Genomic DNA, 113,047 nt, shown 5'->3' with positions numbered 1-113,047 from the left:
GAATGGCTGCGTTGCCAGCAGGCATCGAAGGTACAGCCGATTCACCGATGGGTCGACTCGATCGCAGCGTTGTCATCCCGGTGAAAACCGGGACCCACTGCACGCGTGGGCTCCAGCGTGTGATGCAGAGCAGGTGGTGCCTGCAGCGGGCCCAAACGGTCCAAGCTGTCGAGAGAAGCGTTGACCCGGGGGGTACCAGGCCAGATGTGACCGGGACGTCGCCGCGTCTGGACACGGTGGGTCCCGGCGTTCGCCGGGATGACCCGAGATTTTCCCCGGACAGCAGTGGGCCTGCGCCGGGATGACAAAAGAGGGATGACTCGTGGCGTCGTTGCGTTCATCCGCCACCTGGCCGCGCTCGCTGCCTTGGTGGCCAAGGCCGACCAGTTCCGCGTGGCGGGCCGATCGCCGGGACGGGCCCTGCCGCCGCGTGAGGCGGCCGGGCCCGTCCGTTCAGGGCCGCGACCGGATCTTCGGGCGCGGCGGCTGGGCCATGTCGTACCCGAGGAAGTAGTCCACCAGGTTCGACTGCAGGTAGCCGCGCACCGTGAAGCTCAACCGGTACTCGGGGTTGTGCGCCAGCGTGTACAGCCGCACATTCGTAGGGATGTTCGTGCTGTAGAGCCGCAGTGACTTGTTGTCGGTGGTCTCCAGCAACACCTCCTCGCGCCAGTCGCCGAGCACGTCGCCATAGAACGGTTCGGCCGTGCGGGTGGTGGCCACCACCCCTTCCGGCGCGAACAGGCGCGTGCTGGTGGACGTCTCGGGCACCCACTTGTCGATCACGGTGCCGTCGAGCAGCTCCGAGCCCACGTCGCCATCCCACCAGATCCGGAAGTTCACGCTCGGCACGGCTTGCGAGATGCGTTCACCCTTCAGGTTGTAGACACCCGCGGCCGGCAGGTCGAGGCGCTTGAGACCAGCCCAGAACTCGTAGCCGGGGTGGCGCGGGTCGATGTCGGCGATGGTGCCGCGCGGCACGTCCCAGATCGCCTCGTCGGCGGCACTGGTCTTGTCCGGCGTGTAGTCCGGGTGCTTGCCGGTGATGAGGCGGGTGCCGGTGGCGGCGTCGTAGTAGTACCACGGGAAGTTGCTCCACGCGCCCACCTCGGTCTGCTGGATGGCAAATGCCTCGAGGCCCGGGCGGGACGGGTCGAAGTCGCCGATGTGGAAGCGGTCGCCGTGGATGGCCTGGTCCACGACATACAGCAGCTTGCCGTCGTCGTCGAGCACGTAGTTGCCGTCGGCGATCTCGTCCTTGCCGTCACCGTCCAGGTCCACCACGCGGATCTGGTGGAAGCGGTTGGCGTTCTGGCGTTTCGCGGGATCCAGGTCGGCCACCCACTTCCAGCGCGGCGTGAGTTGCTGGCCGTCGTAGTCCCACGTCGAGACCAGCCACTGGAAGCCCGCGCCGTTTTTGCCGGGGCCGCGGGTGACGAGTTTCGCCACGAGGCTCGGCCGCACGCCGTCGAGGTAGGCCACGCCGAAGTTGCCACCGACCGGGCCGTAGGCCAGCAGGTCGGACGGCACCGCCGCCCGGGCCACCTCGACGCCGGTGGCGCCCCGGATCACCGAGATGAACTGGTCGGACGCGCCCGGCGACGTGACGACGGTGCCGTCCGCGAACGCCGTGCCGGTGGCCGTGCGCACGAGCACCTCCGCCTTGCCGTCGCCGTCGAGGTCGTACACGGTGACCATGTCGTCGTTGCGGTAGCCGGCCGTGTCGCCGAACCCGCTGATGGCCGCGGCCGGCGCGTCGTTGTTGCCCGTGCCGGCGGCCTTCGCGTACGAGTTGACGCCCATGTCCACGCGCCACAGGAAGGTGCCGTCGAGCGTGTAGGCCTCGAGGTAGGACGGCAGCAACGCCGCCGGGCCGCCCTTCGGCAGGCGTGACACGACGAACTCGTAGCGGCCGTCACCGTCCAGGTCGCCCGGCCACGCGTGTTGCACGTAGTAGTCGCCGGCCGGCGGCGCCTTCAACGGGATGTCGAGGTAACCGTTGGCCAGCACCAGCGCCGGCTTGCTCGCGGCCAGCACCTTCTTGCCACCGATCACGGCGCGCACGGTGTACACCCCGGTGCCGGTGCTGGTGTCCTCGAACGTCGTGGACCCGGAGATGGGCGTGGCGTTCAGCTGGCGGTCGCCCTTGTAGACGTTGAACGCGATGTCCGACCCGTACTCGGTGCCCAGCAGCCGCCACGTGAGCAGTGCGCCCTTCCCGGTGGGCACCGCCACGAGGCCGCGGTCGAGGCGCTCGACCCAGCGGGCGTCCGCGCTCACGTAGAGCGCCTCGCCGTGTTCCGATTCGTTGACGTTGTCGTATGACAACTCGCTGACTTCGTCGCCGCCGCCCCCGCAGCCCACGAGAATCGCCGCGGCCGCCGCGAGCAGGTATTTGGTGGTCATTCAGATTCTCCGGATCAATTTGACGGCAAGGCCACCACCGAGAAATCCCGGAGTTGAAAATGGCTGGTGGTGGTGCGGAATGCAAACCAACCCTCGGCATAACGTGCCGGGTCGGCGTAGCTGAATATCAGCTTGTCGTTGGCATACCATTTCACGTTGGCCGGGTCCGCCGCCGTGGGCGCGCGCGACACGATGCGCACCCGGGTAGGGGTGTTGGCCACCAGCTGCGTGTCGGGGGTCATGCCGCCGGCCTTGTCGTCGGCCGTGGCGGATCCCGCCGTGGCGTACCCGGTGATCTGCGGGCGGGCGGCGGTGCCGTCGTTGCGGCGCAGCCGCGTGGTGGTGTTGCTGTTGGCACCGAAGCCCACGTAGTAAAGGTACAGCGGGTTGTACGAGGCCAGCGCAGCGTCAGACGTGGCCGCCGTGGGATCGGGGTTGGCGGCCCCGGGCACGGTGGCATTCCAGAACACGTTCAGGTCGGAGATGCGGTCCACGAACCGGGTGCCCGCGAACGTGATGGGCACCGGCACGGCGGTGAACCGGATCTCGTAGTCGCCCGAGAACTTCTGCTTGAACCAGACCGTGGCGCCCGAGGGTTGCACGATGTCGAGCACACCGCCTTGGGCGGTCACGGTGCCGGCGGCATCCTGCTGCTCGATCTTCCATTTGCCGGTGCCCTGCGTGAAATCGTCGGACGCCAGCACCACCGGTTGGGCCGAGGTTTCGGAGGGGTTATCGTCGCCGCCACCGCAGGCCTGCAGTGCGGCCAACAGAATCATGCCGGCGGCCTTGATCGGACCGGCGTATGTGAGAGTTTTCATTGGCATCGGGCCTTGCCCTTCGGGAGAAAGGCCGCGATGTTTTCATGAACGAGGATGAATCCTTACGAACGATCCCGCATATGGTTGTACGACGACTGACCGTGACGCTCAACCCAGTCCGTTCGCCTCGCGATACCGCGTGGCCTCGGCCTCCAGCCACGTGCGGAACGCCGCCAGCAGCGGCCGCTCGGACCGCTGTTGCGGATAGGCCAGGTGGTAGGCCCGGTCGCTCAGGTAGTCGTGCCTGACCACCTGCACGAGGCGGCCGCGTTCGAGTTCGTCTTCCACCATGAACCGCGGAATCAACGCCACGCCCAGGCCGTGGATGGCCGCTTCGGTGAGCATCGAGAAGAGCTCGTAGCGGGGCCCGGCCATGTCGTTGGGCGACTGCACACCGAGCGAATCGAACCAGTGCCGCCACGCATACGGCCGGGTGCTCTGCTGCAGCAACGGCAGGCGGCCCAATTCGTTGGCCTTGAGCACGTGGCGCGGGGCGATGAGGTCGGGGCTCGCCACCGCGATGGGGTTCTCACGCATCAGGAAGTGCACGTCGGTGCCGGGCCATCTGGCCTCGCCGGCGTAGATGGCGGCGTCGAACGGGGTGCCGTCGAACAGGAAGGGCCGCGTGCGCGGTGTCAGGTGCACGAACGTGCCTTCGTGCTGACGCTGGAATGCACCGAGCCGCGGCAGCAGCCACTTGGTGGCGAACGTGGGCACCACGGCGATCTCCAGCGAACCACCCTGCCCGCGGCTGGCCATCAACTCCAGCGTGTCGCGTTCGATGCCTTCCAGCCGCGCGCCCACCTGCTCGCTGTAGTGGCGCCCTGCCTCGGTGAGCACCACGCCGCGTTTCGTGCGGCGGAACAGCTTGACGCCGAGGAACGATTCCAGCGCAGCGACCTGCCGGCTGACGGCGCTCTGGGTCATGGCCTGCTCGACGGCGGCCAGCGTGAAGCTGCGGTGGCGCGCGGCCGATTCGAACACGCTCAACGCGGTGGTGGAAGGGATCTTCCTGCGCATGCCGGGGGCTCTCGGAGTTCCAAAAACGCATGGATGCGTGCGAACAAAGCGATTGCCGCACGCGCTGGAGAATTCTATATTTAGAGGTGCATCCCGGCTGTTCCCTACCGTCTGATTGGAAACCAACATGAGTTCAAAGAATGCAAAAGCGGCCTTCCACTGGGACGACCCTCTGCTCCTCGACCAGCAACTGACAGACGACGAACGCCAGATCCGCGAAGCGGCCCGCGCCTACTGCCAAGGCAGCCTCGCCCCGCGTGTGCTGGAAGCCTTCCGCCACGAAAAAACCGATCCGGCCATCTTCCGCGAGATGGGTGAACTGGGCCTCTTGGGCCCCACCATCCCCGAGCAGTACGGCGGCTCCGGCCTGAACTACGTGGCCTACGGCCTGATCGCCCGCGAGGTGGAGCGTGTCGATTCGGGTTACCGCTCGATGATGAGCGTGCAGTCGTCGCTGGTGATGGTGCCCATCAACGAGTTCGGCAACGAGGCCACGAAGCAGAAGTACCTGCCGAAGCTCGCCTCGGGCGAGTGGATCGGCTGCTTCGGCCTCACGGAACCCGACCACGGCTCCGACCCCGGCAGCATGGTGACCCGCGCGAAGAAGGTGGCCGGTGGCTACAGCCTGAGCGGCGCCAAGATGTGGATCAGCAACAGCCCCATCGCCGACGTGTTCGTCGTGTGGGCGAAGGACGACGAGGGTGCCATCCGCGGCTTCGTGCTCGAGAAGGGCGCGAAGGGCCTGTCGGCGCCGGCCATCCACGGCAAGGTGGGGCTGCGCGCGTCCATCACCGGCGAGATCGTCCTGGACAACGTGTTCTGCCCGGAAGAAAACGCCTTCCCCGAGGTGCGTGGCCTGAAGGGCCCGTTCACGTGCCTCAACAGCGCGCGCTACGGCATCGCCTGGGGCGCGCTGGGCGCCGCCGAAGACTGCTGGTTCCGCGCACGCCAGTACGTGCTCGACCGCAAGCAGTTCGGGCGCCCGCTTGCGGCCAACCAGCTGATCCAGAAGAAACTCGCCGACATGCAGACCGAGATCACGCTCGGCCTGCAGGGCTGCCTGCGCCTCGGGCGAATGAAGGACGAGGGCACGGCGTCCGTCGAGATCACGTCCATCATGAAACGCAACTCGTGCGGCAAGGCCCTCGACATCGCCCGCCTGGCGCGCGACATGATGGGTGGCAATGGCATCAGCGACGAGTTCGGCGTGGCGCGGCACCTGGTGAACCTCGAGGTGGTGAACACCTACGAGGGAACACATGACGTGCATGCGCTGATCCTGGGCCGCGCCCAGACAGGCATCGCCGCTTTCAGCTGAAGGCTGAGGTCAAGCCGGCGACGACCTCAGCCCGTAGGTCTTGCCATCCACGAACAGGTATTCGGCCCGCAACACGGCTTCGCCCTTTTCGCCGGGCAGCGTGAAACCCACGACGGCGAGCGCGGTGCCGGGCTTGATCTCCTGCACCCGCCACGCCTCCATGCGGGTCAGCGGGGCGAGTTCGACGGTCCACCGGCGGTCGCGGCGCTTGGGCAGCTGGGTCTTCGCGAGCAACGCGGGGCCATCCACCGCCGCGGCCTGGGCGGGCAGCACGCGCGACGCCAGGCCGTCGGGCAGGCGCAGCTCGGCGGGTACCTCGAGGTCGAGTTCCACGTGCGGGTTGCGCCAGCGCACGGACACGGCGCGGCCCTCCAGGTACAGCGGGTGGTCGGGGTCGAAGCTGCTCCACCCGTGATGGGCAAAGGCAGCCGGGCAACCCCAGGCCGCGGCAGCGGCCAACAAATGACGTCGGTCCATGGGGGTCTCCTTCAGGCGTAGGCGATCCAGCGACCGCAGATCATGACACCGAGCCAAATCCCCAATGACAGCGCGCCCAGCGCTCGCATCAGGCGGTCGTCGCGCGCCAACCCGCCACGCAGGTGGAACCACGCCGCATTGAGCCCGGCCAGCACCAGCAACACGAGCTTCACGCGGAAAGCCGGGTTGTGCAGCAGCTCGCCCGGTTGCGTGGAAAACATGAGCCCGCCGCTGGCCAGCACCAGCGCGAACCCCACCCAGGTGACCCGCAGCACGAGCCGCGCGAGGGGGCCCGCCGGCAACGTGGCGGCGCCCGCGCCCCACAGCCGCACATCGAGCACCACGAGGCTGCCGAACAGCATCGCGATGCCGGCGATGTGGGTCACCTCCAGCAGCGGGTACGCCCAGGCGTGAGTGAGCAGCGACGTCATCGCGCCACCTTAGCAGAGGGACAATGGCCCCGCGATGTCCGATCCCCTGTCCATCCTCACCCGCGTGCACCGCGCGCGCCTGCTGCAGCTGTGGCGTTCGGCCGGCTGGCCCAGCCATGACGTGGTGGAACTCGACCTGCTCGCTGCCGGCCTGCTGGGCCGCCTGACGGGACCGGACGGCCGCGACACGCTGCGCCTCACCGACGCCGGCATCACCTGGCTGGCCGATGCGCGCCGCCGCAGCCGGCGCGCCGACACCCCGCACGACCGCCTGGGCACGCGGGTGGCGGCGATGCTGCAGGCGTCCGGGCGCATCGTGTGGCGCGAGTTGTCGCTTCGTGCGGTGGCCGACGCCGCCGCACCGCCGGCCAGCCCGGTGCCGCTCTGGGATGAGCTCGCAGGTGCCGAACCCGCCGCGCGGTCGGTGTGGCGCATCGCGCGGCCGGATGTGTTTTCAGTGCGGCAGACCACCGTCGAAGACTACCTGCACCCGATCGTGCACGAGGTGAAGGTGAGCCGCGCCGACCTGCTTTCGGACCTGCGCCACGCCGCGAAACGGCAGTCGTACCAGTGGTTGTGCTGCGAGTGCCACTACGTGTTCCCGGCCGATATCGCCGAACCGCAGGAGATCCCCGAGGGATTCGGCGTGTGGTTGTTGCACGGCGGCATCGACAGCGGCCGGTTGGAACTGGCCCGCCCGGCGCGGCACGCGGCATGCAGGCTGCCGTTTTCGGTGTGGATGGCGCTGGCGCGGGCCGCGCCCGAACCGGCGCCGGACGGCGACCCGCAGGGTCACCTGGGTGACCCCGGTCCCGCGTGATCCGTCACAGCATCGCGAGCGGGCGCTTGCGCGATGGCGCGGGATGCCGGTCGTCGAGGTGGGCCAGGTCGTCGGGGGTGAGCACCAGCACGGCGGCCGCGAGGTTCTCGCGCTGGTGGGCTTCACGGGCGGCCTTCGGGATGGCAAAGGCCCCCTCGCGCGACAGCACCCACGCGAGCGCCACCTGCGCGGCACTCACGCCGTGGCGGTGCGCCACCTCGGTCACCGCATCGTCGTGGGCCAGCGCGCCCTGGTCGATAGGGCTGTAGGCCATCAGCGGCATGTGCCGGCGCCGAAGCCAAGGCAGCAGGCTGAATTCGGCGCCCCGTTCGGTCATCGAGAAGTAGACCTGGTTGGTGGCACACGCCGGCCCTTCACCCGCCAGGCCTTCCAGCTCGGTCATGTCATCCACGTCGAAGTTGCTGACACCCCAGTTCGCCACGTGGCCGGCCGACTGCAGTTCGTGCATGGCCGCCACCGTGTGGGCGAGCGGGTGCTGGCCGGGCCAGTGCAGCAGGTACAGGTCGATGCGGTCAAGGCCCAGGCGCTGGCGGCTGCGTTCACATGCGGCCAGCGTGCCGCGGCGGCTCGCGTTGTGCGGGTACACCTTGGTGACCACGAACACGTCGTCCCGCTCCAGGCCGCCGGTGCGGAAGGCCTCGTGGAGGGCCTGCCCCACCACCTCTTCGGCACCGCCTTCTCCGTACATTTCGGCGGTGTCGATCAGCCGGTAGCCGAGGTCGAGGGCGGAACGCACGGATCGCACATCGGCGGCGCGGCGGGCGGATTCCTCGCCGAGGCCCCAGGTGCCGAGGCCGAGCACCGGCACACGGGCGCCGCCTCGCAGGGTCAGGGTTCGCATGACACGGTCCTTCATAGGCATCCACCGACTTTACGACAAGGCGGGGCCGGCGGGCAGCGGTTTCCGGCTTCGTCCTACACACCCAGGCCGGCGAGTGCCTTAAGGTTCTCCGCAGCCCCCTTGCAGGAGATTTTCATGTCGCACGTTGCCGCCCCCACCCGCCACCGCACCGACCGCATCGACCTCACGGAGGACGGCGAGGTGGCCTACTGGACCGAAACCCTCGGGGTCAGCGAGGAAGAACTGCGCCGCACCGTGGCCGAAGTGGGCGACGCGGTGGAAGCCGTGTGCGACCGGCACCCCATGTGACCCCATGGCTCATTTGTCGGCCGGGTGGGTCGCCGCGAGGCGCTCCCGCAGGCCGTGCAGGCGCTCGCGGAGGTTGCTGATCTCCGCCAGCGGCATCTGGGCCGCACAGGCGATTTCCACGGGCACGCCGGCGGCGCGTGCACGCAGCGCGCGCCCCTCGGGCGTGAGGGTCACCAGCACCCGGCGCTCGTCTTCCTTCGCCCGTTCCCGGGTCAGCAGACCGCTCACCTCCATGCGCTTGAGCAGCGGGGTGAGCGTGCCGGAATCGAGGAACAGCTGGTCGCCCAGGTCGCCCACCGCGCGGTGGTCGCGTTCCCACAGCGCCATCATCACGAGGTACTGCGGGTAGGTGAGGCCGAGGCCGTCGAGCAATGGCTTGTACACCTTCGTCATCGCGAGTGAACTCGCGTAGAGGGCGAAGCAGAGCTGATGATCGAGGCGCAGTGCATCTCCCCCGAGATCGGGCGAGACACCGTCGACGCCGTGCAGCGTGGCCATGGGTTGATGCTAATCATCCGTTAGGTTGCACGCAATCAGAGACCACCCTACACGGCCGCCTACCCCCCTGAACCGGGTATCGGTTCCGCGGGAATTCGAGGTTTCGGCTCAGCGCTTCCTGTCCAGCGCCGCCTCGCCCGTCTCACCGGTCACTGCTTGGTGAAATCGACCGAACCGAACGCCGTGGGATACCCGTCGGCCCCCAGGTTATCAGCGCCGGTTTGGAGCTTGTTGCCGACAACGGCGAACAGCGCCTTCTCGGTGTCAGCGTCCGCGAAGTAGTCCCCCGGGAGCACCACGCCGTTGAGCACGATACTGACGCCAGCCGAAATGCCGGGATCGATGGCAGGCGTGTGCAAGGTGACCTTTTCGGCCGCCTGCCCGTCCACCGTGACCGAAGCATCGATCGTCATGGTGTTGCGGGTCCCGGCGTGGGGCAACTGCGCTGGCGTGCCAGTGCAGCCCGACGCGGGATAGATGTTCGGGATGATCTCGACGGTCAGCTGCGTGTCCGACACTTTCGCGAACTTGAACGTGGTGATCTGCTTCAACGGCACGTCCGGCGCGCCGCTGGCTGCGTAAGCTGACTCGAAACACCCGGTGGCCCAAGTGCCGACGTATTTGTCCGCGGCCGCATCCGTGGCCTGCGTGGTGTTGCCGTTGTCGGCCACGGTGTCGTCGCCACCACCGCCGCAGGCCGAAAGGGCCGCTGCGGCGAGGAGGGAGGCGAGGTGGATGCGTTTCATGTTGTGTTGTCCCTGTTGAACTTGCCCGGTTGAACGAACCCACGGGGCCGGGCCAGCCGCGTGGGGAACCGGGCATTGGATCGGTGGCCAGGCGGTCGCCGGCGTGAGCACATGTAAGCCGGGCAACCGAATCGACAGGTGCGAGGTTCACCTTAGGGGGTTGAGGCGCACGCACCACGCATCCGCGCGGCGCGGGTGGCTCACGCGTGGCGCCGTCGGGACCGTGGCCGCCCATGCAGTTGTGCAATGCGCCGTGCCAAGCCGGCGTGTGGCCCACCGAACGTCGAGGAACCCCGGGGGCCCGCAGGGCCGCTCAGCGTTCCGTCTTGAACAAGGCCACGGTCTCGGCCAGCCGCTTCGACTGGTCGCGCAGCGACATGGCCGCCGCCGCGGCTTCTTCCACCAAAGCAGCGTTCTGCTGCGTCATGTCGTCGATGTTGCCCACGGCCTGGTTGACCTGCTGGATGCCATCGCGCTGTCCGGTGGACGCGTTGGCCAGCTCGCCGATCAGGCCGGCGACCCGGCGCACGCCGGTCACCACTTCGTCGATGACCGCCTTCGCGACGTTCACCTGGCGCGAGCCGGCGTCGACGGTTTCGGCGGAGCGGGCAATCAGCTGGCGAATCTCCTTGGCCGCCTCGGCACTGCGCTGCGCGAGCGTGCGCACCTCGCCCGCCACCACCGCAAAACCGCGGCCCTGCTCGCCCGCACGGGCCGCTTCCACCGCTGCGTTCAGTGCCAGGATGTTCGTCTGGAACGCGATGCCGTCGATGACGTTCGTGATGTCGGCGATCTTGCGCGACGACTCCGAGATCTCCTGCATGCGGCCCACGACCTCCCCCACCGCCTCACCACTGCGTGTCGCCGCGGCCTGGGTGCTGGCCGCCAGCTGGTCCGCCTGGTCGGCATGTTCGGCAGACTGCCGAATGGTGTCCGTCACCTGTTCGAGGCTCGCGGCGGTCTGCTGCAGGCGCGAGGCGGTCTGTTCGGTGCGCACCGACAGGTCGTTGTTGCCACTGGCGATCTCGGACGACGCGGCGTCCACCGAACCCACGCCGTCGCGCACCTCCTGCACCAGGTGGCGCAGGTTCGCACTCATCGTTCCCATCGCCTGCATCAGGCGCCCCACCTCGTCGCCGCGGTCGGTCGTCAGCACCTGGCGAAGGTCACCGGTGGCGATCCGCTCGGCGATCTCGACCGTCTGGCCCAGCGGCGTGATGATCGACCGCAGCAGCAGCTTCATGGCCGCCAGCGCCGCGCCCAGCACCAGCGCCATCAGCGCGATGGCCGTGACGGCCGCGCGTTGAAGCCGCGCCTCGGCGTCGGCCAGCGCTTCGTCTCGCTGCATCTCCTGGAGGCGCACCATCTCAGCCTGCGCCTCGTCGTACGTGGCCACGGCGGGCAGGAACTCGCGGTCGATCATCGCCTTCACCGCTTGCATGTCGCCCTGCTTGCGGACCTCCGACATCGATTTGAGGAGCGCGAGCACCTTCTTGCGGCGCTCCACGATGCGCTCGGCCTGTGCCTTGTCACGCTCGGACGTGGCCCCTTCGGTGACCTGCTTCTGGACGGCCGAACTTTCAGCGATGCCGTTCTTCAGCCGCGCCCCGAAAAAGGCCGAACCTGCCTCGTCGGGATGGAGGAACGATGCCAAGGTCTGCTCCGTGTTGCGCTGGCTGAGCGCACGCCAGACCGTCACCTTGGTGATCAGGTCATCGGCGCGGCGCAGCTGGACGGTGGTGTCCTCGTGGACCCGGCGGGTGGTCTGCTGGTTGAACACCGCCACGGCAGTCAGCGAGGCCAGCACGCCAACGAGCACCCCCCACAGCTTCGCCGAGAGACGCAGGTCGTTGATGCGCATGATGTGTCCTGTCCTGGGTGGAGACGGCCGGGTGGCGGCCCCTTCGCAAGCGGATTCGGCGCGTTGGCACGCCCCCTTGAGGACAGGGGTGCGCGAGGGGGGCCAAACCGTGAACAACCGCGCACGACGACCGGTCCCGGCCGGCCTCGCGGCGTGAGGCAACGGCTTGCAGGATTGTTGGAGATGTTTGCCCGATTCTCCAGCCGGCACACCAAAGCCGAGACAGGCGGCAGCGGGATGTCTAAGCTGGCGGGCATGCGGACATCCACCCCGAACGCCCTGCGCACCCACCCGTCACCCGACCAGCTCCAGGCCACCCTGATGCGGGCGGAGCTGGCGGCCTGGGTGGACCGGCTCACGGTCACCGACGGTGCCCATCCCACCGCGATCCCGCGCCTGACGCTTGCCCGGGTGTCGCGGTCGGAGCACCCGGTGCACACCATCTGCGAGCCGGCCTTCTGTGTCCTGGCGCAAGGCAGCAAGCGGGTGCTGCTCGGCGACGAGGTGTATCTCTACGACAGCAGCCACTACCTGGTCGTGGGCCAGAACCTGCCCGTCGCCGGCCAGGTGGTCGATGCCACCCGCGAAGCGCCCTACCTGGGGCTGCGGCTGGACTTCGACGTCAAGGACATCGCCACCCTCGCGCTCGACCTGAAGCTGGGTGGCGGCCTGCCCCGCTCCACCGCGCAGCGCGGCATGTTCACCGGCGAACTGTCGGCCTCGCTGCTCGACCCGCTCCTGCGGTTGACCAAGCTGCTGGCATCACCCGAGGACATCCCCACGCTCGCACCCCTGATCACCCGCGAGATCCTGTACCGCCTGCTGAAGTCGCCCGACGGCTGGCGCCTGGTGCAGATGTCCATGGTGGACAGCCACAACCAGCGGATCGCACAGGCCATCAGCGTGCTGTCGCAGCGGTTCCAGGAATCACTGCGGGTCGACGACCTGGCGGCCGAGGTGCACATGAGCGTGTCCTCGCTGCACCACCACTTCAAGGCGATCACCGCGATGAGCCCGCTGCAGTTCCAGAAGCAACTGCGCCTGCTGGAGGCCCGCCGCGCCATGATCTGCGAACACCTGGACGCCGCAACCGCGGGGCACCGCGTGGGCTACGAGAGCCAGTCGCAATTCAACCGCGAGTACAGCCGCCTCTTCGGCGCGCCGCCCGCACGCGACATCAAGCGCCTGCGCGAAATGCAGCTGGGCAGCGTCGGCGGCTGACAGCGATGACCCGCGTCCTCATCCTCGGCGCCAACGGCCAGCTGGCGCGCAACACGACGAAGTTCCTGCTCGATCGCACCACGGCACACCTGACCCTGTACCTGCGCCGTTCCAACCGGCTGCGCAACCCCGCCCCGGCCCGGGTGACGATGGTGGATGCCGACGTGCTCGACCGCGCGGCGTTGCAGGCGGCGATGCAAGGCCAGGACGTCGTCTACGCCAACCTGGTGGGCGAGATGGCCGCGCAGGCCGAAGCCATCGTGGACGCCATGAACGCCGCCGGCCTGAGGCGCCTGATCTTCATCACCTCGATGGGCATCTACCGCGAAGTGCCCGGCGACACGTACAGCCGCATGCTGGATCCCTACCGGCATGCCGCCGAAGTGATCGAGGCGTCCGACCTCGACTACACCTTGCTGCGCCCCGGCTGGTTCACCCGCGACGAGGCGATCGAGTACCGGCTCACGCAGAAGGGCGAGCCGTTCCGGGGGCGCGACGTGTCGATGAACAGCCTGTCCGACCTGATCGTGAAACTGGCCACCACACCGGCGATGGGCGTGCGGTGCAGCCTGGGGGTGAGCCGGGTGTGACAGCCGGGACACTTTTTCAGGGTTCTCCCCGCTGAAGTATTCGGCCCAGCGGCCGATACCGCTTGAGCGGCAACGCCCGTGCGCCCTTGCCGAGCGCCCCCGGTTTTGGGATTGCCCCTGGAGACATTCATGCACTTTCTCTCGCTAGGAAATCACAGCATCTCCCGACGCCTGTCGATCGGGTTCGGTGTGATCGTGAGCCTGCTGGCCGTGGTCACCGCGGTGTCGGTTGTCAGCATGCGCGACACCCGCCACCGCGTGAAGACGATCGACGAAGCGTTGCGCCCGAAGATCGACCGGATCGTGCAGATGAAGGAGCACGTGAACCAGTCGGCGACGTCGATGCGCAACCTCGGCATCCTCACCTCGATGGAGGACCTCCAGAAGGAGTTCAAGCGCCTGACGCAGGCATACGAGTCCTACGACAAGATCTCGGCCGAACTGGCCGCCGTGGCGGACGATGGCGAAAAGGCCCAGTTGGCCAAGCTCGCCGAAGACCGAAAGGCCGCCGCTGCCGTGTTCCAGGGCGCCGTGAAGCAGGCCTCGTCGGCCTCGGCGGTGGAGGAGATCTCCGTGCTCGTCCGGATGGAGCTGCGGGTGAACCTGGACGGCTGGAGCAAGTCGCAGGCGCAATGGCTCGCGGACGTCGATGCGCTGCAAGCCGGTGCCGCGCAGCGGGTTGCCCAGCAACAGCAGGCGCTGGTACAACAGGCCGGCCACGGCGTCGCCGTGCTGCTGGCCGTGGCGGGTCTCGCGATCGCCTTCGGGGTGACGGCGTCCTGGACCATCACGCGCTCGGTCAACGAACCCCTGCGCCGGGCGGTGGCCGAAGCCGACCGCATGGCCGACGGCAACCTGTCGCACCGCATCGACGCCACCGGCCGCGACGAAACGGCCCAGTTGCTGTCGCGGCTCGAGATCATGCGAGGCCGCTGGCTCGGCACGGTCAACGAGCTGCGGGCCACCACACAGAGCATCACCACCGCCAGCAGCGAGATCGCCATCGGCAACCAGGACCTGAGCCAGCGCACCGAGCAGACCGCGTCGAACCTGCAGCAGGCCGCCTCGTCGATGGCGCGCCTGACCGACACCGTGAAGCAATCGGCCGATTCGGCACGCCAGGCCAACCAGCTGGCGTCGTCCGCCGCCGAGGTGGCCGCGCGAGGCGGGGCCGTGGTTTCGCAGGTGGTCACCACGATGAGCCAGATCCACGCCAGTTCGCAGAAGATCGCCGACATCATCAGCGTGATCGATGGCATCGCCTTCCAGACCAACATCCTCGCGCTCAATGCCGCGGTGGAAGCGGCCCGGGCCGGCGAGCAGGGCCGGGGTTTCGCGGTCGTGGCCAGCGAAGTGCGCAGCCTCGCCAGCCGCTCGGCGAATGCGGCCAAGGAGATCAAGGGCCTGATCGGCGCCAGCGTCGAACGCGTGGAAGCGGGCTCGCGCCTCGTGACAGACGCAGGCCAGACGATGGGCGAGATCGTCGGGTCGGTGAAACGGGTGTCGGACATCATCGGCGAAATCAGCGCCGCGTCGTCCGAGCAATCCGTCGGCATCGGCCAGGTGAACGCCACCGTCACCCAACTCGACCAGATGACCCAGCAGAACGCCGCGCTGGTCGAGCAGTCGGCCGCCGCCGCGGAAAGCCTGGAAGGCCAGGCCCGCAAGCTGTCGCAGCTGATGGGAAACTTCCAGCTCGAAGCGAGCTGAACGACGGCCCGGCCGGCGTCACCCACCACCACCTCGCCCACCAGGGCGGGGTCGCTCAGGCCGGCCAACGCCACTCAGACGACGCCGTCCTTGCCGTTGCCACGTGATGCTGCCTTCGCAGCAGGGTCCATTGGAAGCGTTGAAATCCTGTGACGCCGTTGTCTGGCCACTTGGCGCCCTGCCGACCAACGGCATTGAACGGCGCGCCGCTGCAGCCTAGAGTTGATGGGCCGCCCATCGCGGCGTTCAGGGAGATCGACATGACAACACGCTGGAGCGGCCGCCGCATGGCCACACTCGCCATGGCATTGCTCACGGCCCCGCTGGCCGCGAACGCGGCACTGGGCGAATTCGCCTGGTCGGGTCGCGAGGGCTCCGGACGCCTCGTCTGGGACATCGGCGCGGTCGACAGCGACCCGGGTGCGAACAGCGCATCGTTCCTCAACGGCATCGTCAGCTTCGACTTCACCGGCTCGCTGTATGGCATGTTGGGTGAAGGCATCCACCTGCAGGGCACCGGTGGTTCATACAGCTCGTCGTGGGTCCACCACGAAGAGTGGTACTGCCAGACCGAAGGCATTCCGTGCGACACCGCCACGCTGAAGTTCGACCTCGGTGCCACGCGTCCGGGTGACCCGGCGAAATACACGCTGACGCTCTCGACGCAGTTCGCACTGGACGATGGGCAGCTGCCCATCCCGCTTCCCGGCCCACGCGAAGACTACCTCTGGCTGAATGCCGGCCTCACCAACAACCTGGACGACCGCTTCTACATCGTGTTCGACGTCCGCAGCCGCGGCGAGACCCGTGAGTTGGCCACCCCTGTGCCGGAGCCCGGCCTGTGGGTGCTGTTCGGGCTGGGGGCCGCGTTGGTCGGCGGTGCGCGCCGAACCCGAGGTCGTGGCACCGCGGCCTCGGCAGGGCACGCCCTCGCCGCTGGCTGAGCGCCATGCCGGCAGCGGGCGTCGACGGAACACCGGGGCCCGCTGCCGCGATGTGCGCGGCCAGGCTCATGGCAACATGGCGCCCTGCCAGAAGGAATTCCCGCCGATGACCTGGTCACTGTTCTACCGCTTCGACAACGATGTGCCCGCGGACTTCCACGAACTGCGCCAATTCGGCAACTCGCTGTGGACCGCGAACGGCAAGGCGAACACCATGGGGCACGCCATGGTCACCGAGTTCACCAGTCCCCTGGCCGCAAAGGATGCCCTCGTGCAGCGCGGCAACGAGATCGAGGCGCAGGGCTACAAGCGGGTGCGCCAAGGCACACACGACCCCGCTCGCATCGACTTCCCCTTGCTCACCGCCGAGATTCGCGAAGGTGCTCGCAGCGCCTTCCAGGCCATCCGTGCGGCCCACCCTGACGAGACCATCCGCCTCTTCGCGCTTGGCAGCGATGACGGCGCGATGACCATCGTCCATGCTGCCAGCGATCTCGCCCTGGGTGCACCGGGCGACATGGCCGATGAAAGCGAGGTCTGGTGCTCCGCCGAGTGGCCCTACGCCGAAGGCGGTGAGTTCATCGACATCGCCTACCGCATGATCCTGCCTTGCCATCGCAGTGACTTGCCTTGTGATGTTGAATTCGACGTCTTGCACGCCGGCCTCTTCGAAGCATGCATCGCCGCGATGGAACAACTTGACCGTGAAGGCTTCTTCGGCACTGGCGACGTGCGCGAAGAGGTTGTGCTGCTATGCCAAAGCGAAGGCACCGAGGACATGAAAGGCTCGATCGGCCGACTCAACACGCCGCGCGTGGCGCGTCGACTCGAACGCTGGATCAAGCTCTGCGAATGAGATCCTGTCGGGAGCTTGGCGGATTACCGGTCAATCCTGAGGCCTCGCCTCACAGGAACGGCGTGATGTTCCGCAAGGCCCGCGCCACGTAGTCGTCCTTTTCCCCCACCGGGGCCACATAGTGCATCGCACTCTTCGCCGCCTCGAGGCCGTCCAGGCGCGCGATGACCTACGCGGCCAGGTACTGGGACGCGAGGCAGCCGCCGGCGGTGGCCACCGGGCCCTTGGCAACGAAGGGCTGGTTCAGCACCGCCACCCCGGATGGGATGGGTGATGGGTGCCAGCCGGCGGCGCGGGCTGGTGGCCATCGCACGCCGGTACGGGTTGCTGATCATCGAGGATGCGGCCTACGCCTTCCTCGACGCGGCGGCCCCAGCGCCGCTGTATGCGCTGGCACCGGAGACCACGGTCTACGTGTCGGGGCTCTCCAAGAGTGTGGCAACCGGCCTGCGGGTCGGGTTCGTCGCGGCGCCCCGCGCCTGGATGCCCGGGATCGAACGTGCCATCCGGGCCACCACCTGGAACACGCCCGGCGTGATGACGGCCATGGCCTGCGCTTGGCTGGACGACGGCACCGTGACCCGGCTCGAAGCGGCAAAGCGCCGGGACGCGGCGACACGCCAGACCATCGTCGGCGACGTCTTTGCGGGGCTGCGGTGTGTGCGCCATCCTGCGTCCTACTTCGCCTGGCTCCCGCTGCCAGAGGAAGTCCGTGCCGACCGCGTGGCCGGGGCCCTCTGGTCCGGTGGCATCTCGGTATCGACGGCCGAACCTTTCGCGACCACCGCGCACGTGCCCCACGCCTTGCGCCTGGCACTCGGGTCCGTGGGGCTGGACACGCTTCGGGCCGCCCTGGAAAAGGTCAGGCGGGCGATCAACGACCAGGCCTGCTGATGCCGTTGGGCACGGCGAGGCTGTCCGTGCGTTGGCGCGTGCGCTACCCGAGCACTGCCCCTTCATCGGCGTCAGGTCGAGTTCCTAGGCACCCATGCGCAGCACATGGCTGACAAACGCGCGCAGCTTCGGAGGCGCCAATCTCCGGCTTGGGTAATAGAGCGCCAGTCCAGGAAAACTCACGGAAAAATCACTGAGCACAACCTCCAGCGTTCCCGCATGGATATTGCGCGCGACGATCGATCTTGGAAGCCTGAAGAGGCCAACCCCGCGCTCAGCAGCGTGGACACAGGCCGCGACATCGTCGAGGACCAAAGGTCCCCGCACGGGAACAGCCTGTACGTCCGGACCCACATTGAATGCCCATTCGTCAAGCACGACGCCGGCCTGCCGGAATCTGACGCACGGGATATGCTGGATGTCACTCGGCACTGAAGGGCGGCCATAGCGTGCAAGAAGCGCAGGGGCAGCCACCACCACCTGCGGTTCTTCCGCCGTGAGCGGCACGGCCACCATGTCCGCGTGTATGAACGTCCGGGGACGCACGCCGGCGTCGCAACCTTCGGCGACGATATCCACCAAACGGTCATCCCCGACGAACTCGAGTTCAACGCTGGGGTTCTCGATCAGGAACCCAGGCACCAGCAGTTCGGTCAACATCGCCACGCTGGGCTTTGGCACGCTGATGCGCAAAAGACCCGTGGCCGAGTTGCCCAAGCTGCGGGCGGCTTCGAATCCCTGGCGCATTTGTAGGGCCGCAGGGCGCACCTGCAGCAGCAGCCTTTCTCCCGCCTCCGTCAGGCCAACGCTCCTGGTAGTACGTGCCAACAAGGCCACGCCGATGCGGTCCTCGAACAAGCGGATCGCTTGACTGACGGCGGACGGCGTGATGCCGAGGCGTCTTGCGGCAGCACGAAAACCTCGCTCCTCTGCAACAGCCAGGAACACCACCACCCCGTCCAGATCGCCTCGCCCGATTGTGTAGCTCATCTACACAGTATGAACAGGTGGAAAGGGATTCTCAAGCGCCCCCTGCCGGGCAAAGATCACTGCCTCAACTCTCTCGGGTACGCAACGTGATCGCAGCAACCAAACAATCCCGCGCTTTTCGCATCGAAAGGCTCATCGGCGTCGAAGGCCTCGCCAGTGGCCCGGCGCCCATCCCGACACCTGGACCGGGTGAAGTTCTTGTGCGCGTTCGGGCGTCCTCGCTCAACTATCGGGACTTGATCATCCTCGATGGCAACTATCAGGTTCCCATCCCAGCGGGCAGAATCCCGCTCTCGGATGGCGCCGGAGAAATCGTCGCCATTGGTGAGGGTGTGACTCGGTTCACCCAGGGCGATCGAGTCACCAATGCCTTTTTCCCGGACTGGATCGAAGGACCCTACACAGGGAAGTACTCGCAATACGCCTCTTATGAGGATGGCTGGCTGACGGACTATCGCGCGGTATCAGCCGAGGCGTTGGTCCACATTCCCGACAGCCTCGGCTTCGACGAGGCTGCCACGCTGCCATGCGCTGGTGTCACGGCCTGGTCTGCGGTCAAGGGCGTACAACCCGGGGACACGGTTCTCACCCAGGGAACCGGCGGCGTTTCGCTGTTCGCCGTCCAACTGGCAAAAGCGATGGGGGCAAGGGTGATCGCCACCACCTCCAGTGATGCGAAGGCCGAGCGGCTGAAAGCACTTGGCGCCGACGAAACCATCAACTACAGGATCCACCCCGAATGGTCGCAACAGGTGCGCGAGCTGACCGGCGGAAACGGGGCGGACCGCGTTGTGGAAGTTGGCGGGCCGGGGACGTTTGAACAGTCGGTCAAGGCCGTCGCCGTGAGCGGACAGGTCTCGATGGTGGGCGTGCTCGCAGGGCTGCAGGGGTCCGTCGAATTCATGTCGATGTTCATGAGCCAGGCGCGCTACCAGCCCATCGCGCTCGGCAGCCGGCAAGACCTTCAAGACTTGGTGCGGTTCATCACCGAACACAAGATTCGCCCTGTCATCGACAGCCGGTATGCATTCGACGATGCAAAGCTCGGGTTCGATCGATTGGTGACACGCAACATCTTCGGGAAAGTGGTCATCAATCACTGACCCAGTATCGGTCTCGACTCACCGCAACCCTTCAGGAAAAAAGCCATGACCGCTTACGTTGTCTTCATCAAAGAGAAAACGCACGACCAGCGAGAACTCGACGTCTACGCCTCGAAGATTCCAGCCTCGCTGGCGGGACTGCCAGTGACCGTTCTGTCGGCGTACCAACGACTCGAGGTGTTGGAAGGCGAAACTCCGGAAGGCGTCGTGCTGGTCTCGTTCCCGACATTCGAGCAGGCCACGGCGTGGTACCACGGCGACGCGTATCAGTCGGTGATCAAGCACCGGCACAACGGAGCCACCTACAGAGGGTTCGTCATCGACGGTGAGAGTCCGGTTCGAAGCGGTTGATCGTTCAGTCGAAGTCCACGTGCAGTTCAGATGCCTCGGCTGTTGGGGTTGCGGTAGGTGTCTCGAACGGCTGGCGACATCGGGAAGTTCAGGTTCACGTTGGCCGGAGGGACGGGTCGCTGGAACCACTTGGTGTAAAGCGCCTCGATCTCCCCACTGCGCATGATCGAGGCCAATGTCTCGTCAACGAGCGCCTTGAACTGCGGGTCGTCCTTGCGGTAGATGAAGCCGTAGGGCTCGTCACGCAGTCGCTCGTCCAGCAACCGATAGTCTGCTGGCGCGGTGGACCGGGCAATGAGCCCCGCCAGTTGCACGTCCTCCAGGATCATCGCGACGGCGCGGTCCGTCGACAACAGGAGGAAGGTGTCGGACGTGTCCTTGCCCGTGACTTCGTTGAACGCCACCTTCTCGTTGCGCCGATACGCCCGAAGCAACTGGATGGCGGTGCTGCCTGTCACGGTGGCGACCGATTTTCCGTCGAGTTGCGCGATCGTCTGGACCGGCGAGTTCCGCTTGACGGCCGCGGCAACGCTGCCGACGAAGTGCGTCGGGGCGAACTCCACCTGCTGCGCGCGAGCGGCGGTGTTCGTCGTGGTGCTGCACTCGAGATCCACGGTGCCGTTCTGCACCAGTGCGATCCGGTTGGAGGGCGTGACCATGGTGTACTGGACCTTCAGGTTCGGCAAACCGAGCTTGAGTCGAACCGCATCCACCACCTTCGCGCAAAGGTCCGCCGAAAAGCCGATCGGATCCGCTTCGGCACTCACCTTGTACGAGAACGGGAACGAGGCGTCCCGGCCGCCCAACTGGATGGTGCCGCTCTCGCGAATCTTCTGAAGTGTGTCTTTCGGCTGTGCGTGGGACACGCCAGAGGACACGGTCAGGGCCAAGGTGAGCAGAACAGTCTTGGTGATCATCGAAACTCCAGGCAGTGGACTTGAGCGGGGAACGGCGAACTAGCTGCGCACGCGCGCAAGGATCCGGCGCGCCTGCAACACCACGGGCGCATCGACCATCCGGCCGTCGACCTGGGTCGCGGCGCCTGCGGCGGCGAGGTCGGCTGCCACGACGCGCCGGGCCCAAGCCACCTCGTCGCCTGCCGGGGTGAGGGCCAGAAGCACGGGCGACACTTGCTTCGGGTGAATGCACAACTTGCCCCCGAAACCGAAGCTCACGGCGCGCCGCGTGTCCGCCGCCAGCCGGACGTCGTCGTCCAGGGCGGTGGTCACCCCGTCGATGGCTGGTGCGAGGCCCTGCACGCGGGTGGCCATCGCCACCGCGAACCGCAGTGGCGCCAACTCGCGTTCGTCGACCGAACACTGGATGCCGGTGTCCGCCATGAAGTCGATGTGCCCGACGGCCAGGCGCACCACCCCCGGCGCCGCGGCAATCTCGCGCAGCGCCACGTACCCGGCAGCGCTTTCGATGATGGGAACGATGGGCACGCCCGGCAGGTGACCGCGCACGGCCGCCAAGCCAGCGGCTGATTCCGCCTTCGGCACCATCACCCCCGCAGGCGGCCGCAACGCCGACAGCCAAGCCAGGTCAGCCTCGCTGTGCGCAGACCCTGCGGCATTGATGCGCACCAGCACGGGCACGTCAGCCGCCAGCAATGTGGTCCAGGCGGCTGCGATCGCGTCACGTGCGGCTGCCTTCTGATCGGGGGCGACGCTGTCTTCCAGGTCCACGATCACCGCGTCGGTCCCGCTGCGCAGCGCCTTGCCGAATCGCTCGGACTGCAGGCCCGGCACGAACAGCAAGGTCCTGGCATCGCTCAATGCACACTTGGTTGTCATGGCCGTCAGCGTCTTGAATGAAATCAGTCGGCGAACTGCCCGGCCGCCTTGATGATCGGCGCGTAGCGAGCGGTTTCCTGGGCGAGCCAGGTCTGCAGGCCCGCTGGGGTCTGCTTGGCGTCGGGCACGATAACCGCGCCGAGTTCGTGCATGCGCTGCGCCACGGTGGGATCCTTGAGCGCCGCCTTCAGCGCATCCCCGAACTTGGTGATCGCCTCCTTCGGCGTTCCCTTCGGGGCGTACATGCCGTGCCACACGACCATCTCGAAGCCCTTCAGGCCCTGTTCGGCCAGCGTTGGTGTGTCCGGCAGCGTCTTCAACCGGGCCGCGGTGGTGACGCCGAAGAGCTTCACCGAATTGGACTTGATGTAGGGCGTCGTGGACGTGGTCTGGTCACACAGCAGGTCAACCTGCCCGCCAAGGATCGCCGTCATGGCCGGCCCCGTGCCCTGGTAGGGCACCGTGGTGAGGTTGGCCCCCACGGCCTGGCGGAGGAGCACACCGCACAGGTGCGACACCGCGCCGAGCCCTGCATGCGCCAGGTTGACCTTGTCGCCCTGCGCCTTCAGGTAGGTGAGCAGCTCGGGAAAGTCCTTGGCAGGCAGGTCCTTCCGCCCCACCAGCGTCATCGGTACGTCGATCACCTGGCCCACGTACTCGAAATCGGTCAACGGGTTGTAGGGCAGCTTGCGGTACAGCGCCGGCGCCGTGGCCATGCCGTTGTGGTGGATCAGGAAGGTGTAGCCGTCGGGCGCTGCCCGCGCCGTATAGGACGCTGCAATCGTGCCACCCGCGCCAGAGCGGTTCTCGACCAGCACGGTCTGGTTCAACGTCTTGGTCATCGCGGCACCCAGCACGCGGGCCACGACGTCCGTGGGTCCGCCCGCGGCGAAGGGAACGACCAGCGTGATCGGCTTGGCGGGGTACGTTTCGGCGTGGACGGGAGCGGTGGCGACGAGGCCTGCCAGGGATGCCAGCGCGGCGGCATGACGGAACTGCTTGATCATGGACGGGTCCTTTCGACAGGGAGGTGGAGGTTCCGCCTAGACAGCTTTCTCTTCGCGCAACTGCGCGATCTCGCGCGCGTCCCATCCCAGTTCGGACAGGATCGCATCGGTGTGTTGGCCCAACGCCGGCACGGCGTCCATGCGCGGATCCGATTCGGCCGTGGTGCCGGGAGGCAGCAGCGCAGGCACCGCCCCACCGGGCGTCTCGACCTCCGTCCACCGCCCACGCGCCTGGAGCTGGGCGTGTTGCCAGACGTCGTGCATGTCGTTCATGCGGGCATTGGCGATCTGGGCGTCCTCGAGGCGGGCGACAACCTGTTCCACCGTGAGCGCGGAGAACGTGTCGACGATGAACGCGCGCAGCGTGTCGCGCCCGGCGACACGCCGCGAGTTCGAGCTGAAGCGTTCATCGAGCGCGAGGTCCGGACGGTCCAGCACGCGCTCGCAGAACGCAGCCCACTCGCGTTCGTTCTGAAGGCCCAGCATCACGGTCTTGCCGTCGCCCGTGGGAAACGGTCCGTACGGGTAGATGGTCGCGTGAGCCGCGCCCGCGCGCGGCGGCGGTGGCGCCCCGTCGTACGCGTAGTACATCGGGTACCCCATCCACTCGACCATGCTCTCCAGCATCGACACGTCGATGCGGCAGCCTCGGCCGGTGCGCCCGCGCTGGATGATCGCGGCCAGGATGTTCGTGTACGCATACATGCCCGCCGCGATGTCCGCGATGGAGCAACCCGCCTTCGCGGGCTCGTCCTGCGCGCCGGTGATCGAGAGGAACCCGGATTCGCTCTGGATCAACAGGTCATAGGCCTTCTTGTCCCGGTAGGGTCCCGGATGGATCCGGTCGTCGCCGTATCCCGAGATGTCGCAGACGATCAGGCCGGGGTGCCGGTCCTTGAGCGCCTCGTGGGACAGCCCGAGGCGTCCGGCCGCGCCCGGGGCGAGGTTCTGCACGAGCACATCGGCGCCGGCCACCAGCTTGTCCAGCACGCGCTTTGCCTTCGGGTGCTTGAGGTCGAGCGTCAGGCTCTCCTTCGAGCGGTTGCTCCACACGAAGTGGGAGGCCAGCCCGCGCACGCGTTCGTCGTAGCCGCGCGCGAAGTCGCCCGTGCCGGGACGTTCGACCTTGATGACACGCGCGCCGAGGTCGGCGAGCTGTCGGGTGCAGAACGGCGCCGCGACGGCGTGTTCGAGGGTGACGACGGTGATGCCTTCGAGGGGTCGCACGATGGGGCTCCTTCAGAACGAACGCGGAAGGCCCAGCAGGTGCTCGGCAACGTAGGAGAAGATCAGGTTGGTGGAGATCGGTGCCACCTGGTACAGGCGGGTCTCACGGAACTTGCGCTCGATGTCGTACTCGTTGGCGAAGCCGAAACCGCCGTGGGTCTGCATGCACACGTTGGCCGCCTCCCACGAGGCCTTCGCGGCGAGGTACTTCGCCATGTTGGCCTGCGCCCCGCACGGCTGGTTCGCATCGAACAGCTCGCACGCCTTGAAGCGCATCAGGTTGGCCGCCTCGATCTCGATGTAGGCGTCGGCGATCGGGAACTGCACCCCCTGGTTCTTGCCGATCGGGCGGTCGAACACGACCCGTTCGTTCGCATACTTCGTGGCCCGGTCGATGAACCAGTAGCCATCGCCGATGCATTCGGCCGCGATCAGCGTGCGCTCGGCGTTGAGGCCGTCGAGGATGTACTTGAAACCTCTGCCTTCTTCGCCGACCAGGTTCTCCTCGGGAATCTCGAGGTTGTCGAAGAAGAGTTCGTTGGTCTCGTGGTTCACGAGGTTGGGGATGGGCCGCACCGTCAGGCCCTTGCCGATCGCCTGGTGCAGGTCGACGATGAAGACCGACATGCCTTCGGATTTCTTCTTCACCTCCGCCAGCGGCGTGGTGCGGGCCAGGAGGATCATCAGGTCGGAGTGCTGCACCCTCGAGATCCAGACCTTCTGGCCGTTGACGACGTAGCGGCCATCCTTCTTCACCGCGGTGGTCTTGATCTTCGTGGTGTCCGTCCCCGTGGTGGGTTCTGTCACGGCCATGGACTGGATGCGCAACTTGCCGGCGGCGATGTCGGGCAGGTACTTCTGCTTCTGCGCGGCGCTGCCGTTTCGCAGCAGCGTGCCCATGTTGTACATCTGGCCGTGGACCGCGCCGGCGTTGCCGCCCGAGCGGTTGATCTCTTCCATGATCACGGAGGCCGCCGTGAGCCCGAGGCCGGTGCCACCGTACGCTTCGGGAATCATCGCGGCCAACCAGCCGGCCTGCATCAGCGCGTCGACGAACTGCTCCGGGTAGGCACGCTGCTCGTCGATCTTGCGGAAGTATTCATCGGGGAACTGGGCGCACAGGTGACGGACCGCATCGCGGATCTCCTGGTGTGCATCGGCTTCATTCATCATGGTGGAGTCCTCTTTCGGGTTCGGCGTCACGCGATGCGGGCGGTCGCGTCCATCGCAAGTGCACCGCCCAGGTGCTGCGCCCACAGGCGCACGGTGTGTCCGTCCCCTTCGAGGCGGCCGCACACCTGGAACGGGGCGGTGTCGAAGGTGGGTTTGACGGCGCGGAAGTCGAAGTGCGTGACACGTGCGCCGGGCCGCTCGCGGCGCAGCAGGTCCAGCAACAGCGTTGCGATCAACGGGCCGTGCACGACCAGGCCCGGGTAGCCCTCGACCTCGGTGACGTAGCGACGGTCGTAGTGGATGCGGTGGCCGTTGAACGTCAGCGCGGAGTACCGGAACAGCAGGACGTCGTCGGGCTCGATGGTTCGGCGCCACGCGGGCCCTGCCGGCGCGGCAAGTTCTGCCGGGACCGGATCGCCGGGTCGGGGGTTGTCGCGGTACACGATGTCGTGCACGTCGACGACCGCCAATCCGCGGGCATCGCTGACCTCGTGTCGCACCTTGACGAACACCAGTGGACCCGAGCGCCCTTCCTTGGCCGACACGTCGAGGATGCGCGAGATGCGGCGCACCTCGCTGCCGATGGCAAGCGGCCTCGGGAATTCGAGTTGGCTGCCGGCCCACATGCGACGGGGCAGCGGCACGGGGGGCAGGAAGCCGCCGCGGTGCGCGTGGCCATCCGGGCCGATCTCCGATTGACGGTGTACCGGCAGGAAGTAGAGCCAGTGCCACGCGGGCGGCAGCGCGTCACCGTTCACGGCGGCGGGGTCGTCGCGGTCGAGTGTCGCGGCCAACGCCTGCACGGGCGTGGCCGTCACGTTGTCGCGGTGGTCTTCCGTGCGGCCGATCCACTGACGCAGGTGGTCGAGGTCGAGTGTCATGGGATTCCGATCAACGGATCACGAACGGATTGCCGCTCACGGCACCGCTGTTGATCCACACGCTCTTCACCTGAAGGTATTCCTGGATGGCGTCGATGCCGTTCTCGCGTCCGAGGCCGGAGTCCTTGTAGCCACCGAAAGGGGCGAGGTAGCTGACGGCGCGGTAGGTGTTGACCCACACGGTGCCGGCCTGAAGGCGTTCGGACATGCGCAGGGCGCGCCCGATGTCGCGGGTCCAGACGGCTGCTGCCAGCCCGAAGCGCACGTCGTTGGCGATGGACAGGGCCTCCGCTTCGTCCTTGAAGCGCAGGACGGACAGCACCGGCCCGAAGACCTCTTCCTGCGCGATGCGCATGTCGTTGCGCACGTCGCCGAAGATCGTCGGCTGCACGAACCAGCCTTGCCCGCAGGCCGCGCCACTGCCGCGCTCGCCGCCCAGCAACAGCGTGGCGCCCTCCCGCTTGGCCACGTCGATGTAGTCGAGCACCTTCTCGAACTGCGGCGGCGTGGTCACCGGGCCAACCTGCGTGGCCGGGTCCATCGGGTCGCCCATGCGGGCCGTCCTGGCCACCGCGAGCAGGCGTTCGACGAAGTCGTCGTAGATGCTGTCCTGCACCAGGAGCCGTGAGCCGGCGATGCAGGTCTGCCCCGTGGCTGCAAAGATGCCCGAGATGGCGCCGAACGCCGCCTGCTCCAGGTCGGCGTCGGCGAACACGATGTTGGGCGACTTGCCGCCCAGCTCCATCGCCGTGTGCTTGAAGTGGCGCGCGGCCTGTTCGTTGATCATCCGCCCGGTCGTGTCCGATCCGGTGAAGCTGATCTTGCGCACCAACGGGTGTTCGACCAGGGGCGATCCGACCTCCCGCCCGAAGCCGGTGACGACGTTGATCACGCCGGGCGGGAAGCCCGCTTCATCGAACAGTTCGGCGAACTCGAGCGTGGACGCGGAGGTGAACTCGGACGGCTTCACGACCACGGTGCAGCCGGCGGCAAGCGCCGGTGCGATCTTCCAGCTGGCCAGCATCAGGGGCGAGTTCCATGGCGTGATGGCCGCGACGACACCCAGCGGCTCCTTGCGCGTGAACGCGAAGTAGCCCTTCTTGTCGAGCGGGAGGGTCGTGCCCTGCACCTTGTCGGCGAGGCCGCCGTAGTAGCGGTACCACTGCGGGATGTAGGCGAGCTGGGCGGACATCTCCGCCAGCAGCTTGCCGTTGTCGCGCACTTCGGTTGCCGCGAGCCTCGAAGCGTCGCGTTCGACCAGGTCGGCGAGGCGGTGCAACAGCAGACCGCGCTGGCTCGCGGACATCTCCGCCCACGCACCCTCGGTGAACGCGCGGTGCGCGGCCTGCACCGCGCGGTCCACGTCGCGTGCGTCAGCGCGCGGAATCTGCGCCCACGCCTGGCCGGTGAAGGGGTTCTGGGTGTCGAACCACGTGCCGCCCGACGGGTCGACCGACTCACCGGCGATTCGCAATGCATAGCGTTTCATCTCGCTTCACTCCACCTTTGCGCCGCTGAGCTTCACCAGATCGCGGTAGCGATCGATCTCCTGCTTCCAGAAGGCGGCGAATTCCGCAGGCGAGGACGTCTTCGGCTCCGCGCCCATGTCATGCAGGCGCTTGACGACGTCGGGCCTCTGCAGCGCGGCCGTCACCGCCTTGTTGAGCTTGTCGACCACAGCTGCGGGCGTTCCCTTCGGTGCCGCCAGGCCGAACCACGTGCTGAGCTGCACGCCGGGCAGGCCGAGTTCGGCGAAGGTGGGAACATCCGGCACGGCTTGCAGCCGGCGCTCCGACGTCACCGCGAGGCCGCGCACCTTCCCGCCGAGGATCTGCGGAACGGCACCGTTGTCGAACATGAAGTCGAGGCGCCCGCCGATGAGGTCGATCGTTGCAGGCGAGTTGCCCTTGTAGGGAACGTGTTGCAGGTCGATCCTGGCGACCGACTTGAATAACTCGGCGCTCAGGTGCCCCGAGTTGCCGTTGCCGCCCGACCCGAAGGTGAGCTTGCCCGGGGCGGCCTTGGCCGCCGCGATGATGTCCATCGGGGACTTGTACGGGGACGTGGCCGCGACGACGAGGATGCTGGGCGACAGGGCGATGGGCGCAACGGGCACGAAGTCGTCGACCGCCTGGAAACCCTGCTTCGTGAACAGCGCCGGTCCAGCCGCGTTGGTGGTGCTCGTGGCCAGCAGCAAGGTGTAGCCATCGGCCGGCGACCTCACGAATTGCTGGGTGCCGATGTTGCCGGAGGCACCGGCCGCGTTTTCGACATAGACGGACTGGCCAAGGCTTGTGGTGAGCGACGCGGCGACCAGGCGTCCGATGGCGTCAGCCGAGCCGCCTGGCGGCCACGTGACGATCAGCTTGACCGGCTTGCCGGGATAGGCCTGTGCGAGGGCCTGCAGCGGCAGGGCCGCGACGGCCACCAGCGCGCCCAGGGCTCCGCTGACGATGGCATGTCTCATCGTGTCGTCTCCTCGATAGTCAGCGCGCCCGTCTGTGTCGCTGCACCGCTGGCGGGCGCCCCCGCGGTGCAGTCGTGGTTCAGAAGGGTGCGAACCCGAGTGCCGCCCGGAACCGGTTCTTGATGTAGGTGCCATCGCGCGGAGGCAGGGCACGGGGTGGTTCGTTGGCCTGGATCGCGACGCGCACGAACGTGGTGGCGCGGCGCGATGCGGCGTGTTCCACCACGTCGTTGCAGCGCTCGAGGCCGTCGATGCCGAAGGCGTTGGCGATGCCGAACCCCTTGGCCACGGCGACCAGGTCCGTCCCAAGACTCGTGTGGCTGCGCTGCATGCCGGTCTCTCCGAAATGCCCGTTGTCGAGCACGACGATGGTCAGGTTGCGCGGCTGTTTCGCCGCGATGCTGCCGAGGCTGCCGATGCCCATCAACTGCTCGCCGTCGCCGGTGATGCAGACGACCGTCTTCTCCGGCTGGGCGAGTGCCAGGCCCAGGGCCAGTGGCGCGGCGCCGCCCATCGCGCCCCAGAGGTAGTAGTTGCCCGGTCGGTCGCCGGCCGCGAAGACATCGTAGGAGGCAGAGCCAAGGCCCGTGACCACCAGCGCTTCGGGCAGCTTGCCCAGCAGGGTCGAAACGAACTCGCGGCGGTCAGCCCGTCGGTTGGCGGTGTTGCTCATCACTTGCGCTCCCACTTCTTGCGGCCGATCAGGTTCTGGCCGAGCAGCACGGCGACCCGGTCGCCGGCCTCGAAGGCGGCGTCGAAGCCTGCCTGGACGATCTCTCCCACCGTGTCCGGGTCCGACGCACGCATCACGGTGATGCCCATGAGTTCCAGCGCGCCTTGTGTCGCCCGGCCCATCGGCCCTTGCCACGGATTGAAGTCGGCGTACTCGCCGCGCATCGTCACGAGCGTGAAGAACGGGAAGTTGGCGCTCTGCAGCAGGGAGAACATGTTCACGCAGTTCCCCACGCCGCTGCTCTGCATGAGCAGCACGGCGCGGTCGCCGCCGAGCCAGGCGCCGCTGACCACCGCGACGCCTTCCTCCTCGGTCGTCAGCACGACGTCCTGGATGTCGGGGTCCGCGATCGCGCTGCGGATGACGTGGGAGTGCCCCGCGTCGGGTACGTAGGCGATCTGCCGGACGTTGCCTTCCTTGAGGACTTTGAAGATGTCCTGCTGCCAGGCAGGGGTCGATGCGGTGTGGTCCATGGCAATCCAGTCGGCAACGGCTTGGAAGTGGCGATGTAGAAATCATAGAATTTGATCGCCGACAAGCACAAATAGAGATTGCTGATACCACCATCACAACTTGTCATCGAAGGATCACCCCGATGGACTTCAAGCAATTGCGCGCCTTCATCACGGTCGCCGATACCGGCAACGTGACCCGTGCGGCCGAGCTCCTCAACCTCGTCCAGCCCGCGGTCTCCCGCCAGTTGAGGTTGCTCGAGGAAGACATCGGCACCGCGCTGTTCGAACGCGAGCGGCACGGCATGGTGCTCACGGATGCGGGCAAGGCCCTGCTCGTCTACGCTCGACGCGCGATGCTCGAACTCGATCGCGCCCGCGCGGAGATCGGCGGCGCGGTCGACGGCATCGGCGGCCTGGTCACCGTCGGCCTGCTGCCGAGCACGGCCGACATCGTGTCCAGCGCGCTCGTCAGTGCGGTCGCGGCCAGCTACCCCGGCATCCGCATGCGCATCGCGATGGGCTACGCGGGAACGCTTCAGCAGTGGCTGGAGACGGGCGAGATCGACGCGGCGTTGCTCTATGGGGTCGAGCGGTCAGCCAGCATCCTGTCGAAACCCCTGCTCGAGGAGGACCTGTGGATCGTGGGACCGGCCGCCGCGAAGCTTCGTCGCCAGAAGCCCGTTTCGCTGGCGTCGCTCGTCGGCAAGCCGTTGATCCTGCCGAGCGGCCCTCATGGCATTCGGACGCTGGTGGATCACGCCTGCGCAGTGTCCGGCGTCGAACTCACGGTGATGGCCGAGACCAACGCCATGAGCATCCAGAAGAGCCTGGTTCTGGGTGGACACGGGTTGACGGTTCTCCCCCCCATCGCATTCGCGGACGAATTGGCGCGCGGGCTGGTTTCCGCGGCGCCGTTGTCCGGCCCGAAGATCACGCGGACCATCGTGCTGGCGTTGCCTGCCAACCGGGCGGTGGGCTCCCATGTGCAACGCACCGTCGAATTGCTGGTCGAGTGCGCGCGGCACGCCGTGGTGCGGGGCGCGTGGCTCGAGGCGCGCTGGCTGGGAGATTGAAGCGAGCGTGCGTGATGTGCGGCAGATCGCCTCCACTCAACCGTTGACGCCGGTCAGCGCGGCGGCTTCGACCTGTTGGCCGCCCGGCCGCCCCACCGCCGGAATCGTGCGGGGATCGGTGGCACGGCTGAGTTGCACCTGGGTGCCATACCCGCGGTAGCGCTTGTGCAGTTCCTGCACGGCGGCCAGCAACCTTTCCCGGTCGGGGATGTGTGCGCCGTGGCGTTCGATCGTGTGCAACGCGAGGTCGATCAACTTGGCATTGAGCGTCTGCTGTGCGCCGGTCAGCAGCGCTTCGCACGCGGCCTGCGGTTCGCCGTTGACCGTCTTCGACACGGCGTCTTCCGCCAAGGCGGCGATGCCGGCATACGCGTCACGCACGATCTTCTCGAATGGCGCCTGGCCGCGTGACGCGCGCACCAGCAGTTCGCACGTGGTCTTCGACACCGAGAACCGCTTGGCGGCCAGCTCGACATGGTGCGGCAGGTCGTCCATCCGCAACTCGCTCTTCTGGAGGCGCGCGAGCAGCGCGAAGAGGTTGCAAGCGGCCTCGAACTCGAAGCTCGGTGCGGTGATCTCTTCCAGCAGGGTGCGGGTCTCGTTCACCGCCTCCGGCACACGGCGGTCGACCAGCGCCTTCAGCACCGAGATGACACATTCGAACCGGCGCAGCCGGGCGCTCTCCGGCCGGGGCGCACGGGCCGCGGCCATGCTGCTCAGGGATCCCGCGAGTCCCCGTTTGTCCCCCAGGTCGAACTGCACCGCGGCGAGCAAGACCAGCCCCTGAAGGTCATAGATGCGGGAGTTGAGGCCGAGCCGCGCGCCCTTGGCGAGCACGTCCGCCGCTTCCTTCGGATCGCCGTAGTAGAAGGCCAGCAGGCCGTGCTTGACGATGCGTGAGACGCTGCCCGGCGTCAACGCGGTGGCCTGGCGCAACGCATCCAGGGCCAACTCGGGCGCCCCCTGGTCCAGCAGCACCCGCCCCATCACGTCGTAGGCGTCGGCGTAGGCGGGCTGTTCGTTGAGGAGGCTTTCGAGCGTGCGGCGCGCCTGCACATGGCCGCCGGCGTCGTACTGGGCCCGGGCCACGCCCAGGCGAGCCCATGGCACGGCGCCAACCTTCAGGATCGCGTCGAACATCAGCTGGGCAGCGTGAGGCTTGCCCATGTTGAGCCACAGTTCGGCACCGATGCGCGCCGCCTGCACCCACGCCGGGCCCCGTGTCTTGAACCGAACTTCGCAGAGTTCCGCCGCCTCCACGTACTTCTCGGTCTCCACGGCCACGATGATGTCGCGAAGCACCTTCTTGCGCTGGCGGGCCTGGACGATCCGTTCGCGCAGCGCGTCCTGCGTGTGGGGCTTGATCAGGTAGACGTCGAGCGCGGCCTCGGCCGCTTCCGCCACCTTCGCATAACTCCGTTCGCTCGAGATCATGACGACCACGGTCGAGAGGGGCAGGAGGTGGGCCAGCCGGAGGTCGTCCATGATGTCCTGCCCGCTCACCGGCTCGCCTTCGAAGTGGTACTCACACACGACGATGTCGAATCGCTGCGTTTCCAGCACTCGGCGGGCTTCCTGGGCGCGGCGCGCCTGCAGCACGTTGGCGACACCGAACTCCTTCAGCATCGTCACGAGCACACCCCGCGAGGCCGCGTTCGCGTCCACCACCAGTGCCGTCGCTGTCTGTATTTCCGCGTCCAGGATGTGCATGAGCCGGTATTCCTCTTCAGGCGTGCGCGTGGGCGCGAGACACCGCCAACGATGCGGGTGCGAAGCGGCGAAAACAATAGGCCCCCGCCTCGACGGTGTGCATGACATTTCCCTACAACCGCGCCTGCATCGGACGGTGGCGTCACCGGTTCAGCAGCGCAACCGTTCCTTGTCTTCGCCGATGGCGATGCCTGATCGATTTCCGATCGCTGAGCCACCCCAGCTTGTTTAGTGAGGCGCTATCCTGTGGGGTCGGGCCATGCCCGCAGGGATCGGTCCCGGACCTTCGTCCTTCGCCCAACTTGGAGTGCTTCCGCATTGAGCTCGTCCTCTCCCGTCACCCTGCGTGCACTGGCCGCAGCCGCAGGCGTGTCCGTCGGCACGGTATCCAGGGCATTGAAGAACCAACCCGGGCTCTCCGAGCAAACCCGTGGGGAGATCCTCCGCAAGGCCGATGAACTGGGCTATGACGTGTTGCGCCTGCGGGCGGGCAAGCCCAAGCGGGTGCTGTTCCTGCTGAACCGCTGCCACGCATCCCTCCGCGAGAACCCGTTCTACTCGGTGGTTCTTCACGGCGTCGAAGAGGTCTGTCGCGAGGAGAGCGTGTCGCTCGGCCTGCTCTCGGTCGGTGCCGGCGACCCGATCGCCGCATGGATCAAGCGCCAGGACCCGGAAGCGCTGGTCGCCGCAGGGTTCTTCGACGCCCAGACGATCGCCGAGTTTCGCGCCACCGAATTGCCGTTGGTGCTCGTGGACCATGCTTCGCCGGGCTTGTTCTGCGTCAACGACGACAACTTCCGCGGCGCCTGGCTCGCGACAACCCACCTCCTCCAGCAAGGGCGGCAGCGGATCGCGATGATCTCCGGCCCCGAGGCACACCACTCGGTGCGCCTGCGCGCCCGCGGCTACCGCAAGGCCTTGTTCGACGCGGGCCGGCCGGCCGACCCTGACCTGGAGATCGTGCTCGACCCGTCCGTGGACTACGCCACGGCCGCGGCCAAGGCCATGCAGCGCCTCCTCGACATGCCTCAGCGGCCCGACGCCGTATTCGCCTACAACGACGAAACCGCCATCCACGCGATGGCACATTGCCAGTCTCGTGGTCTCGACATCCCCGCGGACATGGCCTTCGTCGGGTACGACGACATCGCGTCGGCGGCGCACTGCCGCCCGAGCTTGAGCACCATCCGCGTCGACAAGGAAGCGCTGGGCCGCACCGCGGTGCGGCGCCTGCTCCAAGGTGAACCCGGCCAGGGCGAGCTCCTGCTGCCCGTCGATCTGATCGAGCGAGAGAGCTCTCGGTCCACGGCCTGAGAACCTGGGCGTGACGGTCGCGCGCCCCGGCGCGGCACGGGTGCGTCCCAAGGCCTGGCCGAAAATGTTTAGTAATCACCAGCCCTAGGGCCTTTCACCCAAGGACAGTAGCGTAGTTGCCCCTATGCCAGGCAAGTTTGCCAACAATACACTGTTTAGCATCTTGTTTAGTCAGCCACTCGGCTCACACTTGCGTAGGAAAGAACGTGAACCGCGCCACCCACACGCGAAAGCTCCACACCGGCTGGGTGCACCGCGCCGGCCTGCCGGGCCGATCCGCACGAGAAAACCTGGCCGAGGGCGACAACTGGCAGCCGGCCACCGTGCCGGGCACCGTGTACCAGGACCTGATCGCGCAGCAGGTCATCCCCGACCCCCACCTCGGCACGCACGAAGACGAGGTGCAATGGGTGGCCGACAAGGATTGGTGCTACCGGCTGGATTTCGAGGCGTCTCGCGAGGACCTGTCGGACCACGCGGACCTCGTGCTCGAGGGACTGGACACCTTCGCCTGCGTGTTCCTCAATGGCGAACTCATCCTCGAGTCCACGAACATGTTCGTGCCGGCACGCATCGACGTGCGCGGGCGGTTGAAAGAGGGAAACAACCGCCTGGGCATCCAGTTCGATTCGGCACTGCGCCGTGGGCGCGACATGGAGATCGCCCATGGCCGGCGGCACCTCTGGAACGGTGACACGAGCCGCCTTCATGTGCGCAAGGCGCAGTACCACTACGGATGGGATTGGGGCCCCGTCCTGATGACCGCCGGGCCCTGGCGCCCGATCAGCATCGAAACCTACGATGTCCGCTTCAACGAGATCGACAGCCCCGTTCACCTGAACCGCGATCTCACCCACGCGCGTGTCGACGTTCGCGTTCAACTGTCCGGCGACGTTGCGGCCGGTCTCGGCCTGCGGTGCACGCTGCGCGATCCAGAGGGAAAGATCGTGGCCGAGGCACAGGACCTCGCCGCCTCCGGCGCCGGGGTGTCGCTGCACATCGAACGGCCCGCGCTGTGGTGGCCCGTAGGCCATGGTGAGCAGCCGCTCTACACCCTCGACATCGAGTTGCGGCACGACGCCCGCGTCGTGGACCACCGCACGCGCCGGCTGGGCATGAGAACCGTCCGCCTGGTGCAGGAACCCGTCGCCGGCGAACGGGGCCAGTCCTTCTGCTTCGAGGTCAACGGTCGGGAGATGTTCATCGGCGGAGCCAACTGGATCCCGGACGACAACCTGCTCAACCGCATCACACCGGCGCGTTACCGCGAGAGGGTGCACCAGGCGGCCGCCTGCAACATGGCCATGTTGCGGGTCTGGGGCGGCGGCATCTACGAAGACGAGGCCTTCTACGATGCGTGCGACGAACTGGGCGTGCTGGTCTGGCAGGACTTCCTCTTTGCCTGTGGCATCTACCCGGCACACGACACCTTCCTCCGCAGCGTCAAGGCGGAAGCCAGCGCGGCCGTTCGCCGGCTGCGGCACCGCGCGAGCCTGGCGATCTGGTGCGGCAACAACGAGGACTACGCGATCGCGGAGTCGATCGGCCTGCACGGCAAAGGCAAGGACAGCGCACGCTTCGACGCACGCGCCATCTACGAACGGCTGTTGCCCGGCATCTGCGCCCGCCTGGACCCGCAGCGGCCGTATTGGCCGGGCAGCCCTTACAGCCCCAGCGCCACCGACACCCTCAATTCGGACGACCCCTCTGTCGGCGACCGGCACACGTGGGAGGTGTGGCACGGCACGATGCTGCCCTACCAGCAGTACCACACGGTCCAGGGGCGCTTCGTCAGCGAGTTCGGCATGCAGTCCCACCCGTCGATCGGCCTGCTCGAACGGACCGTGCCCGAGAACGAACGCTTTCCGCTGAGCCGGACGATGTCCGCCCACAACAAGGCCGGCTCGGGCAAACCCGACGGCCACAGGAGGCTGGCCGTGTACGTGGCCGACACGCTCAACGCGGGCCCCACCCTGGCAGACGCGGTGTATGCCACGCAGTTCGTGCAGGCCGAGGCCATGCGCTACGCGTACCAGGACTTCCGGCACCGCTGGCAGACCCCTGGACGCCGCGCCGTCGGTGGCGCCCTGGTCTGGCAACTCAACGACTGCTGGCCGGGAACGAGTTGGGCCGTCATCGACGCCGCCGGGACCGTCAAGCCCGCGTGGCACGCCATCCGGCGCGCGCTGGCACCGGTGACCGTGGCCGTTCGCGTGATCGACAACGAGGCCCGCGGCTGGATCGCGAACTCGGGCCCGGAAGCGCCCTGCTCGGTTCGCCTGAAGACCTACCCGCTGGCCGGCGGTGTCGGGCACGAGGCGGTCCATGAACTGTCGGCGATGGGCAACGCCAGCACCGACTTCGTGCTCCCGATCCCGGCTGGCGAACCGGCCGTCGCCGAGGTCAGCCTCTGGGTGCACGGACGCTGTGTCGCGAAGGACTGGGCGTGGCCGGAGCCTTATCGTTTCCATCCCCTGGGACCGTGCGGACTGCGCGCGGTCCGCACGTCCGGCGGCCTGCTCCTCAGTACGGATCGCCCGGCCAAGGGCGTGTGGCTCGACGCCGAGGGTGTCGAGTTCTCGGACAACTTCATGGACCTGATGCCCGGCAACCCGATGGCCGTGACGCTGTCGCGCAGCGGCAGGCCCATCCGGGCCGTCGCCCTGGACCAGCCCGCGGTGGAAGTTTGACGACGACGCCCGCGAGGCCACGCCTGGGCGGGCTTCACCGGGCCAGAGACCCCATCCGCCGTTTCATTGCGAATGGGCGGCGCCGATCCCTTGCCTGGCGGGTACGGCGATTTCCATGCGGCCAGGCATGTCGACAACACCGAGGAGACGCATTCATGTACACCAAGAAGAGCCCGACACGCGGATCTTGTTCCGGACACCTGGTCCAGTTGCTGATGACCTTCATCCTGGCGCTGTGGGTCAGCGCCGTCCATGCCGAGATGAAGATCGTCGCCGGTGTGCTGCAGGAAGCAGACGGCACGCCGTTCGTCATGCGTGGCGTCAACGTCGCCCATGCCTGGTACCGGGACAAGACGGCCCAGTCGCTCACCGACATCTCGGCCCGCGGCGCCAACACTGCGCGCATCGTGCTGGCCAACGGGGTCAAGTGGACCCAGACCGATGAGCGCGAAGTCAAGACGCTCATCGAGCAATGCAAGGCGGCCAAGTTGATCGCCGTGCTCGAGGTACACGACACGACGGGCTATGGCGAGCAAGCGGGCATGGCCACGCTGGACCAGGCGGCGAACTACTGGGTCGGCATCAAGAACGCCCTCATCGGCCAGGAGGACTACGTCATCGTCAACCTGGGCAACGAGCCCGTGGGAAACGGTCAACCGTCTTCCGTCTGGATCGAGGGCCACAAGAATGCGATTGCCAAGCTGCGCGCCGCCGGCATCCGCAACACCTTGATGGTCGACGCACCGAGCTGGGGGCAGGACTGGGAGGGGGTCATGCGCACCCATGCGGCCTCCGTGTTCGCGGCCGACCCGCTGCGGAACACGGTGTTCTCCGTGCACATGTACGCCGTGTACCCGACGGACAGCGAGGTCAACAGCTACCTCTCGACGTTCATCTCGGCCAAGCTGCCCCTGGTCGTGGGCGAGTTCGGCGACACGTTCCAGGGCCAGGCGGTGGCTGCCAGCGCCATCATGAGCCGCGCCCGTCAGTACGGCATCGGCTACCTGGGATGGTCATGGTCAGGCAACAGCGGCGCCGACACCGCCCTCGACCTGGCCATCAATTTCAACGGCAACAGCCTCTCCACATGGGGCCAACTTCTTTTCAACGACACCAACGGCATCGCGGCCACCGCCCAGCGAGCCACCATCTTCGGCGGTAGCACCACGACACCCGCCGCCTGCACCTTGACGCTCGACACGAGCGGCGACTGGGGCACGAGCCAGGTGCTGCGCCTGACCATCGCGAACACGGGCACGGCGCCTATCAATGGCTGGACCGTGAGTTTCAACGAGAGCCACGATTTCAGCATCCAAAGCAGCTGGAGCGCCACCTTCGCGCAGTCCGGCCGCTCGGTGACCGTGACCCCTGCCGAGTGGACCCGCACCATCCAGGCCGGCAGCAGCGTGGAAGCGGGAATGCAGATCTCCTACGCCGGAGGCCGCCCGGTGCCCGGCAACGTGGTTGTTGGTGGCGCGCCGTGCGGCGTGGTGATCCGCTGAAGGCGAGATCCCTGGCGGGCCGGTGGACATGCTGGTTCATCGGCCCGCCACGGGTGCCCGACAAATGCCGTCCACTGAAACACTGAACTAGCGACGCCGATCGATTTCGACCACGGCAGTGCCTGAAGGGCGGACCCAGCGCGCGAGTGTCGCGAACAGTTGCTCGAGCTTGATCGGCTTGGCGATGTGGTCATTCATGCCCGCCTCGAGCGCCTTGTCGCGGTCTCCGACCATCGCGTTGGCGGTCAGCGCGATGACCGGCAGCGCTTGAAGCTCGGGCCGCAGGCGCAGCGCCCGGGTCGCGGCGTAGCCGTCCATGACCGGCATCAGGCAGTCCATCAGCACGGCATCGAAACGCTGCTGCTCCAGCATGTCGAGTGCCTCCCGGCCGTCGCAGGCGACACTCACGACGACGCCGGAACTGCCCAGGATGGCCAACGCGACTTCCCGGTTGATGGCGTTGTCCTCGACGAGCAGAACGCGCGCACCGCTCACGACGGCCTGATGGTCGAGCAAGGTCTCCTCGTCGCTCGCGGCAGACGCCGGATGGGGCGCCGCCACGCCCATCTTTCGGTGCGCACCCTCGCAGCCGAGCGGTGTATCACTGGCAGGCAGCGCTTGAACCCGTGCCTGCGGTACCGGCGCCTGGATCTCGAACGCGAAGACGCTGCCCTGGCCTTCCCGGCTGTGGACCTGGATGTCCCCGCCCATCAGGTGCACCAACTGCCGGCTGATGGCCAGGCCGAGTCCGGCGCCTCCTTCGCGCCGTTGTTGCTCGGCCACCTGCGCGAACGGCTGGAACAGTCGCGCCAGCTGCGCCTCGTTCATCCCGATGCCCTTGTCCTCGACCTCGAAGCGCAACCCGCCCACGGTGCTGCCCGCCACCGGCTGCACCACCCGTGCGCGCAGTGTCACCTGGCCCGCGTCACTGAACCTGATCGCATTCGACAGCAGGTTGAACAGCACCTGGCGCAGTCGCTTCTCGTCGACGAAGACCGCCAAGGGCAGATCGGGTGCCGCCTCGTAGACAAAACTCAGCCCCTTCTCCTCCGCCTTGACGCGGATGATGTCGCACACCACCTGCAGGAATGCCGACAGGTCGACCTCGACCGGGTTCAGCTCGAGCCTGGCCTCGTCGATGCGGGCCAGATCGAGGATGTCGTTGATGAGCATGAGGAGGTGCTGCCCACTTTCCTCGATGAGCTTCAGCCCCCTGGCCTGCCGCTCGGTCAGCGGCTCGTCGCGCCGCAGGATCTGCGCGAAGCCGAGAATGCCGTTGAGCGGCGTGCGCAGTTCGTGGCTGATGTTCGCCAGGAAGGCGGCCTGTGTCGCTCGGGCAGACTCGGCAGCGTCGCGTGCCTCGATGAGATGCTGCTCGGCTTCCCTGCGCAGGGTCGCGTCGCGGATCACGAGAACGACCAGGCCACCGGTGCCCGAGGTCACCGGGTTGAGCGACACCTCGACCGGAATGGTCCGCCCGTCGCAGCTGCGCGCCAACGCGTCGCGCGCAAGGCCGGGCACGGCAGCGGGGTTCCAATCGAAGTCGGCCAACAACGCGTCCCCGGGTTGATCGGCCGCCTGCGCATTGGACATGCCGAACATGCGCTCCGCCGCGCGGTTCAACTGCAGCACTCGGCCGCCCTGCAGCACGACGATGCTGTCCGCGGTGTTGTCGATGATCGCGGTCAGCCGTTGTTGCTCGGCCTCGAGCAGCGCGCGGGTCGTCGCCAACTGGCGGCGGTCGAACAGGAAACGTTCGACTGCGCGCGCCATCGCGCCGATTTCGTCGTCGCCGTGCACGGCAACATGCAGTTGTGAATCGGAGTGGTCATCGACGGCGAGCAGGCTGCGGCTGATTCGCCGCAGCCGCGAAATGACGTGTTGGCCGAGAAAGACGCGCGCGATGAGCCAGGCGGTCACCAGGCTGAAGGCCAGCCAGGCGACGACCCAGTACGCGCTCGTGCGCGAGGCGTCGACGACGCGCAGGACGGCGGCCTGATGGGTGCGTGCGAGCCGGTCCGATTGCTCGCGCGCCGACTGCGCCAATGCCTGCGCGTGAAGCCGCATCTCCTCGCGGTAGCCCTTCAGCGCGGTGGCCGGCGGCGCATCCACGGTCCCGGGCGGTGCCGCGGCATCGCGCAGCTGTGCAAGGACGTGGGCCGAGTTCCGGAACAGCTGGCTGGACTGGTGCAAATCGAGCACAGCCACGTCCTCGCTGACCGCGAGCCGTGCGGTGAGTTGATCGAGCGCATCGAGTTCGCCCAGGATCTGCGCGTAGGCCTGGCGGGCAACGACCCGGGAATCGGCTGCCACCATGCGTTCGGCCAGCAGTTGGATCTGCAAGGTGCGTTGCTGCAGGTCCTGGGTGTTCTGCACGCGCTCGAGCTGCTCCTCGGAGAATTGGCGCGCCGCGTTGCCGGTTGCGATCAGGGCCAGGAAAGCCGTCGCTCCACCGGCGACGATGAGCAGGCCCATGGCAGACAGCGCGACCGCGAACTGCGCGCGCAGTGACTGCGGCGTGAGCCGCTCCAGCAGGGAGGCCTTGCGCAGCGGGGAGAGGATTCGCATGGGAAGGAAGCGTTGCACCGGGTCAGCGGCGTTTCCAGATCCGCAGGTAGATGTCCCGATAGCCGTTCTCCGGGTCGTACACGAACCGGGAGCCGCCATCGGAGGCGACGTTCTCTCCAGAGACGAGATGGACGGGGGCGACGAACCCGCTGACCGGTTGTCCGGCCAAGAGCCGATTCAGCTCGTCCACCACCTGCCAGCCCTGCATGTTCAGCGGCTCGGCCACCGTGCCGGTCTGATAGGTTCCGGCCCGGATGCGCATGAACGCCGGTGCGCTGCCATCGCCTGCCGACAGCAGGCTGATCGCACCATTGGGCGCCGCCGCCTCGATCAGCACCGGCACCGCGTAGTCGAAGTAGATGTCGTTGATCGCCAGCGCGTGCGTCCAGCGTGGTCCGTGTGCGGCGAGCAGTTCCCGGATCACCGCGGGCATGCGGGCCGCGCTATCGGAAATGGCCACGTCGCGCACCTCGAGGAGCCTGCAGCCGCTGCACTGCCGAATGACGTCCGCCATGGCCTGCGCCTTGGCGGTCGCGATCGCAAATCGGGAATCGGTGAACACCACGACACCGGCCTTGCCGCCCGACTGCGCCACGGCCGCCAGCGCCGTCGTGCGGGCGACCGCGATCGGGTCGGTGCTCACATTCATCGCAACGGACGTCCCCGCGATGGCGCCGGGACTCGGCCCTGCGTGCCAGCCGACCACCGGCGGCAGCGGGGTATTCGCCCGGCGGAGCGTCGGTTCGAGTTCGTGGGCGTCTGATCCGCAAATCACGAGGCCGTCGGGCCGCGACGCCAGGGCGTCGGCAACCGCACGGCTGCGGCCGGCCGCCGTGCCGCCTGCGTCGAGGATCCGCACCTTCCAGCCCATCGCGCGCGCAGCCTCGCGGATGCCCTGGGCGACGCCCAGTACGCCGCCGTTGCGCAGGTCTTCGGCCAACACCGCAATCGACTTGCCAGGCTGGGCACCGGGGCCCGATGTGGGGCCGGTCCATGCCGGCGAGCGGCTGGACGCGCTGTCGACGGCCTGGCGGGCTTCGTCGACAGCGTCGGCCGCCGACACCCCGGGTATCAGTGCACACAGGGCGACCACAGTGAGCGCGAAGCGAAATGCGCGCCAACGACAGGTCGCCACGCCACGATCAATGATCACGCCGTTACTCCTTGCGCCGCTGCCGGCTGGCGCTTGCGGTTGGGCAGCCATTACACCGCCGCTGGCCACAATTGTGCGCCAGTCTGGGCCACATCGGGCCTGGGCTCGGAACCCGACACCGACGCCCCAAAATCACCCCTCTCGCTGTTGACGTGCTTGCATCCCAACAGCCTCTCCCTATAATCCGCCCTGCTAGCACTCGGCCAAGTCGAGTGCCAACGGCGGCCCGGGGCCTCAACCGACCGGACGCCGTCAACAGTCAGTGAACGCAAACTTGCGTTCGTTGCCCCGCAGAAGTTCGATTCGAACTCATCAAGGAGATGCTATGAAACTTCGTCCGTTGCACGACCGCGTGGTCGTCAAGCGCCTGGAACAAGAAACCAAGACCGCCTCGGGCATCGTCATCCCCGACGCCGCCGCTGAAAAGCCGGATCAAGGCGAAGTTGTTGCCATCGGCACCGGCAAGCGCAACGACAAGGGCGACTTCGTGGCCCTGAGCGTCAAGGTCGGTGACCGCGTGCTGTTCGGCAAGTACAGCGGCCAGACCGTCAAGGTCGACGGCGACGAACTGCTCGTGATGCGTGAAGAAGACCTCTTCGCCGTCGTCGAGAAGTAATCCCCGCCCCCACAGAATTCGGAGAATCAAATGGCAGCAAAAGACGTAGTCTTCGGCGGCGAAGCCCGCGCGCGCATGGTCGAAGGCGTGAACATCCTCGCCAACGCCGTCAAGGTGACCCTGGGCCCGAAGGGCCGCAACGTGGTGCTCGAGCGCTCGTTCGGCGCCCCCACCGTCACGAAGGACGGTGTGTCGGTCGCCAAGGAAATCGAACTGAAGGACAAGCTTCAGAACATGGGCGCCCAGATGGTCAAGGAAGTGGCTTCCAAGACCAGCGACAACGCCGGTGACGGCACCACCACCGCCACGGTGCTGGCCCAGGCCATCGTCCGCGAAGGCATGAAGTACGTGGCCGCGGGCATGAACCCGATGGACCTGAAGCGCGGCATCGACAAGGCCGTGACGGCCCTGGTCGCCGAGCTGAAGAAGGCTTCGAAGGCCACCACCACGTCGAAGGAAATCGCTCAAGTCGGCTCCATCTCGGCCAACAGCGACGAATCCATCGGCAAGATCATCGCTGACGCGATGGACAAGGTCGGCAAGGAAGGCGTGATCACCGTCGAAGACGGCAAGTCGCTCGACAGCGAACTCGACGTCGTCGAAGGCATGCAGTTCGACCGCGGCTACCTGTCGCCGTACTTCATCAACAACCCCGAGAAGCAATCGGCGTTGCTGGACAACCCGTTCGTGCTGCTGTTCGACAAGAAGATCAGCAACATCCGCGACCTGCTGCCGGTGCTGGAGCAAGTGGCCAAGGCCGGCCGTCCGCTGCTGATCATCGCTGAAGAAGTCGAAGGCGAAGCGCTGGCGACCCTCGTGGTCAACACGATCCGCGGCATCCTGAAGGTTGTCGCCGTGAAGGCCCCTGGCTTCGGCGACCGCCGCAAGGCCATGCTCGAAGACATCGCCATCCTGACGGGCGGCAAGGTCATCGCAGAAGAAGTCGGCCTGACGCTCGAGAAGGTCACGCTGGCCGACCTCGGCCAAGCCAAGCGCGTCGAAGTGGGCAAGGAAAACACCACGATCATCGACGGCGCCGGTGCTGCTGGCGACATCGAAGCCCGCGTCAAGCAAGTGCGCATCCAGATCGAGGAAGCCACGAGCGACTACGACCGTGAAAAGCTGCAAGAGCGCGTGGCCAAGCTGGCCGGCGGTGTTGCCGTGATCAAGGTCGGCGCTGCCACCGAAGTCGAAATGAAGGAAAAGAAGGCCCGCGTCGAAGACGCCCTGCACGCCACGCGCGCAGCGGTGGAAGAAGGCATCGTGGCCGGTGGTGGCGTGGCCCTGCTGCGCGCCAAGCAAGCCGCTGGTGCCATCAAGGGTGACAACCCCGACCAGGACGCCGGCATCAAGCTGGTCCTGCGCGCCATCGAAGCCCCGCTTCGTGAAATCGTCTACAACGCCGGTGGTGAAGCCAGCGTGATCGTCAATGCCGTCCTGGCCGGCAAGGGCAACTACGGTTTCAATGCCGCCAACGACACGTACGGCGACATGATCGAAATGGGCATCCTGGACCCGACGAAGGTGACCCGCACGGCGCTGCAAAACGCCGCTTCGGTCTCCTCGCTGATGCTGACCACGGAAGCCATGGTTGCCGAGTCCCCGAAGGACGACGCTCCGGCCGGCGGCATGGGCGGCGGCATGGGTGGGATGGGCGGCATGGGCATGGACATGTGATGTCCCGGCCGGACCTCGCGGTCCGGCCATTGCCTCTGCGCACTGCGAAAGGGCTGCTTCGGCAGCCCTTTTTCTTGGGGTTGCACGGTGTGGGCCGTCGCATAATGGTTTGCAAAACCAACGCCCCCAAGAACGATGGCGAATGCCCCCCTGCTTCAAGCCTTTGTCGAAGGCGAGCTCGGCCGTTCGGCCGACCTGATCGCTCGCACGCTTGCGGCCATCCAGACCCAGCTCCGCCAGCCCGGCGACACGCTGCTGAACGCATCCGAGCGCCAACACCATTTCGACCTGGCCCACGCCCTGGCCCAGCACCGGGTGACGTACCAGCGCCGCTTCGTCGACGCGCTGCGCAACGCGGTGGTGGCCGACATGGCCCCTTCCACCGACGACGCCGGCCCCACGTCGGTGCACACGAGCGGCCTCGGCGGCCTGCAGTTGATGGACGAGAACCGGGTCGAATCCGAGATCGGCCTGTCGCGCGCGATCCAGGAGATCGACACCATCGCCGAGTGGGAGTTGCGCGAGCTGCAGACCTTCACGTCGACGCTGCGCGGGCTGGAACACACCACGGCCGAATCGAACCCGCTGCGTCCGCGCGCCTATGCACAGGCCCTGGCCGAAGCGGCGGAATCGCTACCCATCGCGCCGCCGCAACAGTCGCTGCTGTTGCGGGTGTCGGCCACGGCGATGGCGCCGCTGCTCAAGTCGGCGTGGGCGGCGGCCACGTCGCGCCTGGAGCGCCAGGGCGGGTGCCGGCACCCGTGCGCCCGCCGTGAACGTCACGCAGCCCGGCGCGCTCGACGCGTTGCGCCGCACCATGCCCGAAGGCCGCCAGTCCGCCGGTGCCGCACCGGGAGACCTGGACAGCGCCCTGTCGCGCATCGAGGCCCTGCTGAGCCGCATGCCGTCGGCCACCGGTGCCACCGCCGCGCCAAGACTGCTCGAACATCGCGCGTCGCTGCTCGCCACTACCGGCGCGTCGATGGAGCGGCAGGTGATCGAGTTGATCGCCCGCCTCTTCGAGATCATCGTGTCCGACCCGGGGCTGCACCCCACGCTGCGGTCCCAGCTCGGGCGCCTGCAGGTGTCGGCCCTCCGCATCGCGCTGCACGACCCCGAGATGCTCGACCGCCATGAACACCCGGTGTGGGTGTTCATGGCACGGCTCGTGAACGCCGCGTCCAGCTACCCGAACGTGTCCGACGCGCGCCTGGTGGCGCTATTGTCATTCTCGGGCCACCTGATCGACGACCTGACGGTACAGGGCCAGCAAGGGGCGGCACAGTACAAGCGCGGCCTCGCCGCGCTCGACACCTTCCTCGAAGGGCAGTTGCACGAGCAGCAGGGCGCCGCACGCAAGTCGATCGAGACGCTGCTGCACGCCGAACAGGCCGACCAGCTGCAGCAGCAGTTGTCGGCCCGCCTGTCGGAACAGCTGGCCCCGGTGCGCACCACCCCCGCCATCCGCCGTTTCATCACCGGCGCCTGGGCCAAGGTGCTGGCCACCGCGATGCTGGAACACGGCGACACGTCGGAGGTCACCAACAGCTACCTGAAGGCGCTCGACGACCTCGTCTGGAGCCTGCAACCGCCCGACCACCCGCAAAGCCGCCAGCGCCTGCTGGCCATGCTGCCGGGGATGCTGCAGCGGCTGCGTGCCGGAGCCGCATCCATCGACCTGCCGCAGGCTGAACGCCAGGCCGTGCTGGACGACCTCGTGGTGGTGCACACCGAGGCCCTGAAACCCGGGGGCCGCCCGGCGGCCACGCCCGACCCGGCCCTGACACCGGAAGAAATCGTGCGGCAGCTGCGGGAGGAAACCACCCTGCCGCCGGTGGCCCCGGTGCCGTTCAGCGACTCACTGATCGACCTCGGGTCCATGGACACGGTGCCCGCGGCGCTGATGACCGACACCACCGCGGTGGAAACCGAAGACGCGTCCGACTGGGTGAACCGCCTGGCGCCCGGCGTGCGCCAGCGCATCTTCCTGAACGGCCGCTGGACGCAGGCCCAGCTGCTGTGGCGCAGCCCGCGCGGGTCGTACTTCGTGTACGCCGGCGAGGCGCCCGATCGCACCCACTCGGTGACCCAGCGGGCGCTGGAGCGCCTGCGCAAGGCCGAGCTGCTGGAGACGGTGGAAGGGCATTCGCCGATCCAGCGTGCGGTGGACGCGCTGATCCGCCGGCTGGACAACCCGGCCTAAGCCGCCAGCGCCGCTTCGATTTCCGCGGCCACCCGCGCGGGCTGCTCGTGCACGATCCAGTGCGTGGCCCCCGGCACCCGGGCGATGGTGAGCCGGGGCACAAACGCCTCGAGCCCGTCCAGCAGCGATGGCGGCAGCGCCGCGTCGGCCTCGCCCCAGACCACATGCACCGGCACACGCACCGTGACTGCCTCGGCGGAGAGGGTGAGCGTGCGCACCGCGGAATCGGGTGCGGTGGGCGGGCGCAGCGGGGAGGCGCGGTAGTAGTTCAGCGGGCCGGTGAGCCCGGCCGACCACACCGCGCGGTACTGGTCGCGCACCGCGTCGGTCAGCCAGCCGCCCCCGGGGCGGGACGGGTCCATGGCCCCCATGCGCGCGAACAGGCTCCAGAGCTGCGCGAAGTCGTCGGCCTGCAGGTGGTGCTCGGCGTCGGGCTCGCAGAAGTCGTTCATGTAGGCGCTGGCTGCCTGCTGCGCGGGGTTGTTCACCAGCTCTCGCTGGAACACCGCCGGATGGGGCGAGTTGACGATGATCAGGCGCTCGAGCAGGTCGGGGAACGTGGCCGCGAAGGTCCACGCCACCGCCCCTCCCCAGTCGTGGGCCACGACCGCGGCGGCCCGGCTGCCGAACGCCAGCACCAGCGCCCGCAGGTCGGCCACGAGGTGCTTGGCCCGGTAGGGTTCCACCCCGGCCGGCGTGGTGGAACGTTCGTACCCGCGCAGGTTGGGCGCCACGCAACGGAAGCGGCCGGCGAAGTGGGCGAGCAGCCCGTCCCACACGAACGCGGCTTCGGGGAACCCGTGCAGGAACACCAGCACCGGCGCCCCTTCGGGCCCGGCCACGCGGCAACTCAGCGTGACACCGTGGGGGAGGACGACATCACGCGTTTCGATCATGGGGTGGGTTCTTCCTGGGAGTGAGTCCAGCCGTGCAACACCTGGGCGGCGTCACCGACGCCGGACTTCTTCAAAGCCGAGAACAGCGACATGCTGACATCGGCCTCGTCGGTGGACAACTCGCCCAGCACCGCCTGCGCCGCGGCCAACGAGGCGTTGGCCTCGGCCCGGTTGAGCTTGTCGGACTTGGTGAGCAGCACCAGCAGCTTGACCGCCCCGTTGCCCACCCGCGGGGCCACGAAACTGAGCAACTGGCGGTCGAGGTCGGTGAAGCCGAGGCGCGAATCCACCATCAGCACCACCCCCGCCAGCGAGCGGCGAACCTCGAGGTAGTCAGCCATCACTTTCTGCCAACGCAGCTTGGCACCACGGGCCACGGCGGCGTAGCCGTAGCCGGGCAAGTCGGCAAACAACGCGTCGGGCTGGAGTTTCGGGCCCAGTTCGAAGAGGTTGATGTGCTGGGTGCGGCCGGGTGTCTTCGAGGCAAACGCGAGGCGTTTCTGCTGCGTCAGCGTGTTGATGGCGGTGGACTTGCCGGCGTTGGACCGGCCCACGAAAGCGATTTCGGGGAGCTCGGTGGAGGGGAGCTGGTCAAGCTGGCTGGCGGTGGTCAGGAAGCGAGCGGTGTGGCTCCAGGCCAACGCCTGCTTCTCCGGATCCACGGAGACGGCGACCTGCGGTTTGGAATTGTTTTCGTCGGTCATTCGGACGCCCAAAACTTGCATTGTAAAATCGCTGGGTTTTGCACAAGGAATCGCCCCTAGCCATGAAGTCTTTTGCCCCTGTGTTGTCCAGTCTGTTGTTGGCAGCCTCGCTCTCCGCACCGGCTGCCGCCGCGGAAAACCACGCGCCCGCGAAGCCTGACCTGGCCAAGGGGGAGGCCATCTCCACGAACGTGTGTGCCGCCTGCCACACGGCCGATGCCACGCGGGGCGCTGCCGCCAACCCGATCCTGAAGGGCCAGCACCCGGAATACCTGGCCAAGCAGCTGCACGACTTCAAGGCCGACAAGCGCAAGAACCCCGTGATGAAGGGTTTTGCATCGGCCCTGAGCGAAGACGACATCCGCAACGTCACCGCCTTCTACGCCAGCAAGCCGCCGTCGCTCGGCACCGCCAAGAGCAAGGCCACCATCGCGCTGGGCGAAAAGATCTACCGCGGCGGCATCGCCGACCGTGGCGTGCCGGCCTGTGCGGCCTGTCACGGCCCCACCGGCAGCGGCCTGCCGTCGCAGTACCCGCGCCTGCGCGGCCAGCACGCCGACTACACCGAGGCCCAGATGAAGGCGTTCCGCGGCAACACGCGCCAGAACGGCCCGCAGATGGTAGGCGTGGTCACGAAGATGAACGACGCCGAAATCAAGGCCGTCGCCGACTACATCGCCGGGATGCGCTGAACTTCCTCGGCGGGGCACGCTCCTGAAGGCCGGTCGCTGACCGGCCTTTTTGCTGCCGTTGTCCTGCTTGTTGTTGCCCTTCCCGCCCGTTCTCCGCAGTACCCATGGCAGCCTCCACCACCGGCATCCACCTCCGCTCAGGCTCGCGCGTGCTGCGCGATGGCGTCGAGTTGCTGTCGTCGATGCGATTTGCCATTTCGCTGCTGACGCTGATCTGCATCGCGTCCGTCATCGGCACCGTGGTGCGGCAGAACGAACCGGCCACGAACTACGTGAACCAGTTCGGCCCGTTCTGGTCGCAGCTGTTCACCACGGTGGGCCTGACCCGCGTGTACAGCGCGTGGTGGTTCCTGCTCATCCTCGCGTTCCTGGTGGTCTCCACCACGTTGTGCATCGTGCGCAACGCACCGAAGATCCTCGCCGACCTGCGCCAGTACAAGGAACACGTGCGGGAGCAGAGCCTGCTTTCCTTTCACCACCGCGGGGAAGCCGACCTGGCCGAAACGCCCGAGCAGGCGTTCGCGCGGGTCAGCCAGGTGCTGGGCGGCCGCGGCTGGCGGGCCAAGGTGCAGGAGCGGCGTGAAGGCGGCGAGTGGCGCGGCACCATGATCGCCGCGCGCAAGGGGGCGGTGAACAAGCTCGGCTACATCGCCGCCCACGCGGCCATCGTGCTGATCTGCATCGGTGGCCTGTTCGACGGCGACCTGATCGTGCGCGCGCAGATGCTGTGGCAGGGCAAGACGGCCTACAACGGCAGCGGCCTCGTGCGTGACGTGCCGGCCGAACACCGGCTCGGCCCGGGCACGCCCACGTTCCGCGGCAACATCGAGGTGCCCGAGGGCGGCCGCCGCGGCACCGCCATCCTGTCGCAGCAAGACGGCGTGGTGCTGCAGGACCTGCCGTTCGACATCGAGCTGAAGAAGTTCATCGTCGAGTACTACGAGACGGGCATGCCCAAGCTCTTCGCGAGCGAGGTGGTGATCCACGACCACGACTCCGGCGCGGCCGTGCCGGCCACCGTCAAGGTCAACGAACCCGCGTTCCACCGCGGCGTGGCCATCTACCAGAGCAGCTTCGACGACGGCGGCTCGAAGTTGAAGCTGCGTGCGCTGCCGATGGCGGCGGGGGAAAAAGGCTTCGCGCTCGACGGCACCGTGGGCACCTCGGGCGCACTGCCCCTCGAGAAGGACAAGCTGACCGTCGAGTTCACCGGCCTGCGCGTCATCACCGTCGAGAACATGCAGCCCACCGCCAGCGGCATCGACGTGCGCAAGGTGGACCTGGTCGACAGCCTGCAGTCGCATCTCGGGTCGGGTGCCAAGGCCCGCGCCGGCAAGGCGCTGCGCAACGTGGGTGCCTCGTTCAGCTACAAGCTGCGCGACGCGGCCGGCCAGGCCCGCGAGTTCAACAACTACATGGCCCCGGTCGAGATGGACGGCCAGCGCCTGTTCCTCGCTGGCGTGCGCGACACCCCGGCCGAGAGCTTCCGCTACCTGCGCATCCCCGTCGATGAAAACGACGGGCTCGAGCGCTGGCTGCACCTGCGCGCCGCGCTGCACGACCCGGCCCGCCGCGAGGCGGCGGCGCAGCGCTACGGCCGGCTGGCCGCGCCGCTCAAGCAGCCGGAGATGGCCCCGCAGCTGGCCACCATGACCCGCCTTGCACTCGACCTCTTCGCCGGGGCCCTGCCGCCGGCCGAGGGCCAGCCCGCCATCGGCGGGTTGCCCGGGCTGTCGCAGTACCTCGAGGTCAAGGTGCCGGAGGCCGAGCGGCTGCGCATCTCCGAGGTGATGCTGCGGGTGCTGGGTGGCAGCCTGTACGAGCTCGTCAACCTCGACCGGGCCGCTGACGGCCAGCCCCCATTGGCCGACACGGCGGCCACCCAGGCCTGGATGACCCAGGCGCTGCTGTCGCTGTCGGACAGCCAGTTCTACCCGGCGCCGGTGATCCTCGAACTGATGGACTACACCCAGGTGCAGGCGAGTGTGTTCCAGGTGGCCCGCGCGCCCGGCAAGACCCTCGTGTACCTCGGCTGCGTGGCACTGATCGTTGGCGTGTTCGCGATGCTGTACGTGCGAGAGCGCCGCCTGTGGATCTGGCTGCAGCCGGCCCAGGGTGGCGGCACGCACCTCCGCACCGCGATGTCCACCGCCCGGCGCACGCTGGACGCCGACGCCGAGTTCGACACGCTCAAGCAGGCCCTGCTGAAAGGCGCTTCCGCATGACCACCACCACGACCACCACGACCCTCGACTTCGGCCGCACCGGCTATTTCGCCCAGCGCAGCCTGTACGACTGGCTGTTCGCGCTGGCGGTGCTGCTGGGGGGCATCGGGGTGTTCTCGCGCTATGGCGCATCGATGGACGGCTACGAGAAGCCCATTTTCGCCGGCGTGCTGCCGGCCCTCGTGGCGCTCGGCTGGTTCTGGGGGCGCCTGCGCGGGCTCACCATCGGCGTGGCCGCGGCGGCGCTCGTGGCCATCGCGCTGTACCAGCAGCACCTCGACGGGTTCGGGGCCGACCTGTCGAAGGCCGACAGCGTGTTCCTGTTGAAGTACTTCCTGTCGAGCCAGAGCGCGATCCTGTGGATGAGCGTGCTGATCTTCATGAGCACGGTGTTGTACTGGATCGGTCTCCTGGCGCGGGGCCACGACAACACGGCGCTGAAGCTCGGCTCGCGCTTCGCGTGGGGCGCGGTGACGATGGCCCTCATCGGCACGCGAGGCGCAGGAGATCCAGCCGCTGGTGCCGGCCCTGCAGAGCTGGTGGATGAAACTCCACGTGCCGGCGAACTTCATCGGCTACGGCACGTTCGCCCTGTCGGCCATGGTGGCATTCGCGTACCTGGTCAAGCAGGCGGCGCACCAGTCGCGCTGGTGGCAGCTGGCGCCGCTGTTCCTGCTGGGCATGGTGCTGTGCCTGGAGCCAGTGGTGTTCCGCAAGAACCCCATCGAGGCCATCAGCAGCTATTGGGCGGTGTACTTCGGCATTGCCGCGCTGGTCACCGGCGGGATCCTGGCGGCCCGCCGCCGCATCGCCGACCGGCTGCCGCCGTTCGAGGTGCTCGACGACGTGATGTACAAGGCCATTGCGGTGGGGTTTGCGTTTTTCACCATCGCCACCATCCTCGGCGCGTTCTGGGCCGCGGAGGCCTGGGGCGGCTACTGGAGCTGGGACCCGAAGGAAACCTGGGCGCTGATCGTCTGGCTGAACTATGCCGCCTGGCTGCACATGCGGCTGATGAAGGGCCTGCGTGGCCCGGTGGCCGCGTGGTGGGCCCTGGTGGGCCTGGCGGTCACCACCTTCGCCTTCCTGGGGGTCAACATGTTCCTGTCCGGGTTGCATTCGTACGGCGAACTGTGATGCGGTGGCGGGCGGACCGGTCTATAGTCACTGCACTCCGCCCACTCCCATCGCAACCATGCCCCACATCCGCCGTGGCCCCGACGGCCAGATCGAAAGCATTCACCGCCACGGCGCCCCCGGCATGGAGTTCGTGCCCGACGGCCACGCGGAGCTGATGACCTTCCTGGGCCACTCCGCCCCCCAGCAAAGCGATTTCGGCCGCCTCGACGCCGACTTCGTGCGGGTGATCGAAGACGTGATCGACACCCTGATCGTCAAGAACATCATCAACATCACCGACCTGCCCGGCGAGGCGCAGGCCAAGCTTTTCGCCCGGAAGAACTTCCGGGAACGCATCTCGAAGAACTCGCTCCGCCTCTTCGTCGACACGGGCTTCAACTCGCTCATCGACGACACGAACTTCAGTGATCTTTAGGCCCCCCACGTCGCTTCGCTCCTGCCCCCCCGAGGGGGGCGCCCCGGGTCGCCCGAGGGACCCGGGCTCGCGGGTAGCTTGATCTGTCGCCTCGCTGCGCTTGGCTCCCCTGGCGCACGCGCTTCGGGGCTTTGCCGCTTCGCTGGCTCGCCCGATGCTTGTCGTTCCGGCGGAAGCCGGGACCCACTGGGCCGGTGGGCCGCGACTTTCGTCGGGGTGACCGGAGAACCAGCCGATGCGCAGCGAGGCGAAATGAGCCGGCACGGCGTGCGCGCGGGATAGGTAACGGTGGCGCTGGAGACAGTGGTCGCGCGGGGGATTGGCCACTCGAAGCGCCCGGGCAAAGTTCCGGGAAGCTGGTGTTCAGGCGTTTCTCTTTGACTTTCTCTTTCGCCGGAAAGAGAAAGGAGTTCGGCTGCCGGGCCGAGACCCGGCGCGGCCTCGCCAGAGAGAAAACGCAACTCGCAGCGCGGCGAAACAATGGGGGGTCGGCGGGGGCGCACCACCCCGCCAGCACAAATCCGGAACCGGTTGTAAGGTTCAAGGCTCGAACCCCGACACTACGTCAAGCAGCGTGGCACCCGCCACCGAAGGAGTCAGCATGTTGTTCCTAAAGGACCGTGGGTTCCAGCACCCGGTGGCCTCCGAAATCACGCCCCACGCGGTGTACGAGCAGCGGCGCCAGATGCTGAGGCTGCTGGCCGCAGGCGGCGGCGGCCTGGCAATGGCCGGCTGGGCGTCGCGTGAGGCGCTGGCCCAGATTCCCCGACCCAACAAGCTCGCAGCGCTCGCGGGCGCCCGCAGCGGCGTGGCCGGCGCCACCACCATGGAAAAACTCACGGCCTATGCGGACGTGACCACGTACAACAACTACTACGAGTTCGGCACCGACAAGTCGGACCCGGCGCGCACGGCCGGAACGCTGAAGTCCCGTCCGTGGACGGTGGCCATCGAAGGCGAGGTCAAGAAGCCGAAGGTGTACGACCTGGATGAACTGCTGAAGCTCGCGCCGATGGAAGAACGGGTGTACCGGCTGCGGTGCGTGGAAGGCTGGTCGATGGTGATCCCGTGGGTGGGGTACTCGCTGTCGGAACTCATCAAGCGCGTGGAACCCACCGGCAACGCCAAGTTCGTGGAATTCGTGACGCTGGCGGACGCCAAGCAGATGCCCGAACTGAACTCGCGCGTGTTGGCCTGGCCTTACGTGGAAGGCCTGCGCCTCGACGAGGCCATGAACCCGCTCGCGCTGCTGGCCTTCGGCCTGTATGGCGAGGTGTTGCCCAACCAGAACGGCGCACCACTGCGCCTGGTCGTGCCGTGGAAGTACGGTTTCAAGAGCGGAAAGTCGATCGTGAAGATCCGCTTCACCGACCGGCAGCCGGCCACGTCGTGGAACCGCGCGGCCCCGTCGGAGTACGGGTTCTATTCGAACGTGAACCCGAACGTGGACCACCCGCGCTGGAGCCAGTCGAAGGAACGCCGCATCGGCGAGGACGGCCTCTTTGCCAAGAAGCGCGCCACCACGATGTTCAATGGCTACGAGGCCCAGGTGGGCCAGCTTTACACCGGCATGGACCTGAAGCGGTTCTACTGAGCCGCACGGCCCGCGCCCCACCCACCCGCGACCATGAGCACCGCCTTGTCTTCCGTGCTGCCCTCGCCCACCCGCACCACGCGCAAGCGCCCGTGGCTGCTGCACCCCGCGGCGAAGGTGGTGCTGTTCATCACCTGCCTGCTGCCGTTCGTGTGGCTGGCGGTGGGGGCGGCCACCGACAGCCTCGGGGCCAACCCGGCCGAGGCGCTGATCCGGGGCTTCGGCGACTGGACGCTGCGGTTCCTGTGCATCACGCTCGCCGTGACCCCCGTGCGCAAGTGGACGAACACCCCCGCCCTCGCCCGCTTCCGCCGCATGCTGGGCCTGTACACGTTCTTCTACGGTTGCATCCATTTCCTCTGTTACGCGTGGCTCGACAAGGACCTGCTGCTGACCGACATCGTGACGGACATCGCGAAGCGCCCGTTCATCCTGGTGGGCACGCTGGCCTTGCTGCTGATGCTGCCGCTGGCCGCCACGTCGTTCAACCGCGCCATCAAGGCCCTGGGTGCCCCCCGCTGGCAGCGGCTGCACCAGTTGGTATACGCCACGGTGCTGCTGGGCCTGCTGCACTTCTTCTGGATGCGCGCCGGCAAGAACGACTTCGCCGAGGTGGGGGTGTACGCGGCCATCGTGGCGGTGCTGCTGGGGTGGCGCGTGCTGGAACGCCTGCGCAGGCGTTCCGCGGGCGCCTGACCGGACCCTGGCGCGGCGGGTCACAGCCGCTGGGTGGAAAACGCGACCAGCAGGTTCTTCTTGAAGGTGGCCATGAGGTACGGGCCTGACGTGACGTTGCCCCAGGCCTCCACGCTCTGCAACCCGTCGGCGGACGCGTAGTTGACGGTGAACGACACGGTCTGCCCGCGGCACCCGATGATGGCATTGACGTCGAGGATGTCCATGTCCACCGCCAGGCGGTCGACGGCGGCGCGGGTGGGCAGGCAGGTGGCGGGGTCAGCGCCGTAGAGGCCCTTGGATGTCCAGCCGTGGAGCTGGTCGGTGCGGAATTCCATCTGCACGTAGGGGCCCGATTCGACACGACCCCAGTCGTAGGTGCGCACGGTGTGGCCGCTGGTGGTGACGTCGCCGACGAGGCGGCCTTCGCAGCCCATGTGGGCCGCGACTTCCGCATAGGTGTTCATGCCTTGCACGCGGTTGCCCAGGGCCTCGGTGGTGGGCAGGCACGACGAGGCTGGCGGCAGGCCGCTTTCGTCGGTGGCGACGGTGTCGTCACCCCCGCCACCACCGCAACCACACAACACCACCACGCTGCTCGCACACAGCAGCCACATGCGGATGATCGACTTCATGACAGGGGTCTCCTTCTGGAATGGACGGGGATGAACCAACAACCCATCCAGTCTCCGGGCAGACCCCGGCCGTATCCCCTTCAGACCCCCCGACTTTCCAGCTGCACCAGCAGGAGGTCCACCAGCGCCAGCACCTGCGTGCGCTCGCGCACGTCGAGCGGCACGATGGGGCAGACGACCCCGTGCCGCGCCGCGGCTTCCGCCAGCGCGTCGAGGCTCGGCGAGGCGCCGGGCCGCAGCCGGCCCACCCCGATGACACAGCCGGTGCGCGCGATCAGGCCGGCGAAGTTCTCGAGGTAGATGGCCAGGTCGGCCAGCGGGTCGGACCGCGCGTGGTCGACCAGCACCACGAGCCCCATGGCGTCCTCGGCGAGTGCACGCCACGTGGGTTCGAAGCGGCGCTGGCCCGGGGTGCCGTACAGGCGGAGGCGGTCGCCGTTGTCGAGCACGATGTCGCCGTGATCGACGGCCACCGGCGCCTTGCCGTCGTCGATGTTGGTGCTGACGAGCGGTGCGTCGAGCAACGACGCCACGGCCGTGGACTTGCCGACCCCCATCGTGCCGGTGAACAGAATGCGATGAACGATGGGCGTGGTGTTCATTCGAGCCCCAGCCGTGAGCGGATGCGGAAGATCAGCCCCGCGTTGCCCGGTGCGGAGGGCGCATCACCCGGCTCGTCGGAGTCGAGCAGCCACTGCGCCACGCCATTGGCATGCAGCACCGCGGCAAAGGCATGGCACGTGGCGAGCGGGATGTTCGCCTTGACCGCCAGCTCCTCGATGGCAAATGGCCGCGCGCCCAGCATGGTGGCCAGGCGCAGGTAGCGGAGATCGGCTCCGAGCAAGGCATCGGGTGGCCAGCGCAACAGCTGCAGGCGTCTCCCGCCCGCGGCCGGCCGGCCGGCACCGCCCGCTTGCCTGGAAGGGCGGAGCATGCTTTCGTCGAGCTCGATCTGGCCGCTGATGCGGTCGAGCTGGCTCCACAGGTCGTCGGCGCGCAACGGCAGCGCGGCCCGCAACACGAAGGTTTCGGGCGGTGGCTCGCCGGCAAAGTCGACGGGGACCACCAGCAGGTGCACGGGATCGGCGTCGACGGCGCCCCAGCGGTCACGGGTCTTGCCGGCCAGCAGCTTGACCATGGAGCGCAACACCATGGCGTCGCGTTCCGTGAATGCTTCGATACGGAAGCGCCGGTCGCGCGCGCGGGGAACAGGAGACTCCGCCATCGATCAGACCACCGTGTCCCAGGGTTTGGAGAGACGCATTGCGCCGTTGATGATACCGACCATCGAGTAGGTCTGGGGGAAGTTGCCCCACAGTTCGCCCGAATCGGGTTTCAGGTCTTCCGACAACAGCCCCACGTGGTTGCGCCGCGCGAGCAGGGTCTCGAAGATCTCGCGCGCCTGCTCGACACGGCCGATGCGCGCGAGCGCGTCGATGCGCCAGAACGAACACACGTTGAACGCGGTCTCGGGGCGGCCGAAGTCGTCGGGGGCTTCGTAGCGCCGCATGAACGGACCGTCGCACAGCGACGCCTCCAGCGCGTCCACGGTGGCGATGAACCGCGGGTCCTTCGGGTTGATGAAGCCCACCTCGGCCATCAGCAGCACGCTGGCATCGAGGTCGCGCCCGCCAAAACTTTCGACGAAGGCCTTGCGCTCCTCGCTCCACGAGGCCTCGAGGATGCGGCGCTGGATGACATCGGCGCGGTCGGCCCACAGCGTGGCGCGGTCGCGCAGGCCCAGCACGACGGCGATCTTGGCGAGACGGTCGCAGGCGGCCCAGCACATCAGCGACGACGAGGTGTGCACCCGCGAGCGCGTGCGCAGTTCCCACATGCCGGCGTCGGGCTGGTCGTGCAGCTGCCACGCGCGCTCGCCCATGGGTTCGAGTGCAGCGAAGTCATCGACGTCGGCGCGGCGGAACAGGCGATGGTCGTGGAAGGCCTGCGCCGCGCCGAGCACGATGTTGCCGTACACGTCGTGCTGGAAGTGCTCGTACGCCTGGTTGCCCACGCGCACGGGCCCCATGCCGCGATAGCCGCCCAGGTGTGTCAGTTCGCGTTCGATGAGGCCCTGCTCGAGGCCCACGCCGTAGAGCGGTTGCACGTGGCCGCCATCGGCCCCGCGCACCACGTCGTGTACCCAGCGGAGGTAGTCCTCCATGGTGCCCACCTCGGAGAGGCTGTTGAGCGCGCGCACGACGAAAAAGGCGTCGCGCAACCAACAGTAGCGGTAGTCCCAGTTGCGCTGGCTGTTGGGCGCCTCGGGGATGCTGGTGGTCATCGCGGCGACGATGGCCCCGGTGTCACCGTACTGGCACAGCTTCAACGTGATGGCCGCGCGGATCACGGCCTCCTGCCATTCGAGCGGCAGCGCGAGGCGGCGTGTCCATTCGCGCCAGTAGAGCGACGTCTGTTCCTCGAAGTCGCGGGCGGTTTCGCCGATGCCGGAGTTGATGGTTTCGTCAGGGCCCAGCAGCATGCTGATGGGGGTGTGCAGCGAGAACCAGGTTTCGTCGAGCACGTACGTGAGCGGGGCGTCAGTGCTCAGGCGCAACGCACCTTGCGGCGACACGTAGCGCACGTGGTTGCTGCCGCGCGTGAGCGTGGGCACGGTGGCGCCCCATTCGCTGCGGGGCCGCACGATGAGGCGCACGCGCGGGCGCCCGCTCAGCGGGCGAATGCGCCGCACCAGTTGCGCCGGGTGGAACATGCGTTCGCGCACCCAGAAGCGCGGCGCGAAATCGGTGACCTCGATGCCATGGCCGGCGGCATCGAACAGGCGCGTGCGCACCACGGCCGTGCCGGGTTCGTAGAACTGCTCGCTGCGCACCGCGCCTTCGAGTTCCACTGCCAGCGTGCCGTCATGGCCCACGCCGTTGCCCGAATCGAGCAGTGCGTGGAACACGGGATCGCTGTCGAACCGTGGCATGCAGCACCACACGATGCGGGCGTAACGATCCACCAGCGCGCCGATGGCGCAGTTGCCGATCAGCGCGAGATCTAGCGTGGCATCGCGCTTCAGGAAGGGGTTGTCCGTTGCAGGTCCACTCACAGCCGCTCCTTTGTTTGTAGGGAATGTCCGACACGAGAAACCGCCGATTCGACACAGCGGCCCACTGTACAGTCGTCCGCATGGATTTGCGCAATCCACCGCCATTCCCCTTCGCCTTCCAGCCCACGGAAACGGCCGCCGCTGCGGGCCCTCCGACACGCCCATGAATTCCCTGCGACTGCAGCTCCGTTTCCTCCTCCCGCTCGTGCTCACGCTGATCGCGACGGCCTACCTCGTGCTCCCGCTGATGGACAGCCTGACGCTGAGGTGGTTCTCGCGCGACCTGAACCTGCGTGGCTCGCTCGTCGCGAGCGCACTCTCCGATTCCATTGCCGAGAACCGGCAGGATTTCAAGACCCGGCGCCTGCAGACGCTGATCGATCGCGCGGCACAGGACGAACGCCTCGTGGGCATCGGCCTTTGCTCGATCGAGGGCGAGGTGGTGCGCCGCACGGCCGGCTTCCCCCCGTCGCTCACGTGCGAGAAGGCCCGCGAGATCGCAGGCCAGAACGAATCGCAGCTCAAGCTCGAAGGCGGATCGGTGCAGGTGGGCATGCACCCCATCAACGGCGACAGCGGCCGCATGGCCGACCTCGTCATCCTCCATGACCTGAGCTTCCTCGAACGCCGCAGCCAGGACACGCAGAAGTACCTGATCATCCTGATCGCCAGCCTGGGCCTCGCGATGACACTCATCACCGTGGTCGTGGCGCAGCTCAGCTGGCGCGGCTGGATGGCAGGCGCCCGCGCGCTGCTGCGCGGTGAAGGTGTGCTGATGCCCATGTCACCGCTGTCGCCGGCCGCTTCCGCGCCGCCCGAGCTGGCACCGCTCGCGGCCGACCTGCGCGCCCGCCTGCGCGACCTGGAAGACGAATACCGCCGCGCGCAGGGGCCCGACGCCGAGTGGAACCCCGAACGGCTGCGCACGCTGCTGCGCACGCAACTTCGCGGCGACCAGGTGATCGTGGTGTCGAACCGCGAGCCGTATATCCACGAACGTGGCAAGGACGGCGTCATCGTCAAGCGCCCCGCGAGCGGCCTCGTGACCGCGGTGGAGCCGGTGATGCGCGCGTGTTCCGGCACGTGGATCGCCCACGGCAGCGGCAGCGCCGACCACGACGTGGTGGACGCCAACGACCGCGTGATGGTGCCGCCGGGCCGCGACGAATACGTGCTGCGCCGCCTCTGGCTCACGCCGGAGGAGGAACAGGGCTTCTACTACGGCTTCTCGAACGAGGGGCTGTGGCCGCTTTGCCACGTGGCCCACGTGCGGCCGGTGTTCCGCGAGGCCGACTGGAACCGCTACTGCGCGGTCAACCAGCGGTTTGCCGATGCGGTGGTGGCCGAGGCGGTGGTCGAAGACCCCGTGGTGCTGGTGCAGGACTACCACTTCGCGCTGCTGCCGGCGATGATCCGCAAGAAGCTGCCGCGTGCCACGATCCTGACGTTCTGGCACATCCCGTGGCCCAACCCCGAATCGTTCGGCATCTGCCCGTGGCGCCGCGAGATCCTCGAGGGCATGCTCGGCAGCACCATCCTCGGCTTCCACACGCGCTTTCACTGCAAGAACTTCATCGAGACGGTGGACCGCTACCTCGAGGCCCGCATCGAACACGAGCACTCCACCATCTCGTTCCACGACGACGACACCCTCGTCGAGAGCTACCCCATCTCGATCGAGTGGCCCGCGGACAGCGAGATCGCCACGTGGTTGCCGGTGGCCGACTGCCGGCGCAACGTGCGCGAGCGGTTCGGCTACGGCCTCGAGCACCGCATCGCGGTCGGTGTGGACCGGTTCGACTACACGAAGGGCATCCTCGAGCGGTTGCACGCCGTGGAGCGCCTGCTCGAGAAACACCCCGAGTGGGTGGGCCGCTTCTCGTTCATCCAGGTGGCCGCACCGTCGCGCAGTTCGCTGGAGGAATACCGCGCGTTCCAGGACCGCATCCAGCAGGTCACGCAGCGCATCAACATGCGGTTCGGCAGCACCGGGTACCTGCCGGTGCACCTGCTGGCCGAACACCACGAACACGCGCAACTGATCGAGCTGTACCGTGCGGCCGAGATCTGCGTGGTGACCAGCCTGCACGACGGCATGAACCTTGTGTGCAAGGAATTCGTGGCAGCACGCGACGACGAACAAGGTGTGCTCGTGCTGAGCCGTTTTGCCGGCGCGGCGCGTGAGATGCCCGAGGCCCTCATCGTCAACCCGTACCACGTCGAGGAATGCGCCGACGCCCTCGAGCAGGCCCTGCGCATGCCCGCACCCGAGCAACGCGAACGCATGGCCAGCCTGCGCGCCAACGTGCGGGAATTCAACGTGTACCGCTGGGCCGGCCGCATGCTGTCCGACGGCGGCCGCTCGCGCCTGCGGGACCGCATCCAGGCCCGCCTCAAGCGGCACCAACGCGCCTGACCCGCATGAATGCCCCCGCGATGAAACACCTCTTCACCCCTCCCGGCGAACTGGCCCTGTCCACCGTGATGGCCATGCGCCCGCTGCTGGCCTTCGACTTCGACGGCACGCTCGCCCCCATCGTGGCGCGCCCCGACGACGCCCGCGTGTCGGCGGCCATCGCGCAGCAGCTGCGCCAGCTGGCCCACCTGTGCCCGGTGGCCATCGTCACCGGCCGCAGCGTGGCCGACGTGGCGCCCCGCCTCGGGTTCGAACCGCACTACGTCGTGGGCAACCACGGCGCCGAGGACCCCCTCGACACCACGCCCCCCCACGCCAGCCCGTCGCTCGATGCGTTGCGCATGCGCCTGGCCGCGGCCGGGCCCGTGCTGGCGGCGGCCGGCGTGTCCATCGAGGACAAGCGCTACTCGCTCGCGCTGCACTACCGCCTGGCCCGTGACCGCGACGCCGCGCAAGCCGCCATCGACGCCCTGCTGCACACCATCGAGCCGGGCCTCGCCACGTTCGGCGGCAAGTGCGTGGTGAATGTGGTGGACACCCTCGCGCCCGACAAGGGCGATGCGGTGGTGCGGCTCGTCGAGCGCAGCCGTTCGGCCGCCGCGGTGTTCGTGGGCGACGACGTGAACGACGAATCGGTGTTCGTGCGCGCGCCCCCGCACTGGCTCACGGTGCGCATCGGCCGCGACGACCCGCGGTCGCGTGCGGCCTACTTCCTCGATGGCCACGCGGAGGTGGCGCTGTTCCTCGGGATGATGCTCAACGTGCTGTCGGTGCCGTGAGGCGCCCGGCGCTGGATTCCTCTCAGGCCTTCTTGGCCGCGCCCGGGCGGCAAGCCACCGGCAGGTACAGGGCGGGGATGTCGGTGCTGTCGGTCCCGTGCACCTGCATCTGGTCGGGCACGGCCGCGCCCGCACACACCCACACGAGGGGCACCTGCGGGTAGTCGGGCACGTAGGCCGGGCGCAGGGCCAGCTGCTTGCCCTTGAGCAGCGGGTTGGCGCCATTGCCGAACACCAGCACCAGCACGCCGTCCCGCACGGTCACGGACGACAGGAAGCTGCCCACGATCTTGTCCGCCGGGGGCAGGCTCGCCTCGGTGTTGTCGACAGGGAACTTGCCCGACAGCCCGCGGAACAGCGCCACGTTCTGCTTGGCGAACTCGACCACCGGAAGGGTCTCGGCCACCTGCTTGCGCACGATGCGGTCGGTGAAACTGGGCATCGCGAGCAGCGCGAGGACCGCCACCACCGCCACCACGATCATCAGTTCGATCAACGAAAACCCGCGCCGGGCCGAAAGAATGCTGTTCATGCGAACGCACTGTAGTACAGGCAGCGAGCCCGCCATTTCCTTTGCCCGTCCGGGGGTTTGGCAAAGGAATATGATGATCGTCATAAACCGTCACCCTTCACCATGACCGACACCCCCTCCCGCAAGGAACAGACGCACGACCGCATCGTGCGCACCGCGTCGCGCGCCATCCGGCGCAAGGGCTACGGCGGCATCGGGGTGGCCGACATCATGAAAGAGGCCGGGCTCACGCACGGCGGCTTCTACGCGCACTTCAAGTCGAAGACCGATCTGCTGGCCGAGGTGGCCGACAGCACCGGAGCCGACAGCCTCTCCCGCCTGGGACGCATCGCCGCGGCAGCCCCCGACGGGCAATCGCTGGCCGCCATCGTCGACGCCTACCTGTCGGACCGCCATGTCGAGGCACCCGAGACTGGCTGCCCGGTGGCGGCCCTCGGGTCCGAGCTGTCACGCCAGGAGGCGCCGGTGCGCCGCGCGGCCACCCGCCGCATGAAGGAAGTGATCGACCTGATTGGCCGCCAACTGCCCGGATGGGCTGACGGCGAGGACCGCCGCAAGGCCCTGTCCGTGTACTGCAGCCTCGTGGGCGCGCTGACCATCGCCCGCGCCGTGGACGATCCCGCGCTGTCCAAGGCCGTGCGCGACGCCGCGCGCATGACCATCCTCGACCAGGTCACCTGACCCTGGGCGCCGCTCTGCCGGCGCCTGCCGTTCGCCCCCGCTTATGACGCTCGTCATATTCCCCACCCTCCCGAAGGACCCCACCATGAAGATCCAGGACTCCGTCGCATTCGTCACCGGTGCCAACCGCGGCCTCGGTGCGTCGTTCGCCCGGGCGCTGCTCGCGGCCGGTGCACGCAAGGTGTACGCCGCGGCCCGCGACCCATCGTCCGTCGACATCCCGGGCGTACACGCGGTTCGGCTCGACGTGACCCGCCCCGGCGAAGTGCTGGCCGCGGCCCGCGACTTCGGGGACGTGTCACTGCTCGTCAACAACGCCGGCATCGCCCGCGGCCAGGGGCTGCTCGCCGGCCAGGCCAGCATCGACGCCTTGCGCGCCGAACTCGACGTGAACGTGTTCGGGCCGCTCGCGGTGAGCCAGGCCTTCGCCCCGCACCTGGCCGCCAACGGCGGCGGCGCCATCGTCAACGTGCTGTCGGTGCTGAGCTGGCTCAGCCTGCCGGGCAGCGGCACCTACTCGGCGTCGAAGGCCGCCGCCTGGTCGCTGACGAACGGGCTGCGCAACGAGCTGCGCGCCCAGGGCACCCAGGTCGTGGGCGTGCACGTCGCGTTCATGGAAACTGACATGGCGGCCGGCTTCTCCGGCCCGAAGGCGCACCCGGACGACGTGGTGCGCCAGGTGCTCGCGGCGGTCGAGGCCGGCGAGGACGAGGTGCTCGCCGACGACATCGCCCGCAACGTGAAGCTGGGCCTGTCGGCCCGGCCCGGCGTGTACCTGGGCGCTCCGGCCCGCTGACATGGGCACCCCCGCCGCCTCCCCTGCCGCGCAGGCGGCCCAGGCCCGCGCCGCGCTGCTGCTGCACGGGCCGGTGGGGCCCACGCTGCTCAAGCTCGCCGCGCCCAACATCGTCGTGATGCTGGCGCAGGCGGCGGCCAACTTCCTCGAGAGCTACTACGTGGGGCTGATCGGGGTCGACGCACTCGCGGGCGCCGCCCTCGTGTTCCCGGTGGTCATGCTGATGCAGATGATGTCGGCGGGGGGGATCGGCGGCGGCATTTCATCGGCCATCGCCCGCGCGCTCGGGGCCGGCGACCACGCACGCGCCGAGGCGCTGGCCCTCCACGCGGTGGTGATCGCCACCGTGTTGGGGCTCGTGTTCACGGCCGCGGCACTGCTGGGCGGGCCGTGGCTGTATGCCGCCATCGGCGGCCAAGGCGGCGCGCTGTCGGCCGCCCTCACCTATTCGAACGCCATCTTCGCGGGCGCCGTGCTGCTGTGGCTGCTGAACGCGTTCGCGAGTGTGTTGCGCGGCAGCGGCAACATGCGCCTGCCGGCGCTGGTGCTGGCCGGGGGGGTGCCGGTGCTGGTGGTGGTGTCGCCGGTGCTGATCTTCGGCGCCGGGCCGCTGCCGGGCCTGGGCATCGCCGGCGCGGGGCTGGCCCTGGTGCTCTACTACGCACTCGGTTGTGTCGTGCTGGGCCGCAGCCTGCTGCGTGGCCACGGCGGCGTGCACCTGCGTTTCCGGCGCCCGCTGCAGCGGGCGCTGTTTGCCGACATCCTCGGGGTGGGCGGCATTGCCATCGTCAACAACTTCAACTCGAACCTGGCTGTCGTGGCGGCCACCACGCTGGTCGCGCCCCTGGGCATTCCGGCACTGGCCGGCTTCGGGCTCGGCATCCGACTGGAGTACCTGCAGGTGCCGCTCGTCTTCGGCTTCGGCACCGGCATGGTCGCGATGATCGGCATGAACGTGGGCGCCGGGCAACTGGCCCGCGCCCGGCAGATCGCCTGGACCGGCGCCCTGATGGCGGCCGCGGCCACGGAACTGGTGGGCCTGGCAGCGGCCGTGTTCCCGCGCGCCTGGCTCGGCCTCTTCACGCACGACACCGCCGCCATCGAGGCGGGTGCGGCATACCTGCGCACGGTGGCGCCGGCCTATGGGCTGTTCGGCCTGGGCCTCGCGCTGTATTTCGCGTCGCAGGGCGCACGGCGGATGGGGTGGTCCACACTGGCCGGGTTCGTGCGGTTGGCGATCATCGTGGTGGCGGGCCACGTGGTGGTGGTCAGAATGGGCGGCGGCCTCGCGGGGCTGCTCGCGGTGCTGGTGGTGGCATTGGCCGCGTTCGCCGCCATCGCCTGCGTGCCATGGATCCGCCGGGTGCACGCCCCGGCATCACCCGGAGCGCCCGCGATGCCCCCTGTCCTGTCTGCTGGAGAAGCCCGATGACCGAACCCCTTTACCTCGACGACATCCGCGCCGGTGACCGTTTCACGTCCGGTGAACACACGCTCGACGAGGCGCAGATCAAGGCGTTTGCCACCCAGTTCGACCCGCAACCGTTCCACCTCGACCACGACGCGGCCCAGGCCACGATCTTCGGCGGCCTCGCGGCCAGCGGATGGCACACGGCGTCCATCACGATGAAGCTGATGGTGACGAGTGGCATGCGCATCGCCGGTGGCATCGTGGGTGCCGGCGGCGAGCTGCAGTGGCCGCGGCCCACCCGCCCGGGCGATGTGTTGCACGTGGAGATCGAGGTGCTCGAGGTGCGGCCGTCGGCGTCACGCCCCGACCGCGGCATGGCCACGGTGCGCAGCGAAACGAAGAACCAGCGCGGCGAGGTGGTTCAGGTGCTCACGTCGAAGATGGTGATTCCTCGCAGGGTGTAGCCCGCCTTCTCAGAGCTTCTCAGCCCACCGTCGTGCGGTACGGCCACAGCAGCCGCGTGTAGGCCGACTCGGCACGTTCGAACGAATGCTCGCTCTTCGAGAGCCGTTGCGCGTACATGAAGCTCATCATGAGGCCGAAGATCTCGAACACGAGTTGTTCGGGATCGGTGTCGGCCCGCAAATGCTGGTGCTGCATGGCCTGGCGGATGGTGCGTTCGAGGGTCTTCTGCCACAGCACGAACCCCTTCACGAGGCGCTCACGCAGCGGCAGGTGGATGGGGTCGACCTCGAAGGTGCAATGGCCGTACATGGAACCGAGCAGCACGTGCATGTCGGCGCCACCACGGATCCACAGGCGCATCAGCATGTCGAGCCGCGGCAGGCCCGGCGGGGCTTCCATGGCCGGCTCGAACACGGTGCGCTTGAAGTAGGCCTCGTATTCGTCGAGCACCATGTTCTTCAGCGCATCGATGGACCCGACCCGGAGCGCAACCCCGCCCTTGCTGATGCCGAGGTCCTTGGCCACGCTGGTCAGCGAGACACTCTGCAGGCCCTGTTTTCGGGCAATGTCGAAGCCTGCGGCTACGATGGCTGCGAGCGTTTGCTCGCTTTTTTCACTGCGTTTTCTTGTCATGGAACCGACACCCGGGGCCTGTACTGCTGAAAGAAGTATAGGACTCGGTCTTCGAAAGCGGCCCCACCTGCTTGCGTGGTTCGCAAGCCCGACAGCCCCATGTTTCGTGATCGGCGCCACGAATCGAAGGCGATCTACCGCCCTGCCTTCACGGACACGGTTGGCCGGTGGAAACCCGGCGGGCACGGAATGAACATCGATTCATGTTTCGTTTGCTGCCGGCCCAGGCGATGGGCTCGACCCCATGCCGCCGCTCCGGCACTCCGGATTCCTCGCATCCGTGCACAGTTGCACGCACTTCGTCGCGCGGCCGGCATCGGTCCGGGCCGCAACTGCCGAAGAACCGGAGGTCCCCATCCGCTGCTGAAAGCCCCGTGCTGACCCTCCGCCCCGATTTCGCCACCCTCTGCCGGCCCATGGCCGCGCGGCTGGCCTGCGGCGAACTCACGCTGCCCGCGTTCCGCGAGGCACTGTGCACGCTGCTTCGCGACAGCTTCGGTGTGTCGCGGGCCAGCTTGTGGGGCTTTGCAGGCGATGGCGACACGCGCAGCCTGCACTGCGTGGGCCTCGCGTCGGCCGGCGCGGCATTCCATGCCGGCGGAGCCGTCCTGCACGCCAGCGAGTTCGGCCTCTACTTCGGGCAGTTGCTCAGCCGCGGCGTGTATGTGGCCCACGACGTCACGCAGGAACCGGCGTTGGCCGGCCTGGCGACCTACTTCGCCCGCACCGGCGTCCGATCGCTGCTCGACACGTCGTTCCAGATCAACGGCCGGCCGTTCGGTGTGGTGTGCCTCGAGGAAACAGGGCGGGTGCGCAACTGGACGGCGCCGGAGGCCGCGGCGCTGCGCCAGGCGGCGTCCACCATCAGCCTGTCGGTCGCCCGCCTCGGACCCACCTTCGACTTTGGCGTGGCGTCCGAGCCGGCCTGAGTGTCACTCGCCGTCGAAGGCAACGCCCTCGGCGGCCATCCATTCGCCCGCGGCGCGGAACGCCGCCACCGATGCCGGCACCCCCGCGTACGGCGCCACGTGCAGCAGCACCTCGCGCAGCTCGGCGAGCGTGGCGCCGTTGTTCATCGCCCCCCGCAGGTGCCCCTTCAACTCGTTCGTGTGGCCCAGCGCGGCCAGCATCGCCACCGTGCACAGGCTTCGCTGCTTGAGGTCGATGCCGTCGCGCTGCCAGGTGGCGCCCCAGGCGTGTTCGTTGACCAGCGTCTGCAGCGGCGCCGTGAACGCGGTGGCGCCAGCCAGCGCACGGTCGACGAAGGTGTCGCCCATCACCTGGCGGCGGCGGGTTTCACCGGGGGAGCGGGGGCGGGAGGTGTCGGTCATCTCGGTCTCGCTGAAGTGGTTCACCGGAACGATAGCACTAGGGTATCTCCCAGAATACAGGGTGAGGTACGCACCTCATATTGTTGATCTCCACCATGAACCCACCACCCCGCGCCACCCTCAACGACGTCGCCCGCGAAGCCGGCGTCAGCCTTGCCACCGTCGACCGCGTGTTGAACAAGCGGCCGGGCGTGCACGCCCGCACCGTCAACCGCGTGGCCGATGCCGTCTCGCGCCTCGGCTACCGGCCCGACCCGTCGGCCGCACGCCTCGCGCGGCCCCGCCCCCACCGGCTGTGTTTCGTGCTGCCGTCCGGCAACAACAGCTTCATCGCGATGTTGCGCGAGCAGATCGCCGAGAACCACGGCTGGGCCAGTGACCACCGCGTCACGCTCGAGATCGTCGAGGTCGATGTCTTCGAACCCGGCGAACTCGCCGAACGCCTGCTGGGCCTGAAGGGCAGTTGCGACACCGCCGTGGTGATGGCCCTCGACCACCCGCTCGTGCGCGCCGCCATCGACGAGCTGGCCGACGCCGAAATCGGCGTCGTCACGCTCGTGTCCGACGTGCCGTCGTCGCGCCGCCACCGCTTCGTGGGCATCGACAACGTGGCCGCCGGCCGCACCGCGGCCACGCTGGTGGGCCGTTTCCTCGCCGGCCGGCCCGGCCAGGTGGGGGTGCTCGTGGGCAGCCTGTCGCTGCGCGACCACGCCGAGCGCTGGTTCGGCTTCGGCCAGGTGATGGCCGCCGAGTATCCGGGCCTGAAGGTGCTGCCGCCGGTCGAAGGCAAGGACAACTCGGCGCTCACCGAACCGCTGGTGGCCGAGCTGCTGGCCCAGCACCCGCAGCTCATCGGCCTCTACAGCATCGGTGCCGGCAACCGCGGCATCGCCGCCGCGCTGCGCGAAGCCGGAAGGGGCCACGACGTGGTGTTCGTGGGGCACGAACTCACCCCCCATGCGCGCCGCGACCTGCTTGCCGGCACGATGGACGCGGTGATCAACCAGGACGCCGGCCACGAGGTGCGCTCGGCGTTGCGCCAGGCGCTCTCCAGGCTCACCCGCGAGCCGGTGGTCAGCGACCAGGAACGCATCCGGATCGACATCTATGTGAAGGACAACCTGCCCTAGGAGGACATCGACATGGCCACCACCTTGAAGGGCCCGGGCGTCTACCTCGCCCAATTCGCCGGCGACACGGCACCGTTCGACTCGTGGGCGGCCATCACCCGATGGGCCGGGCAGAAAGGCTTCAAGGGGGTGCAGATTCCCTCGTGGGATGCGCGCATCTTCGACCTGCAGCGCGCGGCCGAGTCGAAGACCTACTGCGACGAGGTGGCCGGCGTGGCGCGCGAGAACGGCGTGGCCATCACCGAACTGGGCACCCACCTGCAAGGCCAGCTGGTGGCCGTTCACCCGGCCTACGACGAGGCATTCGACAGCTTCGCGCCCGACGCCGTGAAGGGCAACCCCGCGGCCCGGAAGGCCTGGGCGGTGGCGCAGATGCTGCTGTCGGCCAAGGCCTCGTTGAACCTGGGGCTCACCAGCAACGTGAGTTTTCCGGGCGCGCTGGCCTGGCCCTACCTGTACCCGTGGCCGCAGCGGCCGGCCGGGTTGATCGACACCGCGTTCGACGAACTGGCCCGGCGCTGGCGCCCCATCCTCGATGCATTCGACGAGGCGAACTGCCACGTGTGTTTCGAACTGCACCCCGGCGAGGACCTGTTCGACGGCACCACGTTCGAGATGTTCCTCGACAAGGTGGACCAGCACCCGCGCTGCTGCATCAACTACGACCCGTCGCACTTCGTGCTGCAGCAGCTCGACTACCTCGCGTTCATCGACATCTACCACTCGCGCATCAAGGCGCTGCACATCAAGGACGCCGAGTTCCGGCCCACCGGGCGACAGGGCGTGTACTCGGGTTACGCCCCCTGGGTGGACCGCGCCGGCCGCTTCCGTTCGCTGGGTGACGGCCAGGTGGACTTCGGCGCCATCTTCTCCAAGATGGCGCGGCACAACTACCCCGGCTGGGCGGTGCTCGAATGGGAGTGCTGCCTGAAGCACCCGGAAGACGGTGCGGCCGAGGGCGCTGCGTTCATCCGCGACCACATCATCCGCGTCACCGACAAGGCGTTCGACGACTTCGCTGGCGCGAAGCCGGATCCGGCGCAGCTGCGCCGCATGCTCGGGCTCTGAGACACCGGCCCCGCGCGGATTCGCGTTTGTCCCGAGTCCGTTACCTCCCGCCGCGCGTAGATTCGCCACTCGACTGCAATCGGTTCCACATGGCTGACACACCCACTCCGTTCCCGCCCCGCATCCGCCTCGGCATGGTGGGCGGCGGCGAAGGCGCCTTCATCGGCGCCGTGCACCGCATCGCCGCACGGCTCGATGACCATTACACGCTGGTGGCCGGCGCCCTGTCGTCCACCGCCGACAAATCGCTGCGGTCGGGCGCGGCCATCGGGTTGGACCGCGTGTACCCCGACTACGTCACCATGGCCCGCGAGGAAGCCGGCCGGCCCGACGGCATCGAGGCCGTGGCCATCGTCACGCCGAACGACCAGCACGCCCCGGCCGCCGAGGCCTTCCTCAAGGCCGGCATCCACGTCATCTGCGACAAACCCGTCACCACCACGCTGAAGGATGCGAAGCGGCTGAAGGCCCTGGCGCAGAAGCACGGCCGCATCTTCGCGGTGACCCACAACTACACCGGCTACCCGATGGTGCGCCATGCACGCCGGCTGGTGGCCGATGGCGCGCTGGGCGCGCTGCGCATCGTGCAGGTCGAGTACGCGCAGGACTGGCTCACGCAGCGGCTGGAGGCCACCGGGCAGAAGCAGGCCGGCTGGCGGTCCGATCCGAAACGCTCGGGCGCGGGCGGTTGCATCGGCGACATCGGCACGCACGCGTACAACCTCGCCCACTTCATCACCGGGCTCACGGTCGAGTCCCTCAGCGCCGAGGTCACGTCGTTCGTGAAAGGGCGTGTGCTCGACGACAACGTGCAGGTGATGTTGCGCTACGCCGGGGGCGCCCGCGGCTCGCTGTGGGCGAGCCAGGTGGCCCCGGGCCACGAGAACGGCCTGCGCATCCGGGTGTATGGCGACAAGGCCGGGCTCGAATGGCAGCAGGAACACCCGAACCAGCTGCGCTTCGCGCCGTTCGGCCAGCCGCCGCAGATGCTCTCGCGCGGCACCGCCTCGGCCAGCGCCGACGCGGCGCGCGTGACCCGCGTGCCATCGGGCCACCCCGAGGGCTACCTCGAGGGGTTCGCCACGATCTACAGCGAGATCGCCGCGGCCATCCGCGCGGCGCGGCCGGGCAAGAAGAACCGCCTCGACAAGGCCGTCACGTTCCCCACCATCGACGACGGCATCCTGGGCATGGTGTTCATCGAGACGGCGCTGAAGTCGTCGGCGAAGGATGGCCGCTGGGTGGCGGTGAAAGCATGACATGAGCCTGCGCGTGCGGTTCACCGGCATCGTGAAGGACTTCGGTCCGGTGCGGGTGCTGCACGGCGTGAGCTTCTCGCTCGAACCCGGCCACGTGTACGGCCTGCTCGGTGAAAACGGCGCGGGCAAGTCCACGCTGATGAAGATCCTGTCGGGCTACGAGCGTGCCAGCGGCGGCGAACTGGCGGTGGGCGACACGCCATGCCATTTCGCGGACTCGCGCGCCGCCGAGGCGGCCGGCATCGTGCTGATCCACCAGGAGTTCAACCTCGCCGACGACCTGACGGTAGCGCAGAACATCTTCCTCGGCCACGAGCGGCACCGCGGTGGCTGGCTGGACGACCGGGCCATGCGCGCGGCGGCGCGCGACGTGCTCGCCCAGGTGGGCCTGGATCTCTCGCCCGACACCCGCACGCGCGACCTGATCGTGGCCGAGAAACAGCTCGTGGAGATCGCGAAGGCGCTGTCGCGCCACGCCCGCTTGCTGGTGATGGACGAACCCACGGCCACGCTGACACCGTCCGAGACGGAGCGGCTCTTCGGCCTGATCCGCCAGCTGCGTGCGGCGGGCACCACCATCGTCTACATCTCGCACAAGCTCGACGAGGTGGAACGCATCACCGACGAGGTGCTGGTGATGCGCGACGGCCGATTCGTCACGCGTGCGCCCACGTCGTCGCTGACCCGCCAGCAGATGGCCAACCTGATGGTGGGCCGCGACCTCACCGACATGTTCCCGCCGCGCCATGCGGTGCCCGATGGCCCGCCGCTGCTGCGCGTGCGCGGGCTCACGGTGCCCGGCTGGGCGCACGGCGTCGACTTCGACGTGCGGGCCGGCGAGGTGCTCGGTTTCGCGGGACTGGTGGGCGCGGGGCGCACGGAACTCTTCGAAGGCCTGCTGGGGCTGCGACCGCGCACGGCCGGCACGGTGGAACTCGCAGGCCACGCCGTGGTGTTCCACAACCCGCGCCAGGCTGCCGCACACGGCCTCACCTACCTCAGCGAGGACCGCAAGGGCAAGGGCCTGCACATGCGCCTGTCGCTGTCGCACAACCTGACGCTGATGGACCTCGACCGCCACGCGCGCCCGTGGCTCGACCCGGCCTCCGAACGCCGCGCGCTCGACCGGGCCATCACCGACCACGGCATCCGCACGCGCAACCCGCAGGCCCCCGCATCGAGCCTGTCGGGGGGCAACCAGCAGAAGCTCGCCATCGCGAAGGTGCTGCAACCCGACCCGCGGGTGGTGGTGCTCGACGAACCCACGCGCGGCGTGGACGTGGGCGCGAAGCGGGACATCTACTTCCTCATCCAGCGGCTTGCGGCGCAAGGGCGTGGGGTGGTGGTGGTGTCGTCGGAACTGATCGAGCTGATCGGCCTGTGCCACCGCGTCGTGGTGATGCGGGCCGGCCGGGTGATGACCACGCTTGACGCCGGCCACCTGACCGAAGAGGAGTTGATCGCCCATGCCACAGGCACCCACTAGCGTGGCCGCGCAGGCCACCACGCCGGCCCGCGAACCCTCGTGGCGCCGGCACGTGCTCGACCTGGGTCCGCTGCTCGGCCTCGTGCTGCTGTGCATCGCCGGCACACTGCTCAACGGCGACTTCGCCACCTGGGACAACGCCATGAACGTGCTCACCCGCACGGCGTTCATCGGCATCATCGCGGTGGGCATGTGTTTCGTGATCACCGCGGGGGGCATCGACCTGTCGGTGGGGTCGATGGCCGCACTCATCGCCGGCAGCATGATCCTGCTGATGAACGGGCTGATCCCGCACGTGGCCTCGCCCATCGCCATCGTGGGCCTCGGCATGCTGGCCGCGGTGGCGCTGGGTTCCGTGTTCGGCTGGGCCCACGGCATCCTGATCACGAAGGGCCGCATCGAACCTTTCATCGTGACGCTGGGCACGCTGGGCATCTTCCGCGCCTTCCTCACCTACTTCGCCAACGGCGGCGCGCTCACGCTCGACGGCAAACTCTCCGAGGTGTACAGCCCCGTCTACTACGGCAGCTGGCTCGGCATCCCGCTGCCCATCTGGGTGTTCGCGGCCGTCGCGGTGGCCGGCATCGCCGTGCTCAACCGCACGCGCTACGGCCGCTATGTGCAGGCCATCGGATCGAACGAGCAGGTGGCCCGCTATGCGGCGGTCGCGGTAGACCGCGTGAAGATCCTGACCTACGTGCTGCTCGGTGTGTGCGTGGGCATCGCCACGCTGCTGTACGTGCCGCGACTCGGGTCGGCGTCGCCCACCACGGGTTTGCTGTGGGAACTCGAGGCCATTGCCGCGGTGATCGTGGGCGGCACCGCGCTCAAGGGTGGCGAGGGCCGCGTCGTGGGCACCGTGGTGGGTGCGGTGCTGCTGTCGGTGATCAGCAACATCCTGAACCTGACCAACATCATCAGCGTGTACCTCAACGCCGCCGTGCAGGGCATCGTGATCATCGCGGTGGCCTTCCTGCAGCGCGGGCGCCGATGAATCCAGTCGCCTGAACCCACTGCGGCCGGGGCCTGGCCGCGAACCTCCGAGGAGAACGAAGTGAACGTGAAATTCCTTCCCCGCGCCGCCCTCGTCCTGGCGGGCCTGCTCACCGCCGCCGGCTGCTTCGCCCAAGCCAACCCGAAACCCGTGATGGGGGTGTCCATCCCCTCCGCCACCCACGGCTGGGCCGGGGGGGTGGTCTACTGGGCCAACCGCACGAAGGCCGAACTCGAGAAGGAGTTCCCCGGCATCAAGGTGATCGTGAAGACCGCCGGCTCCGCGAGCGAACAGGCCAACCAGGTGCAGGACCTGCAGACGGTCAACAAGATCGACACGCTCGTGATCCTGCCCTTCGAGTCGGCACCGCTCACGCAACCCGTGGCGCAGGTGAAGAACAAGGGCGTGTTCGTCACGGTGGTGGACCGCGGGCTGACCGACACCTCCGCGCAGAACGCCTACGTGGCCGGTGACAACCCCGGCTTCGGCAAGGTGGCCGGCGAGTACGTGGCCAAGGCCCTCGGCGGCAAGGGCAACGTCGTGATCCTGCGGGGCATCCCCACCGTGATCGACAACCAGCGGGTCGACGCGTTCAATGCGGTGATGAAGGCGAACCCGGGCATCCAGGTGCTCGACGCCAAACACGGCAACTGGAACCGCGACGACGCGTTCAAGGTGATGCAGGACTACCTGACCCGCTTCAAGCAGATCGACGCGGTGTGGGCGTCCGACGACGACATGGCCGTGGGCGTGCAGAAGGCCATCGAACAGGCCAGGCGCACCGACATCAAGCTGGTGCTCGGCGGCGCCGGCTCGAAGGAGTACGTGAAGAAGGTGATGGACGGCGACAAGGTAGTCACGGCCGACGTGACGTACTCCCCGCGCATGATCGCCGACGCGATGCGCATGACCGCGACGTCACGCGTGAAGGGCAACCCGATGCCGGCCACCACCATCCTGCCGTCGGAGCTGATCACGAAGGACAACGCGTCGAAGTACTACTTCCCCGATTCGCCGTTCTGACACTGGCGGACACCCGGGCGCCGCGGCGCCCTCCCCGTCCAGTCAAACCCGCTCGAGGATCACCGCGACGCCCTGCCCCACGCCGATGCACATCGTGCAGAGCGCGTATCGACCGCCCATGCGGTGCAGTTGGTTCACGGCCGTGGTGGCAAGGCGCGCCCCACTGGCCCCCAGCGGATGGCCCAGGGCGATCGCGCCACCGTTCGGATTCACCCGCGGGTCGTCGTCCGCGAGACCCAGGTCGCGCAGCACGGCCAGGCCTTGCGCGGCGAAGGCTTCGTTGAGCTCGATCAGGTCCATCTGGTCCAGCGACAGACCCGCCAGCGCCAGCGCCCGACGGGTCGCCGGTGCCGGCCCCATGCCCATGATGCGCGGGGGCACGCCGGCCGTGGCCATGGCCACCACCCGTGCACGCGGCGTGATGCCGTGGCGCGCCGCGGCCTTTTCGTCGGCGAGCAGCAGCGCGCAGGCGCCATCGTTGACGCCCGACGAGTTGCCCGCCGTCACGCTCCCGTCTGGCCGCACCACGCCCCGGAGCCTGGCAAGCGCCTCCATCGTGGTCACGCGCGGATGCTCGTCCGTGGCCACGACCGCGGCCTCGCCGTTCTTCCGGGGCACGAGCACGGGTGTGATCTCCGCGCCGAAAAGACCGCTCTTCTGTGCAGCCAAGGCCTTCGTGTGAGAAGCCACCGCCATCCGGTCCTGCGCCTCGCGCCCGATGCCGAACGCCGCGGCCACGTTCTCGGCCGTCTCGGGCATGGCGTCCACGCCATGCGCTTCCTTCATCAACCGGTTGACGAAGCGCCAGCCGATGGTCGTGTCGTAGACGGCGTTGCTGCGGGCGAACGCGCTCTCCGCCTTGGGCATGACGAACGGCGATCGGCTCATGCTCTCGACCCCTCCGGCGATCGCCAATGAGGCTTCGCCACTCCTGATCGCACGCGCTGCGGTGCCCAACGCATCGAGGCCCGAACCGCAAAGCCGGTTGATCGTGCTGCCCGGAACGCCGATCGGGAGGCCCGCCAGGAGGGCTGACATGCGCGCCACGTTGCGATTGTCTTCGCCGGCCTGGTTCGCGCAGCCGAAGATGACGTCGTCGACGGCGCCCCAGTCGACGGTCGTGTTGCGTGCCATGAGCGCGCGGAGGGGGACCGCGCCCAGGTCGTCGGCACGGACCGAGGACAGCGCGCCGCCGTAACGGCCGAACGGCGTTCGGATCGCGTCGCAGATGAAGGCATGGGACATGGGATTCCTCTCAAGGCAGTCGGGCGCAGGTGTCGAGCGACCAGAGTTGCGTGAGCAGCGTTCGGCACGCCGCGTTGCCGAGGGCCGGCCCTGCCAACTCCATCAGCTTGTCGTCCAGGTCCTGGTCGGAGAGCGGGAGTTCGGGATCGCCCTTGCGGTCGGCCTGGCGGTGCACGAAACGCCGGCCGTCTCGCAGCGTCACGTCCACCCGCGCGCCACGGCGGGCCGGGAAGTCCGCATCGACGTCTGCATCGAGCCAACTGCTGATCCGCTGCATCAGGGCGCGGGTGACCGGGTCGTGCACCCGTGCGGGCTCGAAGGCCGCCAGGCGAACGCTGCCATGCACCAACGCCGTGGCCACCATGTAGGGCAGGCTGAAGCGGGCCTGGTCGCCGTCGAGGGGATCGATGTGCGGGGCGATGTCCCGGGTGGCCTGGTAGACGCCCAGGTGGATGCGGTCGATGTCGGCGTGGGTGAAACCGTGGAGGTGCTGCAGCGCTTGCGCACCGTCGACGGCCGGAAACGCATGCCCGCACCCGACATGGTTCTTGAACGTCAGCCGTGTCACGTGGTACTCAGAGCCCAGCGTCGCACCGGCCTGTGACCAGTCCGTTCCTTCGCCCATGGCCCGGCCCAGCCCGGCTTCGCCCTCGAACACATCGAGCGTGCTGCGCATGCCACCCGCTGCCAACTGCGCGGCCAGCAGCCCGGCTTCAGCGGCGCGCCCGGCGTGCAACGCCTTGCCCATGGTTTCGTCGCGGAACGCCTGCTGCAGCCCCGCGGTGAACGTCGCGGCCAGGGCGAGCGCATGGGCGAACCCGGTCTCGTCCAGGCCGAGCAGGCTTCCCGCGGCCGCGGCGGCGCCGAACGTGCCGATGGTGCCGGTGTTGTGCCAGTACCGGTAGTGTGCCCGCCCCATGGTGATGCCGATGCGCGTCGAGATCTCGTAGCCGGTCACCACGGCCCGCAGCAGGTCCGCCCCGGAGGCGCCGGCGCACTGGCCCGCCGCGAGCGCCGCGGCGATCGTCGCGGCGCCCGGGTGGTACATGGCCTCGCGGAAGCTGTCGTCGAGCTCCGCCGCGTGGGCGGCCGTGCCGTTGATCAGCGCCGCAGCCCGGGGCAAGGCAGCTCGGCCGTCGGCGAGCCGTGACGGACCGCGGTCCAGGTCGTCGGCCAGGACCGTTGCCAGCACCTGCACCGTGCGTGTCTTCAGGCCGGGGTGCACGGCGGCGTGCCAGTCGACCAGTGCCCGCTTGGCGTGGTGCTGGACGTCCGGCGGAAGTGCCTGCGACTTGATGTCCGCTGCAAAGCGGGCAAAGATTTCGGTGATCCGCATTTCAGCGCTCCGCCTCGAGCAGCACGCACGCGTCCCCGCGCACCGCGCCAGCACCGCTCAGGCCAATTCCGCAGCCAGGCGGCTCACGGCTGCAGGCTGCACGCGGGCATGCCCGTCACGGGGTTGCCCCGCCGGTGCCCGGCAGCGGCACACGCCGCAGCACGTCGTCGCAAGGCGCGAGGTCCAGGAAGGCGGTGACCTCGACGGCCTTTAGTCCGTCACAGTTCAGCCGCGACTACGCGCGCATCTTCGGTGCGCCGCCGGCCAGGCATGCGAGCCTGCTGCGCACTGTCGCTGTCCCACAGGCTGCTGCTCACGCCACGGAAGGACGTTGACGGCGCTTTGCAGCGGTTGGAGAAGCTGGAGGTGTCTGATCGGCGACCGTCAGGCGAGCCGCGCAACTGCCTGGAGGCGCATCAATTTTCCAGGAACAGGTCAGAGATCACCGATCGCAACCACCGGTTTGCCGGGTCCTGCTGGTACCGCTCATGCCAGTGCTGCTTGATGGCAAAGCTGGGGAACTCGAACGGCGGTGGGAAGACCTTGACGTCGGCAATCCGCAGCAAGGTGTCCGCCACGCGCTGCGGTACCGTGATCATCATGTCGGTGCTGGCGACGAGGCCTCCGATGCCGAGGAAGTTCGGCAGTCGCAAGACGACCTTTCGGTGGACCCCGAGGCGTTCGAGTTCTCGCTCGACCAGCTCATGTCCGGTGCCGGCAGTAGGCACGAGGGCGTGTCGTTCGCGCCTGAATGCCATCTGCGTGAGACGTGAACGAACACGCGGGTGCTCCCGCTGCACCACGCAGGCGAAGTTCTGGTCGAACAACTTCTGCTGATAAAAGCCCGCCTCCAGCGCCGGCATGTAGCCCACCGCCAGGTCGGCATCGCCGGACTCCAGCATCCTCGCCGTCTCGTTCGAGATGTGCGTGATCTCGATCTGGATATTCGGCGCAACTTCGCTCACGCGGGTCATCAGCGCCGGCAGGAGCGCAATGTGCGTGATGTCGGTCATGCAGATGCGAAACGTCCGGGCTGCCTTTTCCGCGTCGAACACCGCCTGCTGCCTGGTGACGATGCGCAGCAGTTCGATCGCTTGGCGCACCTGGTCAACAAGGGCAGTCGCGTGGGGTGTCGGCTGCATGCCGTCCGAGGTGCGAACGAAGAGCGGATCACCGAAGTGGCGCCGGAGGCGCGCCAGCGCGATGCTGACCGACGACTGGCGCATCCCCAGGTTCTCACCGGCGCGCGAGACATTGCGCGTCTTGTAGACCTCGTCGAACACCTGCAGCAATTTCAGATCCATTATTTAGATTCCCGCTTTCTGCCATTGACAGCATGCCATGGACGAAATACTGCCTGCTGCCTACGATTCATGCAACCGACAACCACCCGGAGCCCCGCATGAGTCCTTCCACCCTTCATGAGCCCGCGCGAGAGACGCCCGTGTTCGGCCGCTTCGATGTGGTCGTACTGGGCGGAGGTCCGGCCGGCATCGCGGCTGCGGCCGCGTCTGCGCAGGCGGGAAGCCGCACCCTGCTGATCGAGCACTACGGCTTCCTCGGCGGCATGGGCACGGCCGCAGGCGTCACCAACTTCTGCGGATTGCACGCCAACGTCCACGGCAAGATCCAGCAGGTCGTGCACGGGGTGGCCGACCAGCTGCTGCAGCGCATGCGCTCGCTCGGCGGGCTGAACGAGCCACACGTCATCTTCGGTGGCAGGATCGCCGCGCAAGCGTATGACAACGCCGCCTTCAAGGTGGCCGCCGATGGGCTGGTGACGGAGAGCGGCGCGCAGCTGTTGTTCCATGCCCGGGCGTGCGGTGTGATCATGCGGTCACCCCGCGAGATCGAGGCGATCCTGATCGAGACGAAGTCCGGCCGGCATGCCGTGGTCGGCAAGGTCTACATCGACTGTTCCGGCGACGGCGACCTGGCCGCCCAGGCCGGCGCACCGTTCGAGAAGGGCACTGATGGCCACAGCATGCTGTATCCGTCGACGATGTTCCGCGTCAACGGCGTCGACCCCGAGCGTGCCGGCGACGCCTGGAACCACTTCGGTCGCTGGATGGAGGAGGCCGAGCGCGGCGGGCGCAAGTTCCCGCGCAAGACGCCGATCATCCGGCCGCAGAAGAACCCGATGGAGTGGCGCGCCAACGTCACGCAGCTGGCCAATCCGGACGGCTCACCGGTCGACTGCACCGACGCCGTGCAGCTGAGCGCGGCCGAAGTCGAAGGGCGGCGCCAGATCGTCGACTTCTTCCAGTTCCTGCGCGAATCGGCGCCGGGCTTCGAGCAAGCCTACATCCTCGAGATCGCGCCGCAGGTCGGCGTGCGTGAGACGCGGCGCGTGCTCGGTGGCTATCAGTTGACCGAAGCGGACGTGCTCGAGTGCGCCAGCTTCGACGACACGATCGGCGTGAACGGCTGGATGGTAGAGGCCCATGTGGCCGGCGACATCGCGTTCAAGTGGCAGGACATCCCGAACGTGCGCGGCTTCAATCACCTGCCTTATCGAATGGTCGTGGCCCTGGGGATCGACAACCTGCTGGTCGCGGGTCGCTGTGCATCGATGACCCACATGGGCCAGTCGGCTGCACGGGTGTCCGGCGCCTGCTTCGTGATGGGACAGGCCGCCGGCACCGCTGCCGCCCTGTCGCTTGCCGCCGGTGTGCATCCGCGTGAACTGGATGTTGCCCATCTGCAGCGCCGGCTCGAACACGACGGCGCCTACCTGGGCCGCGACGCCTGACCCCATTCAACATCAAGGAGACTCCGATGAAACTCAATCCGCTGACGACGCTGTGCCTGTTCGCCGCTATCACCAGCAGTGCCATGGCCCAGGAGTGGCCGACGAAGCCGGTCAAGATCGTCGTGCCCTTCGCGCCGGCGTCCACGCCGGACACGCTGGCCCGGGTGTTGGCGCAGAAACTGCAGGCGCGGTTGAAGCTGCCGTTCACTGTCGAGAACAAGCAAGGCGCCGGCGGCATGATGGGCACGGACGCCATCGCCAAGGCGGCGCCGGATGGTTACACGCTTGGGGTCAGCATCGTGGGGCCGCTTGTCAACAACAAGCACCTCTACAAGAAGATGCCGTACGACCCGGCACGCGATCTGGCGCCAATCATGATCGCCGTGACGCAGCCCAGCGTCCTGGTCGTCAAGAGTGAAATGCCGGCGAACAACCTGGCCCAGCTGGTGACCGAACTGAAGAAGCGGCCGGGCAAGTTCAACTACGCATCCATCGGCAACGGCTCGCTGTCGCACCTGACGATGGAGCTGATCGCGCAGAAGAGCGGCACCGAGATCGTCCACGTGCCGTATGCCGGTTCCAGCCAGGCGGTGCTGGCCTTGATGGCCGGTGATGCCGACATCGCCTGTCTGCCGGCTCTGGCCGTGCTGCCGCAGGTCAAGAATGGAAAGATCCGCATCCTCGGTGCCAGCACGGCCAAACGATCGAGCCTGCTGCCGGACGTGCCCACGTTGAACGAGCAAGGCTTGGCGGATGTTGATGCAGGCGCATGGATCGGCGTGGTGGCGCCCGCGGCGACGCCCAAGGCCTTGCAGCAGCGCATGCACAAGGAGATCGCGGCTGTTCTCCAGGAGCCGGATGTCGTGCAGGCACTGCGCGCCCAGATGATGGAAGTCGTCGGTGGATCATCTGAGGCCTTCGTTGCGTTCATGCGTGAGGAAGACGAACGCTGGGCGCCGGTCATCGTCAAGAACAAGATCGCGCTGGACTGAACGTCCGCTTCGTTCGTCGGCGAAGGTCGCGTGGGGCTCTACCTGTCTTTCGCCAAGGTGTGCTTTGGGGTTGCCCATTCGCCAAGCGGCCGCCCAGCAAGACAAGCAGGATATGAAACCGTTGCGTCCATGGAAGGAAGTTTTGAAGGACTGGCTGCCGGAGCTTGCAGCGAAGCTCAATCGGCCCGAGACCGAGATACTGAATCGGGGTCTTGGCGCCTCGGACTTCTCGTCGATGAGGTCGGTCGAGGTGCGCTTCCCGTTTGGGTTGACGCATCGATTCACGTTCGCGTTTGCCGTCGTTCGGCCGCCTACAGGCGAAGCGGCGGTCTTCTCCGAGCATGCCGGCTATATCGAATTCCAGCTGGTCGACGACTGCGTGGTTGCGGAGATCCACGAAGACATCTATCGCCACGAAGCATGAACGCCATCGCCGGGCTCGCGTGCGAAAGTCTACGACCGGCCAGGAGGAGTCGTATGAAGAGCATGATGGATACCGGACAGTCGGGTGCGGGAGGCATCTCATCAGTCGCGCGCGCCGTCAGCGTCCGGTGATCGAATGCTTTTGGATGGGGCGCAAATTTCGCAGGACCGATGGCGTTGCCCTGAGGTGGTTTGCGTACCATGACGGGAATAGCTGACCATCGTCTCAAGTGATTTCCCATTCCTCGCGATCATCTCTCTCCGCCGCGGTCGACGAGGCATACCTCGTGTTCGCTCGTCATGCAAATCCTCAGCGTCCGTTGGACGTTTGCCTGGCGTGCTGTGTCTCCGAGGACGTCGAGCATCAGCTGCGCCAGTGGCCATTGAAGCGCCTCCCCGCCAAGCACTTCTACGAGTACAACTGCTCGGCCAAGAGCGAAGTTCAGTCTGCGCACGAAGTTGGTTACTTCCTTCCGCGCATGCTGGAGTTGCTGGCTGACCGCGAAGAGATTCATCACTCAATCGAGATCTCCCTGGATCGGCTCGGCAGATGCCCCCAACACTGCTGGACGCAGGAAGAGCAGGCCATCCTCGATCGTTTCGCACTGGCCTACTTTGATGTCATCTTGCGTGGGGGACCACTCGGTGAGAGCCATCGCCTACTGCACGACGATCCGCTATGCGTGCTGCTGATGCTCGATGTCGGCGGATTCGCCATCGAACCACTGATGGAGCACTGGCTGCAGTGCGAGCATCCACATGCCACGGTGCAGTTCGTGCGGACGACCTACTGGGACTTCTGGGAGCACTTCGACTACAGCAATGCCTTTGCTGGGGACCGCCCGGAATTCCGCCGCAAGGTGCGGGAATGGCTCATGGCGCCCGAGCATCGGAAGCGATTTGCGACCAAGATGGTATCGCCAGAGTTTCTCGCCCTGGCGGAAAGCGAAGGGCCAGTCGGTCACACCTCGTTCGGCACGATGGTGGAGGGTGTGTTCGAGCAGTTGGTGCAGTAGGAGCGCTATTTGCCGGTAAGGGCGACTCGGCTCAGTCGTTTGAGCGTCGGCTATCGCGGCCCCATTTCGCCGCCTTGTACAGCCGCTCTGGGTCGCAGGAGCCGCTCCTACGACCAGCTTGAGCGACCGGGGATGAGCAGCGAAGACACCCCGGGCCAAACTACCTTCCCGCCAAGTCGGCCGCCGGCCCCGCCAGTTGATGCCCCCATGATTCAACCAACCGCTCGATCGCTTCCGCGACGACGCGGCTCGCGGGCGACTGCTTGCCGTGTTTCGGCAGCGCCAGGGTGACGTGCCGGGTCAGGTCGGGCCGCACCAGGCGACTCGCCTGCAGCCTGCCGGCCTGCAACTCGGCCATGACGGAGAAGGGGCCGAGGATGGAATAGAGCTGCGGTGTCCTGGCCACCAGTTCCTTCTGCACTGTCAGCGAATCGGCTTCGGCTGCTGCCTCCAACTTGAACGCAAGGCTGCGTGCTGTCTCTTCGAGCGCGTTTCGCCAATGGCTCGGCCGCCGGGGCAACACGAGCTGCAGCCCTTCCAGCCGGGAGAAGTCGAGCGTGGGTTTGAGTGTCAGTTCATCGCCTGGGGCCGACACCAGGTAGGTGTGTGCAACGCACAGATGTCGTTCGTCTCCACCACTCGGTCGACGGAATCGGAAAAGGATCGCCATGTCGACGGCGCCGCCGTCGAGCATGGCGTCGAGTTCGGTTCCTTGCCCCTCGGCGATGCTCAGGCGGATGCCGGGGTGATGTGACCGCAGGTGCTCGAACAGGCTGGTCATCAGGGGATGTGCGGCGGAAGGGATGATGCCCACCCGCACCTCGCCAAGCACCTGCCCGGACTCGGCGCGAAGCTCCTCGCCCAGCCGTTCGGTTTCCTGCAGCCAGGGCCGCAGGCGGGCGAATGCGCGCTCCCCCAGCTCGGTGAGAACGACCCCGCGGCCCGTCCGCCGGAACAGCAGCCCCCCACAGTCGTTCTCGAAATCCGCAACCTGCCGGCTGATGTGGGACTGGGCCGTCTGCCGGCGCGCCGCCACCTTGTTGAGGCTCCCTGCCTCAGCAACCTCCAGGAACACGCGAACACTGTTGACGTTCATGATGGCTCCCGAGGCCTGCCAAATTCGGCAACTCTGAAAGCTGCGAATTCTATCTACCCGCAGAGGCGGACGCTTCCTAAAGTGTCATCACCTTCACCGCTCACCCAGGAGATGACCATGAGCAACACGACCCTTGACCTGCGCGGCCTCGTTCCCGCCCCCGTGACCCCCTTTACCCCCGAAGGCGCTGTCGACTACCCCGCGATCCAACGCCTGGGCAAGTGGCTCGGCAGCGTCGACGGCGTCAAGGGACTGACGGTGCTCGGTCACGCCGGCGAGGGCACGTTCCTCGAGCGCGACGAGCAAAGCAAGGTCATCGAGGCCTTCCGCGAATCCGTGGGCGGCCGCATCCCGATCATCGCGGGCATCACGCTCGAAGGCACGGAGGTGGCAGCCGAAGAGGCGAAGCGCGCCGTCAAGGCGGGCGCTTCCGCCGGCCTCGTCTATCCGTCGCACGGCTGGCTCCGCTTCGGCTACCAGAAGGGGGCAGCGCAGGACCGCTACCGGGCCATCCACGAAGCCAGCGGCCTGCCGCTGATCCTGTTCCAGTACCCCGACGCCACGAAGGCCACGTACGACCTGGACACGCAGCTCGACATCGCTGCACTGCCGGGTGTGTTCGCCATGAAAAACGGCGTGCGCAACATGAAGCGCTGGGATCGTGAAATCCCGGTGATTCGCAAGGAACGGCCGGACCTGCAGATCCTGACCTGCCACGACGAGTACCTGATGCACACCATGTTCGACGTGGACGGCGCGCTGGTGGGGTATGGCTGCATCGCCCCCGAGCCGCTGGTCGAGATGATCGCCGCAGGCAAGGCGAAGGACTACGCAAGGGTGCGTGCGCTGCACGACCGGCTTTTGCCAGTGACGGCGAACGTGTACCACCGCGGCTCGCACATGGAAGGGACGGTGGCGCTCAAGTGGGCCCTGGTGGCTCGCGGCATCCTCGCGCACGCGACCGTTCGCTCGCCGCTGCTGCCGCTCGTGGATGGCGCCGACCAGGAGATCGCCGCGGCCATGCGCTCCGCCGGGTTGACCAGGTAAATGGGCTGATGCGGGGGACTTCGCCCCCCGCGCCCGGACGGCGCCGACAACCAGAACCTGGAGACACCATGAGCACCCATCGATTGCTGGCCGCCCTTGCCACACTCCTTGCCACACTCCTGGCCATGCCCGCCTGGGCACAACCCGGGACGTTCCCGGAGCGCGACAAGCAGCTTCGCATCGTTGTGCCATTCGCCCCGGGCGGTGGGGTGGACAACGCGGCCCGGTTGCTGGGAGAGCAGCTTCGCAAGCAACTCGGCATCCCGGTGATCGTGGACAACAAGGCCGGCGGCAGCGGCACCATCGGCGGCAAGGCCGTGCAGGCGTCGCCTGCCGACGGCTACACACTGCTGTTCTCCGCCGCCACCCACGTACTGGCCAAGCAGGTGCTGAGCAACGCTCCCTACGACCCACAGACCGACTTCGCACCGGTGGCGCGTGTGGGTGAAGCGCCCTTGATGCTGGTGATCTCGCCGCAGTTGCCGCAGCAGAAGCTGTCGGACGTGCTGGCCGCAGCCAGGCAGCAGCCCGACAAATGGACGGCTGCGATTCCCGCCGCCGGCGCGCCGAGTCACCTGGCTGCATTGCTGCTGGCCAGGCAAGGCGGGGTCAGGTTCACGTACGTGCCTTACAAGGGCACGCAGCCGGCCATGATCGATGTCGGGGGTGGGCACGTGAACCTGCTCCTCGACTCGATGATTTCGGTCCTCCCGCTTGCCAAGGCGGGCAAGGTCAGGCCCATCGCGATCACCTCGAAGGCCCGCAGCACGCTCGCCCCCGATGTGCCCACCGTGCAGGAGAGCGGAGTCGCCCAGTTCGCGTATGCGTCCTGGTACGGTGTCTGGGCCCCCAAGGACACCCCGCCTGCCCGAATCGTCTTTCTCAACGCGGCCATCAACGCCGCCGTGGGGGAGATTGCGAAGCGCGGTGCGTTCGCCAGCCTGGGCATCGATCCCGTGACCGAGTCGCCTGAACAGTTCAGGAAGTTCATTGCCGCTGACGTGGCACAGGGCGCGGAACTGCTCAAGAGTTCCGGTTTCAAGCCCGAGTAGCGACGTGCGCCCGTCGCCCTCGGGCGGCCTTCTAGACCTTGACGAAGTTCGTTGCAGCCAAAGGCCCGAACGGGAGCTGCGCCAGGCGTCCGCCTACAGCGAGCGACCCGAGATCGACCGGGAAGTAGCCCATCGCGTCCAGGATCTTTTGCACGTCGGCCTTCGCGGCGGCATCGTCGCCGGAATAGAACTGGACGCGCTGGCCACCCGAGACTTCTGGCTGCGCCAGCGCGTTCGCGTCGAGGTGGTTGAACGCCTTGACGACACGGGCGCCGGGAACGAACTCGCGGAAGACCTCGCTCGAATACTTGCCGCCCAGATCGACGGCCTTGATGCCGTAGGCGGCGAGCGGGTTGCCCGGGTCTTTGGCGTCGGGCGAATCGGGATCGAAGAACTCGACCGGGTTCGTGCCGTCGATGACGATGCGGCCGTTCCAGGCGGGCAGGCCACCCAGCACCTGGCCCAGGTCGACCCAGCGCACGGCCACGAGGACGATGTCCGCAGCAGCGGCCTGCGCCACGGTGCCGGCCTTGATGGACGGCCCCAGCTCCCCCACCAGTGACGCCAGCGACTCGGGCCCGCGCCGGTTCGAAATCGTGGCCGCCAGGCCCTTCTTGGCAAGGGCCCGAGCCACATTGGCGCCGAGGCTGCCAGAACCGATGATGCCGATGTTCATTGTTTTCTCCGGAGATGAATGGGGGTGGTGAACTGAAGCCGCTAGCTTAGAAAGCTCTCGATTGCGCGACTAGGTGGCACAATTTGATTGAACTCGTCCATTTTCAGAAGGAATGTCGCCATGCTGGACCTCAACGACGTGGCCACGTTCGTGCAGGTGGTGCGCTATGGCAGCTTTGCCGAGGCTTCGCGGCGCCTGGGCGTTCCGCCCAACACGCTCAGCCGCCGCGTCCAGCAACTCGAAGCGCAGCTCGGTACCCGGCTGATGCAACGCTCCACCCGCAACCTGGCACTCACAAGTGCGGGGCAGACCTTTCACGACCGCTGCGCCAGCGCGGTGGACGGGCTGGTCGAAGCGGGCGAGGAACTGACGGCGGGCAACCAGGAGCCCAGCGGCCTGGTGCGCGTCGCCGCGCCAGCCAATTTCTTCGACTTCTTCCTGATGGAGTGGCTGACGGAATTCCTGGCCGCGCATCCCCTGGTCCGCGTGGACTTCGTGCTCAGTGATGAAAGGGCCGACCTCATCTCGGAGCGCATCGACGTGGCGGTCCGGGGAGGGCTCCTGGAGGACTCCGGATTCTTTGCACGCAAGGTTCTGGATGCGGGCCTCGACGCCCTGGTGGCCAGCCCGGCCTACATCGCCGCGCGGGGTGCACCGGGCACGCTGCAGGAACTGTCGGACCACGACTGCCTGGGCTTCGGCCATCCCAGCGGCCGGGCCACCTGGCGGTTGTCGGGCCCCGACGGGCGCGCGACCGAAGTGCAGGTGGCAGGCCGCTTCAGTGGCAACACTGTGCAGGCGTTGCGCAAGGCCACGCTGGCCGGCCTCGGCATCACGCTGCTGCCGTCCAGCATGACACGGTGCGACCTGCGGGCCGGGCTGCTGGTGCCGGTGCTGCCTGGGTACCACCGCGAAGGCCATGGCGTGAACCTGGTGTACCCGAGTCGGCGCCACCTGCCGCTGGCGGTGTCGGCGTTCCTCGACCTGGTGATCGACAAGCTGGGTGCCGTCGAGGAACTGCAGGCGGCGGCCGGCGGAGCGGCGGTGGGCGCTATGATGTCTCCCACATGACCCGCCCCGCCTCCACGCTCCCCCTCACGCCGCGCGCCTCCCGCGCCGCCGGGATCGTGCGCGTGTGCCTCGGCACCATTCCGGCCTCGATTCGAATTCGCCAGGATCGTTGAGCTGCGGCGTCTGCCGGTGCTCGACGGTCCCGCCAGTCGTGCGCCCTGAGCGCTCCCGCCACGCCTCATTCGAATCGAACTCGTCATGGACACCCCCACCTTTTCGTCGCCCTACCCCTCCCTCGACCAACTGCGCCGCACCGCCGACCGCCTGCACGGCAAGGTGCTCGAGACGCCCGTCTGGCGCTGGCAGACCGGCATCGTCGAACGCGCCCTCGCCCCCTCCACCGAGGTGTGGCTGAAGCTCGAACTCTTCCAGCGCACCGGCACGTTCAAGCTGCGCGGCGCGCTCAACAGCATCGGCGCGATGGACGCCGGCGCGATGGCCCGCGGTGTGGTGGCGGCCAGCGCCGGCAACCACGCCATCGCGGTGGCCTACGCCGCCAAGGTGGCCGGCACGCATGCGAAGGTGTGCATGCCCCGCAGCGCCAGCCCCATGCGCATCGCGGCGTGCGAGGCTGAAGGCGCCCAGGTGCTGCTGGTGGACAGCGTGCACGAGGCCTTCGCCCTGGCACTGCGGCTCGTCGAGGAAGAACGCCGCACGATGATCCACCCGTTCGACGGCCCGCTCACCGCGGAAGGCACCGGCACCGTGGGGCTCGAGCTGATGCGCCAGGTGCCGAACCTCGATGCCGTCGTGGTGCCGGTGGGCGGCGGCGGGCTGTGCGCGGGCATTGCCGCCGCGGTCAAGCAGATCAACCCCGACTGCCTCGTGTTCGGCATCGAACCGTACGGGGCCGATGCGATGTACCGCAGCTTCCGCGCCGGCGAGCCTGCGAAGCTCGACAAGGTGGACACCATCGCCGACAGCCTGGGGGCGCCGTATGCGCTGCCGTACAGCTACGGCGTGTGCCGCCGCTTCGTCGACGACATCGTGCGCGTGTGGGACGAGGAGCTGTGCCGCGCGATGGCCCACCTGTACCAGGACATGAAACTCGTGGCCGAACCCGCGGCGGCGGCCGCCACCGCCGCGCTGCTGGGGCCGCTGCGCTCCCGGCTCGACGGCAAGCGGGTGGCGCTGGTGGTGTGTGGCTCCAACATCGACTCGCAACGGTTCAGCGAGTGGGTGGCCCGCGGCGCAGCCACCTGAACCGCCGCGCCGGGCTACCATGGGGGCTCTCGGCAGCGGAGCTTCCATGAACCTGCAACCGGTCCACGCGACGACCACGCTCCGGCACCTGCTGGCCGTGGTGCTGCTGGCGCTCTGTTCGGCGTGTGCCGTGTTGCCGGACGACGTGCCCCGGCCGGTCACCACCGCACTGCCCGAGGGGGTGGCCACACCGCTGGGTGACCGCGCCGCCTCGCTGGCCACGGCCCACCCCGGGCAAAGCGGGTTCCAGCTGCTCACGCGCGGCAACCCCGCCCTCACGGCCCGCCATGCGCTGGCGCTGGCCGCACGCCAGACCCTCGACCTGCAGTACTACGTCGTCCACGACGACGAGTCGAGCCGCACGCTGATGCGGCTCGTGGCCCAGGCGGCCGAGCGCGGCGTGCGCGTGCGCATCCTCGTCGACGACATCCACACCGGCGACAACGACACGCTGATCGCCGCGTTTTCCCAGCGGCCGAACATCGACGTGCGGGTGTTCAACCCGTTCGGCGTGCGCGGCTCGATGGGGGTGCTGCGCACCACCGAGTTCCTGCTGAACACCGACCGGCTGAACCGGCGCATGCACAACAAGGCCATGATCGCGGACAACGCCGCAGCGATCGTGGGCGGCCGCAACCTCGGCGACGAATACTTCGGCTCACGCTCGGCCACCTCGTTCGTCGACCTCGACGTGCTGGCCGTGGGTCCGGTGGTGCGCCAGACGTCCGAAGGGTTCGACGCCTACTGGAACAGCCCTTGGGCCGTGCCCATCGAGGCGTTCGTGCGCCAGGCCCCCCAAGCACTGCCGCCGGTGGGCGACAACGTGGTGCCGCTGCCCGGCGCCACGTCACTCGCGGCCAGCCTGCTGGCCGGTGACCTGCCGCTCGAATGGGGCGAGGCCGAGGCCTGGTGGGACCGCCCCGAGAAGATCAGCGGCGAAGCCGCGGCCGCGCGCGACGGCGTGCGCATCGCCCCGAAGATCCGCGCGCTGCTGCTGGGCGCCAGGCACGAGGTGGTGCTGGTGTCGGCCTACTTCGTGCCACGCACGCTCGGTGCCGGGCAACTCTCGGCGATGGCCCAGCGCGGGGTGCGCGTGAAGGTGTTGACCAACTCGCTCGCGGCCACCGACGTGGTGGCCGCACACGGCGGTTACGCCCACTACCGCACCGAGATGGCCCGTGGCGGCGTGCAGCTCTACGAATTGCGCCCGTTGGAACGCGAGCCCGATGCGCCGCCGGCCGACGGGTCGGGGCCGTTCAAGTCGCGCACCAGCCTGCACGCGAAGACGATGGTGGTCGATGGCCACACCGTGGTCATCGGCTCGTCGAACGCCGACCCGCGGTCGGTGTGGCTCAACACCGAGATGGCGATCGTGATCCAGAGCGAGGCGCTCGCGCGGTCGTTGACCGGGCAGATCGACGACGTGATCGCGGCGCGCTGCAACCGCGTCGTGTGGGCGGACGACCACCTCGAGTGGGAACGCGTGGAGGCCGGGCAGACCGTGCGCACCGGCACCGAACCCGACACCACGGCGTGGCGGCGGTTCCTGTCGAACGTGTTGTGGACAGTAGCGCCGGAAGAATTCCTCTAAGAGAAGAGGCGCGGCGAGCAAGCGAAGCGAAGCAACAGATCAAGCCACCCGCGAGGACCGGCTCCGCCGGCCGACCCGGGGTCGCCCCTTGGGGGCAGGAGCGAAGCGACTGGGGGGCTCAATTCTTCGCTCGTGCCGTCAGCGCCGACCACAACGCCCCTTCCGGGAACGCCCGCACGCTGAACCGCTGCGGTTGCATGTCGAGCGGCACCATCAGGTCGCCCGCGACGTCGCGCACCGCCTCCCACGGCACCAGCAGTTCGCCGGGCCCACCCACGAAGGCCACCAGGTCGGCGCACGGCAGCCACGTGGCCACGCCGCGGCTCCAGGTGGCCACGCTGTGCAGGGTGTCGTCGGCGGACCGGAACATCATCACCGAGCCCACGAACACATCGACGCCGTCGCGCTGGTGCAGGTCGTCGAGTGCAGCCTTCTGGCTCGCGTAGCGGTCGGCCCGTTCGATGGCAGCCAGGTTCGCGAAGGCCGGCGCGCTGTCGGCGGGTGGCTCGAACGGCACCCACACGCCGTCCTCGAGCCGCATGGGGGTCACCCCGAGCCAGCGGGGCTGCTCCTCCAGGGCCTGGCGGCACAGGCGGGCCATCTCGGCCAGCCCCGCGTCGTTGCGCGCGCTGGTCAGGAGCAACATGCGGCGCAACGGGGTCATGACCACGGGGTCCTGCACCCCGAGCCGGTGGATCAGGTCGGGCAGCAGCAGCCGCGACGACTCGTAGTCATCCCCCCACTCGCCCGACCACACGCCATGGGCCATCGCCACCCAGCCCGGCTTTTCGGGACGCAGGCGCAGGTTGTCGATGGCGTCGGCCATCGCGGCCTCGAACCCCACACCCCAGGCGACCAGGTGGTCGGTGCTGAGGCGCTGGATGGCGTGGGGCGTGTCGTACGCAAGACCCACCGTCAACTCGCCCGACAGCGGCCGCGACGCCGGATGGAACGTGGCCACCTCGTCCTCGGACGCGCCCGACCGGCGTGCCTGCAGCCGGGCCAGGTCGTCTTCGCCGGCGCCGCGCACGATGGGCATCAGGTGCGGCCGGGCCGCCGCGTAGTCGGTGGGCAGCGCCTCCTCGATGGCCGCCATGGCCTCGACGAACCGCACTACCACACCGGCCCGCTGCGCACGCGGCACACGGGCGTAGTCGCTGAACACGTTGCCGAGGTAGTAGATCTTCGGCGGGTCTTCCTGCGTGCGCAGTTCGCGCTGCGCCGGGTCGAACGTCACCGGCGCGGAGCCACGCGCTTCCAGCCGCGCGCCCACTTGTTGGGCGAGGCGTTCGATCGACGGTCTCCCGAGGAGCCGGTCCCACCACTTGGGCATCGCTGATCCTTCCGCCGCGAAACGCGGCTGCCGTGTTGAACCGGTGTCGAACAGCCACAGGGTGCATCACGATGATACGGGACCGGGGCGATTCGCCGAACCCATGCCCGCGAGGCCGGTGGGTGCCTGCGGTTGTCGAGATCAATCCCGGGTGGCGGGCGCGTGCCGGGCGGCGCTGCTAGCGCTTCACCACTGCTCGTCCGGCACCTGCACCACCAGCCCTTGCAGGTCCGCCGTGAGCGGCACTCGGCACGACAGCCGGCTCGTGGGGCGCCGTTCGGAGGCGGTGAACTCGAGCCGCTCGAGTTCGTCGGCTTCGGGTGGGGGCAGCCGGCCGATCCAGGCGGGGTCGACGTACACGTGGCAGGTGGCGCAGGTGGCGGCGCCACCGCAGTCGGCCACGATGCCGGGCACACCGTAGCCGGTGGCGGCCTGCATCAGGCTGACACCCTCCGGCGCTTCGAAACCCTGTTCCGTGCCGTCGGGGAGAAGGAAGGTGATGTCGGGCATGGGCCTCATTGTCGCGCAGCGACGTGCCGCCCTCACTCGCCGGCCCGGCCCCGCTCCCGCGGCGGCCCGGGCCGGCCGTACGCACCGATCGTCTCGAGCAGGCGCTGCCGCGCGAGCGGCTTGACAAGGTGGCTGTCGCAGCCGGCCGCGCGGCTGTCCTCCTCGTCCTCGACGAAGGCGTTGGCGGTGAGTGCCACCACGGCCGTGCGCGGCACACCCGCTTCGGCCTCGAACCGGCGGATCTCGCGCGTGGCGGTAAGCCCGTCCATGCCGGGCATCTGGATGTCCATCAGCACGAGGCCATAGGCCCGCTGGCGGAACATGCCGAGCGCCACCTCGCCGTTGCCGGCGACATGGATCGTGTGGGGCGTGTGCTGCAGCATCGCCTCGACCACCGTGATGTTCACGTCGTTGTCCTCGGCCAGCAGGATGGCCACGCCACCGTCCGGCGGCGCCACGGGGGCCACCGGCACGGCCGGCACGGGAGTGGCTGCGACCGGCAGCATGATCTCGAAACGGAACACCGAGCCCACGCCCGGTTCGCTGTCCACCTCGATGCGTCCGTTCATCAGCGCGATCAGCCGCTTCGTGATGGACAGCCCGAGCCCGGTGCCGCCGTAGCGGCGCGACACCCCGGGCTCGGCCTGCACGAAGGGGTCGAAGATGGCGTCCACCTGCGCGGGAGCGATGCCGATGCCCGTGTCGCGCACTTCGAACCGTATCGCGCCGCCGGCCCCGCGGGCCATGTCGAGCGTGACGCCGCCCTCGTGCGTGAACTTGACCGCGTTGCCCAGCAGGTTCACCAGCACCTGCGTGAGCCGGCGTGCGTCGCCGAGCACCGTGTCGGGCACGTCCGCATGGAGGGTGGCCGCCAGGCCGATGCCCTTGGCGGCCGCGCGTGGCGCGAGCAACGCGATGGCGTCGTCGGCCACCCGGTTCAGCGACAGCGGGTGGGCATCGACCTGCAGGCGGTCGGCCTCGATCTTGGACAGGTCGAGCAGGTCGTCGATCAACGCGGTGAGCGACTCGCCGGACTGCTGGAAGATGGTGACGTAGCGCCGCTGCTCGCCGGTGAGCGGCGTGCGCAGCAGCACCTCCGCCATGCCCAGCACCGCGTTGAGCGGCGTGCGCAGTTCGTGGCTCACGTTCGCGAGGAACTCGCTCTTGGCCGCGCTCGCGGCCTGGGCCACGCGCCGCGCTTCGTCGAGTTGGCGGTTGGCGCGCGCGAGCGCGTGCCAGCGTGCGAACGCATAACACCCGATCAGCGCGCCCAGCGTGACCAGCGCCGGCAGCGGTGACACCTGCACCTTGAACACACGCAGGGCCACGCCGGAGACGGCACCCATCATCACGAAGGCCATGCAACCAGCGGCCACGTCTCCCACACGCAGCGCCCGACTGCGCCGAAGACCCACCAGGCCCGGCAGCACCGCCACCACCAGCAGTGCCGCCTGCAACGGCCAGGCGGCCTCGCGAGCCACGTCGTCACGGGCCAGGCCTGCGTAGGCGTTGGCAAGCAGCGCGGTGCCCGAGAGGTGGCCGTACGGCGTGGGCACGTCGTCCCCGAGGAAGGCGGTGCTGCCGATGAACACGGTGCGGCCGGCCACGACCGCCCGGATGTCGTCGCCGGGTGTCTCGCCGAGGGCGGCCTGCACCACCGGGGCGAACGCGAGGGTGGGCACCTGCCGGGCATTGGACGGCAGCAGCACGGTGGCGCGGCCGTCGGCATCGACGGGCCAGCGGTGCGTGCCGAAGGACATCCAGCCGTCTGCCACCGCGGGTGGCACCTCGGCCCGCGCTTCGAGCAGCAAGGCCGCCAGCGGCAACGCCGGCAGGCGTTGGCCCTGGCTGTCGTGCAGCAGCGGGATGCGGCGCAGGTGGCGGTCCGCATCGAGGGGGGTGGAGACCACGCCCACCCCACCCCGCTGCGTCAACCCGGACAGCAGCACCGGCGTGGGCCACGTCATCGCCGCCCACGCGGTGGCGCCCGCGGGCTCCGCCGGACCGAGCGCGAGGCGCTGCACCGCACCCGGCGGGAGGATCGCCTGGTCGAGCGGCTGGCGAACACCCGACATCCCGAGCACGGTGTCGGGCCGGACCACGAGGGTTTTTTCGAACAGGGCATCACCGTCACGGGCTTCACCGAACACGATGTCGAACACGACGGTGCGCGCGCCTGCATCGCGGAGGAACCCGAGCACGAGGGCATGGATGTCGCGGCGGTAGGGCCAGGTGCCGAGGCGATCCTGCAGGCTGTGCAATGACGGGTCGTCGATGTCGATGACCAGTGTGTCCGTGAACGACGCCGGTTGTGCCGACAGGCGCCGGACCACGTCGTTGACCGCATCGGACCAGCGGTCGAACATCGGCGCCAGCGACAGCAGGCCCGCAGCGGCCAGCGCCACCAGCGGCAGGCCGATGCGGTCGCCCACGCCACGGGCAAACCGGGTGAACCGAGGGGCCAGCGTGTTCACAGCAGGAACAGCGCCGTCAACGCCGGCACCAGCATCCACCACGGAGACCGCGGCACATCGACCTGCTGCGCGGCACCAAAGGGGCCTTCGAAACCGCCGGTGTCGATGGTGCGCGCACGCAGGTGATAGGTGCCCGGCGCGGGCGCGGGGATGCGGCCTTCGTTCGTGCTGGCGCGCTCGTCGGCCACGAGCTGCGTGAACGCGGCATCGGTGGCCACCTGGTAGTGCACGGTCTGCCCGGGGTCGGGCGCCTTCCAGCGAAACACCAGCCCGCCGGGGCCAGCCTGCGGCGCCTCCAGGGCGGGGCTGGCCGGCACCGGCCGCTGTTCGAACGACAAGGCATCGCCGAACGGGCCGCGGTCGCCGCCAGCGGCCACGCTGGCCACGCGCCAGTGGTAAGTGCCGGGCGGCAACGGCACGGCGAGGCGCGCAGTGTCGACGTCGTCGCGGTCGAGCAGCGGGTGGGCGAAGTCGGGGCGGGCCGACACCTGCACGCGGTAGCGCTCGGCCACACCCACCCGGGCCCATTCCAGCGCGGCCGCGTCCCCGTACGACCGGGCCGCCGGTACGGGCCGCAAGGTGAACGGCGGCTCCGGCCGGGCCTTCAGCACGAAGGGGTGCAATGCGTCACGCCCCTCGAGGCCTCCCGCGGCGCGCACCCGCACGTGCATCACGTACGCCCCATCCGGCAAATCGGCCCAGCGGGCCTCGGGTGCCACGAAGACCCCGCCCAGCAGCAGGCTGTCGGGGGCGCCTTGCGCGAAGACCTGCGCGCGGTAAGCGGCCGCACCCGGCACCGCGGGCCACGCGACCCGCAGCGGCACCCGCTCGACACGGGCCGGCGCCGAGGCCAGGTCGGGCACCTCCGGCAGCGCCTGCGGCGCGCCCACGGATTGCCCCGCGGCCACCACCACGCCGAGCCCGGCATCCACCGGCACCGTGCGGCCAGCGCCTTCCGCGGCCACGCGGCCGTCGAGCACCTCGAGCCGGCTGCGTTGCTCGGCGGGATCGAACCCGGCGCGGAACTCGGTGCCGCGCACCCCGAGGTTGACCGCGGGTGTGCGCACCTCGACACGCCGCGTCGGCGCGCTGGTGGGCGGCACCCGCAATTCCGACGTGCCTTCCAGCAGCCGCATCGAGATGTCCGGGATGCCCGGCTTGCCCATCGCGAGCAGGTGGGTGAGCGCGATGGCCGAGTCGGGCACGACGATGAGGCGCGTGCCGTCGGCAAAGCGCACGGTGGCCGAACCGTCGCTGCCCGTGCGCAACACATCGCCCGCCCGCAGCGTGACACCGGCCACCAACGGCTCGGCCGCGCCGGCCGGGCCGTGCTGCACGGTGGCGGTGCCCTTGACGAACGCGGCCTCGGCCAGCGTGGCCCGCTGGCTCACCCACGCCATCGGGATGCGGAGCACGGACCCGGGCACGAGGCGGTACGGGTTGGTGATGCGGTTGAGCCGCTGGAGGCCAACCCACTGGCGCGGGTCCACGAGGTAGGTGTGACCGAGCCCGATCAGCGTGTCACCGCGCGCAATGCGGTAATGCCATTCGGCCGCCGCCGGCGCCTGCCCCGCGGCCGGCGCGCCCCACCCCAAGGTGGCCACCGCGAGCGCGATACCCGCCAGCCAACCTGTCGACCTGACCTTCATGGTGACCCTCCCCCTGCGCGTTTTTCGTCGCGTTGACTCGGAACGTCTGTGTTTGCTCATTCTGATCCCAATGCCTGCCGGCCAGCGACGAAAACACCTGTGCAACCGACCTTGCGCCACGTATAAAGGTCCAGGGGCACCGCCCCGCCATGGGGGGAACCGTGGACGAAGAACTCGTTGACTGGCGCCGGTCGTTCCGGGGGCTGGCCATCGGCACGGCGCTCGTGCTGGCGGCCGTGGCCGCGTTCCTGGCCTACTCGGTGTTCTCGAGCCAGGCGCGGTACCGCGCCGGCGCGGCCGATAACCTCCAGAACCTCACCCTCAACCTCGAACGGTATCTCCAGGCACGGCTGCAATCCACCGACCTGGTGCTGGTGACGGCCCGCGAGGAATACCGCCGCCTGAGCGAGGCCTCCGAGTTTCCCGGCAACCCGTTCAACGCAACGCTGCACAGCCTGCAGGCACGCCTGCCCGACGCACCCGACCTGCGCGCCACCGACCGCCGCGGCCTCGTGATCTACGGCACGCGGATCGACCCCCGGCAACCGCTCAGCGTCGCCCAGCGCCAGTTTTTCATCGAAGCCACCGCCATGGAAGGGCTGATCGTGGGGCTGCCGCTCAAGTCGCGCACCAGCAACCGGTGGGTGCTGCCCGTCGCACGGCAGTTGCGCGATGCCAAGGGCAACTCGGCCGGCGTCGTGTACGCGACGATGGAGGTGGCCCAGCTCAACGGCCTGCTGAACTCGCTGAGGGTGGGCCGGCATGGCGTGCTGACGCTGTTCAACGCGCAACGCCAGGTGCTGCTGCGTGTGCCCGACCACCCGCTGCTGCAGGACGAGAACCCGCCCCGCCTGTCCGCCCCCGAGACGCTGAACGCGCTGGCCGCCGGCAAGACCAGCGCGCTGTTCCATGCCTACAGCTCCATCGACAAGCGCTACCGCACGCTGATGTACCGGCAGGTCGGCAGCTACCCGGTCTACGTCCTGGCCGGCCTGTCGAGCGACGACTTCCTGGCCCCCTGGTACCGCGAGGTGGCCGTCACGGTGACATTCTGGGTGGCGCTTGCAGCCGGGGCCGCATTGCTGCTGCAGCAGCAACACCGGGCCGGCCGGCAGCGCGATCACGCGGTGCTGGCCCTGGAGGCGGCGAAGCGGCAGGCCGAGGCCGCGAACGAGTCCAAGTCGCTGTTCCTCGCGAACATGAGCCACGAGATCCGCACGCCACTCAACGGCGTGCTCGGCTTCGCGCAGATCGGCCACGCGGACACGGCCACGCCCCCGGAGGTGCGCGGCAAGTTCGAACGCATCCTCGAAGCGGGCAAGCTGCTGCAGGGCATCCTCAACGACGTGCTCGACATGTCGAAGATCGAGGCCGGGAAGCTCGCGCTCGACCCCACGCCCACCCGGCTCAGGCCCGCCGTGCGCCACACCATCGAGCTGCTGCAGGACACGGCCAGCGCCAAGAACCTCGACCTGCGCCTGACCGTGGACGAACGGGTGCCCGAGGTGGTGATGATCGACACGCTGCGGCTTGGCCAGATCCTGCTCAACCTGCTGTCGAATGCCGTGAAGTTCACCGACAGCGGCCACGTGGGCCTGGCCGTCGACACCGTCGACGGCCACCTGCTGCTGATGGTGACCGACAGCGGCATGGGCATGACGGGCGAACAGATCGGCCGGCTGTTCCAGCCGTTCGAGCAGGCCGACAGCTCCACCACCCGGCGCTTCGGTGGCACCGGGCTCGGGTTGGCCATCACGAAACGCCTGGTGGAACTGATGCACGGGTCCATCACGGTGTCGAGCCGGCCCGGCGATGGCACCGCATTCACCGTGCGCCTGCCGCTGCAGCAGGTGCCCGAACACGGCGCCGGGCCGGCCGATGACCGCGCACTCACTGGCGCGCGCCGCGCGGCCAGGGTCGGGTCGCCGCGCACCCGGCTGGGTGGCCTGCGCGTGCTGGTGGCGGAGGACAACCCCATCAACCAGATCGTGATCGAAGGGCTGTTGTCCATCGAGGGCGCCAAGGCGGACGTGGTGGCCGACGGGCCCCAGGCCATTGACCGCGTGGCCGGGCAGAACGGGCAGGGCGGGCCGCTGTACAACGTGGTGCTGCTCGACGTGATGATGCCGGGCATCGACGGTTACGAGACCGCTCGGCGCATCCGCACGCTCGACCCTGCGCTGCCCATCATCGGCCAGACGGCCCATGCCATGCAGGAAGTGCGCGACCAGTGCCTCGATGCGGGCATGGTGGAGCGGGTCACGAAACCCATCGACACCGAGGAGCTGGTGCAGGCCGTGCTGAAACACGCGCGGCGAGGCTGATTCAAATCGCGACACCTGCAAGCCCCGACACTTGACCCGAAAAGGGGCTATGCCGCATTGTCGGCATTTCAGCCGCAGCCATGCCCCGGAACCGGAGACCCTCCCCTTGCCGAACCCCACCTCGAACCTGACGGGCACGCTGCCCGGCGGCACGCGCCTCGGCGAATTCGAACTCACCCGCGTGATCGGCGAGGGCGGCTTCGGCATCGTCTACCTCGCATGGGACCACTCCCTCGAGCGCCGCGTGGCGCTCAAGGAGTACATGCCGGCCACGCTCGCCGCGCGCATCGACGGCACCACCGTGAGCCCGCGGTCGGAACGGCACCGCGACACCTTCGAGGCGGGGCTGCGCAGTTTCGTCAACGAGGCCCGGCTGCTTGCCCGCTTCGACCACCCGGCGCTCGTCAAGGTGTACCGCTTCTGGGAGGCCCATGGCACCGCGTGCATGGTGATGCCGTTCTACGAGGCCGGCACGCTGCAGGCCGCGGTGAACGCCATGCACGCCCCGCCCAACGAGGCCTGGCTGCGCCGCCTGCTGACGCCGTTGTGCGATGCGCTGGCGATGCTGCATGCGGCCCAGTGCTACCACCGCGACATCTCGCCCGACAACATCCTGCTGCTGCCGCCCGCCGAGCGGCCCCTGCTGCTCGACTTCGGCGCCGCGCGGCGCGTCATCGGGGGCATGACCCATTCGCTCACCACCATCCTGAAGCCGGGATATGCACCCATCGAGCAATACGCCGAAGTGCCCGGGTTGCGCCAGGGCCCGGCCACCGACGTGTATGCCCTCGCGGCGACGGTGCACTGGATCATCACCGGCTACACCCCGCCGGCCGCGGTGGCCCGCATGCTCGAAGACGCCTACGAGCCGCTCGAGGTCACGGCGGCCGGGCGCTACAGCCCCGAATTCCTGCGCGCCATCGACCGCGCGCTGGTGGTGCGGCCCGAGGCGCGCACGCCCGACATCGAGGCCTTCCGGCGCGACCTGAACGCCAAGCCGGCGCCGCGTGTGGCCCCGGCCGCCCGCGAGGCCGATCCCGAGTCCACCGTCGCGCTGCAGCCGGTGCCGGCCAAGGCCCCTGCACCACCGCCCACGCCCACGCGCCAGCGCCGGGCGCTGTGGGCCATGGCTGCCGCGGCCGTCGCCGGCACCGCGGTAGCCGCGCTCGCCTGGCGCACCGGCACGCCCGAGGTGCCCGACACCCCGGCCACGGTTGCGGCGCCAGCGCCCGCACCCGCACCGGCCCCCACGCGGTCGCCCGAGCGCGAGATCGAAACCGTGATCCCCTCGCCCCCGAAGGCCCGCACCGACGCGCCTGCCCCCCTTCCGGCCCCCGCGCCACCGCCCATGGCCGCCACGGACGTACCGCCCCGGCCGCGCACCAGCAGCAACACCCCTGCCACGCCCCGCCGCACGGCCGAACAGGCCGCGGCGGAAGTGCGCCGCGTGGAGTGCGCGCGGCTCAGCCAGCGCGGGTTGTTCGGCGACCCGAGCGCAGAGAAGCTCGAACGGGCACGGCGCCTCGGTTGCCCCTGAGAGCCTGGTCAGGCGGTGCGCAGCCGCATCAGCGCCTCGTGCGACACCACGGCGTCCACCAGCGTGCCTTCGCTGCCCGACGACAACAGGAACAGCTCGCCACCGATCGCCTCGAGCCGCTCGCGCATGTTGCGCAGCCCGATGCCCCGGTTCGGATCCAGTTGCACCGCGTCGAGGTCGAAACCGCGGCCGTTGTCGGCCACCGACAGCCGCAGGCCCTCCACGTCGGCGTGCAGCGAGATGTGCACCTCCTGCGCCAGCGCGTGTTTGCCGATGTTGGTCAACGCTTCCTGGGCCACGCGGAACATCACCGTCTTGAGTTCCTCCGGCAGGTCGTCCACCTCCCCATCCACCTCGACGATCACGCGGGCCCCACCCGCTTCCCCGAACTCCCGGCCGAGCTGCTCCAGCGCGGCGGGCAGCCCCAGCGTGTCGAGCATCGTGGGGCGCAGCCGGTGCGAGATGCGCCGAACCTCGGTGAGCGAGTCGTTCAGGCGCAGCAGCGCGGTGTGCAGGCCGGGCGGCACGTCACCACCGCTGCGCTCCAGCGCGTCCACGGCCGATTCGATCAGCAGCTTGGCGGACACCAGCGTCTGGCTCGTGCCGTCGTGCAGTTCGCGCGACAGGTGTGCACGTTCATGTTCCTGCGACCGCACCACCTGCCGCGCGAGCAGGCGCAGCTTGGCGTCGGCCACCTTGTGTTCACTGATGTTCAGCCACAGCCCGCTGGCACTGATCAGGCCCACGCCCAGGGCCGCGATGCCCGCGATCCACAACATCGTGGTGGCGATGTGCCGGCCCACCTGCTGGTCGAGCGTGCGCAGCGTGGCCTGGATGTCGTCGAGGTAGAGCCCGGTGCCGATCATCCAGCCCCACTTCGGCAGCGCGATCACGTAGCCGAGCTTCAGCGCAGGCTGGCCGGTCGACGGCTTGCGCCACTGGTACTGGATGAACCCGCCGCCCGCACGGGCCTGGGCCACGAGGTGCTGGATGGTGGGCACGCCGTTGTCGTCGCGCAGGTTCCACTGGTCGGTGCCCACGAGCTCCGGCTGGCGCGGGTGCATCAGCGAGCGGCCGTTCAAGTCGTAGACGAAGAAGTAGCCGTCGTCGCCGTAGTCGAGTGCCGCCAGCAGGCGCAGCGCCTCGGCGCGGGTGGCGTCGGAGCCGTCACCCGGTGCCTCGTACAGCGGCTGCAGCACGCTGCGGGCGAGGTCCACGTAGTGGCGCAGCTCGGCCTCGCGCGCGGCCATGTAGGCCTGCTCGACGAGCGCGTGTTCGCGCGCCGCGAGGGCCCGCTCCTGGTGGCGCACCGCCACCGCGATCAGCGCGAGCGACAGCAGCAGCGGCAAGGCCGCGAGCAAGAGCAGCTTGGACTGGAGGCGCATCGCCCATTGTCGCGCGCGGCGCGCCTCCCGTACTTTCAGCAGCAGCGGCCGGTGCGCGAGCCGTAGCGGGCGTCCTGCCGTTCGCGGAAGAAGGCCTCGTAGTCCATCGGCGGCTGGTCGGGATGGGTGGCCGCCATGTGGCGCAAGTAGGTGCCGTAGTCGGGCACACCCACCATCAGCCGCAGCGATTGCACGAAATACCGCCCGGCCTGCTGCACGGCCTCGCGCGCCGGGGCGGCGTTCACCGGGCGCCCTCGGCCAGCGCGTTGTACGGCGTCTCGCTGGTGCTCGGGCGGTTCGAGCGGCGCGCTTCGAACACGGCCTTCACGCTGTAGAACAGCACGCTGAGCACCACGCCGATGAACAGCACGCACAACGCCGCGTCGAGCCGGTCGTTGAACACGATGCGGGCCATCGCGTCGGCCGACTTGGCCGGCGCGATCAGCGTGCCCTGGGCGATCGCATCGGCGTACTTCTGCGCATGCGCCAGGAAACCCACCTTCGGGTCGGCCGAGAAGATCTTCTGCCAGCCGGCGGTCAGCGTGCAGGCGAGCAGCCAGGCCGCGGGCAGCATGGTGGTCCACGCGTAGTGGCCGCGTTTCATGCGGAACAGCACCACGGTGCCGAGCATCAGGGCCACGGCGGCCAGCATCTGGTTCGAGATGCCGAACAGCGGCCACAGCGTGTTGATGCCGCCGAGCGGGTCCACCACGCCCTGGTACAGGAAGTAGCCCCACGCCGCCACGCACAGGCCCGTGGCGATCAGGTTGGCCGCCAGCGAATCGGTGCGCTTGAGCGCAGGCACGAACGTGCCCAGCAGGTCCTGCAGCATGAAGCGGCCGGCGCGGGTGCCCGCGTCCACCGCGGTCAGGATGAACAGCGCCTCGAACAGGATCGCGAAGTGGTACCAGAAGGCCATCATCGCCTGCCCACCCACCACCTGGTGGAGGATGTGGGCCATGCCCACGGCCAGCGTGGGCGCGCCGCCGGCACGCGCGAGGATGGTGTTCTCGCCCACGTCCTTCGCGGTCTGGATCAGCATCTCGGGCGTGATCACGAAGCCCCAGGTGGACAGCGTCTGTGCCACCGCCTCGGGCGTGCTGCCCACGAGCGCGGCCGGGCTGTTCATCGCGAAGTAGATGCCCGGCTCGATGCACGATGCGGCCACCAGCGCCATCACGGCCACGAACGATTCGGCGAGCATGCCGCCGTAACCGATGAAGCGGGCGTGGCTTTCGTTCTCGAGCATCTTCGGCGTGGTGCCCGAGGCGATGAGCGCGTGGAAGCCCGACACCGCACCGCAGGCGATGGTGATGAAGAGGAACGGGAACAGGTTGCCCGACCACACCGGGCCGTTGCCCGCGGAGAACTGCGTGAGCGCGGGCATCTTCAGGTCCGGCGCCACGAACACGATGCCGATGGCCAGCGCCACGATCGTGCCGATCTTCAGGAAGGTGGACAGGTAGTCACGCGGCGCGAGCAGCAGCCACACGGGCAGCACCGACGCCACGAAGCCGTAGCCGATCAGCATCCACGTGAGGGCCTTGCCGTCGTACGTGAACAGCGGGGCGAGCAGCGGGTTCTCGTGAACCCACTGGCCGCCGATGATCGCGAGCATCAGCAGCACGAACCCGATCAGCGACACCTCGCCGATGCGGCCTGGCCGGATGTACCGCAGGTACACCCCCATGAACAGCGCGACGGGGATCGTGGCCCCGACGGTGAACGTGCCCCACGGCGAATGCGCGAGCGCCTTCACGACGATCAGCGCCAGCACCGCGAGGATGATGATCATGATCATGAACGCGCCGAACAGCGCGATGATGCCGGGCACCGTGCCCAGCTCCTGCTTCACCAGGTCGCCAAGCGAGCGGCCGTCGCGGCGCGTGGAGATGAACAGCACGATGAAGTCCTGCACGGCGCCGGCAAACACCACGCCGGCCAGGATCCACAGCAGCCCGGGCAGGTAGCCCATCTGCGCGGCGAGCACCGGACCCACCAGCGGACCGGCGCCGGCGATCGCGGCGAAGTGGTGGCCGTACAGCACGTACTGGTTCGTCGGCACGTAGTCGAGGCCGTCGTTGTGCACCCAGGCCGGGGTCTTGCGCGTGGGGTCGAGTCCCAGCACGCGGGTCGCGAGGAACAGGCTGTAGTAGCGGTAGGCGATCAGGTAGACGCAGACGGCGGCCACGACCACCCAGAGGGCGCTCACGGCCTCACCTCGGCCGAGCGCGATGACGGCCAGGGCAAACGCACCCAGGAGGGAGACCAGCAGCCACGGCAGGTGGCGACGGATGAAGGGCATTTCAGAACTCCTCGAAGCAGGGGTGCCCCCGCGAAGCGAGGACCTGAGGAGTCTGCCCGCCAGGGTGGGGCGGCGCATTCGTCGCACCACGCGTTGCGGCGCGTGGCACCACCTAAGGGTAAATGCCAGTCATCTGTGATCTGTGCGACAGGACACCCGCGAGGCGTGGATCAGAACTCCCCTGCGTGCTCCACCGCGTACTTGATCAACTCCGCCTGCCCCGCGAGCCCCAGCTTGCGCTTGATGTTCTGCCGGTGGGCCTCCACCGTGCGCACGCTCAGGTCCAGGTCACGCGCGAGCTGCTTGCTCGACAGGCCCTTCGCCAGGCCCGAGAGGATCTGGCTCTCGCGCATCGACAGCGCGGGCCGGGGCGCCTGGTTGCGGAACAGGCGCTTGGAGACGGCCGGGCTCAGGAACGTGCCCCCACCGGCCACGGCGGCAATGGCCGAGACGATCTCGCTGGCGGGCGCATCCTTCAGCACATACCCCCGCGCGCCCGCCTGCAGCGCACGCTGCACGTACTCCGGGTTGTCGTACATGCTCAGCATCAGCACCAACAGGTGCGGGTGCTGCGCGAGCAGCAGCGCCGTGAGGTCGATGCCGTTCATGTCGCGCATGCCCACGTCCATCAGCACGAGCGTGGGCTGGTGCAGCAGCACCTGCTGCTGGGCCTCGGCGGCCGAGCCGGCCTCTCCCACCACGTCGAAGCCCGGCACCGTGGCCAGGCGCGCGCGCAGCCCGTCACGGACGAGCGGGTGGTCGTCGATCAGCAGCAGGCGGATCGCGGGTGGGGACATCCGCGGATTGTAGGGAACCGCCCGCCCGTGACGTCAGCGCACGTCCGGCGGCGGCACACGCCGCTGCAACACCCCGATGGGCGGCGCCCAGCGTTCGCCCTTGACCTTCTTGGCGGTGACGAGCGTGATGTCGGCCGGCTCGAACACCTCGACGTTGTGCGTGATGGGCGTCGTCAGCACGTACTGCGCGCGCGTGGACTTCAGGAAGTGGCCCACGATCTGGATGTTGCGCACGTCGAGGTGGGCGAACGGTTCGTCGATGAACACGAAGCCGCCCGGGGTCTCGTCGTCCTTCATCAGGCCCACGAGCAGGATCAGCGACTTGATCACCTGCTGGCCGCCCGAGGCCTCGCCGTCGTTCAGCCCGATCTCGCCCTTGCCGTCGAAGTTGAAGTTGACCTTGAGCTCGGCCTGGCGCAGCACCGCGTCGTCCTGGTCCAGGTGAGGCAGTTCGGCGCTCACCGCCACGCCGGCCTGTTCGCCGAGGTCGATGATGTTCTTGCGGTAGCGGCGCACCGTGGCCTTCAGCACGTCGATGTAACGCGCGCGGGCGTTGTCCACTGCGATGCGGGCGGCCTCGTTGCTCGCCTTGCGCTGGCCGAGCTGTTCGTCCTGCATCATCACGGCCGCACTCATCAGGGTGAGCTTCTCCTCGACGCTGCCGTCGGTTTCCCAGTGGCCGCTCTCGAGCTCCTCCTCCACCGACGACAGCCGGAGCTTCGCCTGCGTGGCACTGGTGAACTTGGCGCGCAACGCGGCGATCTGCGGCGGCGCGATCCAGCGCGCCGGGAAGCGCAGCTTGTGCTCGCGCGACGTGGCCGAGCGCGTGCGCAACTCGGCGTGCCGCTCCTTCCACTCGCGTTGGTGCTGCTCCGCGCGCTGTTCGTCGTGCTGCATGCGCTGCTGCGCCTGGCGGTAGGCGTTCTGGCTGTGGGCGCTGGCGGCCACGGCCTCGCCGTGTTCCTGGTCGAGCCGCTGCCATCGGGCACCGGCGTCGGCTCGCGCCCGCGACAGCGCCGGCAAGGTCTGTTTCGCCTCGGCGAATTCCTCGCTGCGCGTGGCCAGTTCCTCGGCCGCGCGGTGGCCTTGCGCTGCCTGCTGCGCATCCTTGAGCTGGCGTTGCACACCGTGCTGTTCCTGCGCGAGCGTGGTCAGCTTGTCGTCGAGCTGCGCGAGGCGCTGTTCGATGGACTGGCGGCGAGACAACACGGCCGCTGCGCCGAACTGGTAGTCGCCCGGGTCCACGAACACACTGCGGCCACCCCGGCCATCGCGGTGGTAGGCCTGTGGCGTGATCCACTCGCCGCCCTGTTTCGCGCCGGCCTCGGTGCTGTCCACCCGCTGGATGTGCGACAGCTGCCGCAGCAGCCAGTTGGGCACCGCGGCGCCGAACTTCATCACGGCCAGCAGGCTCTGGGCCGGCGGGTTGGCCGGGGCGTTCTCGGACTCGGCCACCACGTAGTGGCGATAGCGCTCGCGCTCGGCCAGCGCCATCGCCTTGCCTTCGTCGCTCGCCTTCTGCAACACCACCACCCAGCGTGAGCCGCGCAGCACCCCTTCGGCCGCGGCACGCCAGCGCTCGTCGGCGATCTCGATCACGTCGGCCATCACGTGGTGTGCGATGCCCGCGTCGGTCAGCGTGCGCTTGAAACGCGTCACGTCGGGCGGAGGCGGTGCCTGGCGCTGGCCCTGCAGGTTCGCGAAGGCCCGCTCGGCCTCCTGCCGCTGGTCGCTCAGTCGCTGCCAGTCCGCGTGCAGCGACTGCTTGCGCGCCTCGAGCTCCTCGACACGCGACGACAGCTGCGCCGCGTCACCCTCGATGGCGGCCAGCGCCTCCAGTTCCTTGATGCGCTTGACGAGGTCTTCGAGCGGCCGTTCGGCATCGCGCGATGCATCGAGCGTGCGCTTGGCCGCCGTGCGCTCCTCCTGCAACACCTCCACCCGCGCCGCGGCCTGCGTCTGCGCCTCGAGCAGCTCGAGCAGGCGCGCGCGCTCTTCACTGCGTTGGCGCTGGTGCAAGGCGAACTCGCGGCGGTGGCGGTTCAGCTCGCGCACCTTGCCGGCGAGCTGCAGGCGGTCTTCCGACCAGCTCATCACGGGGATGGCCTCGGTGGACAGCGTCTCGCGTTCGTGCACCTTGTGGCGATACAGCTGGTACAGGTTCACGCGCGATTCGAGCTCGGCGCGTTGCGCCCGGCCGTGGGCCAGCTCACGTTCGGCGGCTTCCACTTCCTGGGTCAGCTGCCGCTGGTGGCCGCGGGCTTCTTCATAACGGTCCAGCACGTCCTGGTCGCCGAACACGTCGAAGACCAGGCGCAGCAGTTCCTTCGGCGAGTACTCGCACAGGCGGTCGGTCTGGCCCTGCTCCAGCGCCAGCACACGGGCGATGGCGCGGCTCAGGCCGGCGCCTTCGAGGCGGCGGCGCCAGTGTTCGATGCCCAGCCACTCCTTGTCGCCCCGCTCCACCAGCGCCTCGATGCCGACGTCGCCCTCGACCATGATGTAGCGGCGCACCCAGTCGCCGCTGTTGCGTTCGATGCGGCACGCGAGCGTGACCTTGTCGGTGTAGAGCAGGCAGCGGGCGAACGGCCGGCTGCTCGCCTGGCGCGTCTGCGGGCGGTTGTCGACGGTGGCGCGCAACCAGGCGCTGTCGGCGTTGGCATGACGTGCGTAGGTCTTGTAGCTGCGGCCGCCGGAACATTCCAGGCCCAGCAGCGTGCGCATGGCGTCGAGCAGCGTGGTCTTGCCGGAACCGTTCGGGCCGGCCACCGTGATGATGGCGCCGTCGAGCGGGAGGGTCAGGCGCTGGCAGTAGTCCCAGTGCAGGAGTTCGAGGCTTTGCAGGTGGAACATCGGGTCAGTCGGGCTGGCTGTCTTGGGGTTGTTCGTCGTCGGCCGTGTCGTCGGCCGCAGGCGGCTCGGCGTCGGGGTCGCCCGCGGGCACGATGGCGCGGGCCTGCAGCAGCACGTCGCTCAGCGCACCGTCGAGGATGCGGGGGGCCAGCGTGTCGTAGTCGAGCAGCAGGTCGAGCAGCGGGCCTTCGGTGATGTCGTCGCCGCGGAACACGATGAAGCCATGGTTCGAGAGGCGGCGCAGGTTGCCGTCCATGCGGGTCTTCTTGCCGAGCTGCACGCCGAAGTCGGCCAGCAGCGAGCGGTACGACACCACCCCGCTCACGCTGGCCGCGGACGGCAGGGGGCGGTGGGTCTTGAACATCTCGTTCTGCCCGGTGGACTCGGTGCCCGACGCGCGCGCCGCCTGGCGCTCGCGTTTCGGCAGGATGATCAGCGACCACAGCACCACCAGCAGCGACACCGCATCGCGCGGCAGGTCGACGTTGTTGTGGCTGTTGAGCCCGGACTCGCCGAACACGGCCGACTCCGCCGGGCGCAGCAGCGCCACGGCCACGTGGTCGGCGTGGACGTTGTCGATCAACCGCAGGCCCACCTGGGCCAGGCGGTCCTGCACGGTGGACCAGAGGTCGGCATCGATCAGGGCGCGCCGCACTTTCGGGTGTTGGCGCGGCAACCAGCGGCGCGCGAGCAGTTCGGCCACCAGCAAGGCGGCGTCGTCGAGAGGTGCACTCATTCGGGAATGGGGGTGGTTCCGGCGGCAGCCACCGGACGGGGATGGGGACGAGGATGGAAATGGCCTTCGCTGATGACGGCGACCTCGGTGTCGGGCGTCTTCACGAGCGTGGTGGTCATCGTCAGCGACCACGGCGCGCGGGCGAGTTCGCCCGTCTGGCTCTTGAGCTCACCGGCCTGCCGGTCGCCCAGCAGCGGCATCAGCTGCATGCGGTAGGCCGCATGGGCGAAGCGGCGGTTCAGCACCGCATCGGCCAGCGTGTGGGGTTTGTCGTCTTCGGCCGGTGCGGCCTTGTGCCAGCGGCCGAACAGGTTCACGAGGTGGCCCAGCTCCGGCGGCAGGCTCAGGATGTCGAGCGACCCGGCTTCCGCCTGCAGGGCCGGCGGAAGGCCCATCGAGCGTTCGGGGTCGGGGCGGTCGCGCTCCAGCTCCCCTTCGGCCACGTCGACCAGGTCGTGCTGGCTCACGAACACCGGGCGAACACCCACGGAGAGCGCGTCTCCGATCAGCTCGTGCAGCGCCTGGTGGTGCTGCAGCCAGTGCCGCACGTCGGACGACGTGAGGCCGGTGCTGCCCAGCGTGACGCGCAGGCGGTCGGCCTGCTGCAGTGCGCGGGTGAACTGGCTCGCCATCGACAGCAGCCGGGCCTGGTCCTGGCCCAGCGCGCGGGCGGCCTTTTCGAGGCGGGCGTTGTCGCCGTGGTCTCCGATGATGGCCGACAGCGCCTGCCCGGCCTTGTCGACCAGCGTGAGGGCGCGGTCGAACCGGGGCTGGGCGAGGCGCAGGCGGGCTTCGGAGCCGCTGGCGATGGCGTCGGCGAACTCATCGTGCAACCGCGCGAGCTGCGCGTGCAGGTGCTGCAGCTGGCTGGCATCGACCACCCCGAGCTGCTGCGCCCCGGCCACCTGGGCCAGCAGGCCGGAGAGTTCGTCGTCATCCTGCGGCGCCGACGTGAGCGGGGCCAGCAGCGCCTGCACCTGGTGGGCGAGCGTGGAGAGGTGGTAGTCCTGCGCGGTGGCGTCCCACACGAGCAGGCCCAGGTCACGCAGGCGCTTGAGCACCGCGTCGAGCGGCTCGGGCAGCACGGCGTGGAACAGTTGGTTGACGTCCTCGCGCGACAGGCGCCCCTGCGGGTGCGACGCGAGTGTCAGGAAACACCACAGGCGCAGCTTCGCCAGCGCGGGCGACCCGGCGAACAGGCCCCGCAACGCATCGACCGTGTCCTGCTTGCGCGCGAGCGCAAACGACATGGGGTGATCGTGGGCGTAACCGGGTTCTCTGAACAGATCCTCGAATCGAGCCGACTCCGCAGGCTCCGCGATAGGGGTGACCTCATTCATGGGGGCCGATTTTGCCTGATCGACGCGGGGCACCCCTGCGGTAGGATGCCAGGACAACAGGACGCCCGAGCGTTCGCCGGGAGGACTTCACATGCCACACGCCGGCACACACCGCTTCGCGATAATGCCGTCGCGGCCATCCCCAAGCACATCGTGGACCGGCGCTTCGGAACCGGGTCTGCCCCGCGGGGTACCCCCGCGGTGGATTGTTGGCTGGTACATCCTGGGCGTGAGGCGACGGCGCAATGCGCCCACACCTCACGCATCACCCGCAGGTTGGGCGGTGGCCGCACCTTGTCGCCCATGACCTCGGCGCGCCGATCCGTCGCGCTTGCGTTGGCGCGCGCCATGCTGGCCGGCCCGCGGACCGGACCGGGCATGGCCGCGCGCATGCACGCCTGCCTCGGCGCCAGCACATCCTGGTGCGCCCCGATGGCCCAACGCTGCGCCGACATGCCAGGCGAACGCTGGCGCCGGCTCACCGTGCGGTCGCTCGCCACGTGGATCGAACAGGACGGCCACTACGACGACGGCTGGCGCGCGCACGAGAAGCCGCACGCCCGCCGCTACATCCTGCGCGAAGCGGCCGTCATGCAGCCGCTGCCCGTGGGCCTCGAACAGTGCCAGGTGCCGTACTGGCCCCACGTGGGGGCGCTGGCCGACTGGCTCGGCGTGCCTGCCGCCGGGCTCTGGCGGCTGACCCGTGCCCCGCAGTGGCAACGCCAGGCCCCGCTCGGCGAGCAGCATTACCACGCGCAACTGTTGGCCAAGCGCACGGGCGGATGGCGCTTGCTGGAAGTGCCTGCGCCCCACCTGATGCCGTTGCAGCGGCGTGTGCTCGACGACCTGCTGGACCGCATCCCGCCCCACGAGGCGGCCCACGGCTACACCCGCGAGCGCTCGGCCCGCAGCCATGCGGCGGCCCACACGGGCCAGGCCGTCGTGCTCAAGTTCGATCTCCAGGACTTCTTCACGACCGTGCGCCCGTCTCGGGTGTCGGCGCTGTTCGCCAAGCTCGGGTACAGCGAGGAAGTGGCGCGGGCGTTGACGGCGCTGTGCACCACCGCCACGCCGGAGCCCGTGCTCCGGCGCATGCACGAGGCCGGACAACTGACGTGGGAGCAGCTGCAGCGGCTGCGGGAGTCGCACCTGCCCCAGGGCGCGCCCACCTCACCGGCGCTCGCGAACCTCTGTGCGTTTCGGCTGGACCTGCGGCTCGACGGCCTGGCGTTCGCGCTAGGCGCACGGTACACACGGTATGCGGACGACCTGGTGTTCTCGGGCCCCACGCACCTGGCCACCGCGCGCGAACGCATCACCGCGCGCATCACCCGCATCGTCGTCGAGGAGGGGTTCTCGCTGAACACGCGCAAGACCCGTTGCCAGAAGGCCGGTGGGCGGCAGAGCGTGTGTCACATCGTGGTCAACGAGCGCCCCAACCTGCCACGCGACGAGTTCGACCGGTTGAAGGCCATCCTCCACCTGTGCGTGCGCGACGGTGCCTCGCGGCAGAACCGCGACGCCCATCCGGATTGGCAGGCCCACCTGCGGGGCCGCGTGGCGTGGGCCACGCAGCTCAACCCGGCGAAGGGCCTGCGGCTGAAGCGGGTGTTCGACCGCATCGATTGGGGTGTTTGAGCGCCAGGCGGCTTGGCGCTCAGGCCGCGTCGCGCAGGCACTGCCCCAGCAGGTCGGTCGCCGCCGCGATCTGCACCGGTGACAGCCCGGCGTAACCCAGCAGCAGGCCCGGGTGGGACGGTGGCGTCCGGTAGTAGGGCGAGATCAGGTGAAGGCCGAGCCCTCGCGCACGGGCCGCCACCAGCAGCCGGCCGGCACCGGCGGCGTCGAGGTGCGGCAGCCAGCCCACCACATGCATGGCGGCCGTCGTGGCGGCCACCTGCACGTGGCCTGCGGCATGGCGTGCGAGCCCCGAGAGCAGCGCCACGCGCCGCTTGCGCAGCTCGGCCATCGACTTGCGCAGGTGGCGGTCGAACGCCCCCCGCGACACCAGCGCGGCCATCGCGGCCTGCGCAACCGCCGGACACCCCAGGTCGTCGAGTTGCTTGGCGCGCACGAAGTCGCGGCGCAGCCCGGCCGGGCACACCATGTAGCCCAGCCGCAGCGAGGGAAACATCGTCTTCGAGAAACTGCCCACGTGCACGACACGGTCGTGACGGTCCGCCGCCCGCAACGCGGGCACCGGCCGCTCGCCATGGCCGAGTTCACCGTCGCAATCGTCCTCGAACACCCAGGCGCCATGGGCGGCCGCGTGGCGCAGCAGCGCCGCGCGGCGCGATGGCGACATCGTGACGCCGGACGGGAACTGATGGGCCGGTGTCACGTGGATCAGCCGCGACTCGACCGGGATGTCCGGCACGACGATCCCGAGCGTGTCCGTGCGCACGCTGGTGATGCGGGCGCCATGGGCCTCCAGCGCCTGATGGGCCATCTGGTAGTGCGGGTCCTCCACGGCCACCCCGTCGCCCGCGTCCAGCAGCACCCGCGCGGCCAAGGCCAGCGCCTGCTGCGCACCCGACACGATCACCACGTCGTCGGGGTGGGCCACCACGCCACGCCACCGCGCCAGGTGCCCGCACACGGCCTCGCGCAACTCGGGCAGGCCCTGGGCGTGTGCGTAGCGGGTGTCGGTGTGCGCGGCGGCGGTGGCCAGCGCGGCGCCCCAGGCGGCCGCCAGCGGCGGGTTCAACAGCGGTTCGCCATATTGCAGGTCGTAGCGATGGGGTGTCGGACCGGCCGCCAGCGTCACCGGCCCGAGCGCGCGCAGGCGGGCGGCATAGGCCGACTGCGGCGCCACCGGGCCCCCGCGGCGGCGGGCGGCCGGCCTCGCGGGAACACCCGCCACGAACAAGCCGGCGCCAGGCCGGGTCACCACCAGCCGTTCGACCCGCAGCTGCTCGCACGCGAGCAACACGGTGTTGCGTGACACCGCCAGATCGGCGGCCAGGGTGCGGCTCGATGGCAATCGGCTTCCAGGCGCCAGCCGGCCATCGGCCATGGCGGCGCGCAGCGCGCGGGCGACTTGTTCGTTCAGGGGGCCGGAGGCATCGAGCGTGAGCTGCATCGTGGGACGCATGTTGCCCGATCCGGCTGGGGCTGGGGCGCAGCTGGTACCGCCCGGATCGGCCCAACTGGTTCTTGGCCCGCGGCGGTGGTCACCCTACGCTGCCGGCCATCCCCAACGAAGGACCTCACGATGCCCACCCCCGACACCCTCGAACGTTTCCTCGCCCTCGTGGAGACGAACGCGCATGCCGACGCCGTAGAGGCTTTCTACACCGCCAACGCCACGATCCAGGAGAACCAGTCCACCCCCCGGGCAGGACGGGAGAACCACGCCAGCCGCGAGCGCCAGCTGCTGGCCGCGGCCCGCCAGGTGACCTCCACCTGCGTGCGGCCTGCGTTCCTGAGTGGCGACCACACCGCGATCCGCTGGATCTTCCGGTTCGACTGGCCCGACGGCACCACCACGTTGATCGAGGAGATGGGGCACCAGCGCTGGGAGGGTGAACGCATCGCGGAGGAGACGTTCTTCTACGACCCGGCCCAGCGCGTGCCGCGGGTCATTTGACCGGCTTCCCGGCGGCAGCGGCGGCGCGGGCCGCTGCCTTCGCGAAGCGCTCGCCCCAATCGGCCAGAGGCGCCATCGCCTCGTTCAGCGTGGCCCCCAGTTTCGTCACCGAGTACTCCACCCGTGGTGGCACCTCGTGGAACACGTTGCGGTGAACGAGCCCGTGCCCTTCGAGTTCACGCAGCTGCTGGACCAGCATCTTCTCGC

98 protein-coding genes and 4 pseudogenes (1 of these 102 only partly in view) are annotated in these 113,047 nt (G+C 68.5%); 51 read left to right on the top strand and 51 right to left on the bottom strand.

Annotated elements, in window-relative coordinates; all coding sequences use genetic code 11:
* Nucleotides 1-453 precede the first annotated feature (453 nt).
* From ASC87_RS05825 to ASC87_RS05815, 3 genes are all read right to left on the bottom strand, one after another.
* Complete coding sequence (locus ASC87_RS05825) at nt 454-2,406, bottom strand: hypothetical protein (RefSeq protein ID WP_056658083.1); 1,953 nt, start codon at nt 2,404-2,406, stop codon at nt 454-456.
* Nucleotides 2,407-2,420: 14 nt separating this feature from the next.
* Entirely contained in the window at nt 2,421-3,227 is an 807-nt protein-coding gene (locus tag ASC87_RS05820; RefSeq protein ID WP_056658080.1) for a DUF6250 domain-containing protein, read from the bottom strand.
* 108 nt (nt 3,228-3,335) lie between these two features.
* Complete coding sequence (locus ASC87_RS05815) at nt 3,336-4,247, bottom strand: LysR substrate-binding domain-containing protein (RefSeq protein ID WP_056658078.1); 912 nt, start codon at nt 4,245-4,247, stop codon at nt 3,336-3,338.
* Between the two features lie 127 nt (nt 4,248-4,374).
* Here ASC87_RS05815 and ASC87_RS05810 point away from each other — a divergent pair, with 127 nt between their 5' ends.
* Nucleotides 4,375-5,565, top strand: coding sequence for an acyl-CoA dehydrogenase (locus ASC87_RS05810; protein WP_056658076.1), 1,191 nt, complete (start codon nt 4,375-4,377; stop codon nt 5,563-5,565).
* A 9-nt stretch (nt 5,566-5,574) separates the two neighbouring features.
* Here the strand turns inward: ASC87_RS05810 and ASC87_RS05805 are convergent, their stop codons facing one another.
* Both ASC87_RS05805 and ASC87_RS05800 read right to left on the bottom strand, forming a co-directional pair.
* On the bottom strand, nt 5,575-6,042 hold the full coding sequence (locus tag ASC87_RS05805; RefSeq protein WP_056658073.1) for a DUF6152 family protein: 468 nt from the start codon (nt 6,040-6,042) through the stop codon (nt 5,575-5,577).
* An 11-nt stretch (nt 6,043-6,053) separates the two neighbouring features.
* Entirely contained in the window at nt 6,054-6,473 is a 420-nt protein-coding gene (locus ASC87_RS05800) for a hypothetical protein (protein WP_056658070.1), read from the bottom strand.
* Between the two features lie 34 nt (nt 6,474-6,507).
* Between ASC87_RS05800 and ASC87_RS05795 the strand changes: the two genes are divergently transcribed.
* Entirely contained in the window at nt 6,508-7,293 is a 786-nt protein-coding gene (locus ASC87_RS05795; protein ID WP_056658067.1) for a hypothetical protein, read from the top strand.
* Between the two features lie 4 nt (nt 7,294-7,297).
* On the opposite strand, the gene ASC87_RS05790 is transcribed toward ASC87_RS05795, so the two are convergent.
* Entirely contained in the window at nt 7,298-8,155 is an 858-nt protein-coding gene (locus tag ASC87_RS05790; protein WP_056658138.1) for an aldo/keto reductase, read from the bottom strand.
* A gap of 135 nt (nt 8,156-8,290) precedes the next feature.
* On the opposite strand from ASC87_RS05790, the gene ASC87_RS30600 reads away from it, so the two are divergent.
* Nucleotides 8,291-8,464: a DUF3606 domain-containing protein gene (locus tag ASC87_RS30600; protein WP_082568421.1), complete on the top strand. Its 174-nt coding sequence runs from the start codon at nt 8,291-8,293 to the stop codon at nt 8,462-8,464.
* 9 nt (nt 8,465-8,473) lie between these two features.
* Here ASC87_RS30600 and ASC87_RS05785 read toward each other — a convergent pair whose 3' ends face one another.
* The 3 genes from ASC87_RS05785 to ASC87_RS05775 form a co-directional block, all read right to left on the bottom strand.
* Complete coding sequence (locus tag ASC87_RS05785; RefSeq protein ID WP_056658064.1) at nt 8,474-8,962, bottom strand: MarR family winged helix-turn-helix transcriptional regulator; 489 nt, start codon at nt 8,960-8,962, stop codon at nt 8,474-8,476.
* A gap of 149 nt (nt 8,963-9,111) precedes the next feature.
* A complete protein-coding gene (locus ASC87_RS05780) occupies nt 9,112-9,708 on the bottom strand; it encodes a hypothetical protein (RefSeq protein ID WP_056658061.1) in 597 nt (198 codons plus the stop codon).
* A gap of 313 nt (nt 9,709-10,021) precedes the next feature.
* Nucleotides 10,022-11,569: a methyl-accepting chemotaxis protein gene (locus tag ASC87_RS05775; RefSeq protein WP_056658059.1), complete on the bottom strand. Its 1,548-nt coding sequence runs from the start codon at nt 11,567-11,569 to the stop codon at nt 10,022-10,024.
* Between the two features lie 255 nt (nt 11,570-11,824).
* Between ASC87_RS05775 and ASC87_RS05770 the strand changes: the two genes are divergently transcribed.
* The 5 genes from ASC87_RS05770 to ASC87_RS05750 all read left to right on the top strand — a co-directional run bounded on the left by ASC87_RS05770 (nt 11,825) and on the right by ASC87_RS05750 (nt 16,890).
* The gene (locus ASC87_RS05770) at nt 11,825-12,790 is read left to right on the top strand and encodes an AraC family transcriptional regulator (RefSeq protein WP_082568428.1); all 966 of its coding nucleotides are present in this window, start codon (nt 11,825-11,827) and stop codon (nt 12,788-12,790) included.
* A gap of 5 nt (nt 12,791-12,795) precedes the next feature.
* Complete coding sequence (locus ASC87_RS05765) at nt 12,796-13,380, top strand: NAD(P)H-binding protein (RefSeq protein ID WP_056658055.1); 585 nt, start codon at nt 12,796-12,798, stop codon at nt 13,378-13,380.
* Nucleotides 13,381-13,509: 129 nt separating this feature from the next.
* Nucleotides 13,510-15,090 carry a methyl-accepting chemotaxis protein gene (locus ASC87_RS33580; protein ID WP_056658054.1) on the top strand — a complete coding sequence of 527 codons (1,581 nt, stop codon included), beginning with the start codon at nt 13,510-13,512 and terminating at the stop codon, nt 15,088-15,090.
* Nucleotides 15,091-15,350: 260 nt separating this feature from the next.
* Nucleotides 15,351-16,034: a hypothetical protein gene (locus tag ASC87_RS05755; protein ID WP_157603860.1), complete on the top strand. Its 684-nt coding sequence runs from the start codon at nt 15,351-15,353 to the stop codon at nt 16,032-16,034.
* A 106-nt stretch (nt 16,035-16,140) separates the two neighbouring features.
* On the top strand, nt 16,141-16,890 hold the full coding sequence (locus ASC87_RS05750) for a DUF4303 domain-containing protein (RefSeq protein WP_056658046.1): 750 nt from the start codon (nt 16,141-16,143) through the stop codon (nt 16,888-16,890).
* Between the two features lie 49 nt (nt 16,891-16,939).
* Here the strand turns inward: ASC87_RS05750 and ASC87_RS33065 are convergent.
* A pseudogene (locus ASC87_RS33065) lies at nt 16,940-17,152 on the bottom strand (AraC family transcriptional regulator); the annotation flags it as partial.
* Here ASC87_RS33065 and ASC87_RS05740 point away from each other — a divergent pair.
* Nucleotides 17,152-17,784: pseudogene (locus tag ASC87_RS05740) on the top strand (aminotransferase class I/II-fold pyridoxal phosphate-dependent enzyme); the annotation flags it as partial. The pseudogenes ASC87_RS33065 and ASC87_RS05740 sit on opposite strands and share 1 nt — an antisense overlap.
* A gap of 84 nt (nt 17,785-17,868) precedes the next feature.
* Here ASC87_RS05740 and ASC87_RS05735 read toward each other — a convergent pair.
* On the bottom strand, nt 17,869-18,774 hold the full coding sequence (locus ASC87_RS05735) for a LysR family transcriptional regulator (protein ID WP_056658043.1): 906 nt from the start codon (nt 18,772-18,774) through the stop codon (nt 17,869-17,871).
* A gap of 86 nt (nt 18,775-18,860) precedes the next feature.
* On the opposite strand from ASC87_RS05735, the gene ASC87_RS05730 reads away from it, so the two are divergent.
* Complete coding sequence (locus tag ASC87_RS05730; protein WP_200954311.1) at nt 18,861-19,877, top strand: NAD(P)-dependent alcohol dehydrogenase; 1,017 nt, start codon at nt 18,861-18,863, stop codon at nt 19,875-19,877.
* Between the two features lie 45 nt (nt 19,878-19,922).
* Nucleotides 19,923-20,228 (top strand): DUF1330 domain-containing protein, encoded by a 306-nt coding sequence (locus ASC87_RS05725; protein WP_056658040.1) that lies wholly within the window; start codon nt 19,923-19,925, stop codon nt 20,226-20,228.
* 26 nt (nt 20,229-20,254) lie between these two features.
* Here ASC87_RS05725 and ASC87_RS05720 read toward each other — a convergent pair whose 3' ends face one another.
* The 10 genes from ASC87_RS05720 to ASC87_RS05675 all read right to left on the bottom strand — a co-directional run bounded on the left by ASC87_RS05720 (nt 20,255) and on the right by ASC87_RS05675 (nt 29,985).
* Entirely contained in the window at nt 20,255-21,145 is an 891-nt protein-coding gene (locus ASC87_RS05720) for an amino acid ABC transporter substrate-binding protein (protein ID WP_056658037.1), read from the bottom strand.
* Between the two features lie 39 nt (nt 21,146-21,184).
* Nucleotides 21,185-22,024, bottom strand: a complete 840-nt coding sequence (locus ASC87_RS05715) for a CoA ester lyase (protein ID WP_056658034.1) — start codon at nt 22,022-22,024, stop codon at nt 21,185-21,187.
* Between the two features lie 23 nt (nt 22,025-22,047).
* The gene (locus tag ASC87_RS05710; RefSeq protein WP_056658032.1) at nt 22,048-23,031 is read right to left on the bottom strand and encodes a tripartite tricarboxylate transporter substrate-binding protein; all 984 of its coding nucleotides are present in this window, start codon (nt 23,029-23,031) and stop codon (nt 22,048-22,050) included.
* Nucleotides 23,032-23,067: 36 nt separating this feature from the next.
* The gene (locus ASC87_RS05705; RefSeq protein ID WP_056658030.1) at nt 23,068-24,258 is read right to left on the bottom strand and encodes a CaiB/BaiF CoA-transferase family protein; all 1,191 of its coding nucleotides are present in this window, start codon (nt 24,256-24,258) and stop codon (nt 23,068-23,070) included.
* Nucleotides 24,259-24,270: 12 nt separating this feature from the next.
* Complete coding sequence (locus ASC87_RS05700) at nt 24,271-25,431, bottom strand: acyl-CoA dehydrogenase family protein (RefSeq protein WP_056658026.1); 1,161 nt, start codon at nt 25,429-25,431, stop codon at nt 24,271-24,273.
* Between the two features lie 26 nt (nt 25,432-25,457).
* The gene (locus ASC87_RS05695; RefSeq protein WP_056658023.1) at nt 25,458-26,312 is read right to left on the bottom strand and encodes a MaoC family dehydratase N-terminal domain-containing protein; all 855 of its coding nucleotides are present in this window, start codon (nt 26,310-26,312) and stop codon (nt 25,458-25,460) included.
* 10 nt (nt 26,313-26,322) lie between these two features.
* On the bottom strand, nt 26,323-27,801 hold the full coding sequence (locus ASC87_RS05690) for an aldehyde dehydrogenase (RefSeq protein ID WP_056658019.1): 1,479 nt from the start codon (nt 27,799-27,801) through the stop codon (nt 26,323-26,325).
* A 6-nt stretch (nt 27,802-27,807) separates the two neighbouring features.
* Entirely contained in the window at nt 27,808-28,779 is a 972-nt protein-coding gene (locus ASC87_RS05685; RefSeq protein WP_056658016.1) for a tripartite tricarboxylate transporter substrate binding protein, read from the bottom strand.
* Nucleotides 28,780-28,858: 79 nt separating this feature from the next.
* Entirely contained in the window at nt 28,859-29,452 is a 594-nt protein-coding gene (locus tag ASC87_RS05680; protein WP_056658012.1) for a thiamine pyrophosphate-dependent enzyme, read from the bottom strand.
* The gene (locus ASC87_RS05675) at nt 29,452-29,985 is read right to left on the bottom strand and encodes a thiamine pyrophosphate-binding protein (RefSeq protein WP_056658010.1); all 534 of its coding nucleotides are present in this window, start codon (nt 29,983-29,985) and stop codon (nt 29,452-29,454) included. The genes ASC87_RS05680 and ASC87_RS05675 overlap by 1 nt, the downstream gene beginning before the upstream one ends.
* A 122-nt stretch (nt 29,986-30,107) precedes the next feature.
* Between ASC87_RS05675 and ASC87_RS05670 the strand changes: the two genes are divergently transcribed.
* Nucleotides 30,108-31,040, top strand: coding sequence for a LysR family transcriptional regulator (locus tag ASC87_RS05670; protein ID WP_056658007.1), 933 nt, complete (start codon nt 30,108-30,110; stop codon nt 31,038-31,040).
* A gap of 36 nt (nt 31,041-31,076) precedes the next feature.
* Here ASC87_RS05670 and ASC87_RS05665 read toward each other — a convergent pair whose 3' ends face one another.
* Nucleotides 31,077-32,750: a response regulator gene (locus ASC87_RS05665; RefSeq protein ID WP_056658005.1), complete on the bottom strand. Its 1,674-nt coding sequence runs from the start codon at nt 32,748-32,750 to the stop codon at nt 31,077-31,079.
* A gap of 318 nt (nt 32,751-33,068) precedes the next feature.
* On the opposite strand from ASC87_RS05665, the gene ASC87_RS05660 reads away from it, so the two are divergent.
* The 3 genes from ASC87_RS05660 to ASC87_RS05650 all read left to right on the top strand — a co-directional run bounded on the left by ASC87_RS05660 (nt 33,069) and on the right by ASC87_RS05650 (nt 38,256).
* Nucleotides 33,069-34,064 carry a LacI family DNA-binding transcriptional regulator gene (locus ASC87_RS05660; protein WP_056658000.1) on the top strand — a complete coding sequence of 332 codons (996 nt, stop codon included), beginning with the start codon at nt 33,069-33,071 and terminating at the stop codon, nt 34,062-34,064.
* Between the two features lie 206 nt (nt 34,065-34,270).
* Nucleotides 34,271-36,754, top strand: coding sequence for a glycoside hydrolase family 2 protein (locus tag ASC87_RS05655; protein WP_056657998.1), 2,484 nt, complete (start codon nt 34,271-34,273; stop codon nt 36,752-36,754).
* Nucleotides 36,755-36,909: 155 nt separating this feature from the next.
* Nucleotides 36,910-38,256: a cellulase family glycosylhydrolase gene (locus ASC87_RS05650; RefSeq protein WP_056657996.1), complete on the top strand. Its 1,347-nt coding sequence runs from the start codon at nt 36,910-36,912 to the stop codon at nt 38,254-38,256.
* 87 nt (nt 38,257-38,343) lie between these two features.
* Here ASC87_RS05650 and ASC87_RS05645 read toward each other — a convergent pair whose 3' ends face one another.
* The gene (locus tag ASC87_RS05645; RefSeq protein WP_056657993.1) at nt 38,344-40,824 is read right to left on the bottom strand and encodes an ATP-binding protein; all 2,481 of its coding nucleotides are present in this window, start codon (nt 40,822-40,824) and stop codon (nt 38,344-38,346) included.
* 22 nt (nt 40,825-40,846) lie between these two features.
* On the bottom strand, nt 40,847-41,908 hold the full coding sequence (locus ASC87_RS05640) for a substrate-binding domain-containing protein (RefSeq protein ID WP_235582069.1): 1,062 nt from the start codon (nt 41,906-41,908) through the stop codon (nt 40,847-40,849).
* A 394-nt stretch (nt 41,909-42,302) separates the two neighbouring features.
* Between ASC87_RS05640 and groES the strand changes: the two genes are divergently transcribed.
* From groES to ASC87_RS05620, 4 genes and pseudogenes are all read left to right on the top strand, one after another.
* The gene (gene groES / locus ASC87_RS05635; protein ID WP_056657987.1) at nt 42,303-42,593 is read left to right on the top strand and encodes a co-chaperone GroES; all 291 of its coding nucleotides are present in this window, start codon (nt 42,303-42,305) and stop codon (nt 42,591-42,593) included.
* A 30-nt stretch (nt 42,594-42,623) separates the two neighbouring features.
* Nucleotides 42,624-44,270, top strand: a complete 1,647-nt coding sequence (gene groL / locus ASC87_RS05630; RefSeq protein ID WP_056657984.1) for a chaperonin GroEL — start codon at nt 42,624-42,626, stop codon at nt 44,268-44,270.
* 135 nt (nt 44,271-44,405) lie between these two features.
* Nucleotides 44,406-45,089 (top strand): annotated as a pseudogene (locus ASC87_RS33690) (DUF1631 family protein); the annotation flags it as partial.
* Nucleotides 45,088-46,473 (top strand): DUF1631 family protein, encoded by a 1,386-nt coding sequence (locus ASC87_RS05620; RefSeq protein ID WP_369820734.1) that lies wholly within the window; start codon nt 45,088-45,090, stop codon nt 46,471-46,473. The pseudogene ASC87_RS33690 and the gene ASC87_RS05620, both read left to right, overlap by 2 nt.
* On the opposite strand, the gene ASC87_RS05615 is transcribed toward ASC87_RS05620, so the two are convergent.
* Both ASC87_RS05615 and yihA read right to left on the bottom strand, forming a co-directional pair.
* Nucleotides 46,470-47,369, bottom strand: a complete 900-nt coding sequence (locus ASC87_RS05615; protein ID WP_056657977.1) for an alpha/beta fold hydrolase — start codon at nt 47,367-47,369, stop codon at nt 46,470-46,472. The genes ASC87_RS05620 and ASC87_RS05615 overlap by 4 nt on opposite strands.
* Nucleotides 47,366-48,073 carry a ribosome biogenesis GTP-binding protein YihA/YsxC gene (gene yihA, locus ASC87_RS05610; RefSeq protein WP_056657974.1) on the bottom strand — a complete coding sequence of 236 codons (708 nt, stop codon included), beginning with the start codon at nt 48,071-48,073 and terminating at the stop codon, nt 47,366-47,368. The genes ASC87_RS05615 and yihA overlap by 4 nt, the downstream gene beginning before the upstream one ends.
* 62 nt (nt 48,074-48,135) lie before the next feature.
* On the opposite strand from yihA, the gene ASC87_RS05605 reads away from it, so the two are divergent.
* From ASC87_RS05605 to ASC87_RS05580, 6 genes and pseudogenes are all read left to right on the top strand, one after another.
* Nucleotides 48,136-48,765 carry a cytochrome c gene (locus tag ASC87_RS05605; protein WP_056657971.1) on the top strand — a complete coding sequence of 210 codons (630 nt, stop codon included), beginning with the start codon at nt 48,136-48,138 and terminating at the stop codon, nt 48,763-48,765.
* 104 nt (nt 48,766-48,869) lie between these two features.
* The gene (locus ASC87_RS05600) at nt 48,870-50,990 is read left to right on the top strand and encodes a cytochrome c biogenesis protein ResB (RefSeq protein ID WP_056657968.1); all 2,121 of its coding nucleotides are present in this window, start codon (nt 48,870-48,872) and stop codon (nt 50,988-50,990) included.
* Nucleotides 50,987-52,127: pseudogene (ccsB, locus tag ASC87_RS05595) on the top strand (c-type cytochrome biogenesis protein CcsB). Before ASC87_RS05600 ends, ccsB begins: the two are co-directional and overlap by 4 nt.
* Before the next feature lie 58 nt (nt 52,128-52,185).
* Complete coding sequence (locus ASC87_RS05590; RefSeq protein WP_056657965.1) at nt 52,186-52,545, top strand: hypothetical protein; 360 nt, start codon at nt 52,186-52,188, stop codon at nt 52,543-52,545.
* 601 nt (nt 52,546-53,146) lie between these two features.
* Complete coding sequence (msrP, locus tag ASC87_RS05585) at nt 53,147-54,139, top strand: protein-methionine-sulfoxide reductase catalytic subunit MsrP (RefSeq protein ID WP_056657962.1); 993 nt, start codon at nt 53,147-53,149, stop codon at nt 54,137-54,139.
* 33 nt (nt 54,140-54,172) lie between these two features.
* The gene (locus ASC87_RS05580) at nt 54,173-54,835 is read left to right on the top strand and encodes a sulfite oxidase heme-binding subunit YedZ (RefSeq protein ID WP_082568415.1); all 663 of its coding nucleotides are present in this window, start codon (nt 54,173-54,175) and stop codon (nt 54,833-54,835) included.
* 20 nt (nt 54,836-54,855) lie between these two features.
* Here the strand turns inward: ASC87_RS05580 and ASC87_RS05575 are convergent, their stop codons facing one another.
* The 4 genes from ASC87_RS05575 to ASC87_RS05560 all read right to left on the bottom strand — a co-directional run bounded on the left by ASC87_RS05575 (nt 54,856) and on the right by ASC87_RS05560 (nt 58,504).
* Entirely contained in the window at nt 54,856-55,449 is a 594-nt protein-coding gene (locus ASC87_RS05575; RefSeq protein ID WP_056657958.1) for a hypothetical protein, read from the bottom strand.
* Between the two features lie 80 nt (nt 55,450-55,529).
* The gene (locus ASC87_RS05570) at nt 55,530-56,051 is read right to left on the bottom strand and encodes an ATP/GTP-binding protein (protein ID WP_056657955.1); all 522 of its coding nucleotides are present in this window, start codon (nt 56,049-56,051) and stop codon (nt 55,530-55,532) included.
* Nucleotides 56,048-56,602, bottom strand: a complete 555-nt coding sequence (locus tag ASC87_RS05565) for a hypothetical protein (RefSeq protein ID WP_056657953.1) — start codon at nt 56,600-56,602, stop codon at nt 56,048-56,050. Before ASC87_RS05565 ends, ASC87_RS05570 begins: the two co-directional genes overlap by 4 nt.
* Before the next feature lie 75 nt (nt 56,603-56,677).
* Complete coding sequence (locus ASC87_RS05560) at nt 56,678-58,504, bottom strand: glycoside hydrolase family 15 protein (RefSeq protein ID WP_056657951.1); 1,827 nt, start codon at nt 58,502-58,504, stop codon at nt 56,678-56,680.
* Nucleotides 58,505-58,667: 163 nt separating this feature from the next.
* On the opposite strand from ASC87_RS05560, the gene ASC87_RS05555 reads away from it, so the two are divergent.
* Together ASC87_RS05555 and otsB are read left to right on the top strand one after the other, a co-directional pair.
* Nucleotides 58,668-60,920 carry a trehalose-6-phosphate synthase gene (locus tag ASC87_RS05555; protein WP_056657948.1) on the top strand — a complete coding sequence of 751 codons (2,253 nt, stop codon included), beginning with the start codon at nt 58,668-58,670 and terminating at the stop codon, nt 60,918-60,920.
* Nucleotides 60,921-60,940: 20 nt separating this feature from the next.
* Nucleotides 60,941-61,699 (top strand): trehalose-phosphatase, encoded by a 759-nt coding sequence (otsB, locus tag ASC87_RS05550; protein ID WP_235582061.1) that lies wholly within the window; start codon nt 60,941-60,943, stop codon nt 61,697-61,699.
* 22 nt (nt 61,700-61,721) lie between these two features.
* On the opposite strand, the gene ASC87_RS05545 is transcribed toward otsB, so the two are convergent.
* Nucleotides 61,722-62,231: a pilin gene (locus tag ASC87_RS05545; RefSeq protein WP_082568413.1), complete on the bottom strand. Its 510-nt coding sequence runs from the start codon at nt 62,229-62,231 to the stop codon at nt 61,722-61,724.
* A 102-nt stretch (nt 62,232-62,333) separates the two neighbouring features.
* Here ASC87_RS05545 and ASC87_RS05540 point away from each other — a divergent pair, with 102 nt between their 5' ends.
* The 4 genes from ASC87_RS05540 to ASC87_RS05525 all read left to right on the top strand — a co-directional run bounded on the left by ASC87_RS05540 (nt 62,334) and on the right by ASC87_RS05525 (nt 65,583).
* Entirely contained in the window at nt 62,334-62,912 is a 579-nt protein-coding gene (locus ASC87_RS05540) for a TetR/AcrR family transcriptional regulator (protein WP_056657939.1), read from the top strand.
* Between the two features lie 85 nt (nt 62,913-62,997).
* On the top strand, nt 62,998-63,708 hold the full coding sequence (locus ASC87_RS05535) for an SDR family oxidoreductase (RefSeq protein ID WP_056657936.1): 711 nt from the start codon (nt 62,998-63,000) through the stop codon (nt 63,706-63,708).
* A 1-nt stretch (nt 63,709) separates the two neighbouring features.
* Nucleotides 63,710-65,140, top strand: a complete 1,431-nt coding sequence (locus ASC87_RS05530) for an MATE family efflux transporter (RefSeq protein ID WP_056657932.1) — start codon at nt 63,710-63,712, stop codon at nt 65,138-65,140.
* Nucleotides 65,137-65,583, top strand: a complete 447-nt coding sequence (locus ASC87_RS05525) for a MaoC family dehydratase (RefSeq protein WP_056657930.1) — start codon at nt 65,137-65,139, stop codon at nt 65,581-65,583. Before ASC87_RS05530 ends, ASC87_RS05525 begins: the two co-directional genes overlap by 4 nt.
* 19 nt (nt 65,584-65,602) lie before the next feature.
* Here ASC87_RS05525 and ASC87_RS05520 read toward each other — a convergent pair whose 3' ends face one another.
* Nucleotides 65,603-66,217: a TetR/AcrR family transcriptional regulator gene (locus ASC87_RS05520; RefSeq protein WP_056657927.1), complete on the bottom strand. Its 615-nt coding sequence runs from the start codon at nt 66,215-66,217 to the stop codon at nt 65,603-65,605.
* A 374-nt stretch (nt 66,218-66,591) separates the two neighbouring features.
* On the opposite strand from ASC87_RS05520, the gene ASC87_RS05515 reads away from it, so the two are divergent.
* On the top strand, nt 66,592-67,146 hold the full coding sequence (locus ASC87_RS05515) for a GAF domain-containing protein (protein WP_056657924.1): 555 nt from the start codon (nt 66,592-66,594) through the stop codon (nt 67,144-67,146).
* Between the two features lie 3 nt (nt 67,147-67,149).
* Here the strand turns inward: ASC87_RS05515 and ASC87_RS05510 are convergent, their stop codons facing one another.
* Nucleotides 67,150-67,548 carry a carboxymuconolactone decarboxylase family protein gene (locus ASC87_RS05510; RefSeq protein ID WP_056658128.1) on the bottom strand — a complete coding sequence of 133 codons (399 nt, stop codon included), beginning with the start codon at nt 67,546-67,548 and terminating at the stop codon, nt 67,150-67,152.
* 95 nt (nt 67,549-67,643) lie between these two features.
* On the opposite strand from ASC87_RS05510, the gene ASC87_RS05505 reads away from it, so the two are divergent.
* The 6 genes from ASC87_RS05505 (at nt 67,644) to ASC87_RS05480 (ending at nt 74,508) form a co-directional block, all read left to right on the top strand.
* Entirely contained in the window at nt 67,644-68,678 is a 1,035-nt protein-coding gene (locus tag ASC87_RS05505) for a LacI family DNA-binding transcriptional regulator (RefSeq protein ID WP_056657921.1), read from the top strand.
* Nucleotides 68,679-68,690: 12 nt separating this feature from the next.
* Nucleotides 68,691-69,746: a sugar phosphate isomerase/epimerase gene (locus ASC87_RS05500; protein ID WP_056657918.1), complete on the top strand. Its 1,056-nt coding sequence runs from the start codon at nt 68,691-68,693 to the stop codon at nt 69,744-69,746.
* Between the two features lie 89 nt (nt 69,747-69,835).
* A complete protein-coding gene (locus tag ASC87_RS05495; protein ID WP_056657915.1) occupies nt 69,836-71,005 on the top strand; it encodes a Gfo/Idh/MocA family protein in 1,170 nt (389 codons plus the stop codon).
* A 1-nt stretch (nt 71,006) separates the two neighbouring features.
* Nucleotides 71,007-72,491, top strand: coding sequence for a sugar ABC transporter ATP-binding protein (locus ASC87_RS05490; RefSeq protein WP_056657908.1), 1,485 nt, complete (start codon nt 71,007-71,009; stop codon nt 72,489-72,491).
* Entirely contained in the window at nt 72,472-73,485 is a 1,014-nt protein-coding gene (locus ASC87_RS05485) for an ABC transporter permease (protein ID WP_056657904.1), read from the top strand. Before ASC87_RS05490 ends, ASC87_RS05485 begins: the two co-directional genes overlap by 20 nt.
* Nucleotides 73,486-73,551: 66 nt before the next feature.
* Nucleotides 73,552-74,508 carry an ABC transporter substrate-binding protein gene (locus ASC87_RS05480; RefSeq protein WP_056658125.1) on the top strand — a complete coding sequence of 319 codons (957 nt, stop codon included), beginning with the start codon at nt 73,552-73,554 and terminating at the stop codon, nt 74,506-74,508.
* Nucleotides 74,509-74,550: 42 nt separating this feature from the next.
* On the opposite strand, the gene pcaF is transcribed toward ASC87_RS05480, so the two are convergent.
* The 3 genes from pcaF to ASC87_RS05465 form a co-directional block, all read right to left on the bottom strand.
* Nucleotides 74,551-75,753 carry a 3-oxoadipyl-CoA thiolase gene (gene pcaF, locus ASC87_RS05475; protein WP_056657902.1) on the bottom strand — a complete coding sequence of 401 codons (1,203 nt, stop codon included), beginning with the start codon at nt 75,751-75,753 and terminating at the stop codon, nt 74,551-74,553.
* A 10-nt stretch (nt 75,754-75,763) separates the two neighbouring features.
* Nucleotides 75,764-77,089, bottom strand: a complete 1,326-nt coding sequence (locus tag ASC87_RS05470; protein WP_056657898.1) for an MmgE/PrpD family protein — start codon at nt 77,087-77,089, stop codon at nt 75,764-75,766.
* 416 nt (nt 77,090-77,505) lie between these two features.
* Nucleotides 77,506-78,393, bottom strand: a complete 888-nt coding sequence (locus ASC87_RS05465; protein WP_056657895.1) for a LysR family transcriptional regulator — start codon at nt 78,391-78,393, stop codon at nt 77,506-77,508.
* A gap of 98 nt (nt 78,394-78,491) precedes the next feature.
* Between ASC87_RS05465 and ASC87_RS05460 the strand changes: the two genes are divergently transcribed.
* The 4 genes from ASC87_RS05460 (at nt 78,492) to ASC87_RS05445 (ending at nt 82,272) form a co-directional block, all read left to right on the top strand.
* A complete protein-coding gene (locus ASC87_RS05460) occupies nt 78,492-79,841 on the top strand; it encodes an FAD-dependent oxidoreductase (RefSeq protein WP_056657893.1) in 1,350 nt (449 codons plus the stop codon).
* Between the two features lie 26 nt (nt 79,842-79,867).
* Entirely contained in the window at nt 79,868-80,833 is a 966-nt protein-coding gene (locus tag ASC87_RS05455) for a tripartite tricarboxylate transporter substrate binding protein (protein ID WP_056657890.1), read from the top strand.
* Between the two features lie 112 nt (nt 80,834-80,945).
* Nucleotides 80,946-81,257 carry a hypothetical protein gene (locus ASC87_RS05450; RefSeq protein WP_235582060.1) on the top strand — a complete coding sequence of 104 codons (312 nt, stop codon included), beginning with the start codon at nt 80,946-80,948 and terminating at the stop codon, nt 81,255-81,257.
* A 229-nt stretch (nt 81,258-81,486) separates the two neighbouring features.
* Nucleotides 81,487-82,272: a hypothetical protein gene (locus tag ASC87_RS05445; protein WP_157603858.1), complete on the top strand. Its 786-nt coding sequence runs from the start codon at nt 81,487-81,489 to the stop codon at nt 82,270-82,272.
* 160 nt (nt 82,273-82,432) lie between these two features.
* Here the strand turns inward: ASC87_RS05445 and ASC87_RS05440 are convergent, their stop codons facing one another.
* Nucleotides 82,433-83,368 (bottom strand): LysR family transcriptional regulator, encoded by a 936-nt coding sequence (locus ASC87_RS05440; protein WP_056657881.1) that lies wholly within the window; start codon nt 83,366-83,368, stop codon nt 82,433-82,435.
* Between the two features lie 117 nt (nt 83,369-83,485).
* Here ASC87_RS05440 and ASC87_RS05435 point away from each other — a divergent pair, with 117 nt between their 5' ends.
* Nucleotides 83,486-84,415, top strand: a complete 930-nt coding sequence (locus tag ASC87_RS05435; protein ID WP_056657878.1) for a dihydrodipicolinate synthase family protein — start codon at nt 83,486-83,488, stop codon at nt 84,413-84,415.
* Between the two features lie 68 nt (nt 84,416-84,483).
* On the top strand, nt 84,484-85,467 hold the full coding sequence (locus ASC87_RS05430; RefSeq protein ID WP_056657876.1) for a tripartite tricarboxylate transporter substrate binding protein: 984 nt from the start codon (nt 84,484-84,486) through the stop codon (nt 85,465-85,467).
* A gap of 31 nt (nt 85,468-85,498) precedes the next feature.
* Here the strand turns inward: ASC87_RS05430 and ASC87_RS05425 are convergent, their stop codons facing one another.
* Complete coding sequence (locus ASC87_RS05425; RefSeq protein WP_056657873.1) at nt 85,499-86,143, bottom strand: NADPH-dependent F420 reductase; 645 nt, start codon at nt 86,141-86,143, stop codon at nt 85,499-85,501.
* A 120-nt stretch (nt 86,144-86,263) separates the two neighbouring features.
* Between ASC87_RS05425 and ASC87_RS05420 the strand changes: the two genes are divergently transcribed.
* The 3 genes from ASC87_RS05420 (at nt 86,264) to ASC87_RS05410 (ending at nt 90,008) form a co-directional block, all read left to right on the top strand.
* A complete protein-coding gene (locus tag ASC87_RS05420) occupies nt 86,264-87,214 on the top strand; it encodes a LysR family transcriptional regulator (protein ID WP_056657870.1) in 951 nt (316 codons plus the stop codon).
* A gap of 198 nt (nt 87,215-87,412) precedes the next feature.
* Entirely contained in the window at nt 87,413-88,417 is a 1,005-nt protein-coding gene (locus tag ASC87_RS05415) for a threonine/serine dehydratase (protein WP_056657867.1), read from the top strand.
* Nucleotides 88,418-88,463: 46 nt separating this feature from the next.
* Nucleotides 88,464-90,008 carry a phospholipase D family protein gene (locus ASC87_RS05410; RefSeq protein ID WP_056657864.1) on the top strand — a complete coding sequence of 515 codons (1,545 nt, stop codon included), beginning with the start codon at nt 88,464-88,466 and terminating at the stop codon, nt 90,006-90,008.
* Nucleotides 90,009-90,126: 118 nt separating this feature from the next.
* Here ASC87_RS05410 and ASC87_RS05405 read toward each other — a convergent pair whose 3' ends face one another.
* The 4 genes from ASC87_RS05405 to ASC87_RS05390 all read right to left on the bottom strand — a co-directional run bounded on the left by ASC87_RS05405 (nt 90,127) and on the right by ASC87_RS05390 (nt 95,974).
* Nucleotides 90,127-91,341: a hypothetical protein gene (locus ASC87_RS05405; protein WP_056657861.1), complete on the bottom strand. Its 1,215-nt coding sequence runs from the start codon at nt 91,339-91,341 to the stop codon at nt 90,127-90,129.
* Nucleotides 91,342-91,527: 186 nt separating this feature from the next.
* On the bottom strand, nt 91,528-91,851 hold the full coding sequence (locus ASC87_RS05400) for a 2Fe-2S iron-sulfur cluster-binding protein (protein WP_056657858.1): 324 nt from the start codon (nt 91,849-91,851) through the stop codon (nt 91,528-91,530).
* A gap of 32 nt (nt 91,852-91,883) precedes the next feature.
* Entirely contained in the window at nt 91,884-94,325 is a 2,442-nt protein-coding gene (locus ASC87_RS05395; protein ID WP_056657855.1) for a CHASE2 domain-containing protein, read from the bottom strand.
* The gene (locus ASC87_RS05390) at nt 94,322-95,974 is read right to left on the bottom strand and encodes a FecR domain-containing protein (RefSeq protein ID WP_056657852.1); all 1,653 of its coding nucleotides are present in this window, start codon (nt 95,972-95,974) and stop codon (nt 94,322-94,324) included. Before ASC87_RS05390 ends, ASC87_RS05395 begins: the two co-directional genes overlap by 4 nt.
* A 161-nt stretch (nt 95,975-96,135) precedes the next feature.
* Here ASC87_RS05390 and ASC87_RS05385 point away from each other — a divergent pair, with 161 nt between their 5' ends.
* Nucleotides 96,136-98,298 (top strand): hybrid sensor histidine kinase/response regulator, encoded by a 2,163-nt coding sequence (locus ASC87_RS05385; protein WP_162255133.1) that lies wholly within the window; start codon nt 96,136-96,138, stop codon nt 98,296-98,298.
* A gap of 106 nt (nt 98,299-98,404) precedes the next feature.
* The gene (locus ASC87_RS05380; protein ID WP_056657846.1) at nt 98,405-99,835 is read left to right on the top strand and encodes a serine/threonine-protein kinase; all 1,431 of its coding nucleotides are present in this window, start codon (nt 98,405-98,407) and stop codon (nt 99,833-99,835) included.
* An 8-nt stretch (nt 99,836-99,843) separates the two neighbouring features.
* Here the strand turns inward: ASC87_RS05380 and ASC87_RS05375 are convergent, their stop codons facing one another.
* From ASC87_RS05375 to ASC87_RS05345, 7 genes are all read right to left on the bottom strand, one after another.
* Nucleotides 99,844-101,220 (bottom strand): cache domain-containing protein, encoded by a 1,377-nt coding sequence (locus ASC87_RS05375; protein WP_056657844.1) that lies wholly within the window; start codon nt 101,218-101,220, stop codon nt 99,844-99,846.
* Between the two features lie 35 nt (nt 101,221-101,255).
* Nucleotides 101,256-101,465 (bottom strand): YbdD/YjiX family protein, encoded by a 210-nt coding sequence (locus ASC87_RS05370; protein ID WP_056657841.1) that lies wholly within the window; start codon nt 101,463-101,465, stop codon nt 101,256-101,258.
* Nucleotides 101,462-103,525, bottom strand: coding sequence for a carbon starvation CstA family protein (locus ASC87_RS05365; RefSeq protein ID WP_056657838.1), 2,064 nt, complete (start codon nt 103,523-103,525; stop codon nt 101,462-101,464). Before ASC87_RS05365 ends, ASC87_RS05370 begins: the two co-directional genes overlap by 4 nt.
* Nucleotides 103,526-103,695: 170 nt before the next feature.
* Nucleotides 103,696-104,322: a response regulator transcription factor gene (locus tag ASC87_RS05360; protein ID WP_056657836.1), complete on the bottom strand. Its 627-nt coding sequence runs from the start codon at nt 104,320-104,322 to the stop codon at nt 103,696-103,698.
* Between the two features lie 33 nt (nt 104,323-104,355).
* Complete coding sequence (locus tag ASC87_RS05355; protein ID WP_056657833.1) at nt 104,356-107,175, bottom strand: ATP-binding protein; 2,820 nt, start codon at nt 107,173-107,175, stop codon at nt 104,356-104,358.
* A gap of 4 nt (nt 107,176-107,179) precedes the next feature.
* On the bottom strand, nt 107,180-107,911 hold the full coding sequence (locus ASC87_RS05350; protein WP_056657830.1) for a hypothetical protein: 732 nt from the start codon (nt 107,909-107,911) through the stop codon (nt 107,180-107,182).
* Complete coding sequence (locus ASC87_RS05345; protein ID WP_235582059.1) at nt 107,908-109,161, bottom strand: hypothetical protein; 1,254 nt, start codon at nt 109,159-109,161, stop codon at nt 107,908-107,910. The genes ASC87_RS05350 and ASC87_RS05345 overlap by 4 nt, the downstream gene beginning before the upstream one ends.
* A gap of 522 nt (nt 109,162-109,683) precedes the next feature.
* Here ASC87_RS05345 and ASC87_RS05340 point away from each other — a divergent pair.
* Nucleotides 109,684-110,889, top strand: coding sequence for a reverse transcriptase family protein (locus tag ASC87_RS05340; RefSeq protein WP_235582058.1), 1,206 nt, complete (start codon nt 109,684-109,686; stop codon nt 110,887-110,889).
* Nucleotides 110,890-110,908: 19 nt separating this feature from the next.
* On the opposite strand, the gene ASC87_RS05335 is transcribed toward ASC87_RS05340, so the two are convergent.
* Nucleotides 110,909-112,345 (bottom strand): PLP-dependent aminotransferase family protein, encoded by a 1,437-nt coding sequence (locus ASC87_RS05335; protein WP_200954309.1) that lies wholly within the window; start codon nt 112,343-112,345, stop codon nt 110,909-110,911.
* A gap of 120 nt (nt 112,346-112,465) precedes the next feature.
* On the opposite strand from ASC87_RS05335, the gene ASC87_RS05330 reads away from it, so the two are divergent.
* Entirely contained in the window at nt 112,466-112,840 is a 375-nt protein-coding gene (locus ASC87_RS05330; RefSeq protein ID WP_056657824.1) for a hypothetical protein, read from the top strand.
* Here the strand turns inward: ASC87_RS05330 and ASC87_RS05325 are convergent.
* Nucleotides 112,833-113,047 carry the 3' portion of a helix-turn-helix domain-containing protein gene (locus tag ASC87_RS05325; RefSeq protein WP_056657821.1) on the bottom strand. The gene runs 142 nt beyond the window's last position, so only the last 215 of its 357 coding nucleotides appear in the window; the start codon falls outside the window, past its right edge — the gene reads right to left on this strand; the stop codon is at nt 112,833-112,835. The genes ASC87_RS05330 and ASC87_RS05325 overlap by 8 nt on opposite strands.

The sequence above is a fragment of the Rhizobacter sp. Root1221 genome, assembly GCF_001425785.1.
Classification (GTDB): Bacteria; Pseudomonadota; Gammaproteobacteria; order Burkholderiales; family Burkholderiaceae_C; genus Rhizobacter.
This window is presented reverse-complemented; position numbering and strand designations above follow the sequence as displayed.

Excerpts from the sequence above, each read along its gene's own strand:
- ASC87_RS05340 (WP_235582058.1), top strand. The coding sequence starts at position 109,684 with ATGGCCCAACGCTGCGCCGACATGCCAGGCGAACGCTGGCGCCGGCTC.
- ASC87_RS05415 (WP_056657867.1), top strand. The coding sequence starts at position 87,413 with ATGGACACCCCCACCTTTTCGTCGCCCTACCCCTCCCTCGACCAACTG.
- ASC87_RS05435 (WP_056657878.1), top strand. The coding sequence starts at position 83,486 with ATGAGCAACACGACCCTTGACCTGCGCGGCCTCGTTCCCGCCCCCGTG.
- ASC87_RS05605 (WP_056657971.1), top strand. The coding sequence starts at position 48,136 with ATGAAGTCTTTTGCCCCTGTGTTGTCCAGTCTGTTGTTGGCAGCCTCG.
- ASC87_RS05775 (WP_056658059.1), bottom strand. The coding sequence starts at position 11,569 with ATGCGCATCAACGACCTGCGTCTCTCGGCGAAGCTGTGGGGGGTGCTC.
- ASC87_RS05675 (WP_056658010.1), bottom strand. The coding sequence starts at position 29,985 with ATGGACCACACCGCATCGACCCCTGCCTGGCAGCAGGACATCTTCAAA.
- ASC87_RS05720 (WP_056658037.1), bottom strand. The coding sequence starts at position 21,145 with ATGATCACCAAGACTGTTCTGCTCACCTTGGCCCTGACCGTGTCCTCT.
- ASC87_RS05430 (WP_056657876.1), top strand. The coding sequence starts at position 84,484 with ATGAGCACCCATCGATTGCTGGCCGCCCTTGCCACACTCCTTGCCACA.
- ASC87_RS05405 (WP_056657861.1), bottom strand. The coding sequence starts at position 91,341 with ATGCCCAAGTGGTGGGACCGGCTCCTCGGGAGACCGTCGATCGAACGC.
- ASC87_RS05330 (WP_056657824.1), top strand. The coding sequence starts at position 112,466 with ATGCCCACCCCCGACACCCTCGAACGTTTCCTCGCCCTCGTGGAGACG.
- ASC87_RS05695 (WP_056658023.1), bottom strand. The coding sequence starts at position 26,312 with ATGACACTCGACCTCGACCACCTGCGTCAGTGGATCGGCCGCACGGAA.
- ASC87_RS05780 (WP_056658061.1), bottom strand. The coding sequence starts at position 9,708 with ATGAAACGCATCCACCTCGCCTCCCTCCTCGCCGCAGCGGCCCTTTCG.
- ASC87_RS05690 (WP_056658019.1), bottom strand. The coding sequence starts at position 27,801 with ATGAAACGCTATGCATTGCGAATCGCCGGTGAGTCGGTCGACCCGTCG.
- ASC87_RS05555 (WP_056657948.1), top strand. The coding sequence starts at position 58,668 with ATGAATTCCCTGCGACTGCAGCTCCGTTTCCTCCTCCCGCTCGTGCTC.
- yihA (WP_056657974.1), bottom strand. The coding sequence starts at position 48,073 with ATGACCGACGAAAACAATTCCAAACCGCAGGTCGCCGTCTCCGTGGAT.
- ASC87_RS05500 (WP_056657918.1), top strand. The coding sequence starts at position 68,691 with ATGGCCACCACCTTGAAGGGCCCGGGCGTCTACCTCGCCCAATTCGCC.
- ASC87_RS05425 (WP_056657873.1), bottom strand. The coding sequence starts at position 86,143 with ATGAACATCGGCATCATCGGTTCTGGCAGCCTCGGCGCCAATGTGGCT.
- ASC87_RS05570 (WP_056657955.1), bottom strand. The coding sequence starts at position 56,051 with ATGAACACCACGCCCATCGTTCATCGCATTCTGTTCACCGGCACGATG.
- ASC87_RS05450 (WP_235582060.1), top strand. The coding sequence starts at position 80,946 with ATGAAACCGTTGCGTCCATGGAAGGAAGTTTTGAAGGACTGGCTGCCG.
- ASC87_RS05685 (WP_056658016.1), bottom strand. The coding sequence starts at position 28,779 with ATGAGACATGCCATCGTCAGCGGAGCCCTGGGCGCGCTGGTGGCCGTC.
- ASC87_RS05510 (WP_056658128.1), bottom strand. The coding sequence starts at position 67,548 with ATGACCGACACCTCCCGCCCCCGCTCCCCCGGTGAAACCCGCCGCCGC.
- ASC87_RS05525 (WP_056657930.1), top strand. The coding sequence starts at position 65,137 with ATGACCGAACCCCTTTACCTCGACGACATCCGCGCCGGTGACCGTTTC.
- ASC87_RS05360 (WP_056657836.1), bottom strand. The coding sequence starts at position 104,322 with ATGTCCCCACCCGCGATCCGCCTGCTGCTGATCGACGACCACCCGCTC.
- ASC87_RS05670 (WP_056658007.1), top strand. The coding sequence starts at position 30,108 with ATGGACTTCAAGCAATTGCGCGCCTTCATCACGGTCGCCGATACCGGC.
- ASC87_RS05645 (WP_056657993.1), bottom strand. The coding sequence starts at position 40,824 with ATGCGAATCCTCTCCCCGCTGCGCAAGGCCTCCCTGCTGGAGCGGCTC.
- ASC87_RS05825 (WP_056658083.1), bottom strand. The coding sequence starts at position 2,406 with ATGACCACCAAATACCTGCTCGCGGCGGCCGCGGCGATTCTCGTGGGC.
- ASC87_RS05375 (WP_056657844.1), bottom strand. The coding sequence starts at position 101,220 with ATGCGCCTCCAGTCCAAGCTGCTCTTGCTCGCGGCCTTGCCGCTGCTG.
- ASC87_RS05520 (WP_056657927.1), bottom strand. The coding sequence starts at position 66,217 with ATGACAAGAAAACGCAGTGAAAAAAGCGAGCAAACGCTCGCAGCCATC.
- ASC87_RS05495 (WP_056657915.1), top strand. The coding sequence starts at position 69,836 with ATGGCTGACACACCCACTCCGTTCCCGCCCCGCATCCGCCTCGGCATG.
- ASC87_RS05420 (WP_056657870.1), top strand. The coding sequence starts at position 86,264 with ATGCTGGACCTCAACGACGTGGCCACGTTCGTGCAGGTGGTGCGCTAT.
- ASC87_RS05725 (WP_056658040.1), top strand. The coding sequence starts at position 19,923 with ATGACCGCTTACGTTGTCTTCATCAAAGAGAAAACGCACGACCAGCGA.
- ASC87_RS05565 (WP_056657953.1), bottom strand. The coding sequence starts at position 56,602 with ATGGTGTTGCGCTCCATGGTCAAGCTGCTGGCCGGCAAGACCCGTGAC.
- ASC87_RS05455 (WP_056657890.1), top strand. The coding sequence starts at position 79,868 with ATGAAACTCAATCCGCTGACGACGCTGTGCCTGTTCGCCGCTATCACC.
- groES (WP_056657987.1), top strand. The coding sequence starts at position 42,303 with ATGAAACTTCGTCCGTTGCACGACCGCGTGGTCGTCAAGCGCCTGGAA.
- ASC87_RS05710 (WP_056658032.1), bottom strand. The coding sequence starts at position 23,031 with ATGATCAAGCAGTTCCGTCATGCCGCCGCGCTGGCATCCCTGGCAGGC.
- ASC87_RS05800 (WP_056658070.1), bottom strand. The coding sequence starts at position 6,473 with ATGACGTCGCTGCTCACTCACGCCTGGGCGTACCCGCTGCTGGAGGTG.
- ASC87_RS05540 (WP_056657939.1), top strand. The coding sequence starts at position 62,334 with ATGACCGACACCCCCTCCCGCAAGGAACAGACGCACGACCGCATCGTG.
- ASC87_RS05700 (WP_056658026.1), bottom strand. The coding sequence starts at position 25,431 with ATGATGAATGAAGCCGATGCACACCAGGAGATCCGCGATGCGGTCCGT.
- ASC87_RS05755 (WP_157603860.1), top strand. The coding sequence starts at position 15,351 with ATGACAACACGCTGGAGCGGCCGCCGCATGGCCACACTCGCCATGGCA.
- ASC87_RS05345 (WP_235582059.1), bottom strand. The coding sequence starts at position 109,161 with ATGTCGTTTGCGCTCGCGCGCAAGCAGGACACGGTCGATGCGTTGCGG.
- ASC87_RS05810 (WP_056658076.1), top strand. The coding sequence starts at position 4,375 with ATGAGTTCAAAGAATGCAAAAGCGGCCTTCCACTGGGACGACCCTCTG.
- ASC87_RS05410 (WP_056657864.1), top strand. The coding sequence starts at position 88,464 with ATGAACCTGCAACCGGTCCACGCGACGACCACGCTCCGGCACCTGCTG.
- ASC87_RS05335 (WP_200954309.1), bottom strand. The coding sequence starts at position 112,345 with ATGCGTCCCACGATGCAGCTCACGCTCGATGCCTCCGGCCCCCTGAAC.
- ASC87_RS05815 (WP_056658078.1), bottom strand. The coding sequence starts at position 4,247 with ATGCGCAGGAAGATCCCTTCCACCACCGCGTTGAGCGTGTTCGAATCG.
- ASC87_RS05600 (WP_056657968.1), top strand. The coding sequence starts at position 48,870 with ATGGCAGCCTCCACCACCGGCATCCACCTCCGCTCAGGCTCGCGCGTG.
- ASC87_RS05485 (WP_056657904.1), top strand. The coding sequence starts at position 72,472 with ATGCCACAGGCACCCACTAGCGTGGCCGCGCAGGCCACCACGCCGGCC.
- ASC87_RS33580 (WP_056658054.1), top strand. The coding sequence starts at position 13,510 with ATGCACTTTCTCTCGCTAGGAAATCACAGCATCTCCCGACGCCTGTCG.
- ASC87_RS05575 (WP_056657958.1), bottom strand. The coding sequence starts at position 55,449 with ATGAAGTCGATCATCCGCATGTGGCTGCTGTGTGCGAGCAGCGTGGTG.
- ASC87_RS05440 (WP_056657881.1), bottom strand. The coding sequence starts at position 83,368 with ATGAACGTCAACAGTGTTCGCGTGTTCCTGGAGGTTGCTGAGGCAGGG.
- ASC87_RS05770 (WP_082568428.1), top strand. The coding sequence starts at position 11,825 with ATGCGGACATCCACCCCGAACGCCCTGCGCACCCACCCGTCACCCGAC.
- ASC87_RS05505 (WP_056657921.1), top strand. The coding sequence starts at position 67,644 with ATGAACCCACCACCCCGCGCCACCCTCAACGACGTCGCCCGCGAAGCC.
- ASC87_RS05545 (WP_082568413.1), bottom strand. The coding sequence starts at position 62,231 with ATGAACAGCATTCTTTCGGCCCGGCGCGGGTTTTCGTTGATCGAACTG.
- pcaF (WP_056657902.1), bottom strand. The coding sequence starts at position 75,753 with ATGTCCCATGCCTTCATCTGCGACGCGATCCGAACGCCGTTCGGCCGT.
- ASC87_RS05820 (WP_056658080.1), bottom strand. The coding sequence starts at position 3,227 with ATGAAAACTCTCACATACGCCGGTCCGATCAAGGCCGCCGGCATGATT.
- ASC87_RS05715 (WP_056658034.1), bottom strand. The coding sequence starts at position 22,024 with ATGACAACCAAGTGTGCATTGAGCGATGCCAGGACCTTGCTGTTCGTG.
- ASC87_RS05590 (WP_056657965.1), top strand. The coding sequence starts at position 52,186 with ATGCCCCACATCCGCCGTGGCCCCGACGGCCAGATCGAAAGCATTCAC.
- ASC87_RS05530 (WP_056657932.1), top strand. The coding sequence starts at position 63,710 with ATGGGCACCCCCGCCGCCTCCCCTGCCGCGCAGGCGGCCCAGGCCCGC.
- ASC87_RS05355 (WP_056657833.1), bottom strand. The coding sequence starts at position 107,175 with ATGTTCCACCTGCAAAGCCTCGAACTCCTGCACTGGGACTACTGCCAG.
- otsB (WP_235582061.1), top strand. The coding sequence starts at position 60,941 with ATGAAACACCTCTTCACCCCTCCCGGCGAACTGGCCCTGTCCACCGTG.
- msrP (WP_056657962.1), top strand. The coding sequence starts at position 53,147 with ATGTTGTTCCTAAAGGACCGTGGGTTCCAGCACCCGGTGGCCTCCGAA.
- ASC87_RS05650 (WP_056657996.1), top strand. The coding sequence starts at position 36,910 with ATGTACACCAAGAAGAGCCCGACACGCGGATCTTGTTCCGGACACCTG.
- ASC87_RS05350 (WP_056657830.1), bottom strand. The coding sequence starts at position 107,911 with ATGAGTGCACCTCTCGACGACGCCGCCTTGCTGGTGGCCGAACTGCTC.
- ASC87_RS05750 (WP_056658046.1), top strand. The coding sequence starts at position 16,141 with ATGACCTGGTCACTGTTCTACCGCTTCGACAACGATGTGCCCGCGGAC.
- ASC87_RS05470 (WP_056657898.1), bottom strand. The coding sequence starts at position 77,089 with ATGCGGATCACCGAAATCTTTGCCCGCTTTGCAGCGGACATCAAGTCG.
- ASC87_RS05390 (WP_056657852.1), bottom strand. The coding sequence starts at position 95,974 with ATGAAGGTCAGGTCGACAGGTTGGCTGGCGGGTATCGCGCTCGCGGTG.
- ASC87_RS05365 (WP_056657838.1), bottom strand. The coding sequence starts at position 103,525 with ATGCCCTTCATCCGTCGCCACCTGCCGTGGCTGCTGGTCTCCCTCCTG.
- ASC87_RS05735 (WP_056658043.1), bottom strand. The coding sequence starts at position 18,774 with ATGAGCTACACAATCGGGCGAGGCGATCTGGACGGGGTGGTGGTGTTC.
- ASC87_RS05460 (WP_056657893.1), top strand. The coding sequence starts at position 78,492 with ATGAGTCCTTCCACCCTTCATGAGCCCGCGCGAGAGACGCCCGTGTTC.
- groL (WP_056657984.1), top strand. The coding sequence starts at position 42,624 with ATGGCAGCAAAAGACGTAGTCTTCGGCGGCGAAGCCCGCGCGCGCATG.
- ASC87_RS05765 (WP_056658055.1), top strand. The coding sequence starts at position 12,796 with ATGACCCGCGTCCTCATCCTCGGCGCCAACGGCCAGCTGGCGCGCAAC.
- ASC87_RS05790 (WP_056658138.1), bottom strand. The coding sequence starts at position 8,155 with ATGCGAACCCTGACCCTGCGAGGCGGCGCCCGTGTGCCGGTGCTCGGC.
- ASC87_RS05580 (WP_082568415.1), top strand. The coding sequence starts at position 54,173 with ATGAGCACCGCCTTGTCTTCCGTGCTGCCCTCGCCCACCCGCACCACG.
- ASC87_RS05465 (WP_056657895.1), bottom strand. The coding sequence starts at position 78,393 with ATGGATCTGAAATTGCTGCAGGTGTTCGACGAGGTCTACAAGACGCGC.
- ASC87_RS05785 (WP_056658064.1), bottom strand. The coding sequence starts at position 8,962 with ATGGCCACGCTGCACGGCGTCGACGGTGTCTCGCCCGATCTCGGGGGA.
- ASC87_RS30600 (WP_082568421.1), top strand. The coding sequence starts at position 8,291 with ATGTCGCACGTTGCCGCCCCCACCCGCCACCGCACCGACCGCATCGAC.
- ASC87_RS05680 (WP_056658012.1), bottom strand. The coding sequence starts at position 29,452 with ATGAGCAACACCGCCAACCGACGGGCTGACCGCCGCGAGTTCGTTTCG.
- ASC87_RS05805 (WP_056658073.1), bottom strand. The coding sequence starts at position 6,042 with ATGGACCGACGTCATTTGTTGGCCGCTGCCGCGGCCTGGGGTTGCCCG.
- ASC87_RS05400 (WP_056657858.1), bottom strand. The coding sequence starts at position 91,851 with ATGCCCGACATCACCTTCCTTCTCCCCGACGGCACGGAACAGGGTTTC.
- ASC87_RS05795 (WP_056658067.1), top strand. The coding sequence starts at position 6,508 with ATGTCCGATCCCCTGTCCATCCTCACCCGCGTGCACCGCGCGCGCCTG.
- ASC87_RS05490 (WP_056657908.1), top strand. The coding sequence starts at position 71,007 with ATGAGCCTGCGCGTGCGGTTCACCGGCATCGTGAAGGACTTCGGTCCG.
- ASC87_RS05535 (WP_056657936.1), top strand. The coding sequence starts at position 62,998 with ATGAAGATCCAGGACTCCGTCGCATTCGTCACCGGTGCCAACCGCGGC.
- ASC87_RS05615 (WP_056657977.1), bottom strand. The coding sequence starts at position 47,369 with ATGATCGAAACGCGTGATGTCGTCCTCCCCCACGGTGTCACGCTGAGT.
- ASC87_RS05665 (WP_056658005.1), bottom strand. The coding sequence starts at position 32,750 with ATGCACATCCTGGACGCGGAAATACAGACAGCGACGGCACTGGTGGTG.
- ASC87_RS05620 (WP_369820734.1), top strand. The coding sequence starts at position 45,088 with ATGCCCGAAGGCCGCCAGTCCGCCGGTGCCGCACCGGGAGACCTGGAC.